The 115,343-nt window shown below is 43.0% G+C and carries 108 protein-coding genes (2 of these 108 running past the window's edge); 46 read left to right on the top strand and 62 right to left on the bottom strand.

From position 1 onward, the window contains the following. From OC193_RS01070 to OC193_RS01045, 6 genes are all read right to left on the bottom strand, one after another. A protein-coding gene (locus tag OC193_RS01070; protein ID WP_048663191.1) for a glycosyltransferase crosses the window boundary here: on the bottom strand, positions 1 to 409 show its 5' portion. The gene continues 614 nt to the left of window position 1, outside the view; only the first 409 of its 1,023 coding nucleotides appear in the window; it begins with the start codon at positions 407 to 409; its stop codon lies beyond the left edge, outside the window. Beyond that, positions 409 to 1,485 carry a glycosyltransferase gene (locus tag OC193_RS01065; protein ID WP_048663189.1) on the bottom strand — a complete coding sequence of 359 codons (1,077 nt, stop codon included), beginning with the start codon at positions 1,483 to 1,485 and terminating at the stop codon, positions 409 to 411. Before OC193_RS01065 ends, OC193_RS01070 begins: the two co-directional genes overlap by 1 nt. Continuing rightward, positions 1,475 to 2,746: an oligosaccharide flippase family protein gene (locus tag OC193_RS01060; RefSeq protein WP_048663187.1), complete on the bottom strand. Its 1,272-nt coding sequence runs from the start codon at positions 2,744 to 2,746 to the stop codon at positions 1,475 to 1,477. The genes OC193_RS01065 and OC193_RS01060 overlap by 11 nt, the downstream gene beginning before the upstream one ends. Positions 2,747 to 2,825: 79 nt before the next feature. Next, entirely contained in the window at positions 2,826 to 4,058 is a 1,233-nt protein-coding gene (locus tag OC193_RS01055) for a nucleotide sugar dehydrogenase (protein ID WP_048663185.1), read from the bottom strand. Positions 4,059 to 4,404: 346 nt separating this feature from the next. Next, positions 4,405 to 4,725: a hypothetical protein gene (locus OC193_RS01050; protein WP_048663183.1), complete on the bottom strand. Its 321-nt coding sequence runs from the start codon at positions 4,723 to 4,725 to the stop codon at positions 4,405 to 4,407. Positions 4,726 to 4,804: 79 nt separating this feature from the next. After that, on the bottom strand, positions 4,805 to 5,836 hold the full coding sequence (locus OC193_RS01045) for a helix-turn-helix domain-containing protein (protein ID WP_048663180.1): 1,032 nt from the start codon (positions 5,834 to 5,836) through the stop codon (positions 4,805 to 4,807). A 286-nt stretch (positions 5,837 to 6,122) separates the two neighbouring features. Between OC193_RS01045 and OC193_RS01040 the strand changes: the two genes are divergently transcribed. The 3 genes from OC193_RS01040 to OC193_RS01030 all read left to right on the top strand — a co-directional run bounded on the left by OC193_RS01040 (position 6,123) and on the right by OC193_RS01030 (position 7,637). Then, the gene (locus tag OC193_RS01040; RefSeq protein ID WP_048663178.1) at positions 6,123 to 6,596 is read left to right on the top strand and encodes a hypothetical protein; all 474 of its coding nucleotides are present in this window, start codon (positions 6,123 to 6,125) and stop codon (positions 6,594 to 6,596) included. A gap of 11 nt (positions 6,597 to 6,607) precedes the next feature. Further along, on the top strand, positions 6,608 to 7,117 hold the full coding sequence (locus OC193_RS01035) for an N-acetylmuramoyl-L-alanine amidase (protein ID WP_048663174.1): 510 nt from the start codon (positions 6,608 to 6,610) through the stop codon (positions 7,115 to 7,117). Positions 7,118 to 7,301: 184 nt separating this feature from the next. Continuing rightward, a complete protein-coding gene (locus tag OC193_RS01030) occupies positions 7,302 to 7,637 on the top strand; it encodes a hypothetical protein (RefSeq protein WP_017063134.1) in 336 nt (111 codons plus the stop codon). A 274-nt stretch (positions 7,638 to 7,911) separates the two neighbouring features. Here OC193_RS01030 and OC193_RS01025 read toward each other — a convergent pair whose 3' ends face one another. The 7 genes from OC193_RS01025 to OC193_RS00995 form a co-directional block, all read right to left on the bottom strand. Next, the gene (locus OC193_RS01025; RefSeq protein WP_048663170.1) at positions 7,912 to 10,083 is read right to left on the bottom strand and encodes a polysaccharide biosynthesis tyrosine autokinase; all 2,172 of its coding nucleotides are present in this window, start codon (positions 10,081 to 10,083) and stop codon (positions 7,912 to 7,914) included. Between the two features lie 123 nt (positions 10,084 to 10,206). Next, positions 10,207 to 10,647: a low molecular weight protein-tyrosine-phosphatase gene (locus OC193_RS01020; protein ID WP_048663167.1), complete on the bottom strand. Its 441-nt coding sequence runs from the start codon at positions 10,645 to 10,647 to the stop codon at positions 10,207 to 10,209. Between the two features lie 83 nt (positions 10,648 to 10,730). Further along, on the bottom strand, positions 10,731 to 11,864 hold the full coding sequence (locus tag OC193_RS01015; protein WP_048663165.1) for a polysaccharide export protein: 1,134 nt from the start codon (positions 11,862 to 11,864) through the stop codon (positions 10,731 to 10,733). Between the two features lie 470 nt (positions 11,865 to 12,334). Beyond that, positions 12,335 to 14,452 (bottom strand): YjbH domain-containing protein, encoded by a 2,118-nt coding sequence (locus tag OC193_RS01010; RefSeq protein ID WP_048663164.1) that lies wholly within the window; start codon positions 14,450 to 14,452, stop codon positions 12,335 to 12,337. A 181-nt stretch (positions 14,453 to 14,633) separates the two neighbouring features. After that, entirely contained in the window at positions 14,634 to 15,545 is a 912-nt protein-coding gene (locus OC193_RS01005; protein ID WP_048663161.1) for a hypothetical protein, read from the bottom strand. A 19-nt stretch (positions 15,546 to 15,564) separates the two neighbouring features. Continuing rightward, positions 15,565 to 16,107: an outer membrane beta-barrel protein gene (locus tag OC193_RS01000; protein WP_048663159.1), complete on the bottom strand. Its 543-nt coding sequence runs from the start codon at positions 16,105 to 16,107 to the stop codon at positions 15,565 to 15,567. Positions 16,108 to 16,886: 779 nt separating this feature from the next. Further along, positions 16,887 to 18,011, bottom strand: a complete 1,125-nt coding sequence (locus tag OC193_RS00995; protein ID WP_132957292.1) for an LPS O-antigen chain length determinant protein WzzB — start codon at positions 18,009 to 18,011, stop codon at positions 16,887 to 16,889. Positions 18,012 to 18,553: 542 nt separating this feature from the next. On the opposite strand from OC193_RS00995, the gene wecA reads away from it, so the two are divergent. Beyond that, positions 18,554 to 19,621, top strand: a complete 1,068-nt coding sequence (wecA, locus tag OC193_RS00990) for a UDP-N-acetylglucosamine--undecaprenyl-phosphate N-acetylglucosaminephosphotransferase (RefSeq protein ID WP_048663155.1) — start codon at positions 18,554 to 18,556, stop codon at positions 19,619 to 19,621. A gap of 292 nt (positions 19,622 to 19,913) precedes the next feature. Here wecA and OC193_RS00985 read toward each other — a convergent pair whose 3' ends face one another. The 11 genes from OC193_RS00985 to OC193_RS00935 all read right to left on the bottom strand — a co-directional run bounded on the left by OC193_RS00985 (position 19,914) and on the right by OC193_RS00935 (position 32,092). Continuing rightward, on the bottom strand, positions 19,914 to 20,732 hold the full coding sequence (locus tag OC193_RS00985) for a glycosyltransferase (RefSeq protein ID WP_048663153.1): 819 nt from the start codon (positions 20,730 to 20,732) through the stop codon (positions 19,914 to 19,916). Further along, positions 20,725 to 22,086, bottom strand: coding sequence for a phenylacetate--CoA ligase family protein (locus OC193_RS00980; protein WP_132957295.1), 1,362 nt, complete (start codon positions 22,084 to 22,086; stop codon positions 20,725 to 20,727). The genes OC193_RS00985 and OC193_RS00980 overlap by 8 nt, the downstream gene beginning before the upstream one ends. After that, a complete protein-coding gene (locus OC193_RS00975) occupies positions 22,083 to 23,075 on the bottom strand; it encodes a CapA family protein (RefSeq protein WP_048663149.1) in 993 nt (330 codons plus the stop codon). The genes OC193_RS00980 and OC193_RS00975 overlap by 4 nt, the downstream gene beginning before the upstream one ends. Further along, the gene (locus OC193_RS00970; RefSeq protein ID WP_048663146.1) at positions 23,072 to 24,061 is read right to left on the bottom strand and encodes an EpsG family protein; all 990 of its coding nucleotides are present in this window, start codon (positions 24,059 to 24,061) and stop codon (positions 23,072 to 23,074) included. The genes OC193_RS00975 and OC193_RS00970 overlap by 4 nt, the downstream gene beginning before the upstream one ends. Before the next feature lie 89 nt (positions 24,062 to 24,150). Then, positions 24,151 to 25,260 carry a glycosyltransferase gene (locus OC193_RS00965; RefSeq protein WP_048663144.1) on the bottom strand — a complete coding sequence of 370 codons (1,110 nt, stop codon included), beginning with the start codon at positions 25,258 to 25,260 and terminating at the stop codon, positions 24,151 to 24,153. 7 nt (positions 25,261 to 25,267) lie between these two features. After that, positions 25,268 to 26,632 carry a lipopolysaccharide biosynthesis protein gene (locus OC193_RS00960; RefSeq protein WP_048663142.1) on the bottom strand — a complete coding sequence of 455 codons (1,365 nt, stop codon included), beginning with the start codon at positions 26,630 to 26,632 and terminating at the stop codon, positions 25,268 to 25,270. Continuing rightward, positions 26,622 to 27,683: a glycosyltransferase gene (locus tag OC193_RS00955; protein WP_080967386.1), complete on the bottom strand. Its 1,062-nt coding sequence runs from the start codon at positions 27,681 to 27,683 to the stop codon at positions 26,622 to 26,624. Before OC193_RS00955 ends, OC193_RS00960 begins: the two co-directional genes overlap by 11 nt. Further along, on the bottom strand, positions 27,655 to 28,743 hold the full coding sequence (locus tag OC193_RS00950) for a glycosyltransferase family 4 protein (RefSeq protein ID WP_048663138.1): 1,089 nt from the start codon (positions 28,741 to 28,743) through the stop codon (positions 27,655 to 27,657). The genes OC193_RS00955 and OC193_RS00950 overlap by 29 nt, the downstream gene beginning before the upstream one ends. Positions 28,744 to 28,803: 60 nt before the next feature. Continuing rightward, a complete protein-coding gene (gene wecB, locus OC193_RS00945) occupies positions 28,804 to 29,937 on the bottom strand; it encodes a non-hydrolyzing UDP-N-acetylglucosamine 2-epimerase (RefSeq protein ID WP_048663135.1) in 1,134 nt (377 codons plus the stop codon). A gap of 14 nt (positions 29,938 to 29,951) precedes the next feature. Further along, the gene (gene wbjC / locus OC193_RS00940) at positions 29,952 to 31,055 is read right to left on the bottom strand and encodes a UDP-2-acetamido-2,6-beta-L-arabino-hexul-4-ose reductase (RefSeq protein ID WP_048663134.1); all 1,104 of its coding nucleotides are present in this window, start codon (positions 31,053 to 31,055) and stop codon (positions 29,952 to 29,954) included. After that, the gene (locus OC193_RS00935) at positions 31,055 to 32,092 is read right to left on the bottom strand and encodes a polysaccharide biosynthesis protein (RefSeq protein WP_048663133.1); all 1,038 of its coding nucleotides are present in this window, start codon (positions 32,090 to 32,092) and stop codon (positions 31,055 to 31,057) included. Before OC193_RS00935 ends, wbjC begins: the two co-directional genes overlap by 1 nt. Positions 32,093 to 32,698: 606 nt before the next feature. On the opposite strand from OC193_RS00935, the gene OC193_RS00930 reads away from it, so the two are divergent. The 5 genes from OC193_RS00930 to OC193_RS00910 all read left to right on the top strand — a co-directional run bounded on the left by OC193_RS00930 (position 32,699) and on the right by OC193_RS00910 (position 37,251). Continuing rightward, a complete protein-coding gene (locus OC193_RS00930) occupies positions 32,699 to 33,133 on the top strand; it encodes a rhodanese-like domain-containing protein (RefSeq protein ID WP_048663131.1) in 435 nt (144 codons plus the stop codon). Positions 33,134 to 33,238: 105 nt separating this feature from the next. After that, entirely contained in the window at positions 33,239 to 33,706 is a 468-nt protein-coding gene (secB, locus tag OC193_RS00925; protein WP_048663129.1) for a protein-export chaperone SecB, read from the top strand. A gap of 178 nt (positions 33,707 to 33,884) precedes the next feature. Next, positions 33,885 to 34,949, top strand: coding sequence for an NAD(P)H-dependent glycerol-3-phosphate dehydrogenase (gene gpsA / locus OC193_RS00920; protein ID WP_048663127.1), 1,065 nt, complete (start codon positions 33,885 to 33,887; stop codon positions 34,947 to 34,949). Between the two features lie 168 nt (positions 34,950 to 35,117). Then, a complete protein-coding gene (gene cysE, locus OC193_RS00915; protein WP_048663124.1) occupies positions 35,118 to 35,939 on the top strand; it encodes a serine O-acetyltransferase in 822 nt (273 codons plus the stop codon). A 160-nt stretch (positions 35,940 to 36,099) separates the two neighbouring features. Then, entirely contained in the window at positions 36,100 to 37,251 is a 1,152-nt protein-coding gene (locus OC193_RS00910; RefSeq protein ID WP_048663122.1) for a murein hydrolase activator EnvC family protein, read from the top strand. A gap of 539 nt (positions 37,252 to 37,790) precedes the next feature. Here OC193_RS00910 and OC193_RS00905 read toward each other — a convergent pair. Further along, a complete protein-coding gene (locus tag OC193_RS00905) occupies positions 37,791 to 38,429 on the bottom strand; it encodes a TetR/AcrR family transcriptional regulator (protein ID WP_048663121.1) in 639 nt (212 codons plus the stop codon). 108 nt (positions 38,430 to 38,537) lie between these two features. After that, entirely contained in the window at positions 38,538 to 39,701 is a 1,164-nt protein-coding gene (locus OC193_RS00900) for a nucleotide sugar dehydrogenase (protein ID WP_048663120.1), read from the bottom strand. A gap of 152 nt (positions 39,702 to 39,853) precedes the next feature. On the opposite strand from OC193_RS00900, the gene rfaD reads away from it, so the two are divergent. From rfaD to OC193_RS00840, 12 genes are all read left to right on the top strand, one after another. After that, positions 39,854 to 40,795 carry an ADP-glyceromanno-heptose 6-epimerase gene (gene rfaD, locus OC193_RS00895; RefSeq protein ID WP_048663118.1) on the top strand — a complete coding sequence of 314 codons (942 nt, stop codon included), beginning with the start codon at positions 39,854 to 39,856 and terminating at the stop codon, positions 40,793 to 40,795. 141 nt (positions 40,796 to 40,936) lie between these two features. Next, positions 40,937 to 41,893: a lauroyl-Kdo(2)-lipid IV(A) myristoyltransferase gene (gene lpxM / locus OC193_RS00890; RefSeq protein WP_048663116.1), complete on the top strand. Its 957-nt coding sequence runs from the start codon at positions 40,937 to 40,939 to the stop codon at positions 41,891 to 41,893. A gap of 16 nt (positions 41,894 to 41,909) precedes the next feature. Further along, positions 41,910 to 43,109 (top strand): O-antigen ligase family protein, encoded by a 1,200-nt coding sequence (locus OC193_RS00885; RefSeq protein WP_048663115.1) that lies wholly within the window; start codon positions 41,910 to 41,912, stop codon positions 43,107 to 43,109. Next, positions 43,102 to 43,854, top strand: coding sequence for a glycosyltransferase family 25 protein (locus tag OC193_RS00880; RefSeq protein ID WP_048663114.1), 753 nt, complete (start codon positions 43,102 to 43,104; stop codon positions 43,852 to 43,854). Before OC193_RS00885 ends, OC193_RS00880 begins: the two co-directional genes overlap by 8 nt. 61 nt (positions 43,855 to 43,915) lie before the next feature. After that, entirely contained in the window at positions 43,916 to 45,016 is a 1,101-nt protein-coding gene (locus OC193_RS00875) for a glycosyltransferase family 52 (RefSeq protein ID WP_048663112.1), read from the top strand. Between the two features lie 58 nt (positions 45,017 to 45,074). Then, positions 45,075 to 46,265, top strand: a complete 1,191-nt coding sequence (locus OC193_RS00870; RefSeq protein WP_048663110.1) for a UDP-N-acetylglucosamine 4,6-dehydratase — start codon at positions 45,075 to 45,077, stop codon at positions 46,263 to 46,265. Positions 46,266 to 46,277: 12 nt separating this feature from the next. Continuing rightward, positions 46,278 to 47,429: a LegC family aminotransferase gene (locus tag OC193_RS00865; protein WP_048663109.1), complete on the top strand. Its 1,152-nt coding sequence runs from the start codon at positions 46,278 to 46,280 to the stop codon at positions 47,427 to 47,429. Between the two features lie 16 nt (positions 47,430 to 47,445). Continuing rightward, a complete protein-coding gene (gene neuC / locus OC193_RS00860; RefSeq protein WP_048663107.1) occupies positions 47,446 to 48,618 on the top strand; it encodes a UDP-N-acetylglucosamine 2-epimerase in 1,173 nt (390 codons plus the stop codon). A 39-nt stretch (positions 48,619 to 48,657) separates the two neighbouring features. After that, positions 48,658 to 49,731 (top strand): N-acetylneuraminate synthase, encoded by a 1,074-nt coding sequence (gene neuB, locus OC193_RS00855; RefSeq protein ID WP_048663106.1) that lies wholly within the window; start codon positions 48,658 to 48,660, stop codon positions 49,729 to 49,731. Then, on the top strand, positions 49,724 to 50,383 hold the full coding sequence (locus OC193_RS00850) for an acetyltransferase (protein WP_016788456.1): 660 nt from the start codon (positions 49,724 to 49,726) through the stop codon (positions 50,381 to 50,383). Before neuB ends, OC193_RS00850 begins: the two co-directional genes overlap by 8 nt. After that, a complete protein-coding gene (locus OC193_RS00845; protein WP_016792606.1) occupies positions 50,376 to 51,437 on the top strand; it encodes a nucleotidyltransferase family protein in 1,062 nt (353 codons plus the stop codon). The genes OC193_RS00850 and OC193_RS00845 overlap by 8 nt, the downstream gene beginning before the upstream one ends. Then, positions 51,437 to 52,129, top strand: coding sequence for an acylneuraminate cytidylyltransferase family protein (locus OC193_RS00840; RefSeq protein ID WP_016791483.1), 693 nt, complete (start codon positions 51,437 to 51,439; stop codon positions 52,127 to 52,129). The genes OC193_RS00845 and OC193_RS00840 overlap by 1 nt, the downstream gene beginning before the upstream one ends. Positions 52,130 to 52,149: 20 nt before the next feature. Here OC193_RS00840 and OC193_RS00835 read toward each other — a convergent pair whose 3' ends face one another. Genes OC193_RS00835 through OC193_RS00825 form a run of 3 tightly spaced genes read right to left on the bottom strand, consistent with a single transcriptional unit; the run spans position 52,150 to position 55,108 of the window. Beyond that, a complete protein-coding gene (locus OC193_RS00835; protein WP_048663105.1) occupies positions 52,150 to 53,229 on the bottom strand; it encodes a glycosyltransferase family 4 protein in 1,080 nt (359 codons plus the stop codon). A 10-nt stretch (positions 53,230 to 53,239) separates the two neighbouring features. Beyond that, entirely contained in the window at positions 53,240 to 54,067 is an 828-nt protein-coding gene (locus OC193_RS00830; protein ID WP_048663104.1) for a glycosyltransferase family 2 protein, read from the bottom strand. A 9-nt stretch (positions 54,068 to 54,076) separates the two neighbouring features. Continuing rightward, on the bottom strand, positions 54,077 to 55,108 hold the full coding sequence (locus tag OC193_RS00825; protein WP_048663103.1) for a CDP-glycerol--glycerophosphate glycerophosphotransferase: 1,032 nt from the start codon (positions 55,106 to 55,108) through the stop codon (positions 54,077 to 54,079). A 132-nt stretch (positions 55,109 to 55,240) separates the two neighbouring features. On the opposite strand from OC193_RS00825, the gene waaA reads away from it, so the two are divergent. Continuing rightward, the gene (gene waaA / locus OC193_RS00820; protein WP_048663102.1) at positions 55,241 to 56,497 is read left to right on the top strand and encodes a lipid IV(A) 3-deoxy-D-manno-octulosonic acid transferase; all 1,257 of its coding nucleotides are present in this window, start codon (positions 55,241 to 55,243) and stop codon (positions 56,495 to 56,497) included. 4 nt (positions 56,498 to 56,501) lie between these two features. Here the strand turns inward: waaA and OC193_RS00815 are convergent, their stop codons facing one another. Together OC193_RS00815 and OC193_RS00810 are read right to left on the bottom strand one after the other, a co-directional pair. After that, positions 56,502 to 57,611, bottom strand: coding sequence for a hypothetical protein (locus OC193_RS00815; RefSeq protein ID WP_048663100.1), 1,110 nt, complete (start codon positions 57,609 to 57,611; stop codon positions 56,502 to 56,504). Further along, positions 57,612 to 58,334, bottom strand: a complete 723-nt coding sequence (locus tag OC193_RS00810; protein ID WP_048663098.1) for a 3-deoxy-D-manno-octulosonic acid kinase — start codon at positions 58,332 to 58,334, stop codon at positions 57,612 to 57,614. Between the two features lie 96 nt (positions 58,335 to 58,430). Between OC193_RS00810 and OC193_RS00805 the strand changes: the two genes are divergently transcribed. The 3 genes from OC193_RS00805 to OC193_RS00795 all read left to right on the top strand — a co-directional run bounded on the left by OC193_RS00805 (position 58,431) and on the right by OC193_RS00795 (position 60,992). Continuing rightward, positions 58,431 to 59,513 (top strand): glycosyltransferase family 9 protein, encoded by a 1,083-nt coding sequence (locus OC193_RS00805; RefSeq protein WP_048663097.1) that lies wholly within the window; start codon positions 58,431 to 58,433, stop codon positions 59,511 to 59,513. A 1-nt stretch (position 59,514) separates the two neighbouring features. Next, positions 59,515 to 59,997 (top strand): pantetheine-phosphate adenylyltransferase, encoded by a 483-nt coding sequence (gene coaD / locus OC193_RS00800; RefSeq protein WP_048663095.1) that lies wholly within the window; start codon positions 59,515 to 59,517, stop codon positions 59,995 to 59,997. A 242-nt stretch (positions 59,998 to 60,239) separates the two neighbouring features. Next, positions 60,240 to 60,992, top strand: a complete 753-nt coding sequence (locus OC193_RS00795) for a glycosyltransferase family 25 protein (RefSeq protein WP_048663093.1) — start codon at positions 60,240 to 60,242, stop codon at positions 60,990 to 60,992. Positions 60,993 to 61,071: 79 nt separating this feature from the next. Here the strand turns inward: OC193_RS00795 and OC193_RS00790 are convergent, their stop codons facing one another. The 6 genes from OC193_RS00790 to radC all read right to left on the bottom strand — a co-directional run bounded on the left by OC193_RS00790 (position 61,072) and on the right by radC (position 65,129). Next, positions 61,072 to 62,076 carry an NAD-dependent epimerase gene (locus tag OC193_RS00790; RefSeq protein ID WP_048663091.1) on the bottom strand — a complete coding sequence of 335 codons (1,005 nt, stop codon included), beginning with the start codon at positions 62,074 to 62,076 and terminating at the stop codon, positions 61,072 to 61,074. Between the two features lie 91 nt (positions 62,077 to 62,167). Further along, positions 62,168 to 62,977, bottom strand: a complete 810-nt coding sequence (gene mutM / locus OC193_RS00785; RefSeq protein ID WP_048663089.1) for a bifunctional DNA-formamidopyrimidine glycosylase/DNA-(apurinic or apyrimidinic site) lyase — start codon at positions 62,975 to 62,977, stop codon at positions 62,168 to 62,170. A gap of 3 nt (positions 62,978 to 62,980) precedes the next feature. Further along, on the bottom strand, positions 62,981 to 63,541 hold the full coding sequence (locus OC193_RS00780; protein WP_080967391.1) for a hypothetical protein: 561 nt from the start codon (positions 63,539 to 63,541) through the stop codon (positions 62,981 to 62,983). A 204-nt stretch (positions 63,542 to 63,745) separates the two neighbouring features. Continuing rightward, positions 63,746 to 63,913: a 50S ribosomal protein L33 gene (rpmG, locus tag OC193_RS00775; RefSeq protein WP_002535344.1), complete on the bottom strand. Its 168-nt coding sequence runs from the start codon at positions 63,911 to 63,913 to the stop codon at positions 63,746 to 63,748. Positions 63,914 to 63,926: 13 nt separating this feature from the next. Next, positions 63,927 to 64,163: a 50S ribosomal protein L28 gene (rpmB, locus tag OC193_RS00770; RefSeq protein ID WP_004728407.1), complete on the bottom strand. Its 237-nt coding sequence runs from the start codon at positions 64,161 to 64,163 to the stop codon at positions 63,927 to 63,929. Between the two features lie 291 nt (positions 64,164 to 64,454). Then, a complete protein-coding gene (radC, locus tag OC193_RS00765) occupies positions 64,455 to 65,129 on the bottom strand; it encodes a RadC family protein (protein WP_048666236.1) in 675 nt (224 codons plus the stop codon). Between the two features lie 224 nt (positions 65,130 to 65,353). Here radC and coaBC point away from each other — a divergent pair, with 224 nt between their 5' ends. From coaBC to lpxL, 3 genes are all read left to right on the top strand, one after another. Then, on the top strand, positions 65,354 to 66,595 hold the full coding sequence (gene coaBC / locus OC193_RS00760) for a bifunctional phosphopantothenoylcysteine decarboxylase/phosphopantothenate--cysteine ligase CoaBC (protein WP_048663085.1): 1,242 nt from the start codon (positions 65,354 to 65,356) through the stop codon (positions 66,593 to 66,595). Between the two features lie 139 nt (positions 66,596 to 66,734). Further along, positions 66,735 to 67,325: a nucleoid occlusion factor SlmA gene (gene slmA, locus OC193_RS00755; RefSeq protein WP_017063086.1), complete on the top strand. Its 591-nt coding sequence runs from the start codon at positions 66,735 to 66,737 to the stop codon at positions 67,323 to 67,325. A 39-nt stretch (positions 67,326 to 67,364) separates the two neighbouring features. Continuing rightward, positions 67,365 to 68,345, top strand: a complete 981-nt coding sequence (lpxL, locus tag OC193_RS00750) for an LpxL/LpxP family Kdo(2)-lipid IV(A) lauroyl/palmitoleoyl acyltransferase (protein WP_048663083.1) — start codon at positions 67,365 to 67,367, stop codon at positions 68,343 to 68,345. A 157-nt stretch (positions 68,346 to 68,502) separates the two neighbouring features. Here the strand turns inward: lpxL and pyrE are convergent, their stop codons facing one another. Continuing rightward, positions 68,503 to 69,144, bottom strand: coding sequence for an orotate phosphoribosyltransferase (gene pyrE / locus OC193_RS00745; RefSeq protein ID WP_017059267.1), 642 nt, complete (start codon positions 69,142 to 69,144; stop codon positions 68,503 to 68,505). A gap of 234 nt (positions 69,145 to 69,378) precedes the next feature. Beyond that, on the bottom strand, positions 69,379 to 70,095 hold the full coding sequence (rph, locus tag OC193_RS00740; RefSeq protein WP_048663081.1) for a ribonuclease PH: 717 nt from the start codon (positions 70,093 to 70,095) through the stop codon (positions 69,379 to 69,381). Positions 70,096 to 70,343: 248 nt separating this feature from the next. Between rph and OC193_RS00735 the strand changes: the two genes are divergently transcribed. After that, positions 70,344 to 71,210 carry a YicC/YloC family endoribonuclease gene (locus tag OC193_RS00735; protein ID WP_048663079.1) on the top strand — a complete coding sequence of 289 codons (867 nt, stop codon included), beginning with the start codon at positions 70,344 to 70,346 and terminating at the stop codon, positions 71,208 to 71,210. A 346-nt stretch (positions 71,211 to 71,556) separates the two neighbouring features. On the opposite strand, the gene cspE is transcribed toward OC193_RS00735, so the two are convergent. From cspE to OC193_RS00720, 3 genes are all read right to left on the bottom strand, one after another. Beyond that, positions 71,557 to 71,769: a transcription antiterminator/RNA stability regulator CspE gene (gene cspE / locus OC193_RS00730; RefSeq protein WP_004735656.1), complete on the bottom strand. Its 213-nt coding sequence runs from the start codon at positions 71,767 to 71,769 to the stop codon at positions 71,557 to 71,559. A 310-nt stretch (positions 71,770 to 72,079) separates the two neighbouring features. Beyond that, positions 72,080 to 72,505, bottom strand: a complete 426-nt coding sequence (locus tag OC193_RS00725) for a phosphate-starvation-inducible protein PsiE (RefSeq protein ID WP_017062464.1) — start codon at positions 72,503 to 72,505, stop codon at positions 72,080 to 72,082. Between the two features lie 189 nt (positions 72,506 to 72,694). Beyond that, positions 72,695 to 74,065 (bottom strand): NCS2 family permease, encoded by a 1,371-nt coding sequence (locus OC193_RS00720; RefSeq protein WP_048663071.1) that lies wholly within the window; start codon positions 74,063 to 74,065, stop codon positions 72,695 to 72,697. A gap of 719 nt (positions 74,066 to 74,784) precedes the next feature. Between OC193_RS00720 and gmk the strand changes: the two genes are divergently transcribed. The 4 genes from gmk (at position 74,785) to recG (ending at position 80,305) form a co-directional block, all read left to right on the top strand. Next, entirely contained in the window at positions 74,785 to 75,408 is a 624-nt protein-coding gene (gene gmk / locus OC193_RS00715) for a guanylate kinase (protein ID WP_048661314.1), read from the top strand. Positions 75,409 to 75,524: 116 nt separating this feature from the next. Then, positions 75,525 to 75,797 carry a DNA-directed RNA polymerase subunit omega gene (gene rpoZ / locus OC193_RS00710; RefSeq protein ID WP_009848003.1) on the top strand — a complete coding sequence of 91 codons (273 nt, stop codon included), beginning with the start codon at positions 75,525 to 75,527 and terminating at the stop codon, positions 75,795 to 75,797. Between the two features lie 39 nt (positions 75,798 to 75,836). After that, positions 75,837 to 77,963, top strand: a complete 2,127-nt coding sequence (gene spoT, locus OC193_RS00705; RefSeq protein ID WP_048663070.1) for a bifunctional GTP diphosphokinase/guanosine-3',5'-bis pyrophosphate 3'-pyrophosphohydrolase — start codon at positions 75,837 to 75,839, stop codon at positions 77,961 to 77,963. A gap of 263 nt (positions 77,964 to 78,226) precedes the next feature. Beyond that, a complete protein-coding gene (gene recG / locus OC193_RS00700) occupies positions 78,227 to 80,305 on the top strand; it encodes an ATP-dependent DNA helicase RecG (protein ID WP_048663069.1) in 2,079 nt (692 codons plus the stop codon). Positions 80,306 to 80,667: 362 nt separating this feature from the next. Here recG and envZ read toward each other — a convergent pair whose 3' ends face one another. Both envZ and ompR read right to left on the bottom strand, forming a co-directional pair. Further along, positions 80,668 to 81,963: a two-component system sensor histidine kinase EnvZ gene (gene envZ / locus OC193_RS00695; protein ID WP_048663068.1), complete on the bottom strand. Its 1,296-nt coding sequence runs from the start codon at positions 81,961 to 81,963 to the stop codon at positions 80,668 to 80,670. Positions 81,964 to 82,131: 168 nt separating this feature from the next. Further along, complete coding sequence (gene ompR / locus OC193_RS00690) at positions 82,132 to 82,851, bottom strand: osmolarity response regulator transcription factor OmpR (RefSeq protein ID WP_008218409.1); 720 nt, start codon at positions 82,849 to 82,851, stop codon at positions 82,132 to 82,134. A 177-nt stretch (positions 82,852 to 83,028) separates the two neighbouring features. Here ompR and greB point away from each other — a divergent pair, with 177 nt between their 5' ends. Continuing rightward, positions 83,029 to 83,508, top strand: a complete 480-nt coding sequence (gene greB, locus OC193_RS00685; RefSeq protein WP_048663067.1) for a transcription elongation factor GreB — start codon at positions 83,029 to 83,031, stop codon at positions 83,506 to 83,508. A gap of 663 nt (positions 83,509 to 84,171) precedes the next feature. Continuing rightward, positions 84,172 to 86,502 (top strand): Tex family protein, encoded by a 2,331-nt coding sequence (locus OC193_RS00680; protein ID WP_048663066.1) that lies wholly within the window; start codon positions 84,172 to 84,174, stop codon positions 86,500 to 86,502. A 281-nt stretch (positions 86,503 to 86,783) separates the two neighbouring features. Here OC193_RS00680 and OC193_RS00675 read toward each other — a convergent pair whose 3' ends face one another. Then, positions 86,784 to 87,257, bottom strand: a complete 474-nt coding sequence (locus tag OC193_RS00675; RefSeq protein ID WP_048661309.1) for a hypothetical protein — start codon at positions 87,255 to 87,257, stop codon at positions 86,784 to 86,786. 341 nt (positions 87,258 to 87,598) lie between these two features. Then, positions 87,599 to 88,375 (bottom strand): pimeloyl-ACP methyl ester esterase BioH, encoded by a 777-nt coding sequence (gene bioH / locus OC193_RS00670; RefSeq protein ID WP_048663065.1) that lies wholly within the window; start codon positions 88,373 to 88,375, stop codon positions 87,599 to 87,601. A gap of 93 nt (positions 88,376 to 88,468) precedes the next feature. Between bioH and OC193_RS00665 the strand changes: the two genes are divergently transcribed. From OC193_RS00665 to cysQ, 4 genes are all read left to right on the top strand, one after another. Then, on the top strand, positions 88,469 to 89,182 hold the full coding sequence (locus tag OC193_RS00665) for a ComF family protein (RefSeq protein ID WP_165886735.1): 714 nt from the start codon (positions 88,469 to 88,471) through the stop codon (positions 89,180 to 89,182). A 109-nt stretch (positions 89,183 to 89,291) separates the two neighbouring features. Then, positions 89,292 to 89,876 carry a Fe-S biogenesis protein NfuA gene (gene nfuA, locus OC193_RS00660; RefSeq protein WP_048661415.1) on the top strand — a complete coding sequence of 195 codons (585 nt, stop codon included), beginning with the start codon at positions 89,292 to 89,294 and terminating at the stop codon, positions 89,874 to 89,876. Positions 89,877 to 90,174: 298 nt separating this feature from the next. Continuing rightward, positions 90,175 to 90,726 (top strand): ADP compounds hydrolase NudE, encoded by a 552-nt coding sequence (gene nudE / locus OC193_RS00655; protein WP_048663064.1) that lies wholly within the window; start codon positions 90,175 to 90,177, stop codon positions 90,724 to 90,726. A 35-nt stretch (positions 90,727 to 90,761) separates the two neighbouring features. Next, positions 90,762 to 91,589, top strand: coding sequence for a 3'(2'),5'-bisphosphate nucleotidase CysQ (cysQ, locus tag OC193_RS00650; RefSeq protein ID WP_048663063.1), 828 nt, complete (start codon positions 90,762 to 90,764; stop codon positions 91,587 to 91,589). Between the two features lie 103 nt (positions 91,590 to 91,692). On the opposite strand, the gene OC193_RS00645 is transcribed toward cysQ, so the two are convergent. The 12 genes from OC193_RS00645 to gspC all read right to left on the bottom strand — a co-directional run bounded on the left by OC193_RS00645 (position 91,693) and on the right by gspC (position 103,224). Continuing rightward, complete coding sequence (locus OC193_RS00645; RefSeq protein ID WP_048663062.1) at positions 91,693 to 92,472, bottom strand: type II secretion system protein N; 780 nt, start codon at positions 92,470 to 92,472, stop codon at positions 91,693 to 91,695. A 1-nt stretch (position 92,473) separates the two neighbouring features. Beyond that, positions 92,474 to 92,962 (bottom strand): type II secretion system protein M, encoded by a 489-nt coding sequence (locus tag OC193_RS00640; protein ID WP_048661305.1) that lies wholly within the window; start codon positions 92,960 to 92,962, stop codon positions 92,474 to 92,476. A gap of 20 nt (positions 92,963 to 92,982) precedes the next feature. Then, positions 92,983 to 94,230 carry a type II secretion system protein GspL gene (gene gspL, locus OC193_RS00635; RefSeq protein WP_048661304.1) on the bottom strand — a complete coding sequence of 416 codons (1,248 nt, stop codon included), beginning with the start codon at positions 94,228 to 94,230 and terminating at the stop codon, positions 92,983 to 92,985. Next, positions 94,199 to 95,248 carry a type II secretion system minor pseudopilin GspK gene (gene gspK, locus OC193_RS00630; protein ID WP_048663061.1) on the bottom strand — a complete coding sequence of 350 codons (1,050 nt, stop codon included), beginning with the start codon at positions 95,246 to 95,248 and terminating at the stop codon, positions 94,199 to 94,201. Before gspK ends, gspL begins: the two co-directional genes overlap by 32 nt. Then, positions 95,232 to 95,999, bottom strand: a complete 768-nt coding sequence (gspJ, locus tag OC193_RS00625; protein WP_048663060.1) for a type II secretion system minor pseudopilin GspJ — start codon at positions 95,997 to 95,999, stop codon at positions 95,232 to 95,234. Before gspJ ends, gspK begins: the two co-directional genes overlap by 17 nt. Continuing rightward, the gene (gene gspI, locus OC193_RS00620) at positions 95,986 to 96,360 is read right to left on the bottom strand and encodes a type II secretion system minor pseudopilin GspI (RefSeq protein ID WP_048663059.1); all 375 of its coding nucleotides are present in this window, start codon (positions 96,358 to 96,360) and stop codon (positions 95,986 to 95,988) included. The genes gspJ and gspI overlap by 14 nt, the downstream gene beginning before the upstream one ends. Further along, complete coding sequence (gene gspH, locus OC193_RS00615; RefSeq protein WP_048663058.1) at positions 96,347 to 96,940, bottom strand: type II secretion system minor pseudopilin GspH; 594 nt, start codon at positions 96,938 to 96,940, stop codon at positions 96,347 to 96,349. The genes gspI and gspH overlap by 14 nt, the downstream gene beginning before the upstream one ends. A gap of 65 nt (positions 96,941 to 97,005) precedes the next feature. Continuing rightward, positions 97,006 to 97,449, bottom strand: a complete 444-nt coding sequence (gene gspG, locus OC193_RS00610; RefSeq protein WP_017062485.1) for a type II secretion system major pseudopilin GspG — start codon at positions 97,447 to 97,449, stop codon at positions 97,006 to 97,008. Positions 97,450 to 97,537: 88 nt separating this feature from the next. Further along, the gene (gene gspF, locus OC193_RS00605; RefSeq protein WP_048661299.1) at positions 97,538 to 98,758 is read right to left on the bottom strand and encodes a type II secretion system inner membrane protein GspF; all 1,221 of its coding nucleotides are present in this window, start codon (positions 98,756 to 98,758) and stop codon (positions 97,538 to 97,540) included. Position 98,759: 1 nt separating this feature from the next. Further along, positions 98,760 to 100,262, bottom strand: a complete 1,503-nt coding sequence (gene gspE, locus OC193_RS00600; RefSeq protein ID WP_048661298.1) for a type II secretion system ATPase GspE — start codon at positions 100,260 to 100,262, stop codon at positions 98,760 to 98,762. Further along, the gene (gspD, locus tag OC193_RS00595; RefSeq protein WP_048663057.1) at positions 100,262 to 102,286 is read right to left on the bottom strand and encodes a type II secretion system secretin GspD; all 2,025 of its coding nucleotides are present in this window, start codon (positions 102,284 to 102,286) and stop codon (positions 100,262 to 100,264) included. The genes gspE and gspD overlap by 1 nt, the downstream gene beginning before the upstream one ends. 41 nt (positions 102,287 to 102,327) lie before the next feature. Further along, on the bottom strand, positions 102,328 to 103,224 hold the full coding sequence (gene gspC, locus OC193_RS00590) for a type II secretion system protein GspC (protein WP_048663056.1): 897 nt from the start codon (positions 103,222 to 103,224) through the stop codon (positions 102,328 to 102,330). Between the two features lie 318 nt (positions 103,225 to 103,542). Here gspC and hslR point away from each other — a divergent pair, with 318 nt between their 5' ends. From hslR to OC193_RS00570, 4 genes are all read left to right on the top strand, one after another. After that, positions 103,543 to 103,929 (top strand): ribosome-associated heat shock protein Hsp15, encoded by a 387-nt coding sequence (gene hslR / locus OC193_RS00585; protein WP_048663055.1) that lies wholly within the window; start codon positions 103,543 to 103,545, stop codon positions 103,927 to 103,929. A gap of 18 nt (positions 103,930 to 103,947) precedes the next feature. Then, on the top strand, positions 103,948 to 104,841 hold the full coding sequence (gene hslO, locus OC193_RS00580; protein ID WP_048661294.1) for an Hsp33 family molecular chaperone HslO: 894 nt from the start codon (positions 103,948 to 103,950) through the stop codon (positions 104,839 to 104,841). A gap of 337 nt (positions 104,842 to 105,178) precedes the next feature. Continuing rightward, on the top strand, positions 105,179 to 106,804 hold the full coding sequence (gene pckA / locus OC193_RS00575; RefSeq protein WP_048663054.1) for a phosphoenolpyruvate carboxykinase (ATP): 1,626 nt from the start codon (positions 105,179 to 105,181) through the stop codon (positions 106,802 to 106,804). Between the two features lie 154 nt (positions 106,805 to 106,958). Further along, entirely contained in the window at positions 106,959 to 108,929 is a 1,971-nt protein-coding gene (locus tag OC193_RS00570; RefSeq protein WP_048663053.1) for an AsmA family protein, read from the top strand. A 44-nt stretch (positions 108,930 to 108,973) separates the two neighbouring features. On the opposite strand, the gene OC193_RS00565 is transcribed toward OC193_RS00570, so the two are convergent. The 3 genes from OC193_RS00565 to OC193_RS00555 are packed head-to-tail and all read right to left on the bottom strand — an operon-like array spanning position 108,974 to position 111,273. Further along, complete coding sequence (locus tag OC193_RS00565; RefSeq protein WP_048661291.1) at positions 108,974 to 109,909, bottom strand: bifunctional GNAT family N-acetyltransferase/hotdog fold thioesterase; 936 nt, start codon at positions 109,907 to 109,909, stop codon at positions 108,974 to 108,976. A 16-nt stretch (positions 109,910 to 109,925) separates the two neighbouring features. Beyond that, a complete protein-coding gene (gene dtd, locus OC193_RS00560; RefSeq protein WP_004735590.1) occupies positions 109,926 to 110,360 on the bottom strand; it encodes a D-aminoacyl-tRNA deacylase in 435 nt (144 codons plus the stop codon). Beyond that, entirely contained in the window at positions 110,332 to 111,273 is a 942-nt protein-coding gene (locus OC193_RS00555; RefSeq protein WP_080967389.1) for a virulence factor BrkB family protein, read from the bottom strand. Before OC193_RS00555 ends, dtd begins: the two co-directional genes overlap by 29 nt. Positions 111,274 to 111,315: 42 nt before the next feature. Here OC193_RS00555 and OC193_RS00550 point away from each other — a divergent pair, with 42 nt between their 5' ends. Both OC193_RS00550 and OC193_RS00545 read left to right on the top strand, forming a co-directional pair. Beyond that, the gene (locus tag OC193_RS00550; protein ID WP_048663052.1) at positions 111,316 to 111,957 is read left to right on the top strand and encodes a DUF2959 domain-containing protein; all 642 of its coding nucleotides are present in this window, start codon (positions 111,316 to 111,318) and stop codon (positions 111,955 to 111,957) included. A 30-nt stretch (positions 111,958 to 111,987) separates the two neighbouring features. Further along, complete coding sequence (locus OC193_RS00545) at positions 111,988 to 112,518, top strand: AAA family ATPase (protein WP_048663051.1); 531 nt, start codon at positions 111,988 to 111,990, stop codon at positions 112,516 to 112,518. Positions 112,519 to 112,888: 370 nt separating this feature from the next. On the opposite strand, the gene typA is transcribed toward OC193_RS00545, so the two are convergent. Continuing rightward, positions 112,889 to 114,724: a translational GTPase TypA gene (typA, locus tag OC193_RS00540; RefSeq protein WP_017059220.1), complete on the bottom strand. Its 1,836-nt coding sequence runs from the start codon at positions 114,722 to 114,724 to the stop codon at positions 112,889 to 112,891. 562 nt (positions 114,725 to 115,286) lie between these two features. Between typA and glnA the strand changes: the two genes are divergently transcribed. Continuing rightward, positions 115,287 to 115,343, top strand: the beginning of a protein-coding gene (glnA, locus tag OC193_RS00535; RefSeq protein WP_017631962.1) for a glutamate--ammonia ligase. It continues 1,353 nt past the right edge of the window; only the first 57 of its 1,410 coding nucleotides appear in the window; its start codon is at positions 115,287 to 115,289; its stop codon lies off the right edge, out of view.

Raw genomic sequence — 115,343 nt, 5'->3', positions numbered from 1 at the left:
CAAAAGAAATATAACCAGATATACCTTTAAATCTTGAAACAAGTAATTTATATTTAATATACCTCAAAGCACCTTTTAGTCCGGATAGTGAAGGTAATTCCATCATCGTAAATATACGTTTACTTTCGTCTTGATATATCTTATAAAAATGACGCTTGGTATTTTTATAGGTAAAAAGGCCTGAAAAAATATGGATAGAAGCAAAACCATATAAAGTGGAGAAATCATCTATATTCTCATAATGTAAAACTGTAGCTTCCCCAAAGTCTGGTGGAGTCCACCCCATTTTTCTTCTTCTTGCAGGCAATGAACTTGGAGTTATAACCACAATATTATGGTTCAATGATAAAGTACTAATCATTCCAGCTAAATGTGGGCTGAATGAATTAAGCCAGAAAACAATCTTCATTATTTACTCTCAACAAATATCAAAATCTCATTAACCAAAACTTCCCATTTATGGCTAGAAACTAACTTAATCCTTTTTTCAAAACAAATATCACGCTCTATCTTTAAATTATCAAAGTATGATTGAAGGGCATTAGTGCTAAAGTCATCCAGCAACTCCAAACAATCTCTGTAATCATCATTTAAACCAGGAAAGTCATTGGAAGCAACTCTATTACCATAATTTAAGTATTCAATCAATTTGGATGGGAAAGCAAAGCTACAAGAAACAGAATCTGGATCTCTTAAATGTAAACAGCAATATGCATTTTTGACTTGATCAATTACTTGTGAATTCTCCATTCTTCTAAAAAATCTTATATTACCATGGTTTCTTGATAATTCAGAAATTTCGTTTTCTAAATCTCCATATCCTATCACGATCAGATCGAAGTCATAAGTATCCTCCCTAAATAGTTCTAGAATATGACCAAATCCGTTTTCGTGATTCAAAGTACCGACCATTATGATTGTCTTTCTACAATCTAGATTTGTTTTTTTTTGGGTAGCTATATTTGGGTAAACATTATCAACCCCAACCTTTGTCAATAAACAATCGATTTTGTTATTCCATTGAGAGTAAAATTTATTGTTAATTACTAACCATCCGTCAATAAACCTAGCAAAATAGAAACCAAGACCATAGTAAAAGTTAAAAAATAATTTTTTAAACTTTCCAGTAATTATACTCGACTTATGTGTATCATAAATGTATGAAAATGATGAACCACCAAGAGCCTTAAGTATAAGTAATGTAGCTATCAGGTTTAAGTGGTATCCTGTAGAAACAAACACCGTTGACTTAACACCATGATTTTTTACCCAGTAAAATAAAAATGACATGTAATTACTGAAATGAAAGTAATCATCCCCTACCTCACCTTCATTTTTTTTAGATATATTAATTACAGCAACACTTCTCACTTTATTAATTTCATTAATAACGCCAGATTCAAATTTATTACTAGAACTAGAACCACCAGAATTTAGACTTTCATATGTTAAGCTCCTACTTATAAATACCATATCATATTTCATAGAACTCAACCCTTTTGAAGTAAATGATATTGTGTATGGTGTACAAGACAAAAACAAAAACCCAGCTAAACAATATGGATAGCAGCAATCCTTTTGCATTATACATATCAATGAGATAGGGAGTAATTAGCAGCATAATCACTGACCATACTACATTACATGAGAAGACTGTCCATTGTTTACCTTCAATTGTTGAAACTTTACTCATGATGCTCCAAGCAGAATAAAAAATTGAAATATACAAACAAATATTTACCATTTCAGACAAACCAGAAAAGGAGTCTCCATATAAATTTTCAATATGCGAGCCAAAAAATGGAGCAACTAGTGAAATCACAAGTGGAATAGTTATACTCAAGGTTAAAAAAATAGAATAAACTTTTTTAAATTGATTTTTCCTCTTATATTTTATCATTGATGGTAAAGCTACAGTACTTATCGCACCTGTCGCAATCATTACTATAGTTAACCACTGATAAGCAGCATCAAACAAACCTAGATTGGTTAAGTCTCCGGAACTTTGAACTAATAATGTCTTTGTATACCAAAAAACAGGCATGAAACAAATACCGTTTAACATAGAAGGGATGCTAAATTTGAGGATCGGAATTAAATCGGAACAATCAAACCTTATGATATTATTACCATGACTTAGATACCATCTGTAGTATATTATACTCTTTGATAAATAATCTATAACTTGGATAGTAATCATTAAATATAAAAAGTTTTTTACAGACTCTAAACCTAGAATAATTAATGACCCTATACCAAACAATAATAGTAGTGACGCAGCTAAATTAGTATAGAAAACAATATTGAACTTAGATATCGCTTGTAACATTGATGTCCGAATACCAATCAAAGAGTTCGTTAACATAAGGAATGCAGACATTACAATAATATCAACAAGTGTCACATCTTTAAAAAAAACAGTCGCAATCTGAGTGCTAAAAATAATCGTTAACAAACATAGTAATATTGAAGTAATAACTGAAAGAAATTCAATCACACTAGTATTTTTTGATAAATTTTGATGGTTATCTAATGAAGATGTTATGAATTTAATTGATGTAACACCTAATCCCATTGATGCAAAAATCAAAATCATGTTAGAAGTGGAAATTGCGATGCCATACTTCCCAAATTCATTTGCACCAAGTTCTCTTGCTATAAAAATGGTCAGTATAAATATTGTTATTTTCAGGACAATTGAGCTTAAAAAGGAGTAAGCTGTATCCCTAGCTATTGTTGCTAACATCAGTAAATTCTCACTATCTAATGTTTAATTATCTTTATATTTTGATTTTTTATGCTCAATTTAATATGATATTTTCATATCAAATTACACCTTTAAAATCATATGTATATTTATCATTATTTGAAGATAATTTTTTTATAATCGAGTCGTGAGGAACGGCTAAAAAAGCCACATCATAGTCATCATCAAATTCATTACTCAAGTCTAAGTTATATTCCTTTTTAACTTCTTTAGGGTTAGCCCACGGATCGTAAATCTTAACTTTAAAACCAAACTCTTTTAACGCAAGGTACAAGTCAAAGACTTTAGTGTTTCTTATATCAGGGCAGTTCTCTTTAAAAGTAAAACCAAATAATCCTACTTTACAACCTATAGGGTTAACTTCATTCTTTATAAGATTTTTAATGAAGTCACTACATAAATAATCTGGCATAGAATCATTAATTTCTCTAGCCTGCCTCAATAAATCCGGTACATATCCAGTCTTCTGGGCTTTGTGCAGTAAATAATAAGGGTCTACACTAATACAATGACCACCAACAAGCCCAGGCTTTAACTTCATAAAATTCCATTTTGTTGAAGCAGCCTCTATAACCTCTGACGTACTAATACCCATGCGGTTAAAGATATGATGAAGTTCATTTACTAATGCGATATTAACATCACGCTGTGTGTTTTCTATAACTTTTGCAGCTTCTGCTACTTTGATTGACGATGCTTTGTGTGTACCTGCTATGATAATGCTCTTATAAAGCTGATCAACATATTCAGCCACTTCTGGTGTAGAGCCACTGGTTACTTTTAAGATATTCGTAACGCGGTGTTCTTTATCACCAGGGTTAATACGTTCTGGTGAGTAGCCAGCGAAGAAATCCTGGTTAAATTTAAGGCCAGCAACACGCTCGACTACTGGAATACAGTCTTCTTCCGTCGCACCTGGGTATACAGTTGATTCGTAAATTATTACATCACCTTCAGAGACCACTGTACCTAATGCCTCAGATGCTTTGATCAGCGGTGTTAGATCCGGTTGTTTATGCTCATCAATCGGTGTTGGAACCGTTACAATATAAACATTACACTCTTTTAAGTCTTGAAGAGAGGTGGTGTAAGAAAGGTGAGTGGCTTCCGCAAGTTCATTGTCACTGCACTCTAGTGTGCTATCACGGCCCTTCGCCAGTTCATCAATACGTACTTGATTGATATCAAAGCCAATCGTTGGTGATTTTTTACCAAACTCTACAGCCAAAGGTAACCCAACGTAACCTAAGCCAATGATTGCAATTCTTGCATTTTCTACTGACATATTCATAAGTAATAAAACCTAATTATTAATAATTATTTTACCAAGGCCCCGACCTTTCACTTGGTTCCGTTTAACCTAGTGTTAGGAAAGCCTCAGAATACCTCAGTACGCTTTTGGTTACTCAGGCATGTTTAATTTCGTTTAAGAAGATATATTTGACGCGCAGACTAGGCTGGCCACTCGCATTTGGGTACGCTACCGCCCTTAGGTTTGGCTCCTACAGGCAATGAATCACAATTTACCACTGTGTTTCAGGTTTATGCGTTTTTCATACGGTTTTAATTTGCTGCGTAGTCTAGCAAATCAAGTGCATATTGACCAGTTTGCAATTTACCTCATTCTGACAAGTACCTCACAAAGTATTGACCCAGCGCGAGCATTGTACGTCTTGTAGATACTGCGTCCCTATGTGGTAGCGGTTTTCTTGTGCTGCGTCGCAGTAGCGTTTTTCTATATCAATGAAAATGTTGCCGTTGCGGTATAGCGACACAAAGCTTGGGTTGTTGTTTACCACCAATAACGCTTTAATCTCGGTGCGTGTTAGCCCTTGTGGGTAGTGGTTAACCAGCAGTTTCAAGAACTCGCCAATACGCCCTTCCACTCGCGCTATCTCTTTTTCTAAAATGGTGACTTTTTCTTTTGTTGTCAGTTTTTTTAGGCTGATATCGTCCATTTGCCCTCTCCCTAATTCTACTTTTGTATCTTGATGTTTTTTGTCTGTATTCACGTTGGGCCTGTGAATAATCGAATGATCACGATTTAGAATCCGTGCCGGGCGATTTGGATTGAACTAAGGCCTTGATACGCGCTTCGAACGGATTGGTGGTGCTTTTGGCTTTGTAGTCCGCTAGGGCCTGAGAGACAGGCGTGGGTTGTTTGGGATCCATGGGCTTGGCTGCCGGTTGGGTTTTAGCTTCCTTGGTCGATGTAAAAGCAGAAGCCCTTGCGGGTTTAGCCGCTCTTGTTTGCTTAAAGACTGGCGATGAGTCTCGCTTCGCCTTGGCTTGCGCACTTCTTCTTAGCCAGCCATTTACAAAGTGGCCAATGTGCTCGAAGGGTTTGCGCTTATCGGGGTTGATGTACAGCCAGGCTTGCATGGCATGCAGTTCTTGCAGCACATCTAACTTGGGGTAGGTGCGCTCTAATATGGTGGTGAATTCATGATAAATCGGTGCGCTGCCCTCTTGGGTGAGCAGGTGAATCACGGCTTCATTTTTGGTTTTGCTTTTGGGTTTGGAGGTGAAAGGGGAGCTCTCATGTTGTTCAGAACCGCTTGGAGGATCAAGAACATCGGCGTCATCTAAGAGGCCGTTTTTCAAGCTCAGCTCTGTTTTATGTTCTTTATGAAAGATTATGTGTGCAGGATGATCACTCTCCGTGCTGGATCTTGAGTCACCCAGGGGAGTGTCTGAATGGTCTGTTTTCTTTGGATATTCCAACGAAGCTTGCGGTAAGCCTGTTTGTTCTGCATTGGTGTTCGCTTGATCTAGTTCGGCCTGCTGAATGTGGCTGTCGCTGGGTAGGCGCAGCTGATAGATATTGCTGCGCTGGCGTCCTGAATCATCAAAGCGCTTTATTCGCTTCACAAAGCCTTGCTTTTCGAGCGCGTTAACGTGTCGTTTCACGGTTCTTACCGACACTTCGCAATATTGCGCTAAGTAATTGAAGGAAGGAAAACACACGCCGCGCGCGTCGGCGTTATCGGCCAATTTTAATAACACTAACTTGCTTATCGGCGAGCCAGTTTTTAATGGGATGAAAGAAAGAATAAGAGAAACACACATGGTTAACGCTCCTTGTTAATTAGTCATTCGTATAGAAATCCATTGATATACAGAGCATTAACAACACTTTTTGGCGCTTTAGGGGCGAAAGGCCTATGAGATAAGTTGTAAGAAAAGATGTTTGGTTAATCGCCTCGGATAGATATGCAACACCAACCTTATCAATCAATGGCTTTTCGAAGCATCTCTCACTTTTCTGCGTTCCTCTCTTTTCGTGCTATTCCCGCCAACCCCAATCAAGAATCTTCAAGTACATTGCCCTCCCCATGCAACAATAAGGTGCTTAATGAAGGCGATAGTTTCTCTTTTTATTTCAGCGTATCAACCCGGTATGGCGAGCATCGAGTGCCGAGCTGATCCCCTCAATCCGTCGCGCCAGCCGTTATTTTTTAGTAATAGTGATGGGTGTAGCCAAGTACTGAGCTATGAAGCTAGCGGTTATAAAGAAAGCCAAATGGAAGGTTGTTATTTAAATGAGGATGAATGCGGTGACGTCCCCAGCTATGAGGATATTTGTTGGATGATCAGCCGAGCACGGCGCTGCCAACCACTGGGTTATTGCGTGATGTATTTACGTTATGTCAGCCACCACTCTGGTTATGCCAAAACCGTAGCCGCCAGTTTGCGACAACACATCGCACTGCACCCTAATTTAAAAGAATCGTTATCAACGTCTTTAACCGCCTATTTACAACAACACGAGGATTTATTTTGTCAAACACTCCACCAGCAACTGATCGAGTTCCACACCAGCCGTTAGAGGCTTCTGTTTTGCCTGAGCAGGCTAGCAAGGTGGCTCTCATCCCTTCGTTAGAGCCTTGCTTATCTCCTGCTTCCTATTCTCTAAGCTTGGTTTCAGTTTTACTCCGCTTACCTTTTTGTCCGCCCTATTCCTTTATTACAGTGCATTGCAGCGCCACGCCGCCACAGCAAGATGTAGACGTAGCCGAGATTCGTCGATGGCATAAAAAGAGAGGCTGGCGCGATGTCGGGTATCACTTTGTTATTCGTCGCAATGGGGATGTCGAACTTGGCAGGCCGCTGTCGCAAACCGGCGCGCATGTGAAAGGACACAACAAGAGCAATATTGGGGTTTGTTTGGTCGGAGGCTGTAATGCCGAACTGCAACCAGAAGATAACTTCACACTTGCGCAGCGCAAGGCGCTGTTTGGTTTGATGGCCGCACTACAAGAGCAGTTCTTGATTCCAGAGGAGAATGTTAAGGGGCATAAAGATTGGGGCGTGAATAAGGCGTGTCCTGTTTTGAAGATAAAAGCTTAAGAGCAGATACGGGATGCGAGTAAGCGGGATACGAAGAGCTTAAAGAGCTGTAGCGGGATTCGAGTAAGCGAGATGCGAAAGGCTCAAGAGCGGATGCGAGTGACGGGTAAACGAGATGCGAAAGGCTTAAGAGCGGGAGTGACGAGAAAGGCGGTATATAGCCATCCATAAACCAAGGAGCAGTATGACATTGTTCGGAAGAATATTCGGGAGCCAGTCTTCTATTAACAAAGGGTTAGATGCAATCACCAACACAGGAGATGCGATGTTTTTTACTGATGAAGAAAAAGCGAAGCACAAGCTGGCACTGCTTAAAGCGTATGAACCTTTTAAGTTGGTACAACGCTACATTGTGTTGTTGTTCACCATTCCTTATGTGGCACTGCATGTGATGGTGATTCTGGGTTGCATGCACGGCTACGATTGGAAACCCTTGGGGGAAATGACCAATGAAGCGTTTGGTTATCCGGTGTTAGCGGCGATTGGATTGTATTTAACGGGAGGGGTGGTTAAGAAGTAGAAGAACAGATGCGAAAAGATTAAGAGCGGATGCGGGTAACGGGTAAGCGAGATACGAAGAGCCAAAGAGCAGATTCGAGTAGCGGGTAAGCGAGATGCGAAGAGCTAAAGAGGGGATGCGGGTAGCGGGTAAACGAGTAACGAAGAGATGAAGAGCGGATTCGAGTGGCGCTTTTCGTATCTCGCCACTCTCATCTCGTATCTGCCTTTCAGCTCTTTAGCTCTTTAGCTCTTATTTTTTCGATACCCGATTACTCGAATCCCGTTACTGCTCTTTATTTCTTATCGCTCGAATATGCGTAGTTGTAGTAGCCGTAGCCATATGAGCTTGATGCTTTCTTCTCGATGGCGTTGAAGATAACGCCTTTCACTTCAATACCTGATTGTTCGAAGCGGTTACGAGCAACATCGATCTCTTTAATGGTGTTTTGACCGTAACGTGCGACCATTAATGTGGTACCAGCGAAAGCGCCGACAATGCTTGGGTCGGTTACCGCAAGCACTGGCGGGGTATCGACAATCACCAAGTCATACTCTTTTGATGCCCATTCCATTAGCTCAGCGAAGCGTGGGTGCATCAGCAGTTCAGATGGGTTGGGTGGCACTTGGCCGCGAGTAATGATTTCTAGGTTTTCTACTGGTGTGGTTTTCACTGATTGAGCGAACTCTTGTTTGCTGCTCAATACATCAGAAAGGCCGTTGTCCCATTTCACACCAAAGCTTTGTTGTAGGTAACCTTTACGCATGTCGGCATCAATCAACAATACCTTTTGGCCTGTTTTTGCTGCTACTGCGGCAAAGTTGGTCGAGATGAATGATTTACCAATACCCGGCGCTGGGCCAGAGATCATCAAGACGTTGTTTTTCGCTTCTAGCATCGCAAAGTGCAAGCTGGTACGAAGGCCACGCAGCGCTTCAACCGAAAGATCCGCAGGGTTCGATTCGGCAAGCAGTGCTTGCGTCCCCTTGGTTTGCTGCTTCTTCGATTTAAAGCGGTTAGTTAGCTCTATCTGCAAATCAGATTTTGGTACCGCGGCGTAAACCGGAAGGCCGATTTGTTCAATTTGGTCTGGGCTTTCCACACCACGGTGGAACGCCGCTTTCACTAATACAAACGCGACACTTAACATGCCACCTAGTAGCGTTGCTAATACAACAATCAGCGGCTTCTTAGGTTTTACAGCGCGAGCATAGGCTTGAGCGTCATCTAAAATACGAACGTTACCGACGGTACCCGCTTTGATGATGCTGAGTTCTTGAACCTTGTTCAATAGCTGGATGTAGATCTGTTGGTTTACTTCAACATCACGTGTCATACGCAGTACTTCACGTTGTGTTTTTGGCAGCTTTTGTACTTGCTTGTTCAGGCGCTCTTTCTCACCCATCAGCGTTTTACGCTTATCAAGCAGAGCTTTGTATGCTGGGTGATCTTTAGTAAAGCGCTGGCTGATTTCACTCTCTTTAAACGTCAGTTCATTCAATTGCGCTTCAAGCTCTACCATTACCTTCAGGGTTGATTGTGCTTCTAAGCCCAAGTCGATCGATTCGTTCTTTTGGCGGTAATTGTTTAATACGTCTTCATAGCCAGTTAACTCAGATTTAATACCCGGGAGATGGCTCTCTAAGAACTCTAGGCTCTTCTCTGCTTCCGCTGAATTACGCTTCACGTTTTGTAAGAAGTAAATCTGGCTAATATGATTGAGGATTTCAGAAATCTGCTGTTTATTTTCACCTTCAAAGCTCAGCTTCAAAATGCCAGTCTGCTTGCCTTGCTCAGACAGAGACAAAGAAGCTTTCAACCATTCGATCGCTTCTAGTCGGCTGCGTTGACTAATAGAGAATTCAAAATCGTTGTGTGATTCAAAACCTGCCACAAACAAACTGTAGTCATCGGCTGTCGCTAGCTCACCGACTTTGCCTTTTAAGATAACTCGCTCATCGTCACGAACCAGTTGGTAGGTACCCTGCTCAGCATCGAGAATCTGAATCGTGTGTGTGTAACCGCTCGCATAGCTTGGCAAAGTAAAGCGGCTCACTGCGATGTGGTTGATGTCGCCGGTTAAGCGAGCAAAGCCTTTGCCGACGATAGGTGCGTAGTTCGGTGATGTCACCGTCGTGAGGTTAAACTTATCGACCGTTTCACCTAAGATCATACGAGATTTGATGATCTCAACTTCGGTGGTTGCCGATGACTCTTGCGAGAATAGTTCGCCCATATCGCCGACCATAGAAGATATACCGCCAGAGCTCTTCTCTTCAATTTGAATCAACGCGTCGGCTTTGTATATCGGCGTTGAAAGCAATGCAAACGCAATACCAAACACAGCAAAAGCAAATGTGGTCAGCATGATTAGCCATTTAGCGTCCAGCAGAATGCCAAGCAGTTTTCCTAAATCTATCTCATCAGAGTTATCTGTATGCGATTGCTGAGAGGGTTGTGTTGTCATTTGTTTGCTACTTCCTAAATTATTGCTATTTAAGAGACTTCATATACGCTCCGCGTACTTCTCTTTTATATGATTCTGTTGGTGGCTATGCAACATAGCTTAACTGAAGATTTTCTCTATCAATTACAGCTTTTTTGCCCAAGCTTGTGCCGCTTCGTCAATCAGCTTATAAGCGTGTTCAAAGGCTTCACGGCTTTGACGATAAGGGTCAGGAATGTCTTTTTGGCCAATCCACTGACCGAACAGCATGGTTTTACCGCGTGCCTCTGGCGATATTTGAGTAAGCGCCTCCATATGGCCCTTCTCCATCACCAAGATCAAGTCATACTGCGCACAAAGCTGTGGTGTAACTTGCTGCGATTGGTGATTTTCAACATCGACCCCGTTTTCTGCAGCGATCAAAATCGCCGTGTCGTCTGCAGGTTTGCCGATTAAACGGCTTTTCTCGGCCGCGATACCGGCAGAGGCAACTTCTTTGTTAGGCAGCAAGTTTTGTAAAACTCGCTCTCCAGTCGGGGAACGACAAATGTTGCCCACGCATACGACTAAAATTTTATTAAACATAATGGTCTCTAATTGTATTGGGCTTATAAGCATAAAAAATCAGGTCACACGCTAAATGCAACCTGATGATTAATCTTTATTTATTACCAATTACGAACGCGCAACATACCTTCGGTTAGGTTGTTAAATCCATTGATGGTCGGAAGCAACTGACCGATTACACGGTTCCAACGGCTGATTGGTGCGGCCGTTACGTAAACAATGTCGTAAGGCTTTAAATCAAATTCGGTGCCAATCACTAAGGCTGACGCATCTTCGATGTCCAGTTGGTAAATATCCGCCATGCGTTCTGATTTATCATCAGAAGTTCGGATCACAAACACACCCGTTGCATCGGCGGTAAGTTCATTAATACCACCTACGTTACTGAGTGCTTCGGTTAGGCTCATTCCTACGCGATCAATCTTTAATAACTTAGGCTCTTTCACTTCCCCCATCACAAACACTTTCTGATTATCGTTACGCGGTACGTGAACAATATCACCGGCTTGCAGTAAGCGGTTTTGCGTTAAGTCACCACGTTGCATCAAGCCGTAAAGCGAAAGGTTCTCTTCCACGCCATTACGGGTTAATGAAACGTTACGCCAATCAGCATCTTCAGACAAACCACCAGAGCGGTTCACGGCATCCAGTAATGTTAGTGGGATATTGGTAATCGGCTGCTGGCCAGGTTTAGACACTTCGCCAGTAATGTAGGTTTTCTTAGAACGGAAAGCCGCGACGTTAACATCAACTTGCGGGCTTTCGATGTATTTCGCCAAACGTGCTGCTATATCTGAACGAATTTCACGAACGGTTTTTCCTGCCACTTCGACTGTACCAATGTACGGGTAGAAGATGGTGCCGTCAGCATGAACCCAGTTACCCGCTTCGGTACTACTACGGTAAGAACCGGCAGGAATCGTCAGTTCAGGGTGATCCCAGATCGTGATATTTAAGATATCGCCCACGCCGACTTTGTATTCATACTTTGCGATGTCTAGGTCGAGTTCAGGGTTGGCTTGTGACACCGACAATGTACCCGTTTGGTAAGTCGATACTAGCTGCGCCGTCAGCGGATACACATTCACCACTTCAGAAATATCAGACTCTTGCTGCTCCTCAGAAGGCTGAATCACATTCTTACCACCAGTAGACAGGTGAGTACCTGGAGTCGTACACCCTACAAGCAATGCAGGTATAAGCGCGAAAAGGAGACGATTTTTATTGATCTTCATGTTAACCAAGTAATAGAGGTGGAATGTATTGTGATCCCCAAAAGGACACCAAAGGAAGTTAAGCGCGTAATTTTATCAGCTATGCGGCTTTAAATAGCGCTGACGTGGAAAAATAATAAGATCCAACTCTCATTTATCATCGAAAAATCAAGATGCTACCGCCCTTTGATCGTTCGTGACACCACACTGCATAGTCAATACCAAACGCAGCAAAAACGATGCTTGCATCCGGTCATTTTAATCCGTAAACATTATCCACAAATTGTGTTTATTATCAACCTAGTTGAATGGTTTTAAGGATTAAGAGCAGATGCGGGATGCGGGATGCGAGTAAACGAGATGCGAAAAGATAAGAGCAGATTCGAGTGAACGAGATACGAAAAGATAAGAGCGGATGATACGAAACACAGCCAAAAGCAAAAGAGCCAACACATGAGGTGCTGGCTCTTAGATTTAGATGTTACGCTAAATTATTTTACGGCTTCTAAATATTTTAGGTAAGCGTTGCGTAAGCGCTGTCTGTTTTCATAGTAGTAACTCGCACCGATACGGTTACGGTTGAAGTACTGCCTTTCAATATTGTGTTGTAAGCCAGTATCGACACCCAAGCCTGTGCCTAAATTATTATGGCTATCACCAACACGAGTTTGTAGAGCGTACACAAACTGGTCGATACCACGCAATTGAACGTAGTCAGGGCTCATATCACGCCATAGTGTCAGCGGAATCGCGATAGAAAGCGTCACAAAATCTTCGGCTTCACTGCTGCCTACTGCTTTTGTGGTCTGGTATGACGCATCAACTCTTACATCACCTAGCCAATGACTGGTGGTTACGCGTACCCCTTCATCGCCTTTCCAGAATTGACCGGCTTGCACTTTACCTTGCCAGTTCCACTCTGGTCTTGAGTAGGTATAGTGGCCAATCATAGGGGTCGCATCTAAGATAGCCTTCCCTCTTGAGTCGTACTTATCTTGAGCAGAAAAGTTGGCGTATTCAGCCCCTAGAATGTGACGACCACTGTTGCTCGCATACTGCGTTTCATTCAAAAAGCCCAAAAAGTTTCCGTAAACTTGTCCGAATGAGAATTGAGTGGTGAGGTTGTAAGGCAATTGGAATGCTTGGTGGAAAAGAACCCTATCGACTTCATTTTCAAACGCGTCGTCGCCCCAAATTTCGCCCTCTTCAAAGTCGTCACTCTCTGCCAGTGGCATTACGTGTCGAACATCCAATGCGGCGCCCTTCCAAAGAGGCGTATATAGGTTAGTGGCAAGCGCTAAAGAGTAGTCAAATACACCGTATTCTGTGGCAGTATTGTGATATAAAGCAGGGGAAACAATTACCTGTGTGCGACCAAAGCCTGAACGAGCCACCTCTTTATCAAAGTTTGCTTTTGCATAACTCTTTTTCACATCTGAGGTGCGAACAAGAAGGGTTTTACAAGGCTCGCCCGTTTTCACAAATTCACGGTAACACGGCGCATTGGTGATCACTTCCATCATCGGCATGTCATTCACCAAGTTAAACAAGCGAATGTTTTGTTGTTGGTAGTTTTTAACCCCAAGGTCTTGCAGCATACCTTCACCCACATAGGAAGAGATAATACCCAGAGCAACACCAACACCATCGACTTGGTTACGATTATAGCGCCTGTTTTCCAGAGCAACGTTTAAACCAATATCATCAGCAGAAATTCTAACGTTAAGAAAGCCTTCATCAACCAGTGCTTTTTTAAGTTGAACCATACCGGCAAATTTATGATGAGCTTGTTCTATTGAAATCTTGTCTTCCAGTGTCAGTTCGTTCACTCGGCGAGACTCAGAGAATCCCATTAAGGGGGTTGATGCCGCTACCGACCAAATATCTATATCGGCATTACCACTGGTGTAAAACTGGTATTGAAAAGATAGCTGTGTATCCAGTGGTAAGTAGTGTTCTGGTGTAAATACCTTTAAGCCAGCGTTGAATTGGTGAGAGTCGTGCTCTGCAATCAGTTGAACAAAATCCCACGGCTGATATTCTAAACTAGCAAAGGGCCCGTTTAGAACACCATGACTCACTTCTGATTTACCATAACCGGCACTAAACCTTGCCGGGACAAAGTCAGGTTCAAAATCAGCTACTGCATAGTAGGTTTCAAAGTTGCTGGCTGCGCCACCAAAATCTTGAACACCTATGGCAAAATCGAACCCTGTCCAATCTTTAACGAAAGGAAGCTGGTATTTAAACGATGCCGACAAATCACGAATACCATTACCACAATTAGGGTTGTAGTTTGGTACGTTTGGGTAAAGGTGACAATCGTAAGTTTTGGTGACAATTCGCCCCGCCGCTTCAAACCCATCAAATAAACCAACGCTAAATAATATGTTATCTAACTCACTGGTTTTCCCCTTGTATGGCACGCCTTGGCCGTAGAGGTAAGAAATGTCGCCAGTGTCCATCACTTGAGCATTGGGTACAATGATTGCACCGGTATAACTTTGGGACGACATCAAGTTATCGACGGCGTAGGCATTAGAAGCAATCGCTAATGCGCTAAGAGATGCTATGAGAGATGCGTTTTTAGAATAGCTGAGTATTTTCATTGGGATACAATAGGTTTTAACCGTATTTGACAGTGACTATGTTAGATAGTGGCCGTGTTTATTAGTAACAGTGCTTGAAAGTGACTACGTTTAATAGCGACAGAGTTTAATGGTGACATGCTCGATAGTAATAGCATGTAAAAAAGGCACCGAGTGGTGCCTTTTATTATTGATGCTTAAATTAACCGCCAGTACCACCGCCGTTACCGCCACCGCCAGTACCGCCAGTACCGCCAGTACCACCAGTACCGCCAGTTGGTGGCTTAGTGCCTTCATCTGGGTTTGGAACCGGTTCAGATGGTTTTTCCGCTGAAGGTGGAATTGTCACAGGAGCACTTGGGTCAGCCACGACATCTTTAATAAAGTCAGGGTCTGTAGTTAGATCCAAGTAGATGTCGCCGCCACCTGGCGCTGTAGGATAGTCAGGGTAGCTAGTGATAACTTCCTCTGTAATTGCAACAGCTGCCTTAGAGATCTCAGTTGCTGACTTATCAGAACTTACTACAAGTACATCTGATAGTACTGCTGCTGTTGCTGATACTAGGCTAGCTTCAGATGCAGGAAGGTCTTCAATAATTTCTTGTGTACGACGCAGGAAGTCAGCAACACTAGAAGCTCGACCATTGTTTATTAAGTCGCCCAAGCCAAGATCGTTAAGAATCTGTTCACCAATCGACTCATCATAAGATTGGCCATCTAGCTCTTTCTCAATTAGGGTTGAGATTGGAGAAGAGGTGATGAGGTCATCGAGGTTAGCTAGGCCTTTAGGGAACTTGTAGCTCACCTTGCTCATGTCTTTGCCGTTAGAAACATCTTTGGCACCTGGTGTTGCGTTATATGTAAACGCACAAGTTTCAGGCTTGTTAAAAACGGTAAGCTCTGTGACTTCAGAAACACCATAAAAGTTAGTTGCCTCTAAAGTGCCCGTTGTTCCATCATCACAGCTGAATGTGCCTTTCATACCCATAACTGCAGGGTCGAAAGCCATGATGTTACGGTACGCTTGTTCCGGTGGCACGCTGTTGTTGTTGTCACTGCCACAACCACCAAGGATTGCACCAACGACTGATAACGCTAAAATTTTATATTTCACAATTTATCCCTACAAATGATTAAAAGCTATGAGACAAGGCAACATTAAATGAATCGATGTTAACACCACCAATACCATCATAGAATTGATACTCTAAACCAACCTTCATCGATGGTGTAATCGAGTATTCAGAACCGAAAGCGATTGTTGGAATCACGCCAGAATCATCAGACTCCACGCCTGGGCCGTTTGCGTTCCAGTCATAAATAGCGAAGCCACCTTTAGCATATAACGCTAGACTATCGTTTATGTTACCAGAGGCTTTAAGCAGCACATCAAAGGTACTTGCATCGTAACTACCACCGGCAATATCTTTAAGGTTATATTCACCAAGATAGTTGTAGCTGCCTTCTATAGACAAGGTGTCCAATAATTGATAACCCACAAACAAACCGTAAGATGTGTCTGAGTCGTCAATAGCCGTACGGCTCTCTACTAATGGTGCAAAGTTATCGGCAGTTACACTACCTACTTTAGCGCCTACGTATAAATTTTCAGCTCCAACAGCTGTTGCTGATAGCAACAACAAAGGTGAAACCCTAGCTAACCACTGCATTTTCATATAATTATATCTTCCATATTTCAAACTGAACTGAGGCTGATTTTCCTAGCAAATCTAAGCGATAGTCTAATCAGTTTTTGTATGAAAGCCCAAAAAGCAGACACTCATACACGCCATTCCGTACCAAAGCTACTGACGCAATTGCACAATATTGCATGCTGAAGCTAGAAGCTACAGACAGGTCAATACTGTACTTTTTGAATTTCGCCAGATTTATCAATGCTGTTTAACAAGCACAAAGAACTTAAGAGTAGCTTGCTTTGTATGCAGCAAGCGAGCAGCTAGCATAATCTTTTCGTATGACACTACAAAAATGGTACTCAGAAGGTACCAACACCAGAAGATTGCTGCTTTGCTTTCAATATCCAACCAAAACCATCTAATCAATGATAGATAGCCTAAAAAGGAATTACTCTGATTAAACAACTAATTGAGCATTATGATAGGTAATTACCGCTATCAAGTAAATGTATAATTAGTAAACGCACCACAACGATTCAAAAAAAAAGTCAGGATTGCGTCAGAAAGGGGTAAAAAGATGAATGGAGAAAATTTGAACGCGATTGCCCGTACTTTCGCTTAATGCTGGTTTAGTGATGTACGGAGGTTGGTATCTCATTCTATGTGTTAAGGAGAAGCAACCCTAACCCGCCAAACGTTAGGTATCAGTATTTGGTTGGAGCTACGATAGCCATTCTTTATGCAGGCCGTGGCTCAGGGGATAGTATGTAAGGGGGAATAAAAAATGGCTAGTGTGAGACACTAGCCATTAAAGCGAATTAATCTTCTTTTCTAAAAACGAAGCGTATCAACACAATAGCCACACCAATCATCCCACCGATTAATGTAGCAAGGACAACAATCGCAGCGCGCTTGGGTTTATCTCTAGTAACTGGTTGTTGGACACTCTCAAGGAAACGGAATGTTTGAAACTCAGCATTTCTGTCTATTTCAAGACTCTTCAACATATCCAATTTTGCATTTATCTGCTGTAGGCGAGGCTCAATGACGCTGAGATTTTTTATTGATTCCAAAGCGTGAACTTTTGCCTCCAAACCTTTCAACCCCAGATCGATACCAAATAGTTCATTATCATTACCAGTCTGAATTGGACTATCCACTCCAGCAGCTCGTGCTATATCAGCGGCATACTTCGTTCGTTCAGTTTCCACTAACAATTGATTTTTCGCCTGAGTTTCCCAAATTATCTTCTGTTGGATCAACTCATTTCGCTTACCGTTGACAGCCGCCTTTAAGTTATTAAACGCATCTTGGTGAACTTTTGATTCAGTAGCCACAATATAGGCATTCAGTAAGTCAAAGCTACTTTCTTTCGTCATTGTTTGAAAAGTGAGTGCATAGGGGGAACTACGATCATTCTTGTTAACATTCGACGCCGAAACTCTTTCAAACCACTGGGAATAAAGTGCTCGTGAAGCATCTTCCGTCATTTTCGAGCTTTCAGGCGTTAGAGTGTCCTTGATCTTTTGAAAATCCACACTTTCGTTAAGGAAAGTTCGCTTATTGTTGGTTGAATTAAAAGTATTCACAAAACGTTCGAACAGAACACTGGAACTCACTAAACGGTCTAATTCTTTACTAACAATAACAGTGCCATCTTCTTGATAAATATTAAATACAGGCTGAAACTGACGAACTTGTTGCTGGTAGGCTGCTAAATCTTGAGATTGAGGCTTCGTTATTATAGCACTTGAAGACCACCACTCCTGAGCTGACAACGCAATAGCAACACTGATAGCTGCAGACAATAAAGCTACAAGTAAAACAATGAACTTCCCGTCCCATACAGCTTGAAAAAGTTCTTTGAGAACACTCTCATCATTAGAATTATACATAGGTGGGTTTTGCGGGGTATACGCCTGCGGTTGACTCTGATGCTTCACTATAGATCTCTCAAACATATAATTTAATAACGTATAAATGCTAACACACCTTGTACTTTTAGTATCGTATGATCTGTTAACTTTGCTGGACGTTTCCATCAAGAAATTGGGAATTGTCGCTTGTTATCTAAAATACTCCTTGTATTGGTCCATTTCTAAAGTAGCCTTTTATTTCATGTACTTTGTTTGAGTTCACATTGACAAAAAAGGGAGGGGGCTGGGCTGAGACCTATAGCTAGAGACTAACTTCGTAGTTAATGAAGTAGAATTTGTTCAAGTACTCAACTATGTCCATCTGTGTTACAGATAACCGAAGCAAATACCATGAGCATACCTTGGCATATTAATATATCTAATTGTGAATCATATACTCTTGAAGTTAAGAGGCTCTACTGTTCATGATTGAATACAGAAAACTAACAAGTATGCTGCAAAAAATGGTGACCATTAAGTAAGAAAGATCACGCAGATTGTGCCTTCCTCTTTTATATCAAAGGCAAATACACTAAAATATTCTGCACCATACACTATTAGGCTTAGTCGTGCTCATTCCATTACTTGATCTCTCTTTTCTTTTTTTCTTTTCTTTAGCAAGTCTTTTTACGATGCGTAAGCTTGCTAAGAAAATTGGCCTAGTAGATAAACCTAATTCACGTAAACTTCATAGCGGAGCTATTCCTTTAGTTGGTGGGATTTCTATTTGCGTATCCATCCTCTATTTTTTACTTAACAACCCCGACATTTTACCAAATACCGAGCTCTATGCGATTTCCATCATACTTCTCGTTGGTGTTGGTGCTTTAGATGACAAATATGACTTAAGTTTTAAGTTACGTTTTGTGATCCAAGCAGGGCTATCTGTTGCAATGATGGTTATTGGTGGTATTGAGCTCAATACCATCGGAGACATTTTAGGCTCAGGAGAGGTGGTTACGCTTGGTTGGTTTGGGTACTTGGTGACCGTTTTAGCCGTAGTGGGAGCAATCAATGCTTTTAATATGGTTGATGGTATAGATGGACTTCTAGGGGGACTAGCAATAGTAACCTTTGGTGGACTGGGAGTTATGCTTAACCATGATGGACAAGCAAACCTAGCTTATATTTGTCTTGTACTTGTTGTAGTAATAATCCCCTATATTTTGCTAAACCTAGGTGCTTTCGGTAGGAAAAGAAAGGTTTTTATGGGAGATGCAGGTAGCATGCTTATCGGCTTTACCGTTATTTGGTTGTTATTACTTTCTAGCCAAAACGGAACAAAGCCACCTCTAAGACCTGTAACCGCACTATGGCTTATTGCTGTCCCTTTAATGGACATGGCCTCAATCATGATTCGTCGTATTCGAAGAGGTGATTCACCATTTAAGCCCGACCGTGATCACTTACATCATATTTTTCAACGCTTAGGCTTGAGCTCAACCCAAACACTTATTATTATTTGTGCTATCGCAGCTCTATATGCTGGTGTTGGGATCTACGCTGAAATGATTGGTGTTCCTGAATATGTGATGTTGTACAGCTTCGTAGTCTGTTTTTTGATTTATCTTGTGTTGTTAAGCAACGTATGGAAAATCACAGCTTATGTTAGAAAAGCCATAAATAAAACGATCTAGAAAAACGACATACACATTTAGGTATAAATAGAAGACGAGTGGCTTAATTTTATTTATCTGAAATCAGGAAGTCGAATAAATTACTTCACTCTCTATCAACTCTCAATATCCATAAGAAATATTGCTTCTGTTCACCTAGTTTAAGTTTCGGAGCCGAACAACATCATTAGATATAGTGACAATGTTATTCGGCCAAGTAACTATTGCTCTACAACATTTCCAGTTAAAAATAGGCACTGTTAAATAACCAAAAGTAGCAGCCGAACCATTTAAGCCTTCTAATAGGATACCTTTAACGCTTGTTTTTATAAAGATACTTAATTATATCAACAGGTAACATATGAAAAAATAATCGAGCTAATATCAGACAAATATTTTTCAACGTTATCTTTTTCCATTTGAGCATATAACTAAATCGCAATATCGTTTCGTGAAAGCCTTTTTTAAAACCTTGCCTACGCTTGACCGTATCTTCGTTCAAACGATATTGCAGCAAGGGCTGTCCCAGGTTTGCGAACCTATAACCCCGATCAAGCAATTGGAACCAAAACGCCATATCCTCGGTAAGATGGGTGTCTGTGGGGTAACGATTCCCATCTTTCAATACATCTGCTCTAAAGATCACCGTTGGATGGATAAATGGGCATCGAAGCAAAGAAAAATTAACGAGCTCTTCATGAGTAAGTGGAACTTTTTTTAGATCCAACGCATATGATGCGCCAAATTCTCGACAATAAGAGCCAGAAATATCAACACTTTTGTCGTTGTCCATAAACTCTACTTGCTTCCTGAACCTAGAAGGGTCACAGGTATCATCACTATCCATCCTCGCTATATAGTAATATTGTTCCTTAACTAAGATCTCTTCAATTAATCGATTTAGAGAGCTCGCTAAACCTTGATTCACTTCAGTTCGATATATAAACAGATTTTCGTTAAGATCTAATTGCTTAGACAGGTACTTATTGAGATCTGATGGAATGTCACCGTCTATATTTATATAGATATCAAAATCAACGAAATCCTGTGCGAGTAGACTGGAGAATGCTTCTTCTAGATAATCTAATCTATCAGAGCAATATACACTCATGATCACAGCTAATCTATTCATTATCTAAATCACTCATGAAATGAATTTTCTTTCCTGTTATGGTTTTTTTGAAAAAATCAGGATCTTCAAAGATAAACTCAATATTAATATCATCTAAAGCTTTAGACAACTTGTCCTGAAGCCCCTCTAATAGCCTTGAGTTAAAATTGCTCTCTCTAGGGAAGTAAACTTTCACGTTATCCAAATCAATCTGATGAATTAGATAATTTGTTGGTTGAAGTTCGCCTAATACCACGCCAAATAAATGAGCAAATAATACCAACGATACCTTAGCACCACTTTTGGTTGAAATCTGCTCCCCAGTACGCCCAGATACATAACTTAACTTTCTGTACCCTGTCCCACAATTACAAGCACTATAATCTTGTATTGCGCCTCTATCACCGATAGCGTATCTAATTAATGGCATACTGTAATTAGTCAAATCTGTGATAACAATATTACCTTCCTCTCCATTAGGTAAGGGGCAACCATTATCATCAAGTATCTCAACATATACTTTATGCTCTAAGATATGGAGCCCATCAAACTGATCACACTCTGTGGCTATTGCACCTATTTCTCTGCAACCATAATGATTAAAAACCTTTGCACCAAAATATTCTTCTATTTTCTTTCTCATATATGGATGTAAGACACCAGCGCCGGAATGAATAGCTTTCTGATTGGGCATATGAATCCTTTGCTCACTACCAAACTTTGCTAACTCATATAAGGCATCTACATAACCAACGATCAGTTGTGGCTGAGTTTTCTTTATTTTGGACAATATATAAACCATATCGTCTTTATTCATCTTAAAACAATTAAAAATGACCCTGTTTCGAATGAAGTCTCGCACCTTCATTGAAAATGGCTTTTTGCCCTCAAAGGTATCTCGTTCCGCACCCCATATTTTTATACAGTAATCAAAAGGACCACATCCTCTTAACTTAAATACTAGAATATGATGAGCTTCATTAATTTCATAGAATACATTATCTTGCAAAACTCTAACGGGCTCTCCGGTTGAACCTCCGGACGAGTTATAAAACTTAACATTACCTGTCTCTTTTTCGCTCTCCAAAGCTCTAGAGTTTTCTCTTAAAGATGTCTTATCTAGTATCGGTAAGTTACAAATCAACTCTTCCGGCGTTATCAGTCGGTCATTCATTTGAGAGACTAAAGCTTCTGGAATAGTTTCCTTGTAATAGCGTGTGTTTTGAACTGCATGATTAATTAAGTCAGTCAATAAGAGACGTTTATCTTCGTTAATAGTTTCATGACTTCGATTAAACTTTTCTTCATACTCTTTGGCTAAAGAAAAGCGTGCATCATTTTTAGTTGTGAATCTGTTCAATAATTTTCGCATCATTTTCCTGAAACAAATCTTCTGATTCTTTCCATATCTGGAAATTTAGGATTTTCAATAAAGTTCATAACCATGATAGATCTATACTTAAAACCTTTGATCATTTGATAAATTTTATCGTTGGTTACAATCAGTGATGGTGGAGAATACTTAACCTTACTTATCTGTGGATCTAAGTTCGTTGATTTGACCAAGTGGTTACTTACATTGAAGTTGTCATCGAGGGATACTAGCAAGCCACTTTTGTTCCAAGAGCGCTGTTCCTTTTTGAATCGATAAGTAGACACACCTTCGCTATTAAAATAAGAGGGAGTATCTAGATCAGGGAACAATGAATTTCCTAAGCCGTAGTAGATATCTTTACCATTATAACGTTCATAAGATTGGATTATATGTGCGTGATGTCCCATAATCATATCAGCTCCTGCATCAATTAGTCGCCTAGCTAGCAGAACGTCTTCGGGTTTTGGTAGAAAACACTCTTCATCTCCCCAATGCAGAAAAAGTATAACCTTACTAGAATTCTTCTTAGCTAAAGCTATATCTTCTTTTATCTTATTTTCATCTATCAATGCCAAATCTAGATTATTATCACCTCGACCTGGATTAGTAGAGTTACAACAATAAGACAATAAAGATATTACTCCTCCTAGAGCTTCTAAGTAAACTGGGTTATTATAATTGTTACTTAAGTTACCCAATCCACAAAACTTTATGTTATTACTATTCAAATAGTCAATTGTGTCTAAAGCTCCTTTAACCCCAAAGTCAAAGATATGATTATTAGCTAATGAAACTGCAATTGGCAGCTGTCCAAATGTTTCCAGGTAATAACTTTTTTTAGCTTTTAAATTAACTTTACCTGATATTGCTCCATCATGGCATGTTATAGGATGCTCTAAATTACAAATATAATTTTTCAAAGCTATTGGACTATGTGCTCTATCCAAAAAAACATCACCCAAAAAATTCAATTCCATTTCTGCACTCATATTAAAAACCCTAATATCGAAGTATATGCAGCTGACTTGCTCAATAGAGTAACAAACCAAACTATTAAATATGGCATTAATAACGCCAAACAAAAGAACTTATCATAGCTTTTTAATAACATGAAACTTGGTAATAACACAACTAATAATGGTGTCACTAACATATCTGATATCCGTCCGGATAGTATACCATAGTCAATAAATAGATAGGTTAATGACAGGCCAACGATATATACTTTTATAAGAAGTCTATTTATCGGCCACTTATAAACAAGCTCATCTTTAAATAAAGCCAAAAGGAATAGTGTCACAAGATAAAATAATGAAGTCCCTCCAAATAGCGATATACCGTCAACATAAAGACCTGACTCAGCATATTTTACAATTCTTGAAGTGCTCGAAAAACCGAGCATAGAAAACAACTCTGAAAGTATGAGACCGACACCACCAAAATAAGCGACAATGATACTGATAGAAACTAAAAAATATAAAAATCGATAGCTCATATACCGGCAAAAAATAGACACCATCATTATAAAAGAGGACAGGTGGAATAATGAGCCGATAAAAACAAAAAATAAAAATTTTACTTTTTCTTTATTATACAAATAGTACAAAGAAAAAAGGCAAAATGCAGTTGCAATTCCATTTCTTATTTGAGATAAGTCTTTCCAGTACCAATCCAGACAAATATAAAGGAAAAAGCTCAAACATATATAAGGAGAAAGTTTTTCAAAAGAAAAAAACTTCATCAAAACAGAAATAAAAGCAATAATAAATATAAAGTTATAAAAATGATTGGATAAGCTCTTCTCTATCAAAGCTAGCCAGTAAAAACCTGACTCTATTGGAGTCATTGGATCTATGTCATAACCAAAGATCGAGAAATAATCAAAACTCTTTACATTATCATATATATAAAAGTATTGATCATAATCTATCCCATCATAACGAAGTCCTATAGTTAAAATTACAACAAAAGACATAATCAAAGCAAGCGATAAATCCTGCTTTCGGCTTGAGTATAAACATAAGAATGCGAAGGATAACGAAAGTAATAATATGAAAATATGAATCACAACAAGCCCATATAACTTAAGTAGCTCTTAGATACATTTTTTGAGTCTAAGTGCTTGATTGTGTTAGCAACATCTACTCTACACCAATCAGTTTCGATTGTTTTCAAAAGTTTATTTTTAAATTCATTACTATCATTTAGATTAATAAGATAACCATTACGTTTATTAAGTATAATATCTTTAGGGCCACTCATACAGTCAAAAGCGACAACTGGCGTACCAAAACTGATAGACTCGACCAATACGTTAGGAAACCCTTCAAATAACGAAGTTAAAATGGTAGCTTTAGCATTAAAATATAAACTAGCTAATTGTTTTGGATCGTTAATTACTCCCAAAAAGTGAACTTTATCAGTCAACTTTAAATCATATACTAATTTTTTTAGAGCTACCTCTTCGCTACCTTCACCAACGATATAAAAATCGAGGCTTGGTGACTTTTCAAGTAAACTATTAAATATTTCTACAGCCATTTGTAAGTTTTTTTGCTTTTCTAGCCGCCCCACAAACAAAACATAGTCGTTATCATCTACATTTTGAACGGGGATGCCTTTATATCTATCATTGAGAGGGTTGTTTATTGTTATAACCTTTCCAGATAAAGATGGTATTAACATTATTAAATCTTCTTTCATCCCTTGGGACTGACAAACAACCCCATCAACTCTTGGATAAATTAGCTTTATTAAATTTTTCATAAGCTTACCATTAAAAAATGATGCGTTGGAGTTAAGCTCTTTAGACAAGGTATTAATCCCTCGACTGTATATATTAAAATTCTTCCTAAGCAATAATTTATAAGTAATAGCTATCATCAGTAACTGGTGGTTGAAAACTAATAATTTAACAGGCTCAAACTCTTTTAGATATTTGTAAATGGCAAACACAGCATATCGAGCTCTGGATACACTGAGATTAATTAACTTGATACGAGGGTCTAAGTATTTAGACATTGATTTATCGCTTTCATAAAGAACGACAAGTGTTACATCAAGGCCTTCATTTATAAAGCTGTTGGCCAAGTTCAGGCATACATTCTCAGCCCCTCCATTGTCCAATGCATTGATCAAAATGCTAATTTCTTTTTTATTACCTTCTTTACACATACAAAACCTAACATTTATCTGTATACTTCTCTAAATAATATAACAAAGATATTGATAGCAGAAGTAAAATCAAAAACTCTAATGTATTAAAAAAATCAAAATAGCTGTTTATATAAGTAGAAACACCAAATAATACAGTTAACAACATCTGGTAGTAATTCACCTTCAAACTAATACTTTTATTTAAGTAAAATGAACTAGACAATATTATTAACGTAGATGAACAAAGAGATACAATTACCGCTCCATCAAGACCAAAGAAGCTAATCATTGGATAAGTTGCAATAATTGAAAAAACAAAAGAAACTAGGTATGAAAATGTAATATACGATGTTTTGTTGCTGACCTTAGGACCAACGCTCATAACTTCATGAAGGACTAGAAACAACAAGGATACAGTTAAACCTAGGAAATAATGTATTGATTGAAGGTACTCTTCTCCTAGCATGAAATGAAGTAAAGGTACCAAAATTTCTGACGTGCCAAATATAGCAATTAATATGAATAAGTTTACATAAAAGTATGCTTTAATTACTTTAGGCTTAATTATTTCTAGATGTGTATTCTTGTATATGATTGGCCACCAAATAAAACCAAACCCAGATATTATAACCTGAACTATTAGGCTTAGCTTTAATGACATGGAATAAATACCAAATACGGCAGGTAATACCAAACCAGCTAAAAATACTCTTGATAAATAAGTATTAAGGATCGTCATAATTTTAGCTGGGAACTGAGGAATTGCGAAATTCAATGCCAACCTTACCGATTCAATATCAAAAACAAAGTTGGTTATATATTTCCTACTAAAAACAACAACAACAATAGATATAAGATATCCTAAAAACTGACCTATAATGAATAACTCTATTGGATCACCAGAGTAAGATATTAATACAACACTTAGTGAAGTAGATAATAGTATTTGAAGAAAACAAATAATGAAAAAACCGAAAATATCCTTATCAAATCGAGTGCATATTAATATGATATTATGCATATTAATAAGGAATACTCCTATAGCTAACAAGTATCCGTAATCAGAAGACACCTTAAAATAATTAAGGAAGAAATCTGATAGAATATACAAAATAACGGAAACTAGGAATGTCATTATTATAATTAATAATATGCTTTGCTCTTTAACCTTTTTTTCTTCATAATAAAAGCGTTGGATTGATGTATCGAGTTGAAAAACACCAAACATTACGCCAATATTCACGATTGTCATTAATGATTCTATTTGTCCGTAAACATCAGGTGAAAGAAGCCTTGAATATATTGGTAATACAAGAAAAGATATACCTTTAGATATAAAAAAAATAAGCGCTAAAATTGAAGAGCGATTATTGATAATTTTAGATAGCATCTATTATATCTCTAACAATACTTTCTGTTCTATATTTATAAATCGCTTTATACCCAGATAAGCCCACTTTTTTATATTCGCTATAATTATCTACAACATCTAAGATCTTATCCGATAACTGCTCTACTGTATCAACAAATATCAGTTCATGCTCATTGAAAACAGAATCTATCTCGCCGACTCTTGTGCAAATTACTGGATTCCCCGTACCCATATAGTCAACTAACTTAGATGGAAACCCACCCTCTGCTTGCAAATTACTTGGTCTTGCCAAAAGTAATATTTTAGCACTACTTATCAGTCGTTCAACCTCATCATGACTGACCTTGCCTCTAAACTCAACAAAATCACTCAAGTTGAGTTCCTCTACAATACTTTTCAATCTTACGATATCTTTTTCTGGACCTGAACCAATGAGCTCCAATTTGTACTCAGGATGAAAGCGATGAAAATGAGAAAACTGTTGGATTAAAAGATCTACACCATCTTTATTCCCTCCCATATAACCACAGTAAGAAAATTTTAATTCTTGAGCATTAATATTAGGTTCTGATTTCATAGTACCAGCTATGATTGGAACAAAAGCGAGCTTAGCCTTATACTCATTGTTTGATATATAGAACTTATACAAAGCTTGACTGCATGTAACGAATAGATCCGCCTTCTTAAGATCATTGATGTAAAGCCTATCCAGTCTTTTAACTCGTCTGGAACTATTAGGTTCTAAAATGGATTGAGGATATTCTGTCCTTTCCATTATAATTTTCTTGCCAAGTATTTGACTTAAAATTACTAACCCCCCTCCATACCGACCATAAAAGTAAACCTCATCACAAGTTGATAACTTAAAGGCTATTGAAATAGTATTTAAAAACCTTAACAATAAAGATAGTAACTTTAAAAAAAAGTTACCATCATACTTTAGCGATAAAGAATGTAGCTCAGTTACTCTACCAAACTGCTCAAATCCGTTAATTATATATTTTAGTCTTATAATAGACGCAGAGTTGTTAGTTATTTTTTCACCTGTCAAAAATATTGTTTTCATCATTTCTCTTATTAAATATCTTCATATAACTTTCATACATAGCTTTTGATGATAGTGTACTTTCCAACACCTCTAAGTCAGTTTTTTTAACTTTATTATATAGTACTTTTCTCAAGACACTTTCTAAAGACTCAATGTTATTTTTTTGATACTGATGTATTTTGACTCCTTCAATATCTGCTATTTCTTTAAAAATAGTAATATCTGTTGTTATAGCATCTAACCCACAGAATAGCCCCTCAAGTAAAACCATCGGCATGCCCTCAGTTTTTGAAGGCATAAGAAGGATATCAGAGTTGGAGAAATGCTCAGGAACGTTGTCTACAGTGCCATAAAAAGTGACATTTTTAGTTGCGGCATTATAAAGTACCTTTTTTAATGGCCCATCCCCCAGAAGGGAAAACTCAACTTCGGGGAATCGTTTTGCGATATCAACAATAGTTTTCGGGTCTTTAAGCTCGACTAACTGGCCGCAAAATATAACTCGTTTTACTGAACTAGAATCGCGCTTTTCAATATTATATACCTTACTATCAACACCATTGTAGACTGTAAAAGTATATTTCGCCCCTCGATTGATTAAATGTCTTTCTATATTCTTTGAAACACAAATTTTTCCAATCCTATGAGAATTGAATATGATTTTATGCCCATATATCATTAAGTTCCCAATTACCTTTCCATATCTATAAATATAGTCTTCATAAGGCACATTATGAATGGTTGAGAACTGTTTAAAATCATTTAATTGGCCTAATAAGCCAACATATAAGTCTGGCTTAATACCATGGGTATTAATTACACTAGGGTTTATCTTCCTGATTATTTCATTTAATTGAATAAGAGGAAGCTTGGATTTTAATTGATAAACATCGACACCAAGAGAAACTATTTTATTTACAAATGCAATATCCCTACTGGTTCGCAAGGATACAACACATACATCAACATTATCTGCAACCATTTCTGTTAGTAGGTTATAGACAACATGATTAGGCCCAGTACTAACTAACTCTGTAGTTACTAGCAATACTTTACTTCCACAAGGCTTATAAGAATCCATAATACTCATTCTGATAGTTGGCTATAGCCCTTTTGCAACAGAGACCATAGCCTTTATAACTCAGGAAAACTGTTTCCAAACAACTCGTTTAACATAATCAGTATAAGAATGTATAATTCTCACCATCTTATCTGATACGTTAGGCATGCTATAATCGTAAACAGGGCGAAGTAAACGTTCTTGACCATTTGGTTGAGATTCCAAAATTTCAAGTGCTTGCATAACTAGCTCTACACTCAGCCCGACCATCATTACGGATGCTTCTTCCATACCCTCTGGCCTCTCATGAGCTTCTCTCAAGTTCAGAGCTGGGAAGTTCATAATCGAAGATTCCTCATTAATCGTACCACTATCTGATAAGACGGCTTTAGAGTTCTTCTGCAAGTGATTATAGTCATGGAAACCCAAAGGCTTCAGTAATTGAATATTTTCATTAAATTCAATTCCCTGAGCCTCAATACGATTGCGAGTACGCGGATGAGTAGAAACAATGACAGGCAACCCATAATGGGCTGCTACGTTGTTAAGTGTTTCAGCTAATTTGGCCAACTGCTTTGGTGAATCAACATTTTCCTCTCGATGAGCACTTACAACAAAAAATTGACCTTTCTGAAGCCCTAAACGTGATAGCACATCCGATGCGTCAATCTGAGGCATATAATGATTCAGCACTTCAAACATTGGACTACCTGTTTTAATTACACGATCAGCGGGTAAACCTTCAGCCAATAAATACTCTCTAGCAATCGAACTATATGTCAAATTTATATCTGCAGTGTGATCAACAATACGACGATTCGTTTCCTCTGGAACACGTTGGTCAAAACAACGATTACCGGCTTCCATATGGAATATTGGTATTTTACGACGCTTTGCCGGAATCGCAGATAAACAAGAATTAGTATCCCCCAATACCAACATGGCATCAGGCTGGATTTCATCTAACGCTTGATCTACGTTAATAATAACTTGACCGATTGTTTCAGCAGCATTCTTACCTGCGGCATTTAGAAAGTAATCAGGTTTTCGCACGCCTAAGTCATTGAAGAAGACTTCATTCAATTCGAAATCATAATTCTGACCAGTATGTACCAATACATGCTCACAATGTTGATCTAGTTTCGCCAGCACTCGAGACAAACGAATGATTTCAGGGCGAGTTCCTACTACTGACATGACTTTTAGCTTTTTCATTGTTCTCTTCCTAATCACAGTAACTTGGTAAACGTATCGGGTTTATTGCGATCAAATATTTCATTAGCCCAAAGCATTACAATAAGCTCTGACTCGCCAACATTTGTCACATCGTGACTCCAACCAGGTACTGTCTCTACGACAGTAAAGTCATCACCAGTTACATCCTGCTCATAACGTTCACCAGTAAGAATATTCTCAAACCTAAATTGCGCCTCACCTTTTATGACCAAAAATTTCTCATTTTTAGTATGGTGATAGTGCCCCCCACGTGTTATTCCTGGGTGCGCTGTAAAGAAAGAAAACTGACCTGCATCTTTCGTTTTTAACAACTCACAAAAGGCTCCACGAGGGTCGGTATAAGCAGGTACATTATAAGAGAACTGTTTAGGCGAGTAATAACTAATATATGTTGAATACAGTGCTCGTTTAAAACCCGAACCTACATTCTCCGTAATTAGTGATTCTTTGCTTTCTTTAAACGCTTGTAGCGCCTGAGCTATCTCACCGACAGTCGTTGGATAGATAGGCTTTATTGCTTGTGTGCCACATGGTTCATCATTAGTTAAATGGTGGATGAAATGATCGCAAACCGTATCAATATAAACCAAGTTCACCTTAGCCTCTGGATCATTTACGGTAATTGGTAGGTCGTTCACCACGTTATAACAAAAAGTTGCTACAACAGAATTGTAATTTGGACGGCACCACTTGCCGAACACATTCGGTAAGCGATAAATATACACTTTAGCTTTTAACTGCTTAGCATATTCATTCACTACCTCTTCAGCCAACGCTTTACTTTCACCATAAGGATTAGAATATTCAGCCTGAGTTGAAGACGTTAAAAGAATTGGTGTTGAACGATTAATACTTTTCAGCTTTTCTACAATGTGAGCTGTTAAATCGGCGTTTCCTTCCTTAAACTCCTCTTCAACTTTTGGTCTATTTACTCCCGCCAAATGATAAATGAAATCGGCTTCCTCAAGTGCGTTGTTTAGCTTCTCAACCGAATCATTGCGACCAATTTTAATAATATCAGTAAAACCTTGCTCTTCTAATTGAAAGCATAGATTTTTACCAATAAAACCATTAGCTCCTGTGACTAATATTTTCATTACACACCTTCTGGAACAATCACGCTTCCCGCTTCAATATCAGCGATGAAATCTAATTTATGAAGCAGTTTAATCATGCCATCTACATCTAAACGCTCTGTATTATGAGAGTTATAATCTTCAATCAAACTTAAATCTTGTTCACCCTCTTCAACATATTGAGAGTAATTTAAGTCTCGATTATCAGAGGGAATACGATAGTATCCACCTTGGTCTTCAGCAACAAACATTTCTTCACGGCTACACAATGCCTCATATAACTTTTCACCGTGACGAGTACCAATAACATTGACTTCATGCTCAGGCTTTGAGGTGATCATTTTCAGAGCTTGAACTAAAACATCGATAGTCGCTGCCGGAGCTTTTTGAACGAAAATATCGCCATTTATACCATGGGTAAATGCGTGTAAAACAAGGTCTACAGCATCATTTAGGGTCATCATAAAACGAGTCATGTTAGGATCAGTAATAGTGATCGCGTCACCATTCATTATTTGACGTAGGAATAAAGGAATAACTGAGCCTCGAGACGCCATAACGTTGCCGTAGCGAGTTGTAGATATAACTGTTTTATCTGGATCTACATTACGTGATTTAGCGACGATTACTTTTTCCATCATCGCTTTGGAAATCCCCATAGCATTTATTGGGTAAACCGCTTTATCTGTACTAAGACAAACTACACGTGAAACTTCATTCGCTATACATGCCTCTAGGACATTTTCTGTTCCCAACACATTGGTCTTAACAGCTTCCATCGGATGAAACTCGCAAGACGGGACTTGTTTTAAAGCTGCTGCATGGTAAACAAAATCAACACCACGTGTAGCAGACAAAATAGAGTTATAATCGCGTACATCACCGATATAAAACTTCAATTTTGGTGAATTGTATTTTTTTCGCATATCATCCTGTTTCTTTTCATCCCTTGAGAATATGCGAATTTCTTTAATATCTGTTTCTAAAAATCGGTCTAGGACGGCGTTCCCAAAAGAGCCGGTGCCGCCTGTTATCAGAAGAGTTTTATCTGTAAACATTTTCTCTCACTTAACTAAGTTGATTGGGAATTAAATTGCTTGTTACGCCCACTAATGCACAAAGCTACATAAAACGATTGAGGTTGAACGTTGTGAAAAGCATCAACTCTCTCTTTTTTTGCTCTGTTACAATCTATTTCTAACAATGCTGATATTTGAAAGTCACAATCATCGCGTTCAAAAGCTAGCCACCAAAGGCCTTACAAAAAAACACATGCTACCGCCCTTAGGTCTAGCTCCTAAAAGCAGATAATTCTAACGAAAAAACAGCTCAGATTTGGTCGATTTTTGATAGATTGATGTTAGCAAAGTCAGTCTATTTTAACCAGTTCAAACTTCTTCTTGATCGAGAGTTTGTTAACCAAGGTCTAACGTTTATTGCTTCAATGTGAATCACAGAATAGAGCATATAAACAGCTCAATACCAGCATGTAGAAAACGGATCGAATATACCTGTGAATGACGAAGAGCAAGTACTAACCCCGTAACGAAAACCTCACTTTCCCAGCTAGAGATCAAAAAACCATAACTCTGTATTCTCCAACTCTTTCTCGCTATACTCCTACCCTATAATTTTTCGCCCAATAACGAATAAGAGTTCAAGATATGCAAGAGTTAGTTCCATTTGTTCAAGAGAATATGATTTTAGCCATCGTATGGATCGGCTTGGTTGTTGCCATCATTGCGAACGTTATCAAGACATCAAACGCGGCCTACAAAGAGATCACGGCAGCACAAACCACACACATGATTAACCGTGAAAACGGTGTTGTGGTTGATATTCGTACTAAGGATGAGTTCAGAAAGGGCCATATTACGGACGCAGTTCACATTTTGCCGTCAGACATCAAAGCAAATAGCTTTGGTAGCCTTGAAAGCCGCAAAGCAGACCCAATCATCGTAGTATGCAAGACAGGTCAAACGGCTCAAGAAAGCGCAAACTTGCTGGTTAAAGCAGGTTTCGAAAACGTAAGCGTACTGAAAAGCGGCTTAGTGGCTTGGAGCGAAGCTAACTTACCTTTGGTTAAAGGTAAGAAGTAGTTCAAAGCAAAAAGTAAGCTGACCTGATTACACGAATATGACTTTAAGGTTTTGTCCGACAAATATGACGAACAAAACCTAATTTAAATTTTTAAGGACAAGAAAATGGCTGAAGCAGCACAACAAGACGCACAACAAAACTTCGCAATCCAACGTATCTTCCTAAAAGACGTATCTTTCGAAGCGCCAAACTCTCCAGACATGTTTCAAAAAGAGTGGAACCCAGATGTAAAACTGGACCTAGATACTCAAAGCCGTGAGCTTGGCCAAGGCGTGTACGAAGTAATCCTACGTCTAACGGTTACAGTTAAGAACGCAGAAGACACAGCATTCCTTTGTGAAGTTCAACAAGGCGGCATCTTCTCTGCTAGCGAAATGGAAGCTGGCCAACTGGCTCATTGCCTAGGTGCATTCTGCCCGAACATCCTGTTCCCATACGCTCGTGAAACGATTTCTAGCCTAGTGGTTAAAGGTACGTTCCCACAACTGAACCTAGCACCAGTAAACTTTGATGCTTTGTTCATGAACTACCTACAGAACCAAGCTCAGCAAGCTGAAGGCGAACAGGCTTAAGTCTCAAAGTAGAACTTAACTCTAACGATTCAAACGCTAGTTAGCTTTTAAATGCACATCGCAACTTCTGCGATGTGCATTTTTTCTTTACACTGTACTAAGATTGGTAGTTCTTCTTACTTTAGTGGAAAGCTTTTCCAGAACTCTTCGATTTCCCTCATTATTTTTAGGTGGAAGCATGACAGAAACAACTCACCCGACTAACACGGCAGACGCTTACGGTAAAGACAGCGCTTACGGCAAAGACATCGCCATGACAGTCATTGGCGCAGGCTCTTATGGGACATCTTTAGCGATATCTTTAGCGCGTAACGGTGCAAACGTTGTCCTTTGGGGACATGACCCTGTTCATATGGCTCGCCTTGAATCTGAGCGTGCGAATAATGAGTTTCTGCCGAATATCGACTTCCCAGAAAGCCTGATTATCGAGTCCGATCTCGAGAAAGCGGTAACGGCAAGTCGCGATCTTCTCGTTGTTGTTCCTAGCCACGTGTTTGGTATCGTTCTAAATAGCCTGAAACCACACTTAACGACAAACTCTCGTATCTGCTGGGCAACCAAAGGCTTAGAGCCAGAAACCGGTCGTTTACTTAAAGATGTCGCGCACGATGTGCTTGGTGATGGTTACTCACTGGCTGTTCTATCTGGTCCTACTTTTGCCAAAGAGCTTGCGATGGGTATGCCGACAGCAATTTCAGTCGCGTCACCAGATGAGACTTTCTTAGAAGAGCTACAAGAGAAGATTCACTGCGGCAAAACATTCCGTGTGTACGCAAACTCAGATTTCATTGGCATGCAACTTGGCGGCGCGGTTAAAAACGTTATCGCAATCGGAGCAGGCATGTCGGATGGTATTGGTTTTGGTGCCAATGCTCGTACTGCTCTTATCACGCGTGGTTTAGCTGAAATGAGTCGCTTAGGCGCTGCACTGGGTGCCCAACCAGAAACCTTCATGGGCATGGCAGGGTTAGGCGACCTAGTACTAACATGTACCGATAACCAATCGCGAAATCGCCGTTTTGGTTTGGCGCTAGGCTCAGGTAAAGACGTCGACACGGCTCAAGAAGAAATTGGCCAAGTTGTCGAAGGTTATCGCAACACCAAAGAAGTTTGGTTATTATCAGAACGCATGGGCGTCGAGATGCCAATTGTTGAACAAATTTATCAAGTGCTGTATCAAGGGAAAGATGCACACTTAGCAGCACAAGACTTACTTGCTCGAGACAAAAAGTCAGAAAGATAGTAAGAGCAGATACGGGATTCGAGTAAACGAGATGCGAACTACCCAAAGAAAGGTCTCCAACTCGCTTTTCCTCAGTTCTAGAATCTCGTTTGCTCTAATTGGCTTTTCTAAGCTCTTCGCATCTCTCATCTCGCTACGCGTATCTGGTTTAAAGGAATGGATGGTAAAATGAAACACTGTGAACAACAAAAAGTTTGGCAATGCATTGTGAAGGAAGCTCGACAGCAGTCAGAGCAAGAACCTATGCTTGCGAGTTTTTACCATGCCACCATTATCAACCACGAAAGCTTAGGCGCTGCATTAAGTTATATCCTTGCCAACAAGCTAAAGACAGCTTCAATGCCAGCAATGGCTGTGCGTGAAGTGGTTGAACAAGCGTTTAAGCAGGATCAATCTATTATCGATGCGGCAGCTTGTGATATCTGTGCGACGGTAAATCGAGATCCTGCGGTCGAAATGTACTCGATGCCTCTGCTTTATCTGAAAGGCTACCATGCTCTGCAAGGTTACCGGGTGGCTAACTGGCTATGGAAACAAGGACGAGTCGCACTTGCTACCTATCTGCAAAATCAAATTTCAGTCGCTTGCCAAGTGGATATCCACCCTGCTGCGCGTATCGGTAAAGCGATCATGCTCGACCACGCGACTGGCATTGTGATTGGTGAAACAGCAGTAGTCGAAAACGACGTATCTATTCTTCAAGACGTGACTCTTGGTGGTACAGGTAAAGAAGGCGGCGATCGTCACCCTAAGATCCGCGAAGGCGTGATGATTGGTGCCGGCGCTAAAATCCTTGGCAACATTGAAGTGGGTGAAGGCGCGAAGATTGGTTCTTGCTCTGTAGTTCTACAAGCTGTACCACCTCATACAACAGTCGCTGGCGTTCCTGCAAAAATTGTAGGTAAACCTAAGACTGACAAGCCATCTTTAGACATGGACCAGGGATTCAATGGTCGCTCACAAAGCTTTATCCACGGTGATGGGATTTAAGAGCAGGTTCGGGATCCGACGAATAACCGTGATACGAAAAGACTAAGAGCAGATACGGGATGCGAGTAACCGAGATGCGAAGAGCTTAAAGAGACGCCGGGTTCGAGTAACCGAAATGCAAAAAGACTGACAGCAGCTGTTGATAATGAATAAGAGCAAAATGACGATAATGATGAAACAAATTCGAGCTATTAGCCGGACTCTTTTGATATCTGCCAGCCTTGGTGTTGCTCTTTTGTCTTCATCATCATTTGCTGCATCTCAAGGTGAACTAAAAGGCGTGTCTAGCGAAATCTCTCGTCAACAGAAAAACCTATCCTCACAGCAAAAAAAGCTCGATAGCCTACAAGCGAGTCTCAAAAAACAAGAGCTCTCCATCGCTTCGCTTGAAAAAGCGATTCTAGACAGTAAAAAGCAACTCAATACCGCTAATGCTAATATTGCGAACTTAGACACTAAGATTAAAGCGCTTACTGCTCAGAAAAAAGTCCATACCGATAAGTTAGAGCAACTGATTCAGACTTACTACATGACAAGTCGAGCCAAAGCGTCTTCTCACATCCTCAACACGGGTGTCGAAGAAGATCGTATCAGCCACTATTACCAACACCTTGCCAAAGCTCGCTCCGCAACAATTAATACGATTGAACAGACGCAACTTGAATTAGAAGAAAGCCACAAACAGCGTCAACTCGAGCAAGAACAAATCGCAACATTGTTAAAACAGCAAACCACCAAGCGTGACAAGTTGTCTCAGACTCAAACACAACGCAAAAAAACCGTTGGCAGTATTAAGAAGAATATTTCTGGCGACAAAAATTACTTGGCTGAACTTCAGCGAAATGAAACTCGCCTGAAAGCTGAAATAGCAAAAGCAGAAAAAGCGGCTCGAGAACGACGTAATGCAGTCCCGATGGATGGCCTAGCAAAACGTAAAGGTAAGCTACCTTGGCCGATCAAAGATAAAGTTCTACATAACTACGGTTCACGTCAAACGGGGCAAATTAAATGGAAAGGCATGGTGATCAACGCCAAGTACGGTCAGCAGGTTAAATCTGTTTACTCCGGAACGGTGGTATTCGCCGAGTATCTACGTGGTTATGGTTTAGTGGTTCTTCTCGACCACGGTAAAGGTGATATGACGCTCTATGGCTTTAACCAAGCACTTTTAAAGAAAGAAGGTGACAAAGTTAAAGCGGGTGAAGCCATCGCGCTTGCGGGTAACACCGGCGGTCAAACTCGCCCATCACTGTACTTTGAAATCCGCCGAAACAGTCAAGCTCAGAACCCGAAGAGTTGGTTGGTTAGATAAAAGCAGGTACGGGATTCGAGTAACCGAGATACGAAGAGCTTAAAAGCAGATGCGGGATGCGAGTAACCGAGATGCGAAGAGCTTAAAAGCAGACGCGGGGTTCGAGTAAACGAGATTCGAAAAGCTTGAAATCAGATGCGGGATGCGGGGAACCGAGATGCGAAGAGCTTAAAGCAGAATCGGGGGCGAATGTTCCAGAGACAGAAAGGTTAAGAGTAGGTTCGAGGAAAAGGTGCTAATTAATCTTGAGCAACCCAAAAGAGTTAAGAGGCCTTGAACTAGTCACTTACAAAACCTCGTCATTCCAGAATTGAGGAACGAAATATCTGGAATCTCAGTCTCATATATAATTTGTCATGTTTAATTCACCACAACACAAAGATTCCCTATCACGCTCGTACCTCGCTGTAGGGAATGACGTCGCTATTTACAATGCGTGATGAAGACATCGATACGAATAACGCTAACCAAGAGCTTTAGAAAGCGAGTGCAGTAATCGTATTAATGAGTAACCACCGCTCTTCGTTACCCGTATCTTTCTACTTAGAGTTCAAAGCCCTCACACCATCTTCCAATAATGCCAGCTGCTCAAAACCTTGATCTGTCGCAATCGGTTTAACGGTGGCGATCATCTGCAACATTCCTTTATGAACAACTTGCTCTGTTATTTGCGCTTTTGGAGACATCGCAGACTGGTACGCTAACCAACCCGATGCGATCAAGTGAAGAGAAGTGACCATCGATTTCATTTCCGAATCCGTTGCTTTAAGCAAGTTCAACTCTACAAAGGCCCTCATGATATCGACAAGGTTGGTTTGTAATCTTTCTTGTACTGCCATGTAATCAAGGTGGAGTTTTTCATCACGTGACAATATTTCAGGCAGATTCGCATAGAAGAATCGGTACTTCCACATCAGTGTGAAGATAGAATCTAAGTAGGTCTTTAGTAGCGTCAGGCTTTCTTGTTGGCCTTGAATCGGCGTAAACCTTTCGAGTAACTCTGTCGAATAGAGAGTAAAGATGTCACGGACAATTTCTTGTTTGTTGCGGAAGTGGTAGTAGAGGTTACCAGGGCTAATCTCGATATGTTCAGCAATATGATTGGTCGTAATACTGCGCTCACCGTGCTCATTAAAAAGCTCTAGAGCAGCGTAAACAATCTTGTCACGTGTTTTCATTAGTTATTAGTATCCCTATCCGTTTAGAGGTTCAGTATATCGCCACTAAACGGATAGATCGAGCTGTTAACATCTGGTCTAATTAGCATTAGCTAAAATAAAACCCGATCAATCACTGCCAAACAGATCTCGTGTGTAAACCTTATCTGCAACGTCTGCGATCTCTTCTACCATTCGGTTAGAAACGATCACATCAGATACGGCTTTGAACTCTTCTAGGTCAGAATAGACTTTCGAGTTAAAGAAATGCTCTTCTTCTAACACAGGTTCGAATACGACCACTTCAATCCCTTTAGCTTTCAAGCGCTTCATAATCCCCTGAATCGACGACGCACGGAAGTTGTCAGAGCCGGCCTTCATGATCAAACGATAAATACCTACAATTTTAGGCGAGCGCTTAATAATTGAATCTGCGATGAAATCTTTGCGAGTGCGGTTAGCGTCAACAATAGCACCTACAATATTATTAGGTACATCTTGATAGTTAGCTAACAGCTGCTTGGTGTCTTTTGGTAAGCAGTAACCACCATAACCAAATGAAGGGTTATTATAGTGATTGCCAATTCGAGGGTCTAAGCCCACACCTTCAATGATCTGACGAGAATCCAAACCATGCGCTTCCGCGTAAGAATCAAGCTCATTGAAATAAGAAACACGCATCGCTAGGTAGGTATTTGAGAACAGTTTTACTGCTTCTGCTTCTGTTGAGTTAGTAAACAATACGTTGATATTCTCTTTTTCTGCGCCTTCAACTAGCAAATTCGCAAACACTTTAGCACGTTCAGAACACTCACCAACGATAATCCTGGATGGGTGTAGGTTATCGTACAGGGCTTTGCCTTCGCGTAAAAACTCTGGTGAGAACATAATGTTTTCACAACCTAGAGACTCTCTTATCTGGGCGGTGTAACCTACAGGAACCGTTGACTTGATGACCATTACAGCATCTGGGTTCATTTTCATAACATCTTTGATAACAGATTCAACGGAGGAGGTGTTGAAATAGTTAGTTTTAGGATCATAATCAGTAGGTGTTGCGATGATAACGAACTCGGCACCTTTGTATGCTGCTTTGTCTGTTGTTGCTCTAAAGTTAAGCTTCTTACTCAATAAGAAGTGTTCAATCTCACTATCAACAATTGGAGATTGCTTTTTATTAAGCATCACCACTTTGTCTTCAATAATATCAACAGCTACAACTTCATGGTTTTGTGCCAATAACATCGCATTTGATAAGCCAACATATCCAGTACCGGCTACTGCAATTTTCATATTAATACCTATAATTTTGAGTTATTTACTCAATTTAATCCATAAATTTACTGCTCATATCATACTCTGCTTGGAGAATTATTCCACTAGCCCGTCTTATCCATTCCTTGCTATACTCGATACAGTTTTGTATTCAAAAGAGTTAGAAAATTATGATTATCGTTACTGGTGGTGCTGGCATGATTGGCAGCAATATTGTTAAGGCGCTTAATGAAGCGGGCCACAACGATATTCTAGTCGTCGACAACTTAAAAGATGGTAAGAAATTTAAGAACCTTGTAGACCTAGACATCACGGATTACATGGATCGTGATGACTTTCTAACTCAAGTTATGGCTGGTGATGATTTCGGCCATATTGAAGCTGTTTTCCATGAAGGTGCATGCTCTGCTACCACTGAGTGGGATGGCAAATACATGATGCTCAACAACTATGAATACTCAAAAGAGCTACTTCATTACTGTGTTGAGCGTGAAATTCCCTTCCTATATGCCTCTTCCGCTGCAACGTATGGTGAAACTGACACTTTCATTGAAGAACGAGAATACGAAGGTGCATTGAATGTCTACGGCTACTCGAAACAGCAATTTGATAACTATGTGCGTCGCCTAACCGCGGATGCAGCAGCGCATAACGAAACGCTTCCACAAATCGTTGGCTTTCGTTATTTCAATGTTTACGGTCCACGCGAGCAACACAAAGGCAGCATGGCCTCAGTAGCATTTCACTTAAACAACCAAATGAATGCTGGTGAAAACCCTAAGTTGTTCGCAGGTAGCGAAACCTTCAAGCGTGATTTTGTGTATGTTGGTGATGTCGCGGCGGTAAACCTATGGTTTCTAGAAAACGGTGTTTCAGGTATTTTTAACCTAGGTACCGGCAATGCAGAGTCTTTTGAAGAAGTCGCCAAAGCAGTAATCAAGTACCATGGTAAAGGCGAAATCGAAACGATTCCTTTCCCTGAGCATTTGAAAGGTGCTTACCAAGAATTCACGCAAGCTGACTTAACGAAGCTTCGCAATACAGGTTGCAATATCGAGTTTAGAACAGTGGCAGATGGCGTCGCTGAGTACATGAAGCTCGTAAACGCATAGCTGTAAGCTTAATATTTCAGATTAAAACTAATAGTGCACCCTACTTTTTGGGGTGCATTATCGGACAATCTAGTAAACATAATCATTCCCAGAGTGACCAATATTAAGTTAACTCTCTGATTTAAATAATGTAGTGAACGAATGACCACACAACGTAATGATTTTGATCCAAAAGCTTACAATCCTGAGTTTGAATGGGGATTTCTAGCACCTAAATACTGGGGCACTTGGATTGCTGTTCTATTGTCGTCTCTAGTTTGCTTCTTACCTAATAGCATTCGTTTAGCATTAGCCAAGTTTATGGCTAAGCAAGCTGTAAAAATTAAGAATAAGGCTAACCGCCGAGCTCGTGTAAATCTTGAGATGTGTTTCCCTGAGCAATCTATCGAACAGCGCGAAGAAACTCTCTATCAGTCATACGTTACTTCCATCTCATTTTTGATGGGATTTGCTTCACTGACACTCAAGAGTAAAACTTGGCTAGAGAATAACACTTCGATAAACGGCCTAAGCAACCTAACCGATATTACAGACAGTGGCGAGAATGTGATCTTGCTGGTGCCACACACATGGGCTATCGATATCCCAGCGGTATTATTAGCTTCACGTAATTTACCTGTGTCTGCGATGGCGAAAGCACAAAAAAACAAACTCAGTGACTGGCTAATGCACCGACAGCGCGTGCAATACGGCGGTCGTGTTTATGATCGCAGTGGTGGTATCAAACCTTTCATCAAGTCAGTACGTGATGGATACCTTGGTTACTACCTCCCTGATGAAGATCTTGGCCGTGAGCACAGTGTCTTCGTTGACTTCTTCGCGACTCAGAAAGCAACAATCTCTGGCCTTGGACGACTATCTAAACTGAGCAAGGCCAAAATCGTGCCTTTATTTGCTCAATACGATAGCAACACTGGCCAATACACTCTGGACTTCTATCCTGCTTTACCATTTCCTACAGGAAGTGAAGAACAGGATGCACGTATGATGAATCAATGTATTGAAGGTTATGTGAGCAAAAATCCTGAACAATATATGTGGATCTTAAGGCTGCTTAAGACTCGTCCTGACAGCAATATAAACCCTTATAGTAGTTAGCATTACAGTAAACAGTATGAATATTATTAACAGAAAACAGATTTTTACAGCAATCTTACTATTACCTTACTTTTTTGCTGTTACAGGCATGTTAGTTTTAGATAGCGGTGATAAGAAAATGATCCCACTGTTTTTGATTAGTATCATCGTTAGTATATTGGTGCTTAAAAAAGAAACCATATTAAATAATATACAGAGCCCATTTGTATGGTTAATTGGCACTTCATGTATATATACTGTGTTTAGCTATTATTATCATGGATCTAGCTCTAGAGAACTAAGAGCACTAATTGGAGTTACTCTTTTTCTTATAGCTTTTCCATACCAAATGCTTACTCAAAAAGTAATTCAATGGGTAGTTTTGATCGGTAGCTTGGCAATATGTACCAATAGCGTCTATTTCAACCTTTATCTGGGTATAGAGCGTGATGCTGGTTATATAAACCCGATACCTTACTCAACTGCATGCGCATTGATATCCATAATCGCGTTTTCTTTATTGCTAGGTAATTCTCTTTTAAAGGGTAAAACCCTTCCTTTGGTCGCTTTTCTGCTGTCGTTACCTCCTATAATCCTAAGTGAAACTAGAGGGATTTGGTTGGCGTTTACTTTAAGTATCTTTATTATAATCGTAGTTAAATGTATTAAAAATCCTCCTTCGAGAAAATATATACTATTTACATTTATACTCACAGCCATTCTAACTTCTACTGGCGCCTTCTTATTTAAAGATAAAATAAATGAGAGATATAACCAAACCATCTATGAAGTCAAAAAGATTCAATCAGGCGATTATAGTACATCCGTTGGGCTTAGGTTACAAATGTGGATGTTAGCTCCGGAATTAATAAAACAAAAACCAATACTAGGGCACGGACAAGAACAACGGGATATACTAAAAGGTAAGTTAGAACATGGTGAAATATCTAGATCGCTATATCACTATGCTTCAGCCCACTTCCACAATCAGTTTTTAGATAAAATGGTTAAGTCTGGGGTTATAGGAACGATGCTAGTAATTGGACTTCTGCTTTATCCACTAATGATGGTGAGAAAATCACCACCATCCGACGCATATATAATAATTGGTTTGGTTAGCTTATTTTTCATCGCAGGTTTAACTGATGTACCTTTTAATCACCCTCAACCTTTAATGTTATATTTATTATTTCTAATTCCTATTTGCTCAAGATGTAAGAGAGTTACCAATGACTAAAATATTTGTCATAAATTTAGAATCTTCCACAGATAGAAAAGAAAACATTAGTCGCCAACTAGATGAACTATCTCTTCCTTTTGAGTTATTTTCTGCTGTGGATGGAAGAACATTCCCCCCTCACCCACTACTAAATCTTTACAATAATGATTTGAGCCAAACATACCGAGCAAAAACACTAAGCGCTGGTCAGTTAGGGTGTTATGCAAGCCATTACTTATTGTGGCAGAAGTGTGTTGAACTCAATCAACCAATAGTCATAATTGAAGATGATGCTCTTATATTTAAAGAGGCATTTCTTAACTTCATACAAGATATTAGTGACATCCCCGAAACTGTAGAGTGCATAAGATTATTCAAAAACAAGCGCCGTAAATATGATTCTTACGAAGTGCTCGAAGCGAAATCTACTAGTATTCACAAGTTCACTAAAGGGCATATGAGTGCAACAGCCTATTTCTTAAGGCCTTCAGGAGCTAGAAAATTACTTGAACACTCAAAAGAGTGGTATATGGCTGTAGATATTTATATGGACCGATTCTGGCAAAACGAAGTCGAGTGCTACGGCACTGCGGTACCCTGCTTAACGAACGACCCTAAGTTTGATTCCGATATCGGTTATGAAAAACGCACAAGCACCAGAAGTTTATTCAAGAAATGTAAGCGTGAATGGTTCAATTTAAACGAAACTATCCAACGTCACTTGCACAATATAAAATTCAAAATTAGCATAAAAAAACAATGAACTTTACGTGGTTAAAGTGCTCTTATACGGACAAATTAGTACAGTCTTATCGAGGTAAATCATGATAGATGGAAATTCAAATCTTTATATTTGCTCTACGGTAAGGCATGTCATGCTAAGTGTTTTTCATGCTGTTAAATCAAATAAAAACTCAACCATTGTATTATTTAATGACTACCAAAACATCCCTTCTACACTTATAAGCACATCTAACCTACCAAGCAATATTAACATTATATTGGCTAGTAGAGATGAACTAACCTCAGGAATAAAGCAAAAAGGCCTAATTGGTAAATTTATAATAAAATCTTCCATGCTCGGATTGCGTATTCCTAATATTTTAAAGAGTTCTTTGATTTCCTATATCAATGATTATAAAAACATAATTCCAGACTTAGGTAGCTATGAGCTTTTTGTTTTCAATGACGACAATAAAATGTCTAGATTATTTAGGTTGCTGGTTCCAACCTATAAGATGATTGAAGATGGAATGAGGAACTACATTGAAATTCCTATTCATAGTCCAGTAAAAAAAATATTTAGACGATTTAAGGGTTACCCTTCAAAGACAATGATCATGGGCGAAAAAAAAGAGTGCCTAGAAATTCACCTTCTGTCACCTGAGAAATCCCCCTTAACAGTAAAAGATAAAGTGAAAAAACTTACTTTATCAAAGTCAGGACACGCAGTTGAGGTAGTATCAGAATTATTCCAAGTCGATCATTACACAAATGAAAAAAGAACGATCATTCTTGCTACGCAGCCGACATCTAAAGAAAACGCTCTACGATTCAAAGATATCAACTTTGTTAAAAAGGTCTATCAAAACATTTATAAACAGGCGAGCAATGCTGGCTATAATGTTGTTTTAAAGCTCCACCCGTCAGAGCCAAAAGACGACTACAACAAACTCTTTGAGGGCGTTGAACAATTACCACCTAAGCTTCCGGTTGAGCTATTCCTGATGTTGTCTAATAAGAAGATGGGGATTGTGTCGTTGTTTTCATCGGTTGGTATGGGATTAGAAGAGTACTGTGACGTTTTTCAGATATTGAAACAAGAAGAGATGGCTGACGCAGTCAAAAGCATCGCAAGTTTTGAACAAAATCGTGAAGATTTAGATATCAGAATTAAGCAAGTTTTACAAAAAATTGAATTATAATTTTAATATAATCACCTAAATTGATTGTCCAATTCAGTTCAACATAAAGAGTAACTCTATGACTAACGCCTTATCACTAATCGGTCGTACGGAGATGCTGTTCAATTCTGATATAAAACAGCATCAAAATGAACTAGCAGACATAATATCAGAATCTAGTTTTCTTGTTTTAGGTGGCGCTGGCTCCATCGGCCAAGCTGTTACTAAAGAAATTTTCAAACGCAACCCTAAAAAACTGCATGTTGTTGATATTAGTGAAAACAACATGGTAGAGCTGGTTCGAGATATTCGTAGCTCATTTGGTTACATCAATGGAGACTTCCAAACATTCGCTTTGGACATAGGCTCTCTAGAGTACGATGCGTTCATCAAAGCAGATGGCAAGTTTGATTATGTGTTGAACTTATCCGCACTTAAGCATGTTAGAAGCGAGAAAGATCCTTATACATTGATGCGAATGATCGATGTAAACGTCTTTAATACAGATAAAACCATTCAACAATCTATTGATGCTGGCGCGAAGAAATACTTCTGTGTATCGACAGATAAAGCGGCAAACCCGGTCAATATGATGGGCGCTTCTAAACGTATTATGGAAATGTTCCTAATGCGAAAAAGTGAACAGATGGAGATCTCAACAGCCCGTTTTGCCAATGTTGCATTTTCGGACGGTTCATTGTTGCATGGATTCAACCAACGTATTCAAAAACGCCAGCCTATCGTCGCTCCAAACGATATCAAGCGTTACTTCGTGACACCTCAAGAGTCAGGTGAACTTTGTCTAATGTCATGCATTTTTGGTGAGAATCGTGACATTTTCTTCCCTAAGTTGAGCGAAGCTCTTCATCTGATTTCGTTTGCTGATATTGCAGTGAAATACTTAGAACAACTTGGCTATGAACCTTATCTTTGTGAAACAGAAGAAGAAGCTCGTCAATTAGCTCATACACTTCCTGAACAAGGAAGTTGGCCATGTTTGTTTACTGCGAGTGATACAACGGGCGAGAAAGATTTTGAAGAGTTTTTCACGGATAAAGAAGAATTGGATATGTCTCGATTTACAAATCTAGGCATTATTAAAAACGACCCTCTTTATGAGCAAGAGCTACTTTCTTTGTTTGAAAACAGTATTTCAGAAATGAAAGACGAGCGAGCTTGGACCAAGGAACAAATTGTAAAACTCTTTTTTAGAATGATTCCTGATTTTGGGCACAAAGAAACCGGTAAATACCTCGATAGCAAGATGTAAGCGGAGTAAGTAATGAAAGCGACATCTATTGTTGAATTTGTTAGAGATACCTACAAAACGGACGAATTCATTCCGCTGCACGCACCAACGTTTAATGGCAACGAAAAAGCCTACGTCATGGAAACGATTGACAGTACCTTTGTTTCTAGCGTTGGCAAGTTTGTTGATGATTTTGAGCGAAAGATTGAAGCGTATACTGGTACAGCTAAAGCAGTAGCAACCGTCAATGGTACTGCGGCATTGCATGCGGCTTTATACATGGCTGATGTTCGACGAGGCGACCTCGTTATAACACAAGCCCTGACATTCGTTGCGACTTGTAATGCACTGTATCACATGGGCGCCGAGCCGATTTTTGTGGATGTTTCTCCAGTAAGTTTGGGCCTTTGCCCTAAAGCGGTGGATGCATTCTTAAGTGAGCATGCCGAAATAACCGAAGCGGGTTGCATTCATAAACAGACAGGCAAACGAATTAAAGCGGTTGTCCCTATGCATACCTTTGGTCACCCTGTGGAGCTCGATGAGCTGGTTGCAGTTTGCCTCAAATGGAGCCTTGTTTTAGTCGAAGATGCTGCAGAAAGCCTAGGTTCTTTTTATAAGGGTAAGCACACAGGGACAATGGGTGACGTGAGTGCGGTCAGCTTCAACGGCAATAAAATCATCACAACTGGTGGTGGCGGTATGGTCTTATGTAAAACCGAGGAGCTAGGAGCACGAACCAAGCATGTCACGACGACAGCGAAAGTGCCTCACCCCTACGAGTTTTTCCATGATGAACCGGGCTTTAACTACCGTATGCCTAATCTAAACGCGGCATTGGGTTGCGCACAGATGGAAGTTATTGAGCAGTACTTAAAGCAAAAAAGACAACTGGCAAAATGCTACGAAAATCTTTTCAGTGGGACTGATTTTCAGTTTGTTACTGAGCCAGATTATGCCGAGTCGAATTACTGGTTAAATGCCATTATTTGCCCAGATAAAAAAAGTAGAGAAGAGATCCTTGAGGGCACAAACAGTGCAGGTGTGATGACTCGCCCAATTTGGCAGCTCATGCACAGGTTACCAATGTTTGAAAATGCAATGCGCGGTGATCTTATTTACTCTGAACTTATCGAAGCGCACCTAATTAACCTTCCAAGTACACCGGTGGAAATTAAAAGCTAAGTAGGTTTAATACACGATGCAGACACATAAAAAAGTCGCGGTTTTTACTGGTACCAGAGCGGAGTATGGCCTGCTCTTTTGGCTTTTAAAAGACATACAAAGCGACCCAGATCTAACATTACAGTTGCTCGTTTCTGGTATGCACCTATCTCCAGAATTTGGTGATACTTATAAGCAAATAGAGAAAGATGGCTTCCAGATCGACGAGAAAATAGAGATTTTGCTGTCTTCTGACTCGCCGGTAGGAACGGCAAAAAGTATGGGATTGGGCGTTCTAGGTTTTGCTGATGCATTATCACGATTAGCACCCGATGTCCTTGTCATTCTTGGAGATCGTTTTGAAGCTCTAGCTGCAGCGCAAACTGCCATGATACTCCGTATTCCAATTATACATTTGCATGGTGGGGAAATAACCGAAGGTGCTTACGATGATGCGATCCGTCATGCTATTACCAAATTGAGCTACCTGCATGGCACGTCAACAGACGAATATCGAAATCGAGTCATTCAATTAGGTGAATCGCCAGAACGAGTAAAAAACGTTGGTGCGATTGGCTTAGATCACTTGAATAGAGGCTCTTTTATGACGATTTCAGAGTTGAGTGAATCACTGAACTTTGATCTTACAGGTCCTTATTTTGTAGTCACCTACCATCCTGTCACTCTCGGAGATGAATCCCCAGAGGATAGCTTTCAAGCTCTGTTAGACGCACTAGATGAATACCCGAATCACCAAATTATACTGACTTATCCCAATGCGGATGATGGCGGGCGTCGAATCATTCCGATGTTAGAGGCTTATGCAGCGAAACAACCAAGCCGCGTGCTAGCAATCCCCTCTCTCGGGCAAATACGCTATTTAAGTTCAGTCAAGCACGCTGCTGCAGTCATTGGAAACTCGTCGAGTGGTATTATTGAAGTTCCGGCTTTTGATGTTCCAACGGTCAATATTGGTTCAAGACAAAAAGGGCGCCTAGCGGCCAAAAGTGTGCTGAATTGCGAACCCAGTTTGGCATCTATCACAGAGGCAATTAGTGATGCTGTGAAGCGAAATTACAAGCTAGATGGTGAAACGATCATCAATCCTTATGGGCAAGGTAACACGAGTGCTCAGGTTATAGAAATGCTTAAATCCTTTCGTTTTGAACGCAGCAAAGCGTTCCATGACCTCACACTAGATAATGTATAATTCCTTTATAGATCGAGAACAAATACAAAAAGAGACTCTATGACATTAATAATTGCTGAAGCAGGTGTTAACCATAATGGGAATGATAAGCTCGCCTTTGAATTAGTGGAAGCTGCTTATCAAGCAGGTGCTGACATTGTTAAGTTTCAAACCTTTAAAGCGAAGAACTTGGTCACAGAGTCGGCAAAGAAAGCTGACTATCAAGTAGCGAACACACAAAAGCAAGAATCTCAGTTGGCTATGCTAAGTCGCCTAGAATTATCGTATGAAGTACACCATCAACTGGTTGCCCACTGCAATAAACTTGGGATTGAATTCCTCTCTACTGCTTTTGATTCTGAAAGCTTAGATTTTTTGGTGAACGAACTCGGTCTCAAGCGATTAAAGATCCCCTCAGGTGAGATCACAAACGCGCCTCTTGTTTTAGAGCATGCACGTACTGGTTGTGATCTTATTGTTTCTACAGGTATGGCTACATTGGCAGAAGTTGAGTCCGTACTTGGGGTTATAGCATTCGGTTATCTTACTGACGATGACAAACAACCCAGTATTCTGGCTTTCCAACAAGCTTATGCCTCGAATGAAGGGCAGAGGTTGCTTAAAGAAAAAGTGACTATCTTACATTGTACAACTGAATATCCAGCGCCAATGGAAGAAATTAATCTGAAAGCAATGGACACACTAGGCCTAGCATTTGATTTAGCGTCAGGCTATTCAGATCACAGTGAGGGAATAACTATTCCAATCGCTGCTGTAGCGCGTGGGGCAGTATTAATCGAAAAACATTTTACCCTTGATAAAACCATGGAAGGGCCAGACCACAAAGCTTCTTTGGAACCAGGTGAACTCAAAGCTATGATCGATGCTATTCGCCAGGTTGAAGTCGCGCTTGGTACTAATGTTAAGAGCCCCACGGTTTCTGAGGTTAAAAACAAGGCAGTAGCTCGTAAAAGCTTAGTCGCAGCAAAACCAATCTCTGTTGGGGAAACCTTTAACATGGAAAATTTAGTGATAAAGCGCCCGGGCTCAGGTATGTCCCCTTATAAGTTGTGGGAGCTTTTGGGAAAAACAGCAAGTAAGCCATATCAAGCAGGGGATCTAATCGTTGAGTAACCTTGAACTTCCCATTGTAATGATTGGTGGCGGTGGGCATGCTAGCGTGTTAACCGATATTTTGTTGGAGAAAGGACGAGAAATTATTGCAGTTATTAGCCCAGATGACATAACTCAACGTGATGTTTTCGTGGGACTTACTCAACTCTTAGAAGACGCTGATATAACGGAGTACTCACCAAGTGATGTTCTGTTGGTAAATGGTATTGGCATGATGCCTAAGTCTTCATTGCGAGAGAAAGTTGGAATCTATTTTAGCCAGTTGGGTTATCGATTTGAGACCGTTATTGCGCCAACAGCTCATGTATCAAGTTTTGTTTCTCTAGCTGAAGGCTCTCAAATTCTAACTCAAGCCGTAGTGCAGGCAGGTGTTGAGATAGGAGCCCATAGCATCATTAATACAGCAGCTCTCGTTGAGCATGATTGTATTATTGGTCAGCACAATCATATTGCTCCTCGAGCAACACTTTGTGGACACGTTAAAACCCATGACAATGTATATGTTGGAGCCGGGTCGACAGTAATTCAGGGTATTGAGTTGGGTAAAGGCTGTATTGTAGGGGCGGGCAGCACCATTGTTAAAGACGTTGACTCGCACACAATTACTTTCGCTAAACTAAATCAGGAAACTAAGTGGGTTGGAAATGATTAATAGTTGGAAAAAAGCCATCTTGTCACCGTCAGCAACACTTAAAGATGCGTTACAAATTATAGATTCAGAAGCACTCCGTGGAGCATTGGTCGTTGATGGCTTGCACACCTTGTTAGGTGTAGTCACAGATGGGGATATTCGTCGAGGGCTATTATCGGGCAAGGGCCTTAATACTCCTGTATCTGATGTAATGAACTCGTCACCAGTAACAGCAACATCACTAAATTCAAGAGGTCACCTAATTGAGGAAATGAATAAGCTCGATATCTTGTTCATTCCTATCGTTGATGACGGGAAATTAGTTGGCCTCGAAACTCTTCACCGCGCTCTAGTAAACAAACCAAGTTATCAAAACCCAGTCTTTATTATGGCTGGAGGTTTTGGTACCCGTTTGAAACCTCTGACAGATAGCTGCCCCAAACCGATGCTAAAGATCGGTGATAAACCAATTCTTGAAACGGTGATACGAAGCTTTACTAAAGCGGGTTTCGTTAACTTTTATATCTCTACGCATTATATGCCTGAACAAATTCAAAACCACTTTGGCGATGGTAGTGATTTAGGCATTAACATCACCTACGTCCATGAGAATGAACCGCTAGGAACAGGTGGCGCATTAGGCTTATTACCTGACGACCTACCTAAAGATTTACCTCTCATTATGATTAATGGAGATGTTCTAACAAAGGTAGATTTTCAACGCTTGTTAGAATTTCATATAGACAATAATGCTGATGCAACAATGTGTGTCCGTGAATACGACTATCAAATCCCTTACGGTGTAATAAATGGAGAAGGAAACAAAATAACGAGTATGGTCGAAAAACCAATACAACGTTTTTTCGTGAATGCTGGTATTTATGTAGTTTCACCTCAAGTTATTGATTCTGTGCCAAAAAATCACCGTATAGATATGCCTACGTTGTTAGAGCAACACATGAATAAACGCAACAATGTATTGATGTTTCCAATCCACGAGTATTGGTTAGATATTGGCCGCATGGACGATTTCAATCGAGCGCAGGCTGATATCCATAGCTTAGAGATGTTCTAATGATTGACACTAAAAGAGTATTGGCGATTATCCCTGCCCGCGGTGGCAGCAAACGACTACCAAGAAAGAACGTGCTGCCTTTAGCTGGAAAACCATTAATTGGGTGGTCAATTGATGCAGCCAAAAAGAGTAAGTATGTTGATCAAGTATTCGTTAGCACAGATGATCAGGAGATAGCGGATGCCTCCTCCCTATTTGGTGTCGATGTTCCAGAACTAAGACCAGACCACTTAGCATCGGATACAGCAACGACAGAGAGTGTTCTAACTTATACGTTAGAAAAATTTGGACGTGACGTAGATATAATTGTACTGCTTCAACCAACATCTCCATTGCGAACCGCTCAACATATCGATGAAGCATTGGATCTGTTCATTGAAAAACAGGCTTTCTCCGTAGTTTCCGTTACACCATGTGAACACCCACCACTTTGGGCTAACACGCTTCCAGAAGATGGCACAATGGGAGACTTTATTCGCCCTGAAGCATTAAAGCGCTCTCAAGATTGCGGTGATTTTTACCGATTCAATGGGGCTATTTATATCTTCGATGCTCGAAAGCTTATGGAGTATGGTGAAATTAAATACACGGAAAAATCCTTTGCCTACGTGATGGAAAATCGAGTTTCTTTTGATATTGACCAACAATTAGATTTTGAGCTTGCCGAGTTTTTTATGAACAAAAAGGGCTAAACAGCCCTCTTCACTTTATATTACTGCTTAAGCAACTTCTCAAAAAACTCCAGGTGCTTCTTCACTGTCACTCGTGAACTAAAGCTTTCATCTAGGCGCTTCTTAGCCGCTTCACTCATTGTTGTGCACTTTGCCTTATCTTGTGCGAGCTTGTCCATAGCCTCCCCTAACGCCTTGGCGTCACCAGTCGGGACAATATAACCAGTCTCGCCATCTACAACGAGTTCAGGAGCGCCACCGGTAGTTGTCACTACTGAGGTTGTGCCATTTGCCATCGCTTCGACAATCGTGCGTGGTAGCCCTTCTCCGCTAATCGATGGCTGAACTTGAAAATCAGCCATACACATGATTGAAGGGATGTCAGTACGATGACCAATGTAGTGAATGCGCTCACTCATAGGGCTTGCTTTCATCTCATCAAAATGAGGCTCGTAGCCGCTGCCCGCTAAGATCAAATGGAAGTTCGGTGCAGTAATGTATTTGGTCGCCTCAAGTAAGACAGAGATGCCCTTACTTGGCCTTACGTGCGCTGCAGTAATCGCGACGACATCATCTTCATTCAAACCAAACTCAGAACGCTCGGTTGGTGGTACTTTATACCAATCCAATTCATGCCCTTTGTATATGGTAACAACGTTATCTTTGTTCTTCCAAACACGCTTCACCACATCTTGTCGAACCGCTTCAGAAACACAAACTATGCCATCTACTCGGGGGTGGAGCTGAGTTAGATAAGCACTTGGATCATGTCGATATAACCCGCCAGTAGTGCCTCGATAAACAACTAATTTAACGTTGAAACCAATACACGCAAACGCCGCATTAGGTATCGTTTTTGAGTTGAAAGCATAGCAGATGTCGTAATCATGCGTTTTCAGCTCGTGGCGAATCTTTTTAATGGTGTCAAAACAAACTTTACGCTTTGGGTAACCATCAACGACTCGAATACCGCACTCTTCTAGCTTTGATACATGCTCAGACTCACCTTGGGTCATGATAGTGACTTGGTGACCTTGACGCGCAAGCTCTATAAAAATCGCAGCTTCTGGACGCAAACTATTCCATGCATGTAAGTAAGATGCACAAACTAAAATCTTCATCTCTCGGTTCCTATTTGGCCTGGTCGTTTGAGCGGTCATCTGAGCGGTCATCTGAGCGGTCATCTGAGCGGTCATCTGAGCGGTTTTCAAGAATCCACAAACCGACGTATTTATTGAAATTCACTTGAGCGTAAGTCATCGCCATAATGAAGCCGACACTGCCATCCATAAAGCCACGGCGAATGATATACACAAGGAAGAACGTCCATATTGCACGTAATAAAGCTAAAAATAAGCCGTGTGATTTCTTACCTTTGCGATGGTACTTTTGCGATCCAAGCCAAGCGTACTGCGCTGCTTTGTCTAAACCATGACCATAATCGCGATGGGTGTAATGAAGAAGAAACCCCTTCAGTACTCCTGTAGAGCCTTGCTCAGGAACGACGGTCTCGTGAACCTCGTCTAACGTATATCGAGAGCCTTCTCTCTTAAACAGTCTTAATACTGCACGAGCACTGCGGCCATGTTTTAGAGTCGTGCCATAAAGAGTCACTCCCCAAGGCAGTTTGTACGCAGTGTGTTTGATTTGATCTTGTTTTAATAGTTCAACAAGAGCGTCGCTCATCTCTTTATCGAGAGCTTCGTCAGCATCAATTGATAGCACCCAATCACATGTCGCTTTATCTAGCGCTCGCTGCTTTTGCTTACCAAAGCCAGGCCAATCTGTGATTGTCACGTTATCTGTATATTTTTGGCATATTTCAACGGTTGCATCTGTTGAACCACTGTCTAAAACAATCAGTTCATCGGCAATATCAACAACAGATTTAAGGCAAGTTTCAATTCGGTCTTCTTCATTCTTGGTAATAACAATGACAGACAGGGTATGTTTTCTCATTATTCAGCCCTAGAATTTCCAATAGTTTAATGATTTACGGATTTTAAAGTTACGAATCCAATTTTTTGGCTTGTTATCTTGCCAGCCGCTTTCTAGCACATCAGTAATAGCACTCAGAACTCTCGCTGAGGATTGCCCATCTAAATATGGTGTTATTGACGGTCCGTAATGAGCGATAGCGTTATCTCTTTCTTCATCAGGTAGCATTGCTTGCTTAATTGCTGACTCTAATTGCTCGGCTTGAGTAATGTTAATAAAGCTTGCTTGAGGGTCTCGATTATTTACCGTGACAACAGGCTTATTGAGCAACAAGAATTCCTGAAATATCGATGAGTTGTCACACACCATAACATCAGCACGATGTTGCATTTCAATCACTCGGTCATTATCGAAAAAGAGAAGGTTATCCCCTTCCAGTGCTTGATATTTCGCTCTCGTCTCTTGATTCATTTTCGGATGAAGAGTCACTAACCATTGCCACTGACTCAATTGACTGAGGCGCTTAAGCTCTTCATAAACCAACTCTGCACACGATAAGCTTGGCGAAAAAGTGGAAGCGAACAGAATTTGAGGTCTCTCATGACGACTCTCACTAGCTTGATAATTAAACAAGCTATCGAGCTTCAGCCACCCGGTCTCTTTAACTTGAAAATAGCCGCGCTGCTTAGCTAGCGGCTCAAGCGAGCTTGTTCTTTCATGGCCTTCGGTGCAATACAAATCAAATAGACCACGTTCAGGGTATAAGTTCCCACGTTTGCTCTCGTTCAAACCATGAAATACTTGTACCTTCAACCCTGGAATAAACGCTGGAACACGATCACCGGGCACTAGAACGGCAGAAGGATTAAAGGCAATAGCTTCTGTCAAAGAGACGCTCTGCTCTTGATCCAGTAAAAGATGTTCAGAAGCGTCTTCACCAACAAGCAACCACTTAACCTCATGGCCGAGTTGCTTCGCGTAATCATAGAATGGGCGAAGAATAGCAAATGAATAATTTTGCTCGACGTAGAGCAAGAAACGATAGGTTTGATCGGTTTGCATAAGCGATGAGATAAAATTCACCATGTCCGTTTGAAAGCGCAACTAAGCATTTAATTATAACGCTCTTTACTTTCGAGATTGAAGAAAATACTCTTCTGAATATTGATTTTACCTTCTGGTGTCACTGTTCTTATGCTTATACGACTTATCTATACTCTCATATTGTCATTAGCTTCTCCGCTACTGCTGTATGGGCTTTATAAGAGCAAACCTGGAAAGCCAAGTTTTGGTCAGCGTTGGAAAGAACATTTCGGGATCACACCGCAAACTCAAGGTAAGAATCCTATCTGGATTCACGCAGTATCGGTTGGTGAATCGATTGCCGCCGTACCGATCATAAAGCAACTGAAGCAACGCAATCCAAACCAAGCCATTATCGTTACCACGACAACCAGCACGGGTGCAGAGCAGATAGAAAAACTCGGTGATTTAGTCGAGCATCGCTACATGCCGATTGATTTTTCTTGGTGTATTCGAGGTTTTTTGAAGAGTGTTCAGCCTAAACAGATGCTAATCATGGAAACCGAGTTATGGCCAAACACACTGCACTGCGTCGCGAAAGCTGGAATCCCCATTTCGGTACTCAACGCTCGCCTATCTGAACGCTCGTGCCAGCGTTATGCTAAATTCCAAGCCGTTTTTGACCTCTTAGCCAAAAACCTGTCTCAAGTACTTTGCCAATACCCAAGTGATGCTGAGCGTTTTATACGATTAGGGTTAGATAGGTCATCTGTGCATGTGACTGGATCGATCAAGTTTGATATTGAAGTCACAGCGGAACAAGTATCAAAAGGCAAAGCGTTACGTGAACAAATTGGCTTTGAACGCAGTGTGTGGATAGCAGCCAGCACTCATCAAGGCGAAGATGAAGTTATCTTAGACGCTCATAAACAGCTCCTTAAAGATAACCCTAATACCTTGCTGATGATTGTTCCTCGTCACCCAGAGAGATTTAATGAAGTGACGGAACTGGCTAAACAACACCAATTCAACACCATCACTCGAACGAGTCAGCAACCAATCACCTCTAATGTTGAAGTGTATATTGCGGATACGATGGGAGAAATGTTGGTATTACTCGGCGGATCTGATGTGTGCTTTATGGGAGGAAGCCTTGTGGGCGATAAGGTGGGTGGCCACAATCTTCTAGAGCCTGCGGCACTGCAGTTACCTTTACTCAATGGTCCTAGCTACTTTAACTTCAGCGAGATCACAGACAAACTGCTGGAAGCCAATGCCGTGGTTATTTGTCAAGATAGCCAAGATATCGCAGGCCAACTCCAACAACTGTTCAAACAATCAGAGCTGCGTAAAACTAAAGGCTTAGCGGCTTATCAAGTTGTTGAGCAGAACCGAGGGGCGTTGCTCAATACACTTATGAAAATATAAGCTATTAACTATATATCTTGTTTAATACTTGATACTTTTGTAAAAATCTACTTTTAATTATTTCTCTATTTTTATCAGCCGCTTTAGGTTTCTTCCCAAAATTCTGTGGTATTTCAGCCAAAGTGTTATAGCCGCTAACTGAGATCCCTTCAGCCTCTGTCATCTCAATAAAATTAGGAGAACCATCTTTTACATGTATCCTACCATTACCACCAGATACAAAGCTTCTTGCTGTACTCATGCTCCCTCGACCTTGTAAAATAATATCTGAACAAGACATGATCAATGCATTGTAATTAATGTTGTTTGTTGGAGTGACATAGCTAATATCAACTACACACTTGATTTTAAATAGAGCCAAAAATGCATCGACTATTATCCTAAAGAACACTCTTTTAGGTTTAACAAAAACTAACAACTTATGTTGATTCAAAACCCCAGACATACCTAAATGATAGATAACTGACAAAATCTCAAGCACAGAAAAGGTGTCTACTTTTGCACCTATTAGTATTTTTTTCTCTGGTCGATTTTCTTCTACATACTTAGATTGCATAGCTTCAAACTCATCCCACAGCTCACTGGGCATCGATTTAAAGGCATCTCTTGCATCATAAAAGTTAAGGTCTTTTCGTTTAAGAATTGTTTTAAGTGAAGGGCGAAAGTAGGGTTCTGGCGCAATAAAGTTAGTAACCTTACTCAGGACAAATAAGCAGTCTTCATTAATCTGATTATTCCTCGTTGGAACTAAACTACCATGCTTTTCAATTGTTTTGAGCCAACGAGCTACTTCATCATCTGTCAAATGAATATATAACTTGTCAATAAATTCGTCTGAACGTTCCAAAAGGCTCTTCAAAAAAGGGGCATTACTTAACCCTATGCTAATCGCAGTTATTGTTTTACAACTAGAAAGAGCAGCTAAGTCCACAGTAAAGTAGTTTAACAACTTTACATTCGTACCTTTTAAATGAGTCCCCTGAACATTTTCAGACAAAGATATTAATATGATATCTTCTTCTCTAATCGAGCACTTTCTAATAAGTACATCAATATACAACTTCGTAAAAACATGATGTTCAAAACCAACGATGATATTTTTATTCAAGAACATTTATATAACTTCCTGCATGTATCCATCATTCAAGTATCCCCAATCCGATTCTTGCCATTGAATCTGGCGCTTGTTCACTTCTTTTAGGAACGAGCGCATTAAGCGATTCAAGTTACCTTCTTTCCAGTCCTCACCCGCTTGCTGACCACACTTATCAAAGTCAATAATCCAAACATTTTGCGAATCATCAAGCAGGATATTATGAATGTTGAGATCGGTATGATTGACCCCGGCATCGTGCATCTTGCGTACCTCTTGCCCAATTCGACGATAAATATCCGCATCTATCGGGCCATTGACCAAGACATCAACCAAATCTTTGGCATTGGGAATTCGTTCAGACATTAAGTCCGCTCGATAAAGTAGTCCGCTTTTAATGGCTCTAGCAGCAATGGGCTTCGGTACATTCACACCTGCGTTTGCCAATGCCTTGAGAACATTAAGCTCCATCGCACAGCGTGTACTCTCCCAATCAGAGAAACAATATTGGTCTTCGACTAACTTCCCAAACAATCCGCCACGACGATAATGGCGCAATGCGGCCTGTATCCCATCAAGCTGGATAAACCATGTGGTACCGCGTCCTTGAGCACTGCCTGAAATGGCATCTTGTTGCTGCCAATATTCAGCCTCAAAGATCTGAGCGATATCGCCCTTTGGTACCTGAGCCAAAAGTTCAGGGTCGTACCAAATTGTTTGGTTCTTGGTGCTAATCGTTTCCATCTATGAGGCCTTTGGGTCGCTTTTCGTCATTGCTATTTTACAACTAATGCGAGTATCTGCATAATTCTGATGTTATTCACTTTTTTCGGGCACTTTATGTCACTGTTCTCAACTGCACCTCAATCTCTTTGCATACTTCGCCTCTCCGCGATTGGCGATGTTTGTCATGCTATTTCTGTGGTTCAAGCCATCCAGAAGCAGTGGCCTGAAACGAAAATCACTTGGATAACGGGCAAAATAGAAGCCATGCTGATCGGCGATCTACCCGGTATTGAGGTGATTGTTTTCGATAAGAAACAAGGCTTCAAAGGAATGCGTGAATTATGGCGTCAGCTATCTGATCGTAAATTTGATGCACTTCTGCATATGCAAGCCGCACTCAGAGCCAGCGTGCTATCTTGGGGGATAAAGGCGAAGTGCAAAGTAGGATTTGGCAAAAACCGTACTCGTGAAATGCAGTCACTCTTTACCAATCACCATCTACCTATTTCAGATAAGTTTCATGTGTTGGATAACTTTGCCGAATTTGCTCGCTACATTGGTGTCCCCTTCGATAAGCCTCAATGGGATATCCCTTTAACACCTGAAGATGAACAGCTAGCCATCGACACTATGGCTGATAAGCCAACCTTGGTTATCTCTCCTGCAGCCAGTAAGGATTCGCGTAACTGGTTAACTGAGCGATATGCAGCTATTGCTGATTATGCTGTCGAACAAGGCATGCAAGTGGTGTTATGTGGTTCTCCGGCACCAAGAGAAATTAACCTAGGTAGCGACATCGAAGCCTTATGTCAATCTCCTGTCATCAACTTAATTGGCAAAACCAACCTCAAGCAGCTCACTGCCGTACTTAAACATGCGACAGTGGTAATCGCACCAGATACAGGCCCAGCACACCTGGCAACAACACAGTCTACGCCGGTAATTGGCTTGTACGCACATAGCGATCCTCGTAGAACTGGCCCTTACAACGATCTGGATATCGTGGTCAGCGTGTATCAACAGCACGTAGAGGCGCAACAAGGGAAACCGGTTCAAGACCTTCCGTGGGGAACTCGAGCAAAAGGCGATGATTTAATGAAGGACATCACCGTCGATATGGTAAAGCAAAAACTCGACAAAGCCTTAAACTCTATTAAAACACCGAACCTGAACACTACATTAAGCAAGGACAGCTAATATGACCACACACGTTATCTACCCTGGTACTTTTGATCCGGTAACCAATGGTCACCTCGATATCATCGTCCGTGCAGCGAGCATGTTTGATCATATCACTGTAGGAGTAGCCGCGAGCCCAAGCAAAAAAACCATGTTTAAGTTAGATGAACGAGTAGAGCTGTTGCGTGATGCTGTGTCTCACTTACCTAACGTGTCTGTTGAGGGGTTCTCTGGGTTACTGGTCGACTTTGTCAAACAACAGAAAGCTAATGTGCTGGTACGCGGCCTCAGAACGACCATGGATTTTGAATACGAATTCGGTCTCACGAGTATGTACCGAAAACTCCTGCCCGGCCTTGAAAGTGTATTTCTAACCCCTTCAGAAGAGTATGCCTTCCTCTCTTCAACTATTGTTCGTGAAGTCGCTATACACGGCGGGGATATTAGTCAGTTTGTGCCACAAAAAGTTGCAGCTGAAATCAAAATAAAAACAGCTAAGTAATATTCTCTTCAAAACAAAAATAGCGCTCAGTGAGCGCTATTTTTTTGTTAATACCTATAACTTAGTCCCTCCTAGCACAGTCGCTCTGACACTACAGAGCCTATAACAGTCAATCAGCCGTACTGCCTCAACATTCTTGAAGCCCGTCACAACCATAATCGCTAAATAAGTGAACCGTCATTACAAAAAGCGAGGCGAGTGATAACATAGTTCACTATAAATAAACACATCAATATAGCTCTATGAAATCATACTGTATTACCTTAAAAGCGAATCATTGTAGACAAAGATCAACAGCCGACGCCCTCAAGGATGTTCAGGTTGATTTTGAGTTTTTTATTGGAGTGGATGCACGAACCGATGAACACCCTCTACTAGCAAGAATTCACGATAGAGCTTTTTTACATAATATGGGTAGGCCGCATGCAATTGGAGAAGTTGGATGTTATGCAAGCCATTACCTTATTTGGCAAAAATGTATAGAGCTCAATGAGCCAATTTTAGTCTTCGAAGATCATGCCGAGATTGATACCGACACTTTTCGTAATACTCTGACTATCGCCGAGCAGCATATTAATCAGTGTGGTTTTATTCGCTTACAAGACAGTAAGAACAAACTACATTACTCCGTTGATAGGCACGATACCCAACATCTTGTAAAGTATTTGAAAGTTCCTCAAGGAACCGCCTGTTACGCTATATCTCCCAAAGCTGCACAAGCTTTCATCGAACAAAGTTCAACGTTCAATTATCCTGTCGATGTCTTCCTACGGAATACTTGGGTTCACAAGCACCCCATGTTTGGTGTTTCTTCTGCGGGATTACAACGTAGTAAACAACCGTCAATTATTGGTAGTCGTAAACATAAAGGCAGAAAAGACTATTCTGTCGCCTTTATGAAGATTGTGAACAAAATAAAAAGTATGACGTTCAACTTATCAACAAACCTTTACCACCTTGTAGTTCTAGATAAAGAGTTCAGACCAAAGCTCTAAAGATAGGAAAGTAAAACACTAACCCTCTTCAAAAAAATAGCGCTCAGTGAGCGCTATTTTTATTCAAAACCATCAATTATTACAGCGAGTAATAGGCTTTGTACCAATCCGCGAAAGCTTTCGCTCCTTCTTGGATTTTAACTTGAGGCTTGTAGCCAACCGCTTCAAACAAATCTTCCGTATCAGCGTAAGTCGCGTACACATCACCAGGCTGCATTGGCATGAAGTTTTTCTTCGCTTCAACACCTAAAGCTGTTTCCAATGCTTCGATGTAGTCCATTAATTTAACCGGGCTGCCATGACCGATGTTAAACACGCGATACGGAGCAGAACTGGTTGCTGGTGAGCCTTGTTCTACTGTCCAATCTGGCTGCTTAGCCGGAATACGGTCTTGCACTCGAATAATACCTTCAACAATATCATCGATATAAGTGAAGTCGCGCATCATATCGCCGTTGTTATAGATGTCGATTTCTTTGCCCGCTACGATTAGATTCGCAAACTTGAACATCGCCATATCAGGGCGGCTCCAAGGGCCGTAAACGGTAAAGAAACGTAAACCTGTCGTAGGCACATCGTATAGATGAGAATAGGTATGCGCCATCAGCTCATTCGACTTCTTAGTCGCAGCGTACAATGAAATCGGGTGATCAACACTGTCTGCTGTGTGGAATGGCATTTTTTGGTTCAAGCCATACACCGAGCTTGATGATGCGTACACTAGGTGTTCAACCTTGTTGTGGCGGCAGCCTTCAAGAATAGCTAGGTGACCAACCAGGTTGCTATCGGCATACGCCATCGGGTTATCTATTGAGTAACGAACGCCAGCTTGCGCCGCTAAGTGAATCACACGGTCAAACTTTTGCTCAGCAAACAACGTTGCCATGCCTTCTCTATCAGCAAGATCCAACTCGATAAAGGTTAGGTTTTCATGCTCAATGCGCTTTAGGCGATCATGTTTTAATGAGACTTGGTAGTAGTCATTCAAGTTATCAATACCGACAACCTCATGTCCTGCTGCACATAGTCGCTCTGAAACTGCAGAGCCAATAAACCCGGCAACGCCAGTTACTAAATATTTCATTCTACTATTCTCAATTCATATCATTAGTGTAATTGTAGCTAATAGCCTGCCTATCTACTAGCGTAAAAAAGTGAACATAAGTTCAGTTTTTTTATACCTGACATTGAGAGCAAAAAAACGTATTCCTCTGTCCGATTTTTTGCTCTTCAAGTTTCTCACCACAACTCGGGCACTTTTCACCCGCTTTTCCATAAACTCGCAGCTCTTGAGCGAAGTATCCGGGCTTGCCATCCGCTTGGGCGAAATCTTTGAGTGTGGTACCGCCTTGTTTGATGGCGGTTGTGAGTACTTGCTTGATCTCTTTGGTTAACAAGACCCACTCTTCTTTTGTCACTTTGCTTGCTGGGCGCAACGGGTGAATTCGTGAAGAAAACAGCGCTTCATTGGCGTATATGTTCCCTACCCCGACCACCACTTTGTTGTCCATGATGAACTGCTTGACGGCAACCTTACGTTTCTCTGCCTTCTCGGCTATGTAGTCGGCGTTGAAGTCGTCAGTGAGCGGCTCAGGACCAGATCCAAGTAACACTGGATGTATTTCATCAGGAGCAGACCACAGCCATGCACCAAAGCGGCGAGGGTCGTTATAGCGCAGTACTTTGCCGTTGGTGAGCTTAAGATCCACGTGATCGTGTTTTGCTGCCGGGAAATCGGCATCTAACACGCGCAGTGAGCCAGACATACCAAGGTGAACAATGGCAGTGCCGGTATCTGTTTCAATCAATAGGTATTTTGCGCGACGCGAGATAGTTCGAATCACCTGCCCTTCTAATGCTTTGAGCTCTTGTGGGATATCCCAACGCAGCTTAGGCGTGCGAAGGGTAAGCGTTTTAATGGTCTCGCCGACTAAATGAGGTGAGATCCCCATACGGCTTACTTCGACTTCGGGTAATTCAGGCATAATCTAGTCGTCCGATTTAGGTGGTTTGTCTGATATAGATAGCTTGTCTGATTTAAATGAAGGTTTCGAGCTAAAGCTTGGAAACAGGTAGCTCTCTTCAATAGACACTGCCAACCACTGATCATTCCAATTTTTTAACAACCAGAACTCCGGCAATTGATAATAGGTAATACGCTGGGGCTCTTCTTGCTCTTGATACCATACTTCGATGGTGTGCGGTGTATTTAACCGAGGCATAAGGTCTGTGTAGGTCTGTGAGTCGACTTCCGTGCCCACAAGCTCTTTCCAACGCTGTGACAGCTCTTGTGCATTGGTGGCTTGAGGGAAGTCCGTACCTTGGAACTGGTAAACCCATTGATTGTCTTGTTGAATGACAGACCACTTGGCAAAGTGCAACGCTTGAAGCTCTGCTTTTGGGTTCAGGAGATAAGGATAAGGGCTATCAACCTGCGGTTCAGGCTCGATAAGGTATGCTTTGATCAATGTTGGAAGGTTTAACACTCCGATAAAAGCGATCACGCTGAACATGAGTATGTTGTTCCACCGGCGTCCACGATATCTCATCTGATTCTGCTCATCTAACCTATTGAACATTCAGTATATCGTGAAAGTGGCAATACTTTCTATGTTGCGCGGCTTTCTAGCTATCAGGTGCTATATTAAGCAAGAACAATTGAGTTACTCAAATTTTAGGTATAAAAAAACCCAGCGATTAAACTGGGTTTTTCAATTCTTTCTTCTACTGAAGAAGAGCAAAAAAAGCATCAATTACTTGATTTTAGCTTCTTTGTACATAACGTGTTGGCGAACTACTGGATCAAACTTTTTGATCTCAAATTTGCCTGGCATGTTACGCTTGTTCTTATCAGTTGTGTAGAAGTGACCAGTACCTGCAGAAGATACTAGACGAATTTTCTCACGAATGCCTTTAGCCATTGCTTAATTCCTCTTAAACGTTTTCGCCACGTGCACGGATATCAACAAGAACAGCATCGATGCCTTTCTTATCAATGATACGCATGCCTTTAGCAGTTAGACGTAGTTTAACAAAACGTTTTTCGCTCTCTACCCAGAAACGATGAGTTTGTAGGTTCGGCAGAAAACGGCGCTTAGTAGCATTGCGTGCGTGTGAACGGTTGTTACCCGTTACTGGACGCTTACCAGTTACTTGGCATACTCGGGACATGAATGTCTTCTCCAATCGTTTCAGCTCGATATCAACCTTGGTGGCCGAACCTCTCTATCAATTAAAATAGAAGGTAAAAACCGTTATGGAAAATCCATACAAGGCTATCAAAGGTCGCGCATTATACTAACTTGACACGCATTGCTCAAGACCCGAACAGATCCTTTTTACGGATTTCGTGATCTTTTTTTGTGCAGCGCAGCTTGCTTGAGTAATCAGAGCTGATTTTAGGTCTAAAAATGTGGGCGGAATAATAGCAGATTTAACGCAACTAACAACCTAAAATGTGATTCAAATCCATCCACGCTCTGCAAAAGAGACAACTTCGCCATCTCCAACGACAAAATGGTCGAGAACTCGGATGTCCACCAGCGCTAATGCATCGGTTAATCGACGTGTAATCCGCCTATCCGCTTGGCTGGGCTCAGCAACACCTGAAGGGTGGTTATGAGCCAAGATTAATGCCGCCGCATTGTGATGCAGTGACCGTTTAACCACTTCCCGCGGGTAAACCGATGCGGCATCGATGGTTCCTTCAAACATCACCTCGTCCTTTATTACCCTATTTTGGTTATCGAGGAACAATATATAGAAGGCTTCTCGCTGGCGATCACGCAACATGCTCGAAAGATAAAGCTTAGTATGACTAGGGCTAGTGAGCGCATCTCCACGAGACAAAGTCTCCGCTAGATAACGCTGCGTCATCTCTAATACAGCTTGTAGCTGAACATACTTAGCCTGTCCCATCCCTTTATGAGCACAAAATTCTTCCTGCGTTGCTGAAAAGAGATGGCGGAGCGAACCAAAGTCTTTGATCAACTTGTCTGCGAGTTCCAACACGTTCATTCCTTGTGTCCCTGTTCGCAGAAATATCGCGAGCAGTTCCGCATCACTCAAAGAATCAGGCCCTCTATTTAATAGCTTTTCTCTCGGCATCGATTCGGCAGGTATTTTATCTATTGGCATATAAAAGCTAATCACTAGTCATGAACACGACCCACCAGCGTAATGAGATCGTAATCAGAGATCCTTCGATAGAGATAAAAGGAAACGACTCACTAGCAAAACTGTGTAATTGATAAGTTTGATAACACCAACTTGATGAGCGTCAACTCTGTTCGAGTTCTGCTTCTAGGCACTCATCCTTTGTTCTGATATCGTAAGTCGCAGAAAAATTAAGGAACAGAATCATGCAAACACAGGTTAATCCACTGAGTAACGCTGACCAACAAGGCCTAGCAGGGAAAAAAATTCTTCTTGGTATTAGTGGTGGTATCGCTGCTTACAAATGTGCCGAGCTGACTCGACGTTTGATAGAGCGTGGAGCACAAGTGCAGGTCGTCATGACCAATGCAGCCAAGGAGTTCATTACTCCTCTCACCATGCAAGCCGTCTCTGGCAGGCCAGTGTCTGATAGTTTGCTTGATCCTGCTGCTGAGGCTTCCATGGGCCACATTGAGCTCGCAAAGTGGGCTGACTTAGTATTACTAGCGCCAGCAACCGCAGACCTTATTGCTCGTATGACAGCTGGCATGGGTAACGACTTGCTAACCACTTTGGTTTTAGCAACCGATGCGCCAGTTGCGGTATCTCCAGCAATGAACCAACAGATGTACAGCCACCCTGCGACTCAAGAGAACATCACGACACTAAAACGTCGTGGCTGTGAGATTTGGGGGCCGGCGGCTGGCGAACAAGCGTGTGGTGATGTCGGTCTGGGGCGTATGCTCGAGCCAATGCAGCTCGTACATCGCTGTGAAGACTTCTTCCAACCTAAGCCACTTGCTGGCCGTTCTGTGCTTATTACTGCCGGCCCGACTCGTGAAGCGATCGACCCTGTGCGTTACATTACCAACCACAGCTCGGGCAAGATGGGCTATGCTCTGGCTGAAGCGGCAGCGAAACAAGGTGCAACAGTGACTCTAGTCAGTGGTCCTGTGTCTCTTGCTACACCAAACAAAGTTAATCGCATTGATGTCGACAGCGCTCAACAGATGTTTGATGCTGTTACTGCTCACGCCGCTCAACACGATATTTTCATCAGCTGCGCCGCGGTTGCCGATTATCGCCCTGAGACCATCGCAGACCAAAAGCTTAAGAAGATCGACGGTAAAGACGACATGACCATTCAAATGGTTAAGAACCCTGACATCGTCGCTTCTGTCGCTGCAATGACTGAAGGTCGCCCATTTACTGTCGGCTTCGCAGCTGAAACTCAAGATGTTGAGAAGTACGCGCGCGGCAAACTGGAAAGAAAGAACCTCGACATGATTTGCGCCAACGACGTTTCTGTCGAAGGTCAAGGCTTCAATAGCAGTAGCAATGAGCTGCATCTTTATTGGAAAGGCGGCGATAAGTCTCTGCCACTGGAAAGCAAAGACACACTTGGTTTCCAGATCCTCGATCAGATCCAACTGCTTATTGATGCATAAACGCACAAATTTGCTCTGACAATCTGCTGACACCTCTCGATTCTGTTGACCTAGGGCTCACAAAACTAGGAAACAGAATTGATTGGTGTTTATAATCCTTCTTCACTCAATCCTCATCTTTAGGAAAGGAAGTAAATAGATGGCTGGTGCTCGAAAATCAAACCGTCGTGAAGAAATCCTACAAGCTCTCGCACAAATGTTGGAATCGACCGAAGGTGCTTCTCGTATCACAACGGTAAAGTTGGCCAAGCAAGTGGGTGTTTCTGAGGCTGCGTTATACCGCCACTTCCCTAGCAAAGCTCGTATGTTTGAAGGCCTAATCGAGTTCATTGAAGAAGCGTTGATGTCTCGAATCAACCGTATTCTGGATGAAGAGAAAGACACGCTAGAGCGCATACGCCTAGTGCTACAACTTATCTTAGTTTTCTCAGAACGTAACCCTGGCCTGACTCGAATCTTGTCTGGTCATGCTCTAATGTTTGAAAATGAACGCCTGCGTGATCGCATCAACCAACTTTTCGAACGCATTGAGACGCAACTTCGCCAAATCCTGCGTGAAAGAAAACTTCGTGAAGGGAAATCATTCCCGGTTGATGAGAAAATTTTAGCGGCTCAGCTGCTCGGTCAAGTTGAAGGCAGCTTGAATCGCTTTGTTCGTTCAGACTTCAAATATCAACCGACAGAAAATTTTGATGCTTATTGGGCTCTATTAAGCGCTCAGATTAAGTAGCAATCAAATTAAGTAGCAATCAAATCTTAAGTGATGGTTATGACGACGAAAACTTCTCCGACAAGCAGCACTGCACAACACGTTATTACTAAGCCACCTTTTACTCTGGCGTTACTCCACCCTAAATACTGGGGAGTATGGTTCGGTTTTGGGTTATTGGCGCTTATCGTTAACGTTCTCCCTTACCGCCTCTTACTGCTGTTAGGCCGATCATTAGGCTCTTTGGGCGCTCGCTATGGCAAAAAGCGCGTCGCAGTCGCAACACGTAACTTGGAGCTCGCCTTCCCAGACAAGCCAGCAGATGAAGTCGCGGCAATGGTCAGTGAGAACTTCAAGAACACCGGTATGGCGCTCATCGAAACCGGTATTACCTGGTTTTGGCCGACGTGGCGTTTCAAGCGAATCCTAGTAGATAAAGACACTCAAATGCTGCGTACACATAAAGCCAACGGCAAAGGTGTTCTGCTGTGTTGTGTTCATGCCTTGAACCTAGAGATCACTGCGCGAGCAATGGCTGTTCTTGGTATTTCAGGTTTAGGTGTTTACCGCCCACACAACAATCCGGCTTATGAATTCATTCAATACCGTGGTCGTACTCAAAACGGCAACCGCCTGATTCACCGTAAAGACGTGAAGCGTATGATTCGAATCCTGCGTCAGGGTGAGATCCTTTTCTACCTTCCGGATCATGATTACGGTCGTAACAAGTCTGTGTTTGTGCCTTTCTTCGCGGTAGAAGATGCATGTACCACCACAGGCACCAGCATTCTGGCTTACACCAGCCGATGCGCACTTGTTCCGGGGTCAGGTTTTAGAAATGCCGACGGCAAGTATGAAATCATGGCCGACGAGTCAATTGAAGATAACTATCCACAAAAAGATGAGAAAGCCGCCGCTGCCTACATGAACAGCTATCTTGAGAAGATTATCTTAAGAGCACCAGAACAGTGGATGTGGCTACACAAACGCTTCAAGACCATGGAAGATCCAGAAGCTGAACGCGGCATTCGTTATAAATAGAGTAGCCGCTACAAATAGAGCGACTATTTCTTAGATAAGAAAACAGCTCACTTCAATAGAAAAGTAAAAGGCCCGAAAGATATTTATCTCTCGGGCCTTTTTGATTTTTCGATTCTAAACTTAGAACGCTAAACCGTTAGGTTCGACGCTTCAAGAATTAGATTCCGTATTGAGCGCGGTACGCTTTTACTGACTCTAGGTGTGCTGCGTCGGTGCCTTTCTCTTCAAGGAAAGTCACAAGGTCAGTCAGGCTAACGATTGAGATAATTGCACAACCGAAATCGCGTTCAACTTCTTGAATTGCAGACAGCTCGCCTTTGCCTTTCTCTTGACGGTCGATAGCAACAAGCACGCCCGCTAGATCAGCACCGTTCGCTTGGATGATTTCCATCGACTCACGAATCGCTGTACCCGCAGTGATCACGTCATCAACCAGCATGATACGACCTTCCAGTGCACTACCGACTAGGTTGCCACCTTCACCGTGGTTTTTCGCTTCTTTACGGTTAAAGCAGTAAGGCGTGTCTACATCGTGATGATCTGCCAGTGCAACTGCTGTCGTGGTCGCGATTGGGATACCTTTGTATGCAGGGCCAAACAGTACATCGAACTCAATACCTGAATCAGCCAATGCCGCTGCGTAGAAGCGACCTAAGCGTGCTAGGTCACGACCTGTATTAAACAATCCAGCATTGAAGAAGTAAGGGCTCTTACGGCCAGACTTTAAAGTAAACTCACCAAACTTAAGTACTTCTTTCTCTAGTGCAAATTCAATAAATTCACGTTGATATGCTTTCATGCTCATCCTCTAAATTAATTTACTTTCCAATTCCTAACTTCCGATCACTTCGAAAGCTAACGATGACGTATTTTCTAAATAGATAGCTCTACAACAAGGCAGCAAAGTTTTTCAGCCCTATGAGCATAGGGAACCTATGTGATTAGGGTGAAAAATTGCAAGCTAACACAGGTGTAGAGTTATATATGACGAAAATAAAAAAATAGCCCCCAATGTGGGAGCTATTAAAAATGATTAGTCGGCCAACGCAGCTTTCTGCGCTTCGACGATATCAGCAATGCCCTTATTTGCCAGGGCTAAAAGCTGCATCAGCTCTTCGTGGCTAAACGGTTCGCCTTCTGCGGTACCTTGAATCTCAATCATCTTACCGTCTTCTGTCATTACAACGTTCATGTCGGTATCGGCTGCTGAGTCTTCAACGTACTCAAGGTCACACAGTGCTTGTGCACCAACGATGCCCACTGAAACTGCCGCTACGTGGCCTTTCATTGGATTCTTTTTCAGCTTGCCGCTTACTAGTAGGCTGTTGATAGCATCCGCCATTGCAACACTTGCACCTGAGATAGAAGCAGTACGTGTGCCGCCGTCTGCTTGGATAACATCACAATCGACAGTGATCATGATTTCACCCATTACTTTCAGGTCAACGACAGCACGTAGGCTACGAGCGATCAGACGTTGGATTTCCATCGTACGACCACCTTGCTTACCACTCGCCGCTTCACGACGGTTACGAGTGTGTGTTGCACGTGGCAGCATACCGTATTCAGCGGTTACCCAACCCTTTCCTTGGCCTTTCAACCAACGCGGTACGTTTTCTTCTACCGTCGCATTACATAGAACTTTAGTGTTGCCGAACTCAACTAATACAGAACCCTCAGCATAAGCTGTGTAGTTACGAGTAATTTTAATTGGACGAATTTGATCTACAGCGCGGTCATTTGGACGCATTGGTATCTACCTTATTAACAGTCTGAAGTGATTTACTATCGAAAGAGTGCATCACCTAAGAAAGGGGTGAGACAGTTTTGATTGGGGCAAGATTATATAGCAGTTTATCTTTCAAATCTATTTACCGTTCAAAGCTATTTACCGTAACCGGCTATTTATAGTCACAAGAGACAAGCTTCGGGAGCACACCATATCGTGATACTATGCGTACGCGTTATTTTCAGAATGATAAAAGACAGGAAAATTCGATGATTTATAGTATGACCGCGTACGCACGCAAAGAAGTAAAAGGCGATTGGGGCAGCGCAGTATGGGAAATCCGTAGTGTAAACCAACGCTACCTAGAAACTTACTTCCGTATGCCTGAACAGTTCCGTGGTTTAGAGCCAATCTTGCGTGAGCGTTTCCGTAAGCGTCTAGCGCGCGGTAAGGTTGAATGTAACCTACGCTTTGAAGCAAACCCTGCAGCAAAGGGTGAACTAAGCATTAACGAAGGCTTGGCTCAGCAAGTCATTAATGCAGCCAACCAAGTAATGACGATGACAGGCGAAGAGAGCCGTTTGAACCCATTCCAAATCATGAACTGGCCTGGCGTGATGGAAACTCCAGAGCAAGACATGGATGCTATCAACAAAGACCTACTAGAAGCATTCAACGATGCTATTGCAGAGTTCATTGACGCTCGTGCTCGTGAAGGTGAAAACATGAAGGCGCTAATCGTTCAGCGTTTAGATGCAATCACTGAAGAAGTCGTGAAAGTTCGTGCACGCATGCCTGAGATCCTAGAGTGGCAACGTGAGCGTCTTCTTACCAAATTTGAAGATGCGAAAATTGAACTGGAAGGTTCTCGTGTTGAGCAAGAGCTTATCCTACTTGCGCAGAAGTCAGACGTAGCAGAAGAGCTAGATCGTCTAGACTCTCACGTGAAAGAAGCGAATGCAGTACTGAAGAAAGGCGGCGCTTGTGGCCGTAAGCTTGACTTCATGATGCAAGAGTTCAACCGTGAGTCAAACACGCTAGCATCTAAGTCTATCAGCACAGACATCACCGCATCAGGCGTAGAGCTTAAGGTCCTTATCGAACAGATGCGTGAGCAGATCCAGAATATTGAATAACAGTTTGTCAGTAACACACTGTGAATAGCCATTAGCTGAATCAGTGTTGATTAACTAACAGTGTTGATTAGATCAAGATCAGCTCCTAGTTTTAGGGGCTTTTTTTATGGATACAGTAATGACAATCTGGATGAGCAAGTGACAGGTTGTTGCGTAGAAGATTGAGTTAGAGCAAAGAATAGATACAGCGATAGATAGAACGAGATGACGGATGTAAAACAGGATTTTTGATATTTTGAGGAGGTATTGCTAGTGGAGAAGAGTGTTGCGGTAAAACTGAGGGGGAAACAGATTTGAGAGAGAAAGTGACGCAAGTTGCTGTTGCAACCTGCGCCGACTTAAAATCTTATAGAGCTACAACGTTTGCAGCTTGAAGACCTTTTTGGCCTTGCTCTACTTCGAAAGACACTTGTTGGCCTTCTTTAAGAGTCTTGAAACCTTCAGAAGCGATTGCACGGAAGTGTACGAATACGTCAGCGCCGCCGTTGTCTTGAGTTAGGAAACCGAAGCCTTTCTCTTCGTTAAACCATTTTACTACGCCGTTTGTTTTGTTAGACATGATGTGTCCCTTATATAAAAATAAAAAATTAATCGCCAAAAGTGCGATGCGCTGAAAGCTTGAATTATTTAATGTATCTATGAAGCTAAGGGAAACACTGAGAATAACAATGAAGCAATACTAAGGGTTTTACTTTACAACTGGATGTTTCATTTAATAACCCTGAAAACAGAGCGACGCCATTCTTGGTGATCTTAGCCTGCTTGTAAAGCGTTATTTGGATAAATCGATGCTTTTTTATTCAATTAGCCCAATTAAAAACCCAACGATATCGCTGGGCTTCATTTATAAAACCTTAACCTTCAAAGTGTTACTCATCTGGCTGCTTGGTTCGAAGGTCTACATACGGCCAATAATGATGCCCAACACGAATCAAGAGTGTTGCAGCGGCCAAAATAAATGCAGCTAAAGATAACCAAACGATCAATACCGCATCGAGTTCTTTCATGCCCAAAGTGATGTAACGAGCAATCGCCATCATCGCGATATAGATTGGGTATCGCACTGGAATCTTACCGTTCATCACAAACTGTTGAACCATGGCCAATACTTCTAAATAGATGAACATCAGTAGAATGTCGGTCAGTTGTACACGGCGTTCAGCGAAGACATGCATGAACTCTTCGACCATCGCAAACAAGGTCGCGAGCGTGATCGCCACCAGCAATACCGCTTCCATAATGTGGAATACTTTTAAAAACGGCTTACTAAAAGATTTAGGTAAATGAGAAGGCATAGTCACTCTTCAAAAAATAATTAATCCAGTCTCTACAATAGCATGCATCAATATAAGTCGCGTACTGTCAAGTTTAAGATAACGCCACCAGTTACACGTCTAGAGACGACAGATATAAAAATGGCCCCACAGTCACTGCAGAGCCATCTGTTTGTCTTTTACTTAACGACTTCTAGTGACTAATTAGCCTTACAGCAGAATCAGATAAGTTAAGAACACCACACACAGTCCGTAGATAAGCGAGTGCACTTCTTTACGCTTACCTGCCACAACCATTGTGAATGCGTAGCTGATAAAGCCCATCGCCATACCGTTCGCTGGAGAGAAGCTTAGCACTGTGAACATGATGGTGAAGAAGGCCGCAATACGTGACTCTTTCTTCTCCCAGTTGATCTGACCCAGACGACCTACCATGTAGATGCCCACTACTACCATCGCCGGTGCAACCATTGCAGCTGAGAAAATAGAGAAGATTGGGTATAAGAACAGCGAGATTAAGAACAGACCAGCCACCATCACTGCTGCCAAGCCCGTTTTCGCACCTTGAGAAGAAGCAATGCCAGACTCGGAGAACGCGGTAATAGATGTAGTACCTAGAATCGAACCAATCACCGTACCACCCGCATCTGCCACTAGAGCCGATTTCGCGTTTGGCACCTTGCCGTCTTTATCGATAATACCCGCATCGCGGCCAACGCCAACAATCGTGCTCAAGCCATCAAAGAAATCAACAATCAGGAAGATCAGTACGATGAACAATAGGTCGAACATTTTCTCTGGCGTGAAAGCAGAGAAATCAAAGATAGCGCCGAAGCTACCTGCCATGCTCGGTGGCATCGCAACTAACTGTTCAGGGATTGGCGCGTTTGAAGTGCCCATGAAGACGTCAGCAAGAATGGTCAACACGATAGCCGAAACGAACGAGATAAACGTCGCTAGTTTGATATCACGAACCATACAACCCAGTGCGATGAAAATACTCACGTAAGCGATGATCACTTTTGGATCGGAAATGTCACCTAAGCCAACCAATACGAATGGGTTAGAAACGATGATGCCCGCATTCTTAAGACCTAAGAAAGCAATGAACAAACCGAGAGAAACGGTAATCGCCAACTTCAAGTCTTCAGGAATCGACTCAATCATCGATTTACGGATATTGGTCAACGAGAACGCGAGGTACAAGATACCTGATAGGAAAATGCCGAACAGTGCCTCATTCCAAAGTACTGCGACTGAACCACTTAATAGCAAACCTTTGAAGAAGCCGTTCATGCTCATGCCCGGCGCAAGCATCACTGGGTAGTTGCCCCAAATGCCCATGATTAGGGTCGAAATAGCCGCAGCAAGTGCTGTTGCAGTAAACACGGCACCTTTATCCATGCCAGGAATACCACCCAAAATCGCTGGGTTAACCGCTAGGATGTAGCTCATTGCCAAGAAAGTAATGAAACCTGCGTACAGCTCAGTGCCGATCGTGGTTTTTCTTTCAGTGATTTTAAACATCGAATCAAGCGAGCCAGAGGTGTTCTGGGCTTTCAGGGTGGAATCGGTACTCACAACAAAACCTTTGCAATAAATTAAGAATTTGGTGATTCAAATGCTGTGAGGATAGAGAGGTCTCTACACTAAAAACTGTAGTCACCAAGGTAGGCTTGGTAGTAGAAACATCTAGTCTAGCAGGGTCTGTTGGCCCTTCGAGATGATTTTTGCAGCGAGTTGTTGGGGATTTCTACAAGGCAGAGACTTTGAAGTGTAGCTAGCCTACATAAGAAGTCGATAACGCAGTAGAAACCACCAACAAACGCTGCCCGAAGGGTTCGGCTAAAATCGTTTTATGCTTTGTTAAGGAGTCTTTACTTAGAATACTAGGCTACAAACTCCTTGCCGCGCCTAAAACGATTTTTTCTCGAACAAAACTCCATCGCGAAAGGTCAACAGACCCTAGATATATACAGCATTTAATCGTTTGCGCGGATTGTAAGGATTGAGATTAAAACTTCAACAAATTTTGTCGAGATCACATAAAAAAGTGCAGCTGATGAGTGATTACATTTCTAAAACGATCTTTGAGAAGATCATTCGCCAATAAATAACGATCAAGCCAGTTGTTCTCAATCATCTAAATATGCTACTCTTCGCCTCCATTTTTCTGACCTAATTTTCACCAGTTGTCGCTCTATACGCGCAATTACCGGAACGTAATTAAGGTCAGTGCTATCTTTTATAGTGTAGGTCTATCGCCTTCACTCAATCCAACCAACAGTGGAAATATACAGATGGGCAAAGGTACTCTTTACATCGTATCTGCACCTAGTGGCGCAGGTAAGTCGAGCTTGATCTCAGCAATGCTAGAAACCAATCCAACCTACGCAATGAAGGTATCTGTTTCACACACCACTCGCGGTATGCGCCCTGGTGAAGAAAATGGTGTTCACTACCACTTTGTAGAAAAACATCACTTCGAAGACCTTATTGGTAAAGGTGAGTTCCTAGAGTACGCAGAAGTATTCGGCAACTACTACGGTACTTCACGCGTTTGGATTGAAGAAAACCTAGACCGCGGTATCGATGTATTCCTAGATATCGACTGGCAAGGTGCTCGTCAGATCCGTGAACAAATGCCTCAAGCGAAGAGTGTATTCATTCTTCCACCATCAAATGGTGAGCTAGAGCGTCGTTTGAATGTTCGCGGTCAAGATAGCGACGAAGTTATTGCGAAACGCATGAGCGAAGCAAAATCAGAGATTTCTCACTATGCAGAATACGATTATGTGATCGTGAATGATGACTTTGATGCAGCCCTAATGGACTTCAGAGCAATCATTCGTGCGGAGCGTTTGAAAGAAGATAAGCAAGCAGCTAAATACAGCGGCATGCTTACAGCACTACTGGCGGAATAATCTAGAACTGGATTTTCCATTGAGATAAGTATACGGTGATCTAGAAAGTCTCTAGTTAAACTTGTATACTTTCTCGTCATCAAAAATTTATTAGTTAATTACTATTTGGAGTCCTCATGGCACGCGTAACTGTTCAAGACGCTGTTGAAAAAGTTGGCAACCGTTTCGACCTAGTTCTTATTGCGGCTCGCCGCGCACGTCAAATGCAAACTGGCGGTAAAGATTCACTAGTGCCTGAAGAAAACGATAAGCCAACGGTTATCGCTCTTCGCGAAATCGAAGAAGGTCTTATCACTAAAGACGTACTAGATGCTCGTGAGCGTCAAGAGCAACAAGAGCAAGAAGCGGCTGAACTTGCAGCAGTAAGCAGCATCGCTCACACTCGATAAGAACGTCATTCGAACTAATTAACCTTCCGGGCCTTTAATTTGTATCTATTCGATAGCCTCAAAGACGTTGCCCAAGAATACCTAACAGAGCCTCAAATTGAGGCTCTGCGTCAATCTTATGTGGTAGCGAGAAACGCCCATGAAGGGCAAACCCGTTCAACGGGTGAACCATACATAATCCACCCTGTTGCTGTTTCAAGAATCCTGGCAGAAATGCGTCTGGATATCGAAACTCTGCAAGCAGCCCTACTCCATGATGTAATTGAAGATACTGAAGTTACAAAAGAGGAGTTAGAAGCTCAATTTGGCAATACTGTTGCTGAACTGGTTGATGGTGTATCTAAGCTGGATAAGCTTAAATTTCGTGATCGCAAAGAAGCGCAAGCAGAGAACTTCCGCAAGATGGTTCTCGCGATGGTGCAAGACATCCGCGTTATCTTGATCAAATTAGCTGACCGTACTCACAACATGCGCACGCTTGGAGCACTTCGTCCTGACAAAAAGCGTCGTATTGCTCGTGAAACCCTCGAGATTTATTCTCCGCTAGCTCACCGTCTTGGTATTCATAACATCAAGACCGAACTAGAAGAGTTAGGCTTCGAAGCCCTTTATCCGAACCGTTATCGCGTACTTAAAAACGTAGTGAAAGCTGCGCGTGGTAACCGTAAGGAGATGATCCAACGTATCCATAGCGAAATCGAAGGCCGCCTTGAAGAAGTCGGTTTGCCTGCTCGCGTACTTGGTCGTGAGAAGAATCTGTTCTCCATCTATAACAAGATGAAAACCAAAGAGCAGCGCTTCCACACCATTATGGATATCTACGCTTTCCGCGTAGTGGTTGATACCCCAGATACTTGTTATCGCGTACTTGGTCAGGCTCACAGCCTGTACAAGCCTCGTCCTGGCCGCATGAAAGACTATATTGCGGTACCAAAAGCCAACGGCTACCAATCTCTGCACACGTCAATGATCGGCCCTCACGGGGTGCCAGTTGAGGTCCAGATCCGTACTGAAGATATGGAGCAAATGGCAGATAAAGGTGTCGCGGCGCACTGGTCTTACAAAGGTAATGGCTCGCGCAGCAGTAACGGGACAACCGCACAGGTTAAAGCACAACGTTGGATGCAGAGCTTACTTGAGCTACAACAAAGCGCAGGTAACTCATTCGAATTCATTGAAAACGTTAAATCTGATCTGTTCCCAGATGAGATCTTCGTATTCACGCCGAAAGGTCGCATTGTCGAACTTCCGGCAGGTGCAACAGCGGTCGATTTTGCTTACGCGGTGCATACCGACGTCGGCAACATGTGTGTAGGTGCTCGTGTAGACATGAACCCTTACCCACTCAGCAAATCGCTGAAGAATGGCCAAACCATTGAGATAATCAGTGCTCCGGGCGCACGTCCAAATGCAGCATGGCTCAACTACGTAGTGACATCACGTGCACGTACTAAGATCCGTCAGGTTCTGAAAACCATGCGTCGTGAAGAGTCGATTACCCTTGGTCGTCGTCTACTGAACCACGCACTTGGCGAGCACTCTATTACCGATATCGGCCAAGAGAACGTTGAACATGTATTGTCTGATCTTCGTCTCGACAGCATTGAAGACTTGCTAGCGTCAATTGGTCTTGGTGAGCTGATGAGTATCGTGATTGCTCGTCGCCTGCTAGGTGATGCTGACGAACTGACGGAAGTGAAAAACAACAGCGATGCGCCTAGGAAGAAACTGCCTATTCGTGGTGCTGAAGGCCTGCTACTGACGTTCGCTAACTGTTGTCACCCGATTCCAGACGATCACATCATTGCTCATGTATCTCCAGGTCGTGGCCTTGTGGTTCACCGCGAAACGTGTCCAAACGTTCGTGGTTACCAGAAAGAACCAGATAAATACATGGCGGTTGAATGGTCTGACGATTACAACCAAGAGTTCACTGCTGAGCTTCAGGTTGATCTGCAGAACCATCAAGGTGCACTGGCTGAGCTAACCAATGTTATCTCGAAAACAGGCTCTAACATTCACGGTATTTCAACCGAAGAACGTGATGGACGCTTGTACACAGTGACAATCTTGCTGACCACCAAAGATCGTGTTCACCTTGCGAGCATTATGAAGAAGCTACGTGTGATGCCACATGCGCTGAAAGTAAGACGTCGTAAGAACTGATCCAAAAGCAGATGAGAGATACGAGTCTCGAGATGCGAAGAGCACAAGCTTTTCACTACTCAACTCTCCGTATTTCGAGTCTGCTTTAATTTTATGTATTGCTTTAATCTTTCCATATCCCGTTCACTCACACCCAATATCTGCTCTTAATCTTTTCGAATCTCGTTTACCCGCATCCCGTATCTGCTTCTAAGCTTTCTCCTGTACAAAAATCCAGTAAAATGCTTGAATAGATTATCTCTCTTACGTTTATGAGCCTTGTTATGTCACAGCTTTTATCTGCTATCCCTCTCAACTCTTTATCTGGAGTCGGCGCTAAAGTCGCAGAGAAACTGGAAAAGGTTGGGCTTAACAACGTACAAGACCTGCTATTTCATCTGCCTTTACGCTACGAAGATCGAACACGCATCTACCCAATCGTAAAACTGCACGCTGGCCTATGGGCAGCTGTACAAGGCAAGGTGATGCACGTCGATACCATTTTCGGCAAACGTAAGATGTTGGCGGTAAAGATCAGCGATGGTAACGGCACCATTACTCTGCGCTTTTTCAACTTTACCGCAGGTATGAAGAACAACTTTGCCGAAGGCAAACAAGTCCATGCCTATGGCGAGATCAAGCGCGGCAATATGGGGCTTGAGATCGTCCATCCTGACTACAAATTCTTTGCGCCGAGGCAGCAGCCAGATGTTGAAGCAAACCTAACGCCGGTGTACCCAACCACTGAAGGGCTAAGACAAGTCACGCTGCGCAACCTGACTGACCAAGCGTTAGAACTGATCGATAAAGCAGCCGTCAATGAGCTTCTGCCCTCTGGTTTATACGATCACCAAATTACCCTCGCACAAGCACTGCATACCATTCACCGGCCACCTCCGGGCATTGACCTAGAGTTGTTTGATGAAGGTAAGCACCCCGCGCAACTGCGCTTGATTATGGAAGAGTTGCTGGCTCAAAACCTATCGATGCTGTCGGTTCGTAGCAAAGGACAGCAAGACAAAGCGATGCCTTTTCCTCCAGTAAATACGCTTAAAGATAAATTGCTGGCTCAGCTGCCGTTTTCTCCAACTAATGCTCAAGCACGAGTGACTAAAGAGATCGAAGCTGACTTGGAAAAGCCGCATCCTATGATGCGCTTAGTACAAGGGGATGTAGGTTCAGGTAAAACCTTGGTTGCTGCATTGGCGGCGGTTCGAGCGTTAGAACATGGTCAACAGGTCGCTTTGATGGCACCAACTGAACTATTGGCAGAGCAGCACGCAATCAACTTTGCCAACTGGTTTGAAGCAATGAGCATTCAAGTAGGTTGGCTAGCAGGTAAACTCAAAGGTAAGGCTCGTGAGACCGAACTGGCGCGCATTGCCAGTGGCGAAGCACAAATGGTTGTCGGTACTCATGCTCTCTTCCAAGAGCATGTCGAGTTCAAAAACCTTGGCTTGGTCATCATTGATGAACAGCATCGATTTGGTGTCCACCAGCGACTAGAGCTACGTGAGAAAGGCGCTAAGCAAGGCTACTATCCTCACCAGTTGGTGATGACGGCAACGCCAATCCCACGCACGCTAGCAATGACAGCCTACGCCGACCTTGAAACCTCAATCATTGATGAGCTACCGCCGGGGCGTACACCCATTCAAACCGTGGCAATTCCAGATACCAAGCGTGATGACATTGTTGAGCGCGTGCGTAATGCGTGTCTCAATGAGGGCAAGCAAGCCTATTGGGTGTGTACTCTGATTGATGAGTCAGAAGTATTGGAAGCGCAAGCTGCGGCAGACACCGCAGAAGAGCTGCAACGTAAACTGCCAGATGTAAAAATTGGTTTAGTACACGGCCGAATGAAGCCTGCTGAGAAACAAGCGGTGATGCAGGAGTTCAAAGAAAACAAACTGCACCTGTTGGTTGCTACAACCGTAATTGAAGTGGGTGTGGATGTACCGAATTCGAGCTTAATGATCATCGAGAACCCAGAGCGTCTTGGTCTAGCGCAACTGCACCAATTACGCGGTCGTGTTGGCCGAGGTTCGGTCGCAAGTCACTGTGTATTGTTGTATCACTCACCGCTGTCTAAAACCGCTCAGAAGCGCTTAGGCGTGTTGCGTGAAAGTAACGATGGCTTTGTAATAGCACAGCGTGACTTAGAGATACGCGGCCCCGGTGAGCTACTTGGTACTAAACAGACAGGCTTGGCTGATTTTAAGATTGCCGACCTAGTCCGAGACCAACGTTTAATTCCTGAAGTGCAACGTATCGCTCGTCATATTCATGATAGCTACCCAGATAATGCTAAGGCGATCATCAATCGCTGGTTGGGCGAACGAGATGTGTATTCTAAGGCGTAATTAGCCTATCTATTCCAACTTAAAACGTAAAAAGGCTTCCCCAAGGAAGCCTTTTTAGTACGCGTTACTTTAATAAACCAAGAGCGAGATTCCCTACTCGTTCGTTCCTCACGATAGGGAATGACGAAAGGTTGTGGATAGGTATCGTCCGACTCAGATTTTACCACCAGTCTTACTCACCTCTTTCTCTAGCGTCAGTTCTACATAGTAAGAAAGAGTTTCAAGGTTAAGCACACCTTTTGCGCTGAATGAACCTGAATACTTACCACACCGTCATCCCCGAGAGGGAAGAATGACCGAGTCGGGGATCTCTTAACAACTCCCCGAACCAAACTCATCGTAATCACACGGACCGATGACAACTAAGGCTTAACCGGGAAACTGATCTGCGCTTTCAAGCCACCTTCACTGCGGTTATTCACTACGACCGCACCTTGGTGTTGGCTGACAATACGTTTCACGATCGCCAAGCCTAAGCCTGTCCCTTCACTGCCACGAGCTGTATCACCACGCGTAAACGGTTCAAACAACTTACCAATTTGGTCTTGTGGGATACCCGGACCGTTATCTTCTACCGTTACCCAAGCCAATTTGTTATCTGCTGTCATGCCCGTCGATACCTTCACCCAACCATTACCGTAACGCAGCGCGTTCACCACCAAGTTACTCACCGCACGCTTCATTGCGATAGGGTTACCCTGTGCAGGTTTCATGGTTTCCGGAATATCGGTTTCAATCTGTACCTCATAGCCACCTTCTGAGCTCGATACCTCACGTGCAATATCATCGACGAATACCGCTTGGAACGACTCACGATCGACCGGCTTTAGGTAATCCATAAACTGACTGATAATCTCGTTACACTCTTCGGTATCACTGATGATCCCTTCGGCTAAGTAACCATCTTCTGGCGACATCATCTCAGTCGCTAAGCGAATACGAGTCAACGGGGTACGTAAATCATGGCTGATACCGGCCATCAACAAGGCGCGGTCTTCTTCCAGTTCTTGGATGCCTTTCGACATCTGATTGAATGCACGAGTTACCGAACGAATTTCTTGCGCACCTTGCACTGGTAATGGCGGTGGAATGTCACCGCGTCCAACACCTTGTGCGGCTTTCTCTAGCGCAATGAGCGGGCGGTTTTGCAATCGGATAAACAGCCAACCACCTGCGACGATCAACATCGCCATGATCAAGCTGTTACGAAATAGTGGTGCAAAATCTTCTTCTTGCAACTCAGATAGTGGTATACGAATCAGAGAGTTAGGCAGCTGAGCAATGTCCATCCACAGCACATAGCTCTCTTTACCTAGAATCAACCGCACTTCGGTTTCAGAGCCCAGCTCTTTGGTCATCTCCTCACTCATCAGGTCAATCGCCACCGCATGGTAGTACTCGCCCGCTGCTTCGCTGTCCTTGGCGTGAACGGTTACCCCTAGCTGCTCAAGTACACGCTGGCGCAGTGGTGCATCGATTTCGATATCACTGCCTTGGTCCAACACCAGGTTTAACTCGTGCGCCAATATCTTATTAAACTGCTGCAAACTCGGCATCAAAGCGTAGTTGAACACGGCGTAGTAAGAAAAAATTTGGCTAGCTACCAATAGCGTTAAGAAAAGCACTATCGACTGAGTAAAGGAGCTACGTATGCGCATAGAAAACCTAAAGTGAAAGGTGGAGAAACAGAGACATAATAGAAACTATAACTCTAAACCCTTGTGCTGAATAGAAAACGGGCCATCACATATTAATGAGATGGCCCGTAAATAGAGAATTCTGAATGACAGAATCGAAAAAGCTGCTGTGGAGCTTATTAAGCTGACTTACACAGCCTTACCATCTGGAACGAACACGTAACCCAAGCCCCACACCGTTTGGATGTAGCGAGGTTTGCTTGGATCTTCTTCCACTAGACGACGCAGACGTGAAATCTGAACATCGATAGAGCGTTCCATTGCTGAATACTCACGGCCACGAGCCATGTTCATCAGCTTATCGCGAGACATTGGCTCACGCGCGTTAGTCACTAGCGACTTAAGTACCGCAAATTCGCCTGAAGTAAGCGGCATTGGCTCTTCACCGCGGAACATTTCACGCGTACCTAGGTTCAAGCGGAACTCACCAAACTCAACCACAGACTCTTCTGTGCTTGGTGCACCCGGCGCTTCAATCACTTGGCGACGCAGTACCGCTTTGATACGAGCAAGCAGTTCACGTGGGTTGAATGGTTTTGGTAGGTAATCATCGGCACCCACTTCCAAGCCCACAATACGATCCACTTCGTCACCCTTTGCCGTCAGCATCAGGATAGGTAGCGAGTTGTTTGCGTTTCTTAGACGACGACAGATCGAAAGACCATCTTCACCCGGCAACATTAAGTCCAATACCATCAAGTGAAAGTTTTCACGGGTTAACAGGCGGTCCATCTGCTCACTGTTTGCCACGCTACGCACTTGAAAGCCTTGCTCTGACAGATAGCGCTCTAACAAAGCACGTAAACGAGCATCGTCATCGACCACTAAAATTTTGTAGTTTTCTTGCATGTAATGGTTCCACCTATTAAAGCTCAAACCTAAGGTTAAGCATTCTTGGTAAATGTGTATTGGTATAAGACATTAAAAATGTAACATTCTTGGAGAAAAAGTCGCCTAAAGAATTGTTAACGTATGTTGCCTTTCTATATATTCTATCTTAGAACATCATTTCATTAAGTCAGATTTATGAAAACAAACCTAATCACTCGTGAGGGTTATGAAAGACTCACAAAAGAGCTTAACTTTTTGTGGCGAGAAGATCGTCCAGAGGTCACCAAGAAAGTGACTTGGGCTGCAAGCCTTGGCGATCGCAGCGAAAATGCCGACTATCAGTACAACAAAAAACGCCTTCGAGAGATCGATCGCCGCGTTCGCTATCTAAGAAAACGTCTTGATCAAGTAAAGGTTGTTGATTACTCACCACAACAAGAAGGCAAGGTGTTCTTCGGAGCTTGGGTCGAGATCGAAAACGACGACGGCGACACAAAGACATTCCGTATTGTTGGCCCTGATGAGATCTATGGTGGCGTGAAAAACTACGTGTCTATCGATTCGCCGATGGCGCGTGCGCTACTTAAGAAAGAAGTGGATGACGAATTTACGGTAAGAACCCCAGAAGGCGAAAAAGAGTGGTTCGTTAACTCGATTCGCTACGCTGAAAGTTAACTTCTATCGGGTTGGTAGGCAGCGACAAACGCCTCGCCTGACATTACAAACGCCAGATAAAAGAAAACCCCGCAAGGCTTTCGCCTAGCGGGGTTAAGTCTCTATCGCAGCAATCCGGCTACTGTTTATCTCTTCGAGATAAGGTGCTCCCTGCATCTTTCCTTGATAGTGGCTAAATCCTTTAACCAATTTCCTTTTTGTTCATCGCCATCCTAGCGGTGTCCATTCTAGCCTGTCATCCTAACTGGCGAATCTCATCCAGAGATTATCACTTCCTTGCTGACCACTCATCCTAAATAATCAAATCTTCATCCTGAAGATACCTAGTCCATTAGGCTTTTTCCTGTTCCTGCCAACTCCCTGTCGACAAGTTAAATATTACGGGAAATGGCGCTGTTTCCTAGACAGTCCCAAAAAACATTTCAGGTGAGAAATATGCCCTAAAACACCCAACCCAATAAAATCAGCAACTTAAGTTGGATTCAAGACGATTTCATCGGTTTAAAGTGACTTAGTCGCACATCACTTGTAAGAGATCTCGCACAAAGTGGGTGTCACAAACGGAAATTCGACTTCTGACAGGATAATTACACAGCCAAAGCTAGAAAAAGCGTACGCTCACCCCCATGTATTTATCATGATATTAAATAAGAGATTCATCGGATGAGCCAAGCTATCTGTCGACTGATTGCTGAAGAACTGAATGTTCGTTCAGAGCAAGTCACCGCCGCAGTAAACCTAATTGACGACGGTAATACCGTTCCCTTTATTGCCCGCTACCGTAAAGAGGTCACGGGTGGCTTAGACGATACCCAGCTACGTAACCTTGATAGTCGCCTTTCTTACCTTCGCGAACTTGATGATCGCCGCCAAACGATTCTTAAGTCGATTAAAGACCAAGGGAAACTCACGCCAGAACTTGAGCGTGATATTACTCAGGCTGACAGCAAGACTCGCCTAGAAGATTTATACCTGCCTTACAAACCAAAGCGCCGCACCAAAGGTCAGATCGCAATTGAAGCAGGCCTAGAACCACTGGCCGATACGCTATGGACTGAACCACAGCACGATCCTGAAACCGAAGCAGCCAATTTCATCAGCAACGACAAAGGCATTGCCGATACCAAAGCAGCACTCGATGGTGCTCGTGCGATCATCATGGAGCGTATTGCAGAAGACGCTAACCTGCTGGAAAAGATTCGCCAACACCTAAACCGCAATGCAGAGCTTGGTGCTCGTGTGGTTGCTGGTAAAGAGAACGAAGGTGAGAAGTTCAAAGACTACTTCGAGCACAACGAAGCTCTGAGCAAAGTACCGTCTCACCGTGCGCTTGCAATGCTACGTGGCCGCAATGAAGGCTTCCTAACATTGGCGATGAACGCAGACCCAGAGCAAGAAGAAGGTGTGCGTGGCTCTTACTGCGAGAACATCATCTCAGATCACTACGGCATTACCCTAAGCAGCGCACCAGCAGATGCATGGCGTAAGCAAGTGATCAGTTGGGCATGGCGCATCAAGGTTTCTATGCACATGGAAACCGAATTGATGGGCGCGATGAAAGAGCGTGCAGAGATCGAAGCGATTGAAGTATTCGCGACCAACCTTAAAGACCTGCTAATGGCAGCACCTGCTGGCCCCCGTGCCACATTGGGCCTGGATCCGGGCTTACGTACCGGTTCGAAAATCGCTGTTGTGGATTCAACAGGTAAAGTTCTCGCGACAGAGACTATTTACCCTCACCCACCACAAAAGCAATACGACAAGTCAGCACACGTTGTTGAGCAGATAGTTCGTCAGTTCAATGTTGACCTAATTGCGATTGGTAATGGTACGGCTTCACGTGAAACCGACAGCTTTGTGGCTGATGTGATTAAGCGCGGCAACCTAAAAGCGCAGAAAATCATTGTTAGCGAAGCTGGTGCATCGGTGTACTCAGCATCTGAGTTAGCGGCGAAAGAATTCCCGAACATGGACGTATCGATTCGTGGTGCGGTGTCTATCGCTCGTCGTCTACAGGATCCATTGGCAGAACTAGTGAAGATTGACCCTAAATCGATCGGTGTGGGCCAATACCAACACGACGTTAGCCAAACCATGCTTGCTAAGCGCCTAGATGCGATTGTCGAAGACTGTGTAAACGCCGTAGGCGTTGATGTGAATACCGCGTCTGCCGCATTGCTAACTCGTGTCGCAGGCCTTTCTAGCACCATCGCTCAGAACATCGTGGATTTCCGTGATGAGAATGGTCGCTTCGAAGCACGTACTACGCTGAAGAAGGTCGCTCGCTTGGGGCCAAAAGCCTTTGAGCAGTGTGCTGGTTTCCTACGTATTATGGATGGTAAGAACCCGTTAGATGCATCATCGGTTCACCCAGAAGCTTACCCTGTGGTGAAAACCATCGCTGAGAAAAACCAGAAAAACATCAAATCTCTGGTAGGTAATACCGACTTCTTACGTGGTTTGCACGCGATTGATTACACCAATGAAAGCTTTGGTGTACCAACGGTCACCGACATCATCAAAGAGCTGGATAAGCCGGGACGCGACCCTCGCCCAGAGTTCAAGACAGCAACCTTCGCTGATGGCGTAAACAGCGTTTCAGACCTAGAACCAGGCATGGTTCTAGAAGGCGTGGTGTCGAACGTGGCCAACTTTGGTGCCTTCGTGGATATTGGTGTTCACCAAGATGGCTTAGTGCACATTTCAGCGCTGACCGATCGCTTTGTCTCTGACCCACGTGAAGTGGTTAAAGCGGGTGACATCGTGAAAGTGAAGGTGATGGAAGTGGATATTCAGCGTAAACGTATTGCACTAAGCATGCGTATGAAGGACGAGCCGGGCCAAGACAACCGTGCTCAACGTTCAAGTGCACCTCGCACGCAAAACCGCCCGAACCAAAATTCACAAGGTGGACAACGCCGTCGTGAAGAGCCGCAACAAAACGCGGCGATGGGCGGTGCTTTTGCCGCAGCCTTTGCTAAAGCGAAAAAATAATCCATTAGCTCATCTAAAAAGCTGATGTGCTTAAAACAAAAAACCTGCATCCCTTAGGGTATGCAGGTTTTTATTATGTGTTCAAAAAAGACATCGAAGCTGAGCTGTATTCTACGTATTTTATACTCGAAATAATTGGGGTTGCAGCTAGGCAACCTTTTCCTTACAAAGGAATGAAGTTCATCCCTATGAGCATAGGGGTTCTATGTGCTTAGGGCGGCCGGCGTTCCGGTGAACTTACGCAGTTAACAACGCTGCGGCTTCAAGTATGAAGAGTATAATTACAACACAATCAGCATTTCTGATGGAGCATGAGGCGCAACAGCATGACCATAATGATATTTTATGACCTTACGTCGTTTCTCCATCTGTCCCTCCTGAATCGCCGCATCTAAAACATGCTTTGGCAGGCGAAAACGCATGGTATAGCCTTTTCCTTGGTCAGCACTGTAAGTTCTCAGTGCCAACAAGCTGAACAGCCTATCAAAAGGATCTTGTGGCTCTTCTTGGCTAATCGAATTGGCCTCTGACTCGTTCTCCATTTCATAACCCGGATGGTCTGAAGGATCCCAAGCCGACTGCTGCCTTCGCTTATCGTCCGACTTTACCTTTCGCTCTGCATTGGTTTTTGCCAATGCTACGGCGGGAGCGACAGGTTCTCGAACTCTATTATCACGCGCAACTTGCTCTGTTTGCACATTAACGGACGGGGCGATTAGTGGCACACTCACTGCAGTTGCAGGTGACACAATCATCGCGAACTCTCCTCAAGAATCGCCCATCGTTATTGCTATAACGCTGTTGTACTGCGAGTCAGCACAACAGGCATAGCCCAACTTACCGCAATCAGCTCAGGAGAGAGTTAGGTCTGAGTATCATGCTGTACATTGGTGTTATACCAATCGTGGTAAATAACTGCTCAACCTAGCTTGTTAAAACGCTCGATAACGGCGTTAGAACTTTTGATTGTAGAATAACTACTTATCAAAAAGCTCTGCCTTGTTCTCTAGCCTTTTTCCTACACTATTTTTGAACACTTACTTACTGTGATTGGTATTAGGTTATATATCGACCAAGCCGGCGATAAATTTAGCGATTATTTTTGGGCGAAGCTGACCAGTTCACTGCAAAAGGCATCGGCTTCGGTCATAAACGGCGCATGTGAAGACTGCGTGAAGATGTATTGCTCAGTATGAGGCAGAGCATTGCCCAAATCTTTGGCCACCTTGATTGGCACCAATCCATCTAATCGACCATACAAGCGCAACATAGGCACTGAAATCTCAGGCAATTGTTCACGCAGGTCGACGTCCGACAGCATCTTTAATCCTGCTAATAATGATTCAGGGTTCGGCAACGGGCGAGACAGCACCGCTTGCTTGAGCTGTTTTACATCTTGTCTTGCTGAAGGGCTACCCATGGCTTGCAATGCCATAAAGCGTTCGATGGTGGTTTGGAAGTCTTCCACCAGCTGTTCGGTGAATGCGCTTAATACGTTTGGCTGAATACCTCGCCATAATACGGGCTCTTTAGCAGCAGCGAATTTAGGAGAACTGGCGACAGTCACAAGCTTGCTCACGTAATCTGAGTGATGAAGAGCCATGTGCGTTGCGACCAAACCACCGAGCGACCAACCCACCCAGATCGCTTGTTTAGGCGCTTCGGCCAACAGTTGCTGAGCAATCTCTTCAAGATCTTGAGCGTGGCAGTGTGCGCTGTGTCCATACCCTGGTAAATCGACAACATGCACTCGGAAATCAGCTTGTAATGCATTAACGGTTTGTTGCCACACCGCACCGTTCATTCCCCAGCCATGAACCAGTACTAAATCAGGCCCTTGCCCAGAAACATGCCAATATAACGCGTCACTCATTCTCAATATTCCCTACTTTTTCCGTCAGCGATAATCCGTGCTTTTCAGTATGGTTAGCAAAAGGAACACCATAACCCAAAAGCATCGCAAGCTATGTTATCCGATTGGCTACAAAAACACACACCACGTCTGGTCACACCTCAATGCCACCTGTGTAAGCTCGATAAGCTTCCCGAAGACGCACATCCTCGATGGTGCAATTCTTGTCTCAAGCTCTTTGAACCTGTACCACGCTGTCAAAGATGTGGCTTAAAAACACTGACCACTGTCGATCAATGTGGTGAGTGCTTAGCTAATCCTCCGCTTTGGCATCGGCTCTATTGCGTCGGTGATTACACCTTCCCAACAGCAGGCTATATCCAACAAATGAAATACGCTGATAAGTTTTGGTTTGCACGTGATCTGTCTAAGCTATTGGCATCACGTATCGATCAACCGGCTCCGTTGCTCACCAGCGTACCGCTGCATTGGCGCCGATACACCCATCGCGGCTTTAATCAAAGTCAGCTACTGGCCAATTACACAGCTCAAGAGCTTGGCGTTAAAGATGAGGTGTTGTTTCGTCGAATTCGCTCAACAGCTTCCCAGCAGGGGCTGACTAAATCCGCACGATTACACAATCTAAAGAGCGCTTTTGCGCTGCGAAAACAAGACTTTCAAGGAACTATCCCCTCTCACGTCGCGATAATTGATGATGTTGTAACCACCGGCAGTACTGTGTATCAATTATGCCAATTACTACTTGAAGTGGGCGTTAAAAGGATTGATATTTACTGCATCTGCCGCACTCCTGAGCCCTCTGGATAAAAGCTGTGAATCACTACTTGTACAGCAATCCAACAAAAAAGGGCTGAATTACAAATCTGACAGGAGTAGAATGGCGCTAATAACCTACAAATCTACTCAGGTATTCGTCGTGTCAAATATTACTATTACAGAAACAGCTCAAACTCACTTTGCCAATCTGCTGTCACAGCAGCCTGAAGGTACAAACATTCGTGTGTTCGTGGTAAATCCAGGCACACAAAACGCTGAGTGTGGTGTTTCTTACTGTCCAACAGATGCTATCGAAGCGTCTGATACAAAACTTTCTTTCGAAGCATTCTCTGCATACGTAGATGAGTTAAGCCTACCATTCCTAGACGAAGCTGAGATTGACTTCGTGACTGACAAAATGGGCTCTCAACTAACGCTTAAAGCACCAAATGCTAAAATGCGTAAGGTATCTGATGATGCACCGCTTCTAGAACGCGTTGAATACGCAATTCAAACACAAGTTAACCCACAACTTGCTGGTCACGGTGGTCACGTTAGCTTGGTAGAAATCACTGAAGACGGTGCTGCTATCGTAGCATTCGGCGGTGGTTGTAACGGTTGTTCTATGGTTGATGTGACTCTAAAAGAAGGCATCGAGAAAGAACTTCTTCAACAATTCGAAGGTGAACTGACTGCTGTTCGTGATGCAACTGAGCACGATCGTGGTGAGCACTCTTACTACTAATCTCTGATTTAGTGTTAGTCGTTATTTGAAAGGTTGATGCGTGAGCATCAACCTTTTTTGTTTTCGGGTTGAGCATACACACTCTAATCCAAGCTTCCTATGCTCTTGTATTCCTTATGCTCCTCACCCATATTCTCGCCTCGTTACCATCTTGAGTAAGGTATTCAAGTGATCGCAATCGGTTCCTGCTTCAATAATTCTCGGATATGAAAACTCGGATCTAGGAACTCAACTCTATTTCCCCTATATTAGAATGACTTTATAAGAAAGAATTCCAATGAGCTAAGGAGCGAGCGCAATGACAAAAAGGACCAAGCCAGAAATTTTGGCTCAGCAAACTGTCGCTCAATCAAAACTATTCTCTATCGAGTCTCTCGATTTACGCTTTTCAAACGGTGAAGAGCGCACTTACGAACGCATGAAGCCTAGCGGCCGCAACGCAGTAATGATGGTTCCGATTACTGAGCAAGGCGATATTCTGTTGGTACGGGAGTACGCAGCGGGCACAGAACGCTATGAACTCGGCTTTCCAAAAGGGCTGATTGATCCAGGTGAACAACCAAGTGACGCCGCGGTTCGTGAACTCAAAGAAGAGATTGGCTTTGGGGCTAACAAACTCACTCCACTCAAGGAAGTGATCCTCGCTCCCTCTTATTTTTCTAGCAAAATGACGCTGTTTATCGCAGAAGACCTCTACCCAGAGAAGCTAGAAGGTGATGAACCTGAACCACTGGACATTGTGCGCTGGCCGCTTGCTCAAGCCGAAGAGCTATTAACGCATCTCGACTTCTGTGAGGCTCGCAGTATTACCGCCCTACTATTGACCCTTCGCTCGCTAAATAACAACTAAAGCCATAAGCGCACTCGAAGAGTAAGAGAATATTTATGCCAACAACAAAAGATTTGTCTCACCTCCTACCCTCTGTCATTGAGGTTGCTCGCTCTGCAGGCCAACTCATCTTAGAGATCTACGAAAAGAAAGATTACGAAGAGTTCACCAAGAGTGACGACACGCCTGTCACCAGTGCCGATCTGGCTGCGCATAAACTGATTTCGAAAAAACTCAGTGAACTCACGCCTGATATACCAGTGTTGTCTGAAGAAGCCGCTGATATTAGCCTAGAAAAACGCGCTCAGTGGGACCGCTACTGGTTGGTTGACCCATTAGATGGAACGCAGGAGTTCATCGCAAGAAGTGGTGATTTCGCGACAATTATCGCCCTAATTGAACATAACAAGCCAGTAATGGGTGTGGTGTATGCTCCGGTTTCTGGTGTGAGCTATTACGCATACAGCGGTAAAGGGGCTTGGAAAATTCCAGACCTTAATGACAGTGTTAAAATCAAAACGCATCGTCATGAACTACCAAACCAGTCTATTGCAATGGCGATCAGCCGTCGCCAAGACATCAATCGCATCACCAGCCGTATGAGCTCAGCATGGAATTATGATTTGGTTCCTCTAGGCTCAGCAGCGCTTAAGGCATGTTTAGTAGCAGAAGGTGCTGTGGATTGTTATCTACGCCTTGGACCAACCGGAGAGTGGGATACCGCCGCAACGCAGTGCATTGTTGAAGAAGCTGGCGGACGTATCTTAAGCACTCAGCTAGAGCCGCTCTCTTATAATGAAAGAGAGACGCTTGAGAACCCGAACTTCATTGTGCTTGGTGATGCAGACTTGCCGTGGGCAGAAATCTTACAAGGTAAAGACTAGGCGAGTTTGCTCGCTACAACTCTCGACGATTCAAACAAAATGGGCACCTCAATGAGGTGCCCATTTTTTATATCTTATAATTTAGTAACCCTTAGCTGTTTAGCTAAAAACGACCTTGATAAGTAAACTGGTACTTACCTTGGCTATCAGGGTTGCCTAGCCACTTAAGTTGACTCTGCATTGCTGGCGGGAACTCTGCCCCCGGCTTAAACCATGCCGCCGACGTATAACGTTGATTAGGTGTTACACTCGCCGAAAATTCGCTGTCTACTTGAGCACTCTTCTGAGTGCCTTTCGCTACAATTGTGCTGTCTTCACAGGTTATGTCCGCAATTACAGGGCCAAGGTCTAACGAACCCACTGGCGAGTCGACTGCTGCACCAGACCAAGCAAGCGTACCTTCGCCCGATTGACACCAAGACTGAGCATGAACTGCGTGTTTGATCGTCAGTTCAACTTGTCCTGCAATAGAAACGGGGACTGGGATAGCCGGCGCATATTTCATCACGTTTCTTGCTGGCATGGATGCGACTAAATTTTCCGCGTAAGCACCGCTCATGCTATATCCAACACGACCTTTACCGGATAAATTCATGTCGCTGTTACGACCAAAGCGAACCGCCAGCTCGGCTTTGGCTTGGAATAGTTTAGAGAACTGGAAGTCCCACTGCACTGAGCCGTAATTGACACGCTGCCACGCAATATTGTTAGCGCGACCTTGCCAAACGGTGCCTTCAACGCCTTCGATGCTTAAACCACGCACAGCGGGCGCATGCTTGAGAGCAAAAGCGGCAGGCAAATGCAGCAACAAGCTTACTGAGAAAAAAACGATAAAAATGACGCTGAATAACAGGCCATATTTGAAAGATAGACCGCGTTTCACATTAACCTCGTTTAAACTGTAGTCGGTTGATCTCAATAACCCCAGGGCTATCAGAGCGATCAATATCCATAAACTCAACCTCAACACCCTGTTTTTCTTTCAGGTATGTTAGCCAGTCAACGAACTTATTAAATGGCACAGGCTTAATCCACACTTGCAGCATCTCACCACGTGGTTGTACGCGTATCAGCTCGATGTTAAAACGGCGCATAGAAGCAGGCACAGATTGGTTTAAAGGCTGGCTGGCACTTATGCCACCACTGCCTCGCAACTCAACCACTTCATTGGCTTTATTGGTTACCCAAGCCAGAAGTTGCTTCTCACTTTGAATACGGCTCTGCGCAAGTTCAGCTCGCTGACTGAGTGGCTGGATTAGCCCCCAATAAACAACACCGACCACCAATAGAATTGAGCAACCAATCACTAATCGTTGCTCTCTCTGACTTATTGAAGTCCACCACGCTTGGAGTGGCTCAATCATATTTCTCATCACTGATCTCCTTACGCAGGTTATTGATGGGGTTTAAGAGTAAAGCTGCCAAATACAGCATCGCCATTACGGTTTAATGGCCCTTGTTCAACGGTAAACTTCTCTTCGAGCTTCACTCTCGCAGTCTCAAAGTGTTGAAAATCAGAGCTTTTAGCCTGAAGTCGAACCTCAGAGCGGTTGCCATCGTAGCGAATACTTTCGACTTCGATTGACTTCACCTGTCCTAGCGTTTCTGGCAGTAACGCTAGCCAGCCTAGTAAGGAGTCACCCTCGCCTGAACCGCCATATTTCTTGGCTTCATCGTTCATCTGACGCTTAAGATAGCTCACTGTTGGGATACGTTGTTTACCTGGGAGCACTGCTCTGAAAATACGTTCACTCTCCATGCGGTAAGCTTGTGCTTGAGCTTCGTATTGTTGAACCTTCAACACTTGTTGAGTCACAATCACAGCCACCAGCAAACAAGCAGCAATCGCTACTTTCTGCCATACGCGCCAATATTTACTGAATGAAGATTTGGTTTTAAAGGTGCCAGTCAGTAAATTTACGCCGCTTGTGATCGCTTGTTGGCTCAGCAAAGACATCACCAATTCCGCAGGCTTTGCTTGCCAATTCGCACCGCTCTGCTGTTGAACGTCTTCGCTCGGCATCGCGGTATAGCTAAAGATAGTCGTCGCTTGCTCTTCGTCATCAGCAACAACCCAATCACTTTGCAAAAACATCGGTAACCATGCTTCGCTGATCGACACGGCTTGATAGTTACCTTGACGTTGAGAGTTACCTTGGCGCAGTAGCCAATGCTGGTCGATCTGCAATGCACTGATGCCAGATTCTTCAAAAGGCACGGCCAGTGTATCTGGTAACACCTTACGGAAGATAATATTGGCTTCACGAAACAGGTCTAAAGCTTGCTTTAACCATTCGCGGTCGACACCACACACGGTAGCGTGCGTTGCGTCTTTATCTAAAATCGTCAGGTGTAAATCTTCGATATCTTGTGCGACTTCGTCTTCTAATAAAAACGGCAGCATAGAATCGAACTGGCGAGCAGCACCTTTCGGGATCTCAACACGCTTAATTAAGCATTCATTTCCCGGCAATAAAGCGATACAGCTGCGCTTTTCAGCGTAAGGCGTTAACTCATCCAACTGCTCCCAGCTAGACAACTCGCCACTTGCTATCACTTCTTGTTGGCTTGTCGACCAAACTAACCACTGCACAGGGCTTTGTGGTTCGCTACTCAGTCGAACGGTCAGAAACTCGCTCACTGATTCCTCCAAAACGACGGCGTACTACCGTCACTGTTTCTCGATTACTACTATAGAAAAGCGTCCGTATACGTACACGGGACTGCTCAACTAATACCTCTGCATCTAGCTCAAAATAGGCGCTATCTACAGTTAAATATGCTTTCGCTTTTTTGCTAACTTCGGCACTCACGCCAACAATGGCAGGTTCTGCCATAAAAGCATCCACCGTATCCCAGCCATCAAATGGGCGTTTGTCTATTAGCTGTTTAGCATCTGACTCACTTAAACCAGGTGCAAACATCGCCTCCAATAAAGGCGCTTGCTTTTCCGTGAGTGTATTCACGTTCAAGCGAAAATCGTCGCTAGGCAGAGCACAAACAAACGGGCGAACCTTATTCATCACTTCACCCGTAACTTGATAAACCGCTCTTAGCTCAGATTCATCCGCCATTAAGCCATTCGCCGCCAAATAAGATGGCTTCATCGCTTCATAGGTGCTGTCTTCTACCCCCGCTGAAGAGGTGGTTCGGGTATCTGCGTCAACAAATTCCCACGTTGAGTTTGCAATAACCTCGGCCTGATAAGGCTCAACGTCTTGATTTTCTAATAAGGTTTGCCAAACCGAGATCAAATAAGGTGTCTGGTTACTTGAAGTGGTCGTCACTCCCGCTAATGCATTGAGATTAAAGCAAGCCTGAGCATCAACGATGCGTCCCTTAACTTGACCGTAATCCAATGGGTATACCTGTTCTTCTAACGCCCATGGTTGACTTAGGTTCACGGTATCACTGTCTTTGTAGCTTTGCCTAATGCCGTCTTGCACCAGCGCTTCTACGCCAATGCTGTACCAATAAGCCTGTTGGTAATTCAGTTGATTACCAACGCGCTTGAATTGCGTAAACAGACGTTCCGACATACTGCCAGCGATAGTTGCCATGATCGCCAATAGCATCAGGATAATGATCAGCGCGACACCACGCTGCTTACGACCCATAGCAGACATTGTCCGTGCAAGCTTGTTAGTTCGATGAGTCATTATTCCCCTCATTACTGTCTGAAGAGTCACTGTTTGAAGCATCATCGGCCTGATCTAGCGTGCCACCGGGAGTGAGATAAACACGCTCTATCTCACCATAATCTTTCAAGGTTAGCTTTAACCTTACCGCTTTCGGTAGTGATTTGTCGGTTTGCCACTCTTTGCCCCAGCGGCTTCCGTCATAAAACTCGAATTCCAAGCTTTCAACATCATCAAGCAAAGGCGTAATCACACCTTCTTGGCCTGCAGGGGTATCGGGGTAACGCCACCACACACGCTCAAGTGTTTCTTCTTTAATACGGTAGCCCACTTTGGTGACCTCTCCGCGAGGAAACTGCTGCTGTGGGTTATGCCAACCAAGGCGAGTAAACATGATGCCAACGCTGTCGGAATCCAGTAAATACTCTTTCATTAGGATCAGCTTAGATGATGCTTCTTCACCGTTGGTGCGAAATTTTCGCACCGCCATCTGGCGAAAATCATTATCTAAAATGACTAAACTACGTTGCAGTTGATTCAAACGGGCACTGCGCTCGATTGAGAGTTCATTGCTGCGCTGTACCTGATTCACTACCTGATAAGCCGCCATACTTAACGTGGCGAAGATAGCGATCGAGACTAAAACTTCAATTAACGTAAAGCCTCTCCCTTTTGAAGATAGACCTTGTTTACGTGGCATACGCTTATTTGCCGACACGCTCTTACCTAGCGACTTGCTCTTAGCTAACCACACGTTTTTAGTTGACCACATAGCTGCGCACCGTGACCACTGGAGAAGCTTTTTTATTGGTTGCCACACTCACATCAAACGCCTTTAATAAATCATCGCTAGTATCGATTGGCGTAACTTTCCAGAACCACTCTCTTCCAGCCAACTCTTGTGTACCCTGTGCTTTTTTAAGCTTCTCAGGATGCAGCATCACCAAGGCCATTTGATTATCAACGACCATAGCAGCGAAGGTTTTTTCTTCTAGATAACTGAGAGTATTGATGTGCTGCGTAACAGCACGAATCACACTGATCGCTGCCGTTGCGAAAATAGCGAGCGCAACCAATACTTCAAGCAGAGTCATACCACGAGAGCGATAAGGAGAACGGTTATTCCTCTTCATATTCTTCTCCCGGCTCTAGTAATCGAATGACACCATTATCCAATACTCGAATACGCCAACCATCTTGTATGGTGTCTCCGGTATTTGGATAAAACGATAATACAAATGGCGTCATTTCAGCACTCGACAAGATGTAGATCTGTGGTGGCTTTGGCTTCTTTTCCTCTTCCAGATCCGCAAACATATCTTCATCAAACAAGCTTCCTGGATTGAACAGCCGATCATCGTCTTCCCATGCACCACCACCTAGAGTCAGTGACAATGCGAGTTCTTCCGGCAATTCAGTTGAAGAGGGGATTTTTTCAAAGTCGACTTCTTGCCAGCCTTCAGACTTGAGCGCCATCAGTACATAGGTCGATTTTTTTTCATCAACCCGAACACCAAAATCCAAGCCACTTAAAATAGCTTCTTCATTGAGTAGCTGAACTCGTTGATAAAAACTTTGAGCGTATTTTTTAGCAACATCTTTACTATTGGTAGGAATGGTCGCGACCACCGCGACCGCCGTTACTGACAGTAATACCAATACCAAAAGAATCTCAATTAAGGTGAAACCTGGCTGTGTTTGCTTAGTTTTCACCTTTAGACTCCATCTGTTTACGTCCTAACATCAAATAACGGCATCAAGTGACAATAAGCCTAGGCTTACTGAAAGTCTTGCATGTTCCAGTTGCCGATATCCGCAGCAATACCTTCACCACCTTCTTGGCCATCAGCGCCAAGTGTAAAGATATCGATAGTGCCGTTATCACCAGGGCTTAGGTATTGGTACTCATTGCCCCATGGGTCGTTAGGTAGACGCTTGATGTAGCCACCGTCACGGTAGTTACGAGGCTCTGGGCTACTTGGTTTAGAAACCAATGCATCAAGACCTTGATCCGTTGTTGGGTAAACGCTGTTATCCAGTTTGTACATATCGAGCGCATTCTCTAGCGCCACGATATCAGTGATGGCTTTTTGTTGGTCAGCCTTCTCTTTGTTACCCAATAGGTTAGGTACAACAAAGCTCGCCAATACGCCAAGGATAACCACAACAACCATCACTTCTAATAGGGTAAAGCCTGATTGTTTCTTCATTCTGTTTTTCATTATTTTCTCCAAATTACAGACAGCGAGTTGAAGGTAATAATGTCCTTCTTCTCGATAATCCAAAAACTAACGTCTTGTGAGCAGTCATTTAGCCGCTCATTAAATTATTCATTTCAAGCATCGGCATTAAGGTCGCCATCACAATGAACAGCACTAAGCCTGCCATCAAAGCGATAAGTGCTGGTGTGAAAATACCTAGCGCGATATTCACGGTCGATTCAAAGCTTTGGTCTTGGTTGTCCGCCGCTCTTGTCAGCATTTGTTCTAACTGACCACTCTGCTCACCACTGGCGATCATATGCAGCATCATTGGAGGGAAGAGTTTGGTTTGATCGAGCGCTTTACGCAGGCTTGCCCCTTCTCTAACACTGTCTGATGCCTGTAATACTTGTTGCTTCACATGGTGATTCGACATTACATCAACCGCAACCTTCATCCCTTCAAGGATAGGAATCGCACTCGAGGTACAGATAGAGAGTGTTCGAGCAAAACGAGAGGTATTAATCCCTTTTGCTATTTTGCCGATCAGTGGAATGCTTAATAGCTTGCGATCCCAACTCATGCGAACGCCCGGTTTTTTCAGCGCGGTCTTAATCAACACAATCACACCAATGATCAACAACAGTAATTGGATACCCCAATTCTGGATAAATTCACTTGATGCCAATAAAAATTGTGTCGATTGAGGAAGCTCTTGGCCCATTTGGATAATAGGCTCGACAATCTTAGGTACCACGGTTGCCAACAGGAACGAAACAATCGTCACCGCAAACACCACCAGCACCACAGGGTAGATCATCGCTTGTAGCAGCTTAGAGCGCATCTTCTGGCGGTTTTCTGCATAATCGGCCAACCGCTCCAATACCGCATCTAAGTGACCAGATTTCTCACCAGCCGCAACCATGGCTCTAAACAGTTCATCGAAGATGTGTGGGTAATCAGCCAAGCTATCCGCTAGCGAATAACCTTCCGTTACCTTCGAACGAACCGCCAGTAGCATGGTTCGAATGCGTGGCTTTTCAGATTGTTCCGCCACGGCCTTCAGACACTCTTCTAGCGGCATGCCAGACTGAACGAGCGTGGATATTTGTCGAGTAATTAAAGCAAGATCAGGTGTACTGATACCACGCTTAAAGCTGGTCGAGGGCTGAGCACCTTTCGCAGTTTTAGCCTTGGCTTCAGTCATCTCAACCGGCATCAAGCCTTGTTCTTTCAAGCGTTGGCGAGCCTGACGAGCGTTATCCGCTTCAATAGAGCCTTTTTTGCTCTTACCTTTGGCATCCAATGCTTTGTATTCAAATGCCGCCATACTAGACTTCCTTGGTCACACGCATCACTTCTTCTAAGGACGTTACCCCTTTCAGAACTTTGCTCAAGCCATCATCTCGAATACTTGGGGTTGTGCCACGAATTGCTTTCTCAATCGCCTGTTCGCCAGCTTCACTGTGAATAAGCTCTTGCACCGAGTCGTCAATCATCAGGAGTTCATGAATACCGGTACGGCCTCGATAGCCTTTGTGACTGCAGTTTTCACACCCTTTGGCATGGTAAAGCGTAAGGCTGTCTTTCTTCTTCAACCCAAACAGCTTCTTCTGCTCTTTATCCGCTTCGTAAGGTTCTTTACAGTCGTTACACAGGGTGCGAACCAAGCGCTGAGCCAAAACACCCAGCAGTGAAGAAGAAATCAAGAAGGGTTCGATGCCCATATCACGTAGACGTGTAATCGCACCGATTGCCGTATTGGTGTGAAGGGTCGACATTACCAAGTGACCGGTCAAAGAGGCTTGAACAGCGATCTCAGCGGTCTCTAAGTCACGTATCTCACCAATCATTACCACATCCGGGTCTTGACGAAGAATGGCACGTAAACCACGCGCAAAGGTCATATCAACCTTAGGGTTCACTTGTGTTTGGCCAATGCCATCGATATCGAATTCGATTGGGTCTTCAACGGTTAGAATATTTCGCTCATTACTGTTGAGCTCTTGCAGGCCAGCGTACAAGGTCGTTGATTTACCAGAACCCGTAGGACCAGTAACCAAGATGATACCGTGTGGGCGCTGAATAAGTTTTCGGAAGTTTTCGTGGTTCTCTGCCGTCATGCCTAAACTGTGCAGGTCTAGACGAGTCGCGTTCTTGTCCAACAGACGCATTACCACACGCTCACCGTGCGAAGACGGCATGGTTGAAACACGAACATCGACCGCTCGACCACCGATACGCAGAGAAATACGACCATCTTGTGGCACGCGTTTTTCCGCAATATCTAGCTTAGCCATAACCTTGACACGTGACACCAACAGCGGAGCCAGTTTACGGCTCGGCGCAAGAACATCACGCAACACACCATCAATACGGAAACGGATAGACAGTGATTTCTCAAAGGTTTCGATATGAATATCTGAAGCACCCTCTTTGATCGCCTCACCCAACATCGCGTTAATTAGCTTGATGATTGGTGCATCGTCTTCCGATTCAAGTAAGTCTTCATCTTGTGGCAACTCTTCTGCTAGCGAGAAGAAGTCGTCGTTGTCAGCACCAATGTCTTCCATTAGCTGACGAGCTTCCGACGAGTCACGCTGATACGCATCGGTCAATTTTTTATCAAATTCGTCTGCGCTGATCGCTTGTGGCGTAAAGCCATTTTTCACCACACGGCTTACTTCAATGATCGCCGCCGATTTTAGAGGCTCTACATAATAAAGTGCCGGCGGACGCTCTGGATGCTGATATTCCAACACCATCTTGTAGCGATTCGCAAAGCTAAACGGCAAGCGCTGATAAGTACGTGCCGCCCCTACCAATTCAGCCATTATTCTGTTTCCATTTGATCAATGAAGGCTTGGATTTCAGCCGGGTGATTCATGTCTGCACCAAATTTAGGCAATACTGGGATGTTATCGTCATCGAGTAATTTCAAACCTTGCTCTGCCTTATACAGCTGCTCTGCTCGGATGAAGTTGTATTTACGCTGAGTGATACCATCGGCTGTCATGCCATCACGGATGATGGTTGGCTTAATGAATACCATTAGATTCTTTTTCTCAACCTGAGTACTGGTTGACTTGAACAGGTGCCCAAGAACAGGAATATCACCCAAGAATGGCACCTTAGATTCGCTCTCTAGCGCACGTTCATCAATCAAACCACCCAGCACCAGCATTTGGCCATCTTGAACAATCACAGAGGTGTTCAGTTGACGCTTAGCAAAACGTACATCTACCGCGCCGTTCGCGCCCAATACGTTCGACACTTCTTGTTCAATATTCAACTGAACTGAATCACCTTCGTTGATCTGTGGCACAACCTTCAGCTTTATACCGACTTCTTTACGTTCAACCGTTTGGAATGGGTTATCGTTACTTGAACCCGCCGTCGAGCCTGTTAGAACCGGAACCTCTTCACCTACAATGAACGACGCTTCGCCATTGTCCATCACGGTAATACTTGGAGAAGATAGGATGTTTGAGTTGGAATCGGTGGCTACCGCACTGATCAAGGCTGTCCAATCACCCATCACCACGCTCATGGCTGCACCGTTAACACCTGAAAGTGCAGAGGCTAATGTTGAATAGTCCCCTTGTTCAGTGGTGGTTTCGTTTCGTACGAACTTACCATTTTCATCGTACACAGCGGTTGTCGTTTCTGTATCTTTTGCTTCTTCTAGACCGACCATTACGCCACCAATCGACGCACCAGTGTTGCTGTACTGGATCATTGCACCCGTTTCTAGGTTACCCCATTGCACACCAAGATTAACGCCATCGCCTTCTGCCATTTCAACGATCAAGGCTTCAATCAATACTTGAGCACGACGAATATCCAGCTGAGCGATCACGTCTTGCAGAGCGTTCATGATGTCAGGCTGCGCGGTAATAACTAGAGAGTTAGTATCACTGTGTGCAGAGATCATCACTTGGTTACGCTGCGATGAGCTGCCTTTGGTTGATGACTGCTTCTCTGATTGTAGGTTGTCCGACACGCCTTTCAGCACATCGACCAAATCTTCGGCTTTTGCGTATTTAAGATAGATAACTTGGTTGTTACCCTTAGTTGCCATTTCGACATCAAGCTGCTCGATAAGCTTTCTTAGACGACTACGAACTTTAGGGTCACCAGAAATCAGAATCGCATTGGTACGCTCATCGGCAACCAGTTTAGGCTGTAGGAATGCAGGCGTATTCTTCGCATCTGTGGTTTTATTCAACGCATCAACAATGCGTACCATCTCTGCTGCTGAGGCATTTTTTAGCTCAACGACTTCAATCTCTTTATCACCTGCTTGGTCAACACGCTTGATGATTTCCGCTAAACGGTTTACCACCGCCGCTCGGCCGGTAATAAGAATGATGTTGGCAGGGTCGTAGTGCACAACGTTACCCGCACCTGCATTGTCGTTCAATTGACGAAGCAAAGGAGAAAGCTCACGAACCGAGACATTACGTACCGTCACAACACGCGTGACTACACTGTCGCCAGTGATCGAATCACGGTCACCGACAACGGGAATTGCCGAGGTTTTAGAGTCTTTGGCTTTGATGATCTTAAGAACACCCGAGTCCATTTCAACGACCGCGTAGCCATACACCTCTAATACGTTTAAGAAGAAACTGTAATATTGCTCTTCATTCAATACGTCGTAGCTGCGTACATCGATTTTTCCGCGCACCGATGGATCAACGATGATCGTCTTCTCTAGATTACGACCAACAATATTAATAAACTCTTGGATATCAGTACCTTTAAAGCTGGCACTAAAATCACTCGCGATGGCTGCGGGTGTGCAGATCAAGCTTCCTGCCAATAACCATGCACTTTTCTTAAACCAATGCTTCACGTACTTCTCCTACACTTTCGTCCTTCGTTAGACGCAAAGTTTTAAAATTCAATAAACACTTCATGTTGTTGACCATCTCTCTCGACGACGAGATTTAACTCTGTCAGCTCTGAGATAGAACGGAATATGTTGCCCATAGCGGCTGGGTCTGTCAGGTCTTGTCCATTTAACTGAGTAGCAATATCTCCGTTTTGGAGCCCCACTGAGTTAAAAAGTTCTGAATCTTTGCCAGGGCTCACACGATAACCAATAACACTATCGTCGCGCTTCACCTGAGACAGTCGAACATATTGGAAGATTTGTTGCGGATCTTTCATTATCTTCGCTTTAATTTCATCAAGCTTCTCTTCTGCAGAAGCCGGGTTATTACCACGAACCGAAGAAGAGGCTCGAGGTGACGCAGGCTCTGAAACAGCCAGACGCTTGTATTCAATGCCTTCAAGCATCAAGGTTTCGTCTCGACCTGAGTTATCAATAATCACGCGATCGACTAATACCGCTTTTAACTTAGCTCGTGTGCCTTCGATCTCTTCATTAATGCCGTAGGTTGCTTGTGTACCGCGATTCGCAATCACGGCTAAGCTTAATTTGGGGTTAGAGCTAGCAACCGCACCCACCAAAACCAGATTCAATCGTGTCTTTGGTGCGTCTTGGATAACTTGTTGCTCAACCACAGGAGCCGTGGTTGGGTTATAGGCACCAAAAAGGTTGCTCTGTTGCAAAGAGGAGATATCAAGAGTCGATTGAGGAGCAGAAGACGATGAAGCGGTTGCTTTCCAAGGCACGACGGTTTGCTCGGCAGGTTCGATAAACCATGCAAGCTGTCCTAAAATCCATGCGGAAGCTGCGATTAACACACAACAAAGAACAAGGCTCAGTTTCTGCTGGAGTAAAAATCCATTCTCTAAAAATCGGCTCAGCACCGGAGAGTTATCCATGCGAAGTTTGAGCTCTAAAAAGTTCACGTTTCCTAACCCTTTCTATAACGAATAAAGCTGTAACCTACTAAACTATCAGCTTTTTTGTTCATACATTCTGTTCCTGCTTATTAAAAGCATAAGATCCTGAACTATATCATAGCAAATCTATAAATCGGCATTACCTGAGCTATTTTGTAATCTTCCTTGAAAAAAAAGCCAATCGCCTCCACATAAGCTTCTACTAAGTGTGATAAGCGTCATCAAACAACATAAGTTGCATGCTGTGAATAACAGTTAAACCGCATTCATTTCTTACTAAATAAGGCACTGCCCTATATGAAAACTGCTAATGAAGCTGTCAGACTCGATAAATGGTTGTGGGCAGCACGCTTTTACAAAACTCGGTCCATTGCTCGTAACATGGTCGATGGTGGCAAAGTCCACTATAATGGTCAGCGCAGCAAGCCAAGTAAAATTGTCGAACTTGGGGCTGTGATTACACTGCGCCAAGGTAATGAAGAAAAGACGGTGACTATCGAGAAAATCTCTGCTCATCGTGGTGGAGCTCCAATCGCTCAAACCCTCTATGAAGAAACCACCGAGAGCTTGGCAAAAAGAGAAGAGTTTGCGACACAGCGTAAACTGAATGCTCATAACCCAGCTCCAGAGCGTCGCCCTGATAAGAAGCAACGTCGTGACATCATTAAGTTCAAGACTCAATAAGCTAGAAGGAATAGCCAAATGGCAGACCCAATGTCTACAAGTAATGTTTTAAATCGCTACCTATTTGAAGACCTATCAGTACGTGGTGAATTGGTACAAATGGATGAAGCGTACCAACAGATTATTTCTAGCAAGGAATACCCAGCACCAGTGCAAAAACTACTGGGCGAGCTATTGGTATCAACAACGCTATTAACTGCGACCTTAAAGTTTGAAGGTTCTATCACGATGCAATTGCAAGGTGACGGCCCAGTATCTCTAGCAGTTATCAATGGCGACCACGATCAGAAGATCCGTGGTGTTGCTCGTTTTGAAGGCGATATCGCAGATGACGCAGGTCTACACGACCTAATGGGTAAAGGTCACCTAGTGATCACTATCGATCCTAAGAAAGGTGAGCGCTACCAAGGTATAGTTGGTCTTGAAGGCGACACACTAGCTGAAGTACTTGAAGGTTACTTCGCAAACTCTGAGCAGCTTAAGACTCGTCTATGGCTACGTACTGGCGAGCATGAAGGCAAAGCGCACGCTGCAGGTATGTTGCTGCAAGTTATGCCTGACGGCACTGGCACACCAGACGACTTCGAACACCTAGAGCAGTTAACTGACACCGTAAAAAATGAAGAGTTGTTCTCTCTAGAAGCGAACGACCTGTTATACCGTCTATACAACCAAGAGAAGGTTCAGGTATTTACCCCACAACCGGTTGAATTCTTCTGTGGCTGTTCACGTGATCGAAGTGCAGCAGCAATCATTACTGTTGCTCAAGAAGAGATCTACGACATCCTAAGTACCGAAGGAAGCGTTGGTCTGCACTGTGATTATTGTGGCACAAACTACTCGTTCGACAAGAACGATGTTGACGCACTGTACGCAGAAGCAGCAGATAAAGGCAGCAATACGGTTCATTAATTTACGGCGTACCTAAAACACGTAATTTACCCCAAAAAGGTCAGCACTAAGCTGGCCTTTTTTGTGATCAAAATAGCGCAAACTCCGTAACATCTCGTAATAAAATCACCGCTTAATTTTAATCAATTAATAATGTTCTCGCCCCTAGCGCAAAGGTTTGCGTACAGGATAGACTAGTTAGGCCAATATGTGACGAGACACTTAAAACCCCATGGTTAATATGGATATTTTTTGAGCTGTATCCCTGTTTCCCCCGAGTCTCGTTGCTAGCATGGTGAGCAGATAACAATAAAAAATTAATACAAAATCCCTACAAAATATCCTACAAGGAGCACCTATGACCGTTATGGAACATACAAAGGCTGCACAAATTGATCTAACTAAGCACGGACTGACTGGCGTTACTGAAGTTCTTCGTAATCCTAGCTACGAGCAGTTATTCGTTGAAGAAACACTGCCAGGTTTGGAAGGCTACGAAAAAGGCGTAGTAACGGAACTAGGCTCTGTTGCGGTAGACACTGGTATCTTTACTGGCCGCTCACCAAAAGATAAGTACATTGTTAAAGATGACACCACGCGCGATACCATGTGGTGGTCAGATCAAGGCAAAAATGACAACAAACCGATTACAACTGAAGTATGGAATGAGCTGAAAGAGCTTGTGACAACTCAGCTATCTGGCAAGCGCCTGTTTGTCATCGACGGTTATTGTGGTGCTAACCCTGATACGCGCTTAAGTGTACGTATTATCACTGAAGTAGCGTGGCAAGCGCACTTCGTTAAGAACATGTTCATTCGTCCAACAGACGAAGAGCTAGCAACGTTCGAACCAGACTTCGTGGTAATGAACGGTGCTAAAACAACCAACCCTAATTGGGAAAAACAGGGTCTGAACTCTGAAAACTTCGTTGCTTTCAACCTAACAGAGCGCGTTCAAATCATCGGTGGTACTTGGTACGGCGGTGAGATGAAGAAAGGCATGTTCGCAATGATGAACTACCTGCTTCCTCTGCAAGGCATTGCTTCAATGCACTGTAGTGCAAACGTAGGCGAAAAAGGCGATGTAGCCATCTTCTTCGGTCTATCTGGTACAGGTAAAACAACCCTATCTACCGATCCTAAGCGTGAGCTAATCGGTGATGATGAGCACGGTTGGGACAACGACGGTATCTTCAACTTTGAAGGTGGCTGTTACGCGAAAACCATTCGCCTATCTAAAGAAGCAGAACCAGAAATCTACAATGCAATCCGTCGCGATGCACTACTAGAAAACGTAACAGTTCGTGGTGATGGTTCTATCGACTTTGATGACGGTTCAAAAACTGAGAACACTCGTGTTTCTTACCCGATTCACCACATCGATAACATCGTTAAACCAGTATCAAAAGCAGGCCATGCTCAAAAAGTTATCTTCCTGACTGCTGATGCATTCGGTGTACTACCACCAGTTTCTAAACTGACTCCAGAGCAAACGAAGTACCACTTCCTATCTGGCTTCACTGCGAAACTAGCAGGTACTGAGCGTGGTATTACTGAGCCAACACCAACATTCTCTGCGGCATTTGGTGCGGCGTTCCTTACTCTTCACCCAACTCAGTACGCTGAAGTGCTCGTGAAGCGTATGGAAGCAGCTGGCGCTGAAGCTTACCTAGTGAACACAGGTTGGAACGGCACAGGCAAGCGTATCTCTATTCAAGATACTCGTGGCATCATCGACGCAATCCTAGATGGCTCTATCGACAAGGCTGATACTAAGGTTATCCCTATGTTCAACCTAGAAGTGCCACTAGCGCTACACGATGTTGACCCAGCGATTCTTGACCCACGCGACACGTACACTGACCCACTACAATGGGAAAGCAAAGCAAAAGATCTAGCCGAACGCTTCATCAACAACTTTGACAAGTACACAGACAACGCTGAAGGTAAGTCACTGGTTGCCGCTGGTCCTCAACTGGACTAATCCAACCATCTGCTCGGGCTTAGCCAAAAGCGAACGCCCAATTTAAAATGATATTTTTGTAGCAAGCCCCTCTTTTGAGGGGCTTTTTTGTTGATGCTTGACCCTTTTTGTTCCACTCTGTTTTAAGACTATTGAGATTTAAGGCTTTCAGGGAATGAAAAAGGTATTGATGGTGTTCGGCATTGTGTTGGCTATCGCCGTTGCGTTTATCGCAGCATTGCTGTTAAGCCTACAAACCCAATACCGCGCCGATGTTGCTAACTTTTTTATCAAGCATACGATTGAACAACCTGTGCTCATTGAAGATGTTGAGTATCAGGCGCCTTATCACATCACCTTGATGGGCATCACCCAAAGCCAATCGGAAAAACAACCACCCCTGTATATCGACAAGGTCGACATCTGGTTCAGCCCAGACTCTATTCTTGAAACTAAGCTGGTTTTGGACTCTGTATTGATCAGCGGACTGCAGTTAGAAGCCAACGATCTAGACACATTCACATCAGTGTTTACCCAACCAAACCTCAAGCTCCGTCAGCTAGCGATCAATAATCTAGATTTCTCGACTCCAGACTTTAATGCACGAGGCATCGACCTTCAGATCGCCGGCCCCGTGTGGGATAACCAAAACTCACTGCTACCTTATGGCAAAACCCAACTTTCAGCCTCGCAGTTATATTGGCAAGGTGAAGCATTCGATAACCTGTTGATTGACCTGGACCTCAAGCCGAGTGACAGCACCCTTTATGGTACTTCGTTTGACTGGCGTGGCGCTAAGATTTCCGGACAAGCAGAGCAATATCAGCAAGATTGGTCGTTAGTGAATGTGACCATCGATGGCTTACGACTCAATCAGCAGCAAACCCAAAGCCTACTAAGCAAAGAGTGGGATGTGGCAGGTATTCAGATTAACCACATCAACAGCCTAGATATTCTGCGTAGCGATGTAGAGTGGAAAGGTGGCCACCTCGCAGCCTTTGATGCCTCGTTAGAAAATATCCAACTACCCTTTGAACTGTGGAAGCAACAGAAAGCCATTTTCTCTCTGCAAGCAGAAGGAGTGACCATTGATGATGACATGTTCATCGAGCCAAACCTCAAGCTCAACCTAGAAACAAACCAGATTCTGATTGAAGATTTCTATACTCAATTCCTGCAGGGCACTGTACAGCTTAATGGCGAGGTTACTCCTAGCAGCATTGATTTAGCGCAGCTCGACCTGCAAGGCATAAAATGGATTACTGAAAGCCAAGATAAAAACCTCCCTGCTACTCGCCTAATCCCTTGGCTCACACAACTCCAGAGCATCGAGGTTAGCCGACTTAACATAGAACGCAGTCAACTCATCCAACTCGGAGAAAAACCTTACTGGCAGGTCTCAGGGTTACATGTTGAGGGGCATCAAGTTCAATTGCTGCAAGATAGAAAACTAGGTTTGTGGCAAGGAAAGCTAATGGCGAGCGCCAATGATGCCAGCTACCAAAACATTGTAAGCGCTCAGCCAGTGATGGAAATGAATAGCGAACAAGGGAAATGGACGCTGACACGTCTGTTTGCACCTCTCAGAAATGGCTACATTGAAGCCAATGCGACACTCGACTTTAACCAAATCAGCAAGCCATGGAGCTTAGATATTTCTGCCGATGGGTTACCTATTGCGCCTATGCTGCAGCGACTCGAATTACCACTCGATGCAACCGGTTATGGCGAATTCGAACTTCAAGCTTCAGGTTTATATGGCGACTCACTGATGCTGGGCTATTCGACCACAGGTCAACTCACTGGTAGCGTTCGCCAAGGCGTGATGACCTTTAACGACAGGCTTTCTGAAACTTCAACCGATAACGTATTCGAGATCCCAGAGCTCAATGCCAATTTTGACCGTGGACGCTTCACTCTCGAACCGATGCACATTATTGGTGCATCGGCAGCAGAGCAAGGCGAACAAAGGATTCAAACGCTCAATGGTGAGGTTTCTGGAGAGCTCGACTTGCTTAAAGCCGAGCAACACACCCTATCGATTACCCTATCGGACACATGCCATCAAATCTCAGGCAAGCTCACCCAAGCGGAGTATTCGGAGATTAACGACTGCCAACAAAAAAGCGCCACTCCTCAGGAGTAGCGCTTTCAATCAATAATTCTATCTATCATCAAGCGAGCGTGAAGTTATTCACTCGCCTTGCTATCCGTCGATAGTATTTTCTTATAATCAGGGATCAGCATATAGGTACCGGTAAACTCTACCGCTTCCACATCGCCGCTGTGAATGGTCACGTGAATGATGATACGTGCCTTTCTGCCTGACGCGAGGCGGTCTAAATCCCCACTGATACCGTCTAACGAAGTAGAGGCAACAGGGTTTTGCTCAACCGGATGACGATAACGAATATTACTGTCTGCCAATACGATATCACCGGTCAGGCCACGCTCTTTCATCAGTAACCACGTCATACCCCAACCCGTTAAAGTCGCAAGCGTAAAGGCGGAGCCTGCAAACATGGTGTTATGCGGGTTCAAATTAGGATTCAGTTGAGCACTACACTCAAATTGGTAACCTGTGTATTGGTTAATCTTGATGCCCATCTTGTCACTGATCGGAATCTGATGCTCCCAGCGCTGCTGCAGCTCATTACACCATTCAGGTTTGCGCAGTACATCCGCCATTGGGTCAAGGTGCTTAACCATTTGTTGGTGACGCACTGGGCCACGTTGGTCGTTAATCTCACCGCGACGTTCAAATTCATTCTTCTCATAGAATGAGATCGCATCTTCACGTGCATTACACACCAAGCGCTTAGCGCCCTCTTGACGCGCTAATGACTCTAGCGCAACCAAGATCAGTGAGCCCATGCCTTTGCTTCGGCGAGAGTTCTTCACCGCCATGTAGCGGATCTGACCTTCTAGATCTGGGGTGATATACAGACGACCAATCGCCATCGGGCGACCACGGCCATCAACAATCATACGATGGTGACTCATTGGGTCATATTCATCACGCTCTGAACCTACCGGCATTCGCCAAGGTTCACGGAGCATCTGCCAACGAAAATGGTAATACTTGTTTAGCTGATTTTCGGTGGTCGGTGTTATGAGTTTAAACATGCTTATTCCTTTAAGCCTAAACCTGCAGCCAGAATGTTACTGGGCCATCATTAACCAAAGACACTTTCATGTCGGCTGCGAAGCGGCCACGTTCCGTTGGCAACACTGATTCACATTGGTCAGAGAAATAGTTGTAAAGACGCTCTGCATCTTCTGGGTGAGCACCACGAGAAAACCCTGCTCGTGTCCCTTTCTTGGTATCGGCTGGCAGAGTGAATTGAGACACCACTAATACCTTACCTTCTACCTGTTTCACGTTGAGGTTCATTTTATCGTCTTCATCTCCAAAGACACGATAAGTAGTTACTCGTTCCATCAAACGCTTGGCTTTGGCTTCGTCATCACCTTTTTCTACGCCTAACAAAACCAATAAGCCTTGCTCAATCTCACCAACTACTTCGCCATCAACACGGACGGCAGCTTCACTTACTCTCTGGATCAGTGCTATCACTGTTGTTTCCTTGCTCTGTGATTTTGTCTTTATCCGACGAGTGTACCATTTCTTTCGAGTCACTCCACTGTTCCTGCTCACCCAATGCGGCCGTCACCTCAGCCCCCACCAGCACGATCAACCAGCACAAATACACCCAAACAAACAGAATAGGAATTGCCGCTAATGCGCCATAAATCAACTGGTAAGAAGGGAATTGCGTAATGTAGGCTGCAAAGCCTTTCTTACTGAGTTCGAACAACAGAGCCGCAACCAGAGAGCCCGCTGCTGCATGAGAAAAGTGTATCTTTTTGTTGGGAACCAGCAGGTACAGACCGAAGAACGCAAAGAAAGAGAGAATCAAAGGAAGTTTGCGAATCACGGTATTAAAGGCACCAGACACCACCTCATTTTGCAATAAGCTCAATGATGTCACGTAAGACGTTGCAGCAATACTCGCACCGACCAAGATAGGTCCAAGCGTGAGCACCATCCAGTACATAGAAAAAGACAGCACCGCACGTCGCTTTTCCGTTACTCGCCAGATGTAGTTTAGGTTCTTATCAATATTCGAGATCAGCATCAGCGCTGCAATGAATAAGAACACACTACCTACCGCCGTCATCTTGCCGGTATTGGCAACGAACTCTAACAAAGCACCGTGCACCGCATCTCCTGATGCTGGAACAAAGTTGGTAATGACGAAATTTTGAATCACCACGCCAACATCAGCAAAGACTGAGAATGACGACAAGATAGAGAGCAAAACCGTCAACATCGGCACAATTGAGAGCAAGGTAATGTACGCCAAGTACCCCGCATTCACGTTGACTCTATCATGCGTCATGCGCGCCAAAAGATAGCGAGAAAACTGAATACTGAGTGTGGCGACCTTTTTTATCTTCAACTTGTAACTCCCTGGTAACTCGTTCATAGTCCTAATTAATATTCCGTTACTTAACTATAGGAAACTAGGATGCCTTATTTAATAGTTATAGTCCTCTCTATTTTTACTCTTACTGGATGCCAATCAGCTTATTACTCCGCAATGGAGCAAGTGGGTTACCACAAACGTGACATTATGGTCGACAGAGTAGAAGACGCGAAAGAGTCACAGCAGGATGCTCAGGAAGAGTTTACCAGCGCACTTGAAGCACTCAGCAGCCTGACTAACTTCAGTGGTGGCGACCTTGAAGACATGTACAACAAGATTAATGATAAATACCAAGACAGCGAGAAAGCCGCACAAAATGTCAGTGACCGCATTGCTGCGATTGAAGATGTGTCCGATGCGCTATTTGAAGAGTGGCAGGGTGAGTTAGATCTCTACACCAGTGATTCACTGCGTCGTTCAAGTGAGAAAAAGCTGCGTGAAACCAAATCGTCTTACCAAACCATGCTATCAGCAATGAAAAGAGCTGAGAAGAAAATGGATCCGGTACTCAACACTCTTCGCGACAACACGCTTTATCTCAAGCACAACCTCAATGCGAGTGCTGTGGGTTCACTGCAGGGCGAATTTATGAGCTTAGAAAAAGACATCGCTTACGCGATCAAACAGATGAATGCTGCAATAGCAGAATCGGATAAGTTCCTAGCTCAGCTGAACCAGAAATAACATCATTAGAAACGCATTAGATAAGCCCGTATGAACCCAATCATTATTACTGGCGGCCCTGGCGCCGGAAAGACCACACTAATTAATGCCTTGGGAGATACGGGTCACCCAACCTTTGCTGAGTCCTCTCGCCAGTTAATCGAGCAGCAAAGTCAGCTGGAAAACGGTATCTTGCCTTGGCTAGACCTTCCGGGCTTTGCTGAGCTATGTTTAGGTGTAATGAGCGAGCAGAAAGAGCAAGCGAGGCAGCACCCAACTGCATTTCTCGATCGCGCTATTCCAGATATCGGTGGCTATTTGGCTCAGGCTAATCTAGAGATAGATGCGACTTACCGAGAAGCAAGCCAAGGCTATCACTCACAAGTCTTGTTCTGCCGCCCAGAGGCTTCGATCTATGTTCAAGATGAAGTGCGCCCTTACCCCTTTGAAGAAGCACTAGAGATTCACTACGCGTTAGTCAGAGTCTACCAAGAGCTTGGTTATGAGGTTGTCGAGGTTCCATTTATGTCAGTCGAAGAACGGGTTCTATTTGTTACAAGCCACCTAGGTATCAAAAGCTAGATCCCCAACTCGGTCGTTCCTCCCTCTTGAGGATGACGACTGTGATTCTTTGAATCTCTGACTTCCAACTATCAAACGCGCTCTTGGAAATAGGCTCATCCATAAAGCAAACCACCGTCATTCCCTACAGCGAGGAACGAGCGTGATAGGGAATCTCTTCCATGCCGTAAAAAGATTCCAGATATCTCGTCCCTCGATTCTGGAATGACGATTCGATGAATAGGTATGGAACACGCTCTTCGAATCTCGCATCTCGTTTACCCGATCTATCCTAATGCCATATAAAACAAAAGCCCCGAGCAGCTAGGCTACTCAGGGCTTTCTTATTTATTCTAAAATGCTTGTTAGCTAGAAGCTAGTCAGCTGGCAATTAAGCCTTAGCTGGACGTGCTGCACGCTTACGTTCGTTTTCAGTAAGAAGCTTCTTACGGATACGAATGCTTACTGGCGTTACTTCTACTAGTTCGTCTTCGTCGATGAACTCAAGAGCTTGCTCTAGAGTGTGACGGATAGGTGGCGAAAGAACCTGTGCTTCATCAGTACCTGATGCACGAACGTTCGTTAGCTGCTTACCTTTCAGACAGTTTACTGTTAGGTCGTTTGAACGGTTATGAATACCGATGATTTGACCTTCGTATACTTCATCCGCGTGCTCAGCAAATAGACGACCACGTTCTTGTAGGTTGAATAGTGCGTAAGTCAGAGCTTTACCAGTCGCGTTCGAGATTAGAACACCGTTGTTACGTTGACCAATTACGCCGCCTTTGTGAGGACCGTAGTGATCAAATGAGTGGTAAAGAAGACCAGAACCAGACGTTAGCGTTAGGAACTCAGTTTGGAAACCGATAAGACCACGAGAAGGCATCATGAAGTCCATGCGAACACGGCCTTTGCCATCTGGAGACATATCAGTTAGCTCACCTTTACGTAGACCGATGTTTTCCATGATGCCACCTTGGTGCTCTTCAAGCACGTCGATAGTCACAGTTTCAAACGGTTCAGTTAGGTTGCCATCTTCGTCTTTCTTGATGATAACTTCTGGACGAGATACAGCTAGCTCGAAACCTTCACGACGCATGTTTTCGATCAGGATAGATAGGTGAAGTTCACCACGACCTGAAACACGGAAACGATCTGGGTTATCAGTTTCTTCAACACGTAGTGCAACGTTGTGTACTAGTTCTTTCTCTAGACGCTCAAGGATGTTACGTGAAGTAACGAACTTACCTTCTTTACCCGCGAACGGAGAAGTGTTTACTTGGAACGTCATTGTTACTGTTGGTTCATCAACAGAAAGCGGAGTCATTGCTTCAACATTGTTTACGTCACAGATAGTGTCTGAAATTTTCAGCTCACCAAGACCAGTGATTGCAATGATGTCGCCAGCGTTAGCTTGCTCAACTTCGTGACGGTCAAGACCTAGGTAACCAAGAACTGTACCTACTTTACCGTTACGTTTTTTGCCTTCTGCATTTACGATAGTTACTTGTTGGTTTGGCTTAACAGAACCACGAGTAACACGAGCAACACCGATAACACCTACGTAAGAGCTGTAATCAAGTTGCGAAATTTGCATTTGTAGTGGACCGTCAAGGTCAACTGCAGGCGCGTCTACTGTATCAACAACAGCTTGGAACAATGGTTCCATGTTCTCGCCAGTTTCGCCCTCAGTCATTGTTGCCCAGCCGTTTAGAGCTGAAGCGTAAACAACTGTGAAGTCTAGTTGCTCATCAGTAGCACCTAGGTTGTCGAAAAGGTCAAATACTTGATCCATAACCCAATCAGGACGAGCGCCTGGGCGGTCAATCTTGTTGATTACAACGATTGGCTTAAGACCGTGTGCGAATGCTTTTTGCGTTACGAAACGAGTTTGAGGCATTGGGCCGTCAACTGCGTCAACGATAAGCAGAACAGAGTCAACCATAGACATGATACGCTCAACTTCACCACCGAAGTCCGCGTGTCCCGGAGTATCTACGATGTTGATGCGGTAATCATTCCAGTTGATTGCTGTGTTCTTAGCAAGAATGGTAATGCCACGCTCTTTTTCGATGTCATTCGAATCCATGACACGCTCTTCAGCTTCACCACGAGACTCAAGAGTGCCTGACTGTTGTAGCAGTTTATCAACCAAAGTCGTTTTACCGTGGTCAACGTGCGCGATGATCGCGATATTTCTTAACTTATCAATCTGTGGAGTAGACATGGATTCTCGATTCACTCATAAAAGTAGCCGTCACTTATCTCAAAAGTTTGGATAATAACCGCTAGCTTGATTTAAAAAACGGTCAATAATATACCAGATTCTAGACAAAAACCCAGAAATATGTGATCTGAACCGGGGCTTTTTTCTTTATTAGCGATTCATATCCGCTTAACTTTGATTCAGTACAGTGTTGAGCAGCCAAATTCGTAGGACTCTAAAAAAGCATCACCTGCGAGTGGCGAGTCAAATCTCCCGCTAAATAACAAAAGTGGATTGACAACTTAGGCAATTCATTGCTGAATGGTGCTCGCTTATGTCTCATATTGGTGCACAGACAACCGATTGCACCAATAACGTGCAATCAGAGATCATTTTGGTGCAAAAAGTAGATTGAGCAAAACTTAAAAACAGTTAAATCATTGAAATTAATGGAATAATTTTTTTGGCACGTTTTTGGCTATAGATAAATCAGCATCGATTAATGCACTTAGAGACATTAATCAATGCTAGTTTCAACCGAATCGAGCTAATACCGAATTAATAACACTGGAGGTTATCCAAGATGTCAGTAGAAAATGTACTATCCCTGATCCAAGAGAACGAAGTTAAATTTATCGAC

It is taken from the genome of Vibrio crassostreae (assembly GCF_024347415.1).
GTDB classification, from domain to species: domain Bacteria; phylum Pseudomonadota; class Gammaproteobacteria; order Enterobacterales; family Vibrionaceae; genus Vibrio; species Vibrio crassostreae.
The sequence above is the reverse complement of the archived record's forward strand: the minus strand, read 5'-3'. Positions and strand labels throughout refer to the sequence as shown.

Bases quoted from the DNA above. Each gene is read 5' to 3' on its own strand.
- OC193_RS01020 (WP_048663167.1), bottom strand. From the start codon at position 10,647: ATGTTTAATAAAATTTTAGTCGTATGCGTGGGCAACATTTGTCGTTCC.
- gspI (WP_048663059.1), bottom strand. From the start codon at position 96,360: ATGAAGAGGAATAACCGTTCTCCTTATCGCTCTCGTGGTATGACTCTG.
- hslO (WP_048661294.1), top strand. From the start codon at position 103,948: ATGGCAGACCCAATGTCTACAAGTAATGTTTTAAATCGCTACCTATTT.
- OC193_RS01000 (WP_048663159.1), bottom strand. From the start codon at position 16,107: ATGAAAATGCAGTGGTTAGCTAGGGTTTCACCTTTGTTGTTGCTATCA.
- OC193_RS00955 (WP_080967386.1), bottom strand. From the start codon at position 27,683: ATGATGAAAACAATATTTTTGACAGGTGAAAAAATAACTAACAACTCT.
- mutM (WP_048663089.1), bottom strand. From the start codon at position 62,977: ATGCCTGAATTACCCGAAGTCGAAGTAAGCCGTATGGGGATCTCACCT.
- OC193_RS00910 (WP_048663122.1), top strand. From the start codon at position 36,100: ATGACGATAATGATGAAACAAATTCGAGCTATTAGCCGGACTCTTTTG.
- OC193_RS00845 (WP_016792606.1), top strand. From the start codon at position 50,376: ATGATTAATAGTTGGAAAAAAGCCATCTTGTCACCGTCAGCAACACTT.
- rfaD (WP_048663118.1), top strand. From the start codon at position 39,854: ATGATTATCGTTACTGGTGGTGCTGGCATGATTGGCAGCAATATTGTT.
- OC193_RS00805 (WP_048663097.1), top strand. From the start codon at position 58,431: ATGTCACTGTTCTCAACTGCACCTCAATCTCTTTGCATACTTCGCCTC.
- OC193_RS00965 (WP_048663144.1), bottom strand. From the start codon at position 25,260: ATGTGTAAAGAAGGTAATAAAAAAGAAATTAGCATTTTGATCAATGCA.
- secB (WP_048663129.1), top strand. From the start codon at position 33,239: ATGGCTGAAGCAGCACAACAAGACGCACAACAAAACTTCGCAATCCAA.
- lpxM (WP_048663116.1), top strand. From the start codon at position 40,937: ATGACCACACAACGTAATGATTTTGATCCAAAAGCTTACAATCCTGAG.
- OC193_RS00790 (WP_048663091.1), bottom strand. From the start codon at position 62,076: ATGAAATATTTAGTAACTGGCGTTGCCGGGTTTATTGGCTCTGCAGTT.
- OC193_RS00975 (WP_048663149.1), bottom strand. From the start codon at position 23,075: ATGAGTGCAGAAATGGAATTGAATTTTTTGGGTGATGTTTTTTTGGAT.
- OC193_RS00900 (WP_048663120.1), bottom strand. From the start codon at position 39,701: ATGAAAATTGCAGTAGCCGGTACTGGATATGTTGGCTTATCAAATGCG.
- OC193_RS01055 (WP_048663185.1), bottom strand. From the start codon at position 4,058: ATGAATATGTCAGTAGAAAATGCAAGAATTGCAATCATTGGCTTAGGT.
- OC193_RS01030 (WP_017063134.1), top strand. From the start codon at position 7,302: ATGACATTGTTCGGAAGAATATTCGGGAGCCAGTCTTCTATTAACAAA.
- hslR (WP_048663055.1), top strand. From the start codon at position 103,543: ATGAAAACTGCTAATGAAGCTGTCAGACTCGATAAATGGTTGTGGGCA.
- OC193_RS00780 (WP_080967391.1), bottom strand. From the start codon at position 63,541: ATGAGATATCGTGGACGCCGGTGGAACAACATACTCATGTTCAGCGTG.
- OC193_RS00880 (WP_048663114.1), top strand. From the start codon at position 43,102: ATGACTAAAATATTTGTCATAAATTTAGAATCTTCCACAGATAGAAAA.
- OC193_RS00870 (WP_048663110.1), top strand. From the start codon at position 45,075: ATGACTAACGCCTTATCACTAATCGGTCGTACGGAGATGCTGTTCAAT.
- cspE (WP_004735656.1), bottom strand. From the start codon at position 71,769: ATGTCTAACAAAACAAACGGCGTAGTAAAATGGTTTAACGAAGAGAAA.
- OC193_RS00570 (WP_048663053.1), top strand. From the start codon at position 106,959: ATGAAAAAGGTATTGATGGTGTTCGGCATTGTGTTGGCTATCGCCGTT.
- radC (WP_048666236.1), bottom strand. From the start codon at position 65,129: ATGCCAATAGATAAAATACCTGCCGAATCGATGCCGAGAGAAAAGCTA.
- gmk (WP_048661314.1), top strand. From the start codon at position 74,785: ATGGGCAAAGGTACTCTTTACATCGTATCTGCACCTAGTGGCGCAGGT.
- OC193_RS00795 (WP_048663093.1), top strand. From the start codon at position 60,240: ATGAAATCATACTGTATTACCTTAAAAGCGAATCATTGTAGACAAAGA.
- nudE (WP_048663064.1), top strand. From the start codon at position 90,175: ATGACAAAAAGGACCAAGCCAGAAATTTTGGCTCAGCAAACTGTCGCT.
- OC193_RS00835 (WP_048663105.1), bottom strand. From the start codon at position 53,229: ATGAAGATTTTAGTTTGTGCATCTTACTTACATGCATGGAATAGTTTG.
- OC193_RS00550 (WP_048663052.1), top strand. From the start codon at position 111,316: ATGCCTTATTTAATAGTTATAGTCCTCTCTATTTTTACTCTTACTGGA.
- greB (WP_048663067.1), top strand. From the start codon at position 83,029: ATGAAAACAAACCTAATCACTCGTGAGGGTTATGAAAGACTCACAAAA.
- rpoZ (WP_009848003.1), top strand. From the start codon at position 75,525: ATGGCACGCGTAACTGTTCAAGACGCTGTTGAAAAAGTTGGCAACCGT.
- OC193_RS00930 (WP_048663131.1), top strand. From the start codon at position 32,699: ATGCAAGAGTTAGTTCCATTTGTTCAAGAGAATATGATTTTAGCCATC.
- OC193_RS00840 (WP_016791483.1), top strand. From the start codon at position 51,437: ATGATTGACACTAAAAGAGTATTGGCGATTATCCCTGCCCGCGGTGGC.
- gspG (WP_017062485.1), bottom strand. From the start codon at position 97,449: ATGAAAAACAGAATGAAGAAACAATCAGGCTTTACCCTATTAGAAGTG.
- gspC (WP_048663056.1), bottom strand. From the start codon at position 103,224: ATGGATAACTCTCCGGTGCTGAGCCGATTTTTAGAGAATGGATTTTTA.
- gpsA (WP_048663127.1), top strand. From the start codon at position 33,885: ATGACAGAAACAACTCACCCGACTAACACGGCAGACGCTTACGGTAAA.
- recG (WP_048663069.1), top strand. From the start codon at position 78,227: ATGTCACAGCTTTTATCTGCTATCCCTCTCAACTCTTTATCTGGAGTC.
- OC193_RS00935 (WP_048663133.1), bottom strand. From the start codon at position 32,092: ATGTTTACAGATAAAACTCTTCTGATAACAGGCGGCACCGGCTCTTTT.
- envZ (WP_048663068.1), bottom strand. From the start codon at position 81,963: ATGCGCATACGTAGCTCCTTTACTCAGTCGATAGTGCTTTTCTTAACG.
- OC193_RS00810 (WP_048663098.1), bottom strand. From the start codon at position 58,334: ATGGAAACGATTAGCACCAAGAACCAAACAATTTGGTACGACCCTGAA.
- slmA (WP_017063086.1), top strand. From the start codon at position 66,735: ATGGCTGGTGCTCGAAAATCAAACCGTCGTGAAGAAATCCTACAAGCT.
- OC193_RS01010 (WP_048663164.1), bottom strand. From the start codon at position 14,452: ATGAAAATACTCAGCTATTCTAAAAACGCATCTCTCATAGCATCTCTT.
- coaBC (WP_048663085.1), top strand. From the start codon at position 65,354: ATGCAAACACAGGTTAATCCACTGAGTAACGCTGACCAACAAGGCCTA.
- OC193_RS00980 (WP_132957295.1), bottom strand. From the start codon at position 22,086: ATGATGCGAAAATTATTGAACAGATTCACAACTAAAAATGATGCACGC.
- ompR (WP_008218409.1), bottom strand. From the start codon at position 82,851: ATGCAAGAAAACTACAAAATTTTAGTGGTCGATGACGATGCTCGTTTA.
- OC193_RS01015 (WP_048663165.1), bottom strand. From the start codon at position 11,864: ATGAAGATCAATAAAAATCGTCTCCTTTTCGCGCTTATACCTGCATTG.
- OC193_RS00680 (WP_048663066.1), top strand. From the start codon at position 84,172: ATGAGCCAAGCTATCTGTCGACTGATTGCTGAAGAACTGAATGTTCGT.
- OC193_RS01065 (WP_048663189.1), bottom strand. From the start codon at position 1,485: ATGAAATATGATATGGTATTTATAAGTAGGAGCTTAACATATGAAAGT.
- OC193_RS01025 (WP_048663170.1), bottom strand. From the start codon at position 10,083: ATGACAACACAACCCTCTCAGCAATCGCATACAGATAACTCTGATGAG.
- OC193_RS01040 (WP_048663178.1), top strand. From the start codon at position 6,123: ATGAAGGCGATAGTTTCTCTTTTTATTTCAGCGTATCAACCCGGTATG.
- OC193_RS00665 (WP_165886735.1), top strand. From the start codon at position 88,469: ATGTTATCCGATTGGCTACAAAAACACACACCACGTCTGGTCACACCT.
- wecB (WP_048663135.1), bottom strand. From the start codon at position 29,937: ATGAAAAAGCTAAAAGTCATGTCAGTAGTAGGAACTCGCCCTGAAATC.
- cysQ (WP_048663063.1), top strand. From the start codon at position 90,762: ATGCCAACAACAAAAGATTTGTCTCACCTCCTACCCTCTGTCATTGAG.
- lpxL (WP_048663083.1), top strand. From the start codon at position 67,365: ATGACGACGAAAACTTCTCCGACAAGCAGCACTGCACAACACGTTATT.
- rpmG (WP_002535344.1), bottom strand. From the start codon at position 63,913: ATGGCTAAAGGCATTCGTGAGAAAATTCGTCTAGTATCTTCTGCAGGT.
- rpmB (WP_004728407.1), bottom strand. From the start codon at position 64,163: ATGTCCCGAGTATGCCAAGTAACTGGTAAGCGTCCAGTAACGGGTAAC.
- OC193_RS00815 (WP_048663100.1), bottom strand. From the start codon at position 57,611: ATGTTCTTGAATAAAAATATCATCGTTGGTTTTGAACATCATGTTTTT.
- OC193_RS00640 (WP_048661305.1), bottom strand. From the start codon at position 92,962: ATGAGAAATATGATTGAGCCACTCCAAGCGTGGTGGACTTCAATAAGT.
- waaA (WP_048663102.1), top strand. From the start codon at position 55,241: ATGCTTATACGACTTATCTATACTCTCATATTGTCATTAGCTTCTCCG.
- OC193_RS01060 (WP_048663187.1), bottom strand. From the start codon at position 2,746: ATGTTAGCAACAATAGCTAGGGATACAGCTTACTCCTTTTTAAGCTCA.
- gspE (WP_048661298.1), bottom strand. From the start codon at position 100,262: ATGGCTGAATTGGTAGGGGCGGCACGTACTTATCAGCGCTTGCCGTTT.
- gspK (WP_048663061.1), bottom strand. From the start codon at position 95,248: ATGACTCATCGAACTAACAAGCTTGCACGGACAATGTCTGCTATGGGT.
- rph (WP_048663081.1), bottom strand. From the start codon at position 70,095: ATGCGTCCAAATGACCGCGCTGTAGATCAAATTCGTCCAATTAAAATT.
- OC193_RS00960 (WP_048663142.1), bottom strand. From the start codon at position 26,632: ATGCTATCTAAAATTATCAATAATCGCTCTTCAATTTTAGCGCTTATT.
- OC193_RS00875 (WP_048663112.1), top strand. From the start codon at position 43,916: ATGATAGATGGAAATTCAAATCTTTATATTTGCTCTACGGTAAGGCAT.
- gspJ (WP_048663060.1), bottom strand. From the start codon at position 95,999: ATGTGGTCAACTAAAAACGTGTGGTTAGCTAAGAGCAAGTCGCTAGGT.
- OC193_RS00555 (WP_080967389.1), bottom strand. From the start codon at position 111,273: ATGAACGAGTTACCAGGGAGTTACAAGTTGAAGATAAAAAAGGTCGCC.
- wbjC (WP_048663134.1), bottom strand. From the start codon at position 31,055: ATGAAAATATTAGTCACAGGAGCTAATGGTTTTATTGGTAAAAATCTA.
- OC193_RS00885 (WP_048663115.1), top strand. From the start codon at position 41,910: ATGAATATTATTAACAGAAAACAGATTTTTACAGCAATCTTACTATTA.
- OC193_RS00825 (WP_048663103.1), bottom strand. From the start codon at position 55,108: ATGCAAACCGATCAAACCTATCGTTTCTTGCTCTACGTCGAGCAAAAT.
- OC193_RS01045 (WP_048663180.1), bottom strand. From the start codon at position 5,836: ATGTGTGTTTCTCTTATTCTTTCTTTCATCCCATTAAAAACTGGCTCG.
- cysE (WP_048663124.1), top strand. From the start codon at position 35,118: ATGAAACACTGTGAACAACAAAAAGTTTGGCAATGCATTGTGAAGGAA.
- bioH (WP_048663065.1), bottom strand. From the start codon at position 88,375: ATGAGTGACGCGTTATATTGGCATGTTTCTGGGCAAGGGCCTGATTTA.
- OC193_RS00865 (WP_048663109.1), top strand. From the start codon at position 46,278: ATGAAAGCGACATCTATTGTTGAATTTGTTAGAGATACCTACAAAACG.
- neuB (WP_048663106.1), top strand. From the start codon at position 48,658: ATGACATTAATAATTGCTGAAGCAGGTGTTAACCATAATGGGAATGAT.
- OC193_RS00950 (WP_048663138.1), bottom strand. From the start codon at position 28,743: ATGGATTCTTATAAGCCTTGTGGAAGTAAAGTATTGCTAGTAACTACA.
- coaD (WP_048663095.1), top strand. From the start codon at position 59,515: ATGACCACACACGTTATCTACCCTGGTACTTTTGATCCGGTAACCAAT.
- OC193_RS00565 (WP_048661291.1), bottom strand. From the start codon at position 109,909: ATGTTTAAACTCATAACACCGACCACCGAAAATCAGCTAAACAAGTAT.
- OC193_RS00970 (WP_048663146.1), bottom strand. From the start codon at position 24,061: ATGTCTTTTGTTGTAATTTTAACTATAGGACTTCGTTATGATGGGATA.
- OC193_RS00545 (WP_048663051.1), top strand. From the start codon at position 111,988: ATGAACCCAATCATTATTACTGGCGGCCCTGGCGCCGGAAAGACCACA.
- typA (WP_017059220.1), bottom strand. From the start codon at position 114,724: ATGTCTACTCCACAGATTGATAAGTTAAGAAATATCGCGATCATCGCG.
- pyrE (WP_017059267.1), bottom strand. From the start codon at position 69,144: ATGAAAGCATATCAACGTGAATTTATTGAATTTGCACTAGAGAAAGAA.
- neuC (WP_048663107.1), top strand. From the start codon at position 47,446: ATGCAGACACATAAAAAAGTCGCGGTTTTTACTGGTACCAGAGCGGAG.
- pckA (WP_048663054.1), top strand. From the start codon at position 105,179: ATGACCGTTATGGAACATACAAAGGCTGCACAAATTGATCTAACTAAG.
- OC193_RS00675 (WP_048661309.1), bottom strand. From the start codon at position 87,257: ATGATTGTGTCACCTGCAACTGCAGTGAGTGTGCCACTAATCGCCCCG.
- OC193_RS00735 (WP_048663079.1), top strand. From the start codon at position 70,344: ATGATTTATAGTATGACCGCGTACGCACGCAAAGAAGTAAAAGGCGAT.
- OC193_RS00725 (WP_017062464.1), bottom strand. From the start codon at position 72,505: ATGCCTTCTCATTTACCTAAATCTTTTAGTAAGCCGTTTTTAAAAGTA.
- OC193_RS00830 (WP_048663104.1), bottom strand. From the start codon at position 54,067: ATGAGAAAACATACCCTGTCTGTCATTGTTATTACCAAGAATGAAGAA.
- OC193_RS00905 (WP_048663121.1), bottom strand. From the start codon at position 38,429: ATGAAAACACGTGACAAGATTGTTTACGCTGCTCTAGAGCTTTTTAAT.
- gspF (WP_048661299.1), bottom strand. From the start codon at position 98,758: ATGGCGGCATTTGAATACAAAGCATTGGATGCCAAAGGTAAGAGCAAA.
- OC193_RS01050 (WP_048663183.1), bottom strand. From the start codon at position 4,725: ATGGACGATATCAGCCTAAAAAAACTGACAACAAAAGAAAAAGTCACC.
- OC193_RS00985 (WP_048663153.1), bottom strand. From the start codon at position 20,732: ATGAATAGATTAGCTGTGATCATGAGTGTATATTGCTCTGATAGATTA.